Source organism: Sorangium sp. So ce385 (assembly GCF_051474135.1).
GTDB lineage: Bacteria > Myxococcota_A > Polyangia > Polyangiales > Polyangiaceae > Sorangium > Sorangium cellulosum_D.
The window spans coordinates 3,475,001-3,590,343 of the sequence record NZ_CP150337.1; the positions used below are offsets into that span (position 1 = coordinate 3,475,001).

A 115,343-nucleotide genomic window follows, 5' to 3' on the forward strand; every position below is an offset into this window, starting at 1 on the left:
TAGATTCTAGAGCCCGCATGGCGAACGCCATGCGGGCTTTTTTGCTTTGTTCCATCCCGGGTCGCGGACCGGAGGTGGTTCTGAGCTGCCCGGCCCGAGGCGATGGCCCGGGCGAGCGGGCCGGACCGGAGGTGGTTCCGAGCTGCCCGGCCCGAGGCGAGGGTGTTCGTCGCGCGGCGCGGGGACCCCGCCGAACTCGCCTGAGACCTTTGCCCTCCGGCGGAGCCGGAGGAGAAAGGTCTCAGGCTCAGACATCGGCCCTCCCCGCGCCGCGCGACGAACACCCTCGCCTCGGGCCTACCGCCTTGAGAGGGTCGGCCCGCCGTGGGAGCGGCGGACCTACCGCCGGGGGATGCGCGGGCCTGCCGCCTTGAGAGGGTCGGGCCCGCCGCCTTGAGAGGATCGGGCGTGCCGTGAGAGGGGCGGACCTACCGCCGGGGAAGGCTCGGGCCTGCCGCCTTGAGAGGGTCGGGCCCGCCGCCTTGAGAGGATCGGGCGTGCCGTGGGAGCGGCGGACCTACCGCCGGGGAAGGCTCGGGCCCGACGCGCCGGAGCTCTTGGGCACGTAGATGCGCTCGGGGCGAACGCGGAAGCCGGTCACGGGCCAGAACACCTTCTTGTCCTCGAAGACCTTGCCCTCCTGGCGGTAGGCCTGCAGGATCTCCTTCTTGTAGAAGTCGGTGTCCGAGAAGATCGCGCCGAACCGCTTCTGCAGGATCGCCTTCTCGATATCGGCGCGAAGATCGGCGCCCGCGGGGCCGCCGTCGATCCCGAGGATGTCCGCGACCGCCATCTCGTGGGCGTAAGGGCGCTTGCCCGCGAGCGTCGCGAGATGGCCATGGGCAGGGATGAAGACATCACCCTCGACCTTGCGGATCTTGTCGAGCAGGTGCTCTCCCGCCCTGGCATCCAGGGGCTTCGGAGCGAAACGAGAAGGGTCGTAGGCAAGACAGGCGAACTGGACGCCCGCGAGCACGAGGAGGAACGCCTCGAGGCGGTGCCGCCGGGGCTCGGAGAGCTGGGCAGCGGCGACGATCGCAGCGTGGACCCCCAGGCCGAAGAGGATCGCGAGGATCGCGAAGCCCGGCATGATGACGTTGGGCCAGCCGCCCGCGTGGAGCCGCCCCGCCCAGGAAGCGCCGAGCATCCCCGCGGCCGCAAAAAGATAGAAGTACCTGCCGTCGCGGAAGCTGAGGGAGAGGGCGAAGGCCGAGCCGTGGGCCGGCGGGGAAGGCGCGGCGGCGTCCGTGCCCCGGAGCTCGGCGTCACCCGCCTCCGCCACGCGCAGCGCGTCGGCCGGCTCCGCACCCCGACGAGCGTCGCCAGGGGCCGCCGCGCGCGCGTCGGCCGAGGAGAAGACCCGGCGATCGACCATCACATAAAAGAGCGCGAGGAGGCAGCTCACCGAGAGCGGCCGCATCAGATCCTCGAGCCAGAAATCGACCCACATCCGCTCCACCCAGGGGTGCTGCCGCGGGAGCCAGAAGACGAACCACCAGAACCAGCCGTCGTGGATCCGGTCGAGCACGACGACGCTGCCGACCATCATCGCCGCGCCGGACGCGGCGAAGACGAGGCCGCGCCTCCACTCGGCGAGGACGAGGTAGGCCGCGACCGGCATGAAGATGACCGACGCCGACTGCTTCGTGAGCAGGGCCAGCGTGAAGAGCGCCGCGGCGCCCACGGCAGAGCTCATGGAGCGGCCGAACCGCGCGACATAGAGCGCCGCGAGCAGCAGGAGCACGAACAGCGAATCGACCCGCGCGATGTCGAAGAAGCCGGCGGAGAGAGGATACGCGCCCGCGTAGACGCCGGCCGCGAGCAGGGCGGCGTGCTTGCCGCCGGTCTCGCGGTGGACGATGCGCGCGATGAGCGCGAGCCCCGCTATCGAGGCGAGATACGAGACCAGCCGCGCCGAGAAGAAGCCGACGCCGAGCACCTTCGAGAACGCGGCCGCAACATAGAAGTAGAGCGGCGCGTACAGGAAAGGGACGTACTCGACCGTGGGCTTGACGTAGAGCTTCTGCCCGGCGAGCGCGCGGCGGATCTCGTCCACGAGGCCGCCCTCCATCCACTCGATCTCGAACGGAAAACGAAGGTGGATGATCCCGAGCACGAGGTAGGTGCCGATCGCGCCCGCCGCGGCCAGCGCGACGACCACGCGCAGGAACACGACGGCGAAGCGCGGGAGGCGCTCGAGCCACGGCAGGACGCGCGCGCGGAGGTGGGCGGCGCGCGCACCCCACGGCGAAGGCACGGCGAGCGCCGTGGGCGTTCCAGCGCGCTGCGGCTCGTCAGGCGCCGGCTCGGGCGCTACGTCAGGGGAGGTCTGGGTCATCGAGGGGCCGAACAGCGGAAGCGGGGGAGACAGAGAGCCGGCGCGGCCAGCTCGGAGGGCCAGAGCGGCCCGCGGCGAGAGATCGCGCGCGAGAAGACCCCAAACAGCGACGGGGTGTCAATGCTCTACCACGCGGCGTGGGCCACCGCAGATCCAGCGCGGACCAGGGTGGTCGCAGGCTCGTTTGCAGGCTGCCAGAGGACTCCCCTCCATCCAGCGCTCCGTTTTCCCGCCGAAAATCCCCGCGATCGCGAGATCGCGTGTGCGCTCACCCGCCCTCGTCTCCCACGGCCCGCCACGACCGCTGCGCCCGCTGCGACGCCTGGGCGCGCGGCGAAGCACGTTACCGACGCTCGGCGAAGAGGTGTGAGGCACTCTGGAGCCAAGCCGTGGCGGCCCGCCCCACACCGCACGACGCACCCCGCGCCAGCGCTGGAAACGCTCCGCTCGCCCGGTGGCATGCCCGCTGCACCAGGCTCGCCCAGGAGAGCTGAAGCCATGGAAATTCCGGTAGGACAGAACATGTTCACCCAGCCTGAAAACAACGGCTGGGTGCGCACCCTGGCCAGGTTCGGGTTTGCGGCCAAGGGGCTCGTCTATGTGCTGATCGGCGCCCTCTCGCTCCAGGCGGCCTTCGGCGGCGGCGGGCGCACCGCCGGCGGGCACGAGGCGGTCGGGGTCCTCGGCGAGCAGCCGTTCGGGCAAGCGCTGCTGATCGTCGTGGGAATCGGGCTCCTCGGGTATGCGCTGTGGCGCGAGGTCCTCGCGCTCAAGGACCCGGGCCACGTGGGCCACGACGCGAAGGGGAAGGCCGAGCGCGTGGGCTGGGCCGCGAGCGGCGTGATCTCGGCGGGTCTCGCGATCACGGCCTTCCAGCTCGCGCTCGGCCGCGGCGGCGGCGGCGACGGATCCCGGACCTGGGTCGGCAAGGTGATGGAGCAGCCGTTCGGGGGCGTGCTGGTCGGGATCGCGGGACTCGCGGTGATCGCCGTCGCCGTCCAGCAGATCCGCAAGGCGATGAAATCCCGCTTCGCGCGGGACCTCAGCACGCAGGGCATGAGCCCGCCCGAGCGCACGTGGGTCTTCCGCATGGCCCGGATCGGGCTCGTGTCCCGCGGCGTCGTCTTCGGGATCATCGGCGCGGCGCTGATCAAGGCCGCGATCACCCACGATCCGGGGCAGTCGAAGGGCGTCGGCGAGGCGCTCTCGACCGTGGCCGCGTCGCCCTTCGGGCCCATGCTGCTCGTGCTCGTCGCCGCCGGCCTGTGCGCCTACGGCGTGTACATGTTCTTTTGCACGAAGTACTCGAAGCTGGCACACCCCGCCGCATGACGCGCGCGGGGCTCGGCCGGGCTGAACAGGCCCGCTCGCGAGCCGGCGCCGCAAGGGAGGTCGCGCCGTGAGCACCGAGGTCGTGAGGCTCTACGTCCTGCTCTGTGGGTACGAGATCCTCGAGAAGACGGTCTCGACGCGCGACCGCGGCGGGCGGTTCATCCTCGCCGAGCCGGTGTCGGCCTATCTGCTCGAGACGGCGCGGGGGCTCGTGCTCGTCGATACGGGGCTGAACAGCGTGCTCGTCCACGACCCGGCGCTCCGCGAAGAGCACTACACGAAGCAGGGGATTCGCCCGCCCGTCATCCTCCCGGAGCACGAGCTCGCCTGTCAGCTCGACCGGATCGGCGTGCGCCCCGCCGACGTGGGCCACGTCATCCTCACGCACATGCACCTGGACCACGCCGGGAACCTCGGGATGTTCCAGGGCGCGCGCATCTCCGTGCAGCGGCGAGAGCACGCCCATGCCTTCGGCCCGGATCACGGGCCCGCCTGGTTCGAGCGCGACTACGACCTGCCCGGCCTGCGCTGGGACCTCGTCGAGGGAGACTGGGAGGCGATGCCGGGCGTCGAGGTCGTGTCGACGCGCGGGCACACGCCCGGCCATCAGTCCGTGGTGGTCGAGCTGAGGGACACCGGCACGGTCGTCCTCGTCGGCGACGCGGGCGACCTCGCCGAGAACTTCACCGAGGAGATCCTCCCCGGCGAGAGCGTGGACGACGAGGCCGCGCTCGCCAGCATCCGCCGCCTCAAGCAGCTCGCGCGAGAGCGCCGCGGCGCGCTCCTCCTCGGCCACGATCCAGCGCTCGTCCAGGCGCTGCGGCTCGCGCCGGCGTGCTACACGTGACGGGGGCGCTTCACGCGATCCGGCGCGTCTGATAGCATCGCGGCAGACCGCGGCGCCGGCCGCACTGGAGCGCGACGTGAACTGCCCGAAATGCACCGCCTCGATGGATATCGTCACCTTCGGCGGGGTTGATGTCGACCGATGCACCGCGTGCGGCGGAATCTGGTTCGACAGCCGTGAGAAGGAGTCGCTCAAGGCGATGGAGGGCTCGCAGCACATCGACACGGGCGACCCCGCGGTCGGGCGGAAGAACAACCAGATCCGGCGCGTGCCGTGCCCCCGCTGCACGACGCCGATGGTGCGCATGGTCGACCCGCAGCAGCCGCACATCTGGTACGAGAGCTGTAGCGTGTGCGGCGGCGTCTACTTCGATGCCGGCGAGTTCCGCGATTACAAGGAGCACACGCTGGGCGACTTCTTCCGAGATCTGTTCGCGCGGCCGCGCGGCTGACGGCGCGCCGCGGACACGGCGCCTCAGCCCGGAGGGCCGGGCTCGGCGACCTCCGCGATCGAGCCCCGCACCGCGGCCTCGGGGTAGGTCGCAACGAGCTCGCCGGCGCGGAAGACCCAGAGCGTCCCCGGCGTCGCCTTGCTCCAGAGCTCGTCGCGCGTGAGCGGCTCGGTGGCCACCACGGCCATGCGCGCGTCGGGGCCCAGGCCGTGGACGTCGTTGAAATTCACCTTGAGATCGGCGTCCACGAGGGTGGCCTCGCCGAACGGGGCGTGGCGGAGGATGCAGGAGAGGTGGTCGCCGCAGCGGGCGAACAGGTGCTCTCCGTCCGCGAACAGGAAGTTGAACACGCCGTCGCTGCCGAGCTCGTTCCCCAGCTCGTAGAGCGTTCTCCCCAGCTCCCGCCCGTCGCTCGGGTACTGCGCGCCGTAGGCGGCCCGGAGCTCCTCGAGGATGACGCAGAAGGCATGCTCGCTGTCGGTGTCCCCGATCGGCGTCTCGAGGCGGAGCTTCCGATCCCGGACGTTGGGCAGGGTGCCGTTGTGCGCGAACACGATGTGCCGCCGGTGGAGCACCCGCATGAAAGGGTGCGTGTTCTTCAAGGCCGCCCCGCCGCGCGTCATCTTGCGCACGTGCGCGATGGAGAGGGCCGTGTGGATCGGGTTCTCGCGGATGAACCGCGCGAGCGGGCTCGAGAACGCGGGGTGAGGCTCGAGGAACGTCCGCGCGAAGAGGCCATCATAGAGCGATACGCCCCAGCCGTCCGCGTGCGGCCCCGTCTGCCCGCCGCGGAGCGCGAGCCCCGTGAACGAGAACACGATGTCCGTCGGCACGTTCGAGACCATGCCAAGGAGCTCACACATGGCGGATATCCTCTCGGTTCAGGCGCGCGTCGTCGACGATCAAGAGCCCGGTGACCCCGCCGCCCGCGGAGACGTTGCTCACCGCAGAGGCCGAGAGCCGCACCATGGCGCCCTCCATGCGGCCGGCGAACACGAAGGGGCAAAGGTCGAAATAGACCTCCTCCTCGACCACGCCGCCGTCGCGGAACGCCGGCATGCGCGCCGTGCGCGCGTGGCTGCGCTCCTGCACGATCGCGCGCTGCGCCTCGGCGTCGCGGACAGCCGCCCTCCACGCGTCCGGGGGCGTCTGCCACCCGAGCAGCACGCCTTTGCCCCCGTAGTCGTCGTTCGGCTTCAGCACGAAGCTCTCCTGCTCGGCGGCGATGAGCTCGAGGAGGTCGACGTCGCGCCCCCGCCACGAGGTCCGGCCCGCCCGCACCCGGCGCGTCCAGGGGATGTGCTCCGCGATGGCCGCCCGCTGCTCGGGCGAGAACAGAGCGGCGAACTCGGGGGCGCTCAGCACCGCGAACGCCGCCTTCTTGTTGAGCGGCTTGGTCCGGAACGAGTTGGCCACGTACGCCGCGCGGTCGCGGTAGGCGCGGATCAGCGGGTGATCCAGGCCGCGCCGCCCGACGAGCTCCTGCGTGATGACGCGCCGGTAGACGAGATCGATCCGCTCCCCGCCGGCCGAGAGGCGGCCTCCGTCGAGCTCGAGCTCGTCCGGATCGAGGATCAGCGTCCGGTGCCCCTCGGCCGAGAACTGGTCGGAGAGCACCTTGAACTCGGCCGAGGTGTCGGCGGTCTTCCAGTCGACGATGGCGATCGTGGGCCTCGCCTCGCGCCCGCCCCACGCGGCGTACCCCTCGCGCAGGGCGCGGAGGAGCGCCCGGTGCGGCGCCGGCGCGCGCACGCCTCGCCCGCGCCGGAGCGGAGCGAGGTGGGGGAGCGCCATCAACGTCTCCTCGATGAGGAGCTGGTCGGTGATGCCAGCGGGCGAGTCGGCGTTGTATTCGATGAACGAGAAGCCGCCCTCGGTGACGAGCATGTCGAGCCGCCCGACCGTGAGGAACGGCCCCTCGCCGGGATCGAGGGCCGCGAGGGCGCGCTCGTCCGCGGAGAGCCCCAGCTCCTCGGCCAGGGCGGCGTCGACGAGCGCGCGCCGCGCGACGCGCTCGAGCGCGGCGGCGATCCGCTCGGCGGCGCGCGCGACCGCGGCGTAGTCGTGCTCCGCGATGAGGTAGGGCCGGAGGTGGCGGCACAGCGCGCGGCCGCCGTGCGTGAGGCCGAGCCTCCGCTGGCCTCCGAGGAACGACGCGAACCGCGCCGCGTCCATCGCCCCCGGCGCGGAGAGCCGCGCGTCGATCTGCGCTGCGAGCGAGCTCGTGGTGGTAAGGCTCATGGCGACCTCACGCCGAGCCGGCGCCCGGGATCGCCCAGGCGTGCACGGGGTTGCCGGAGTCGACCTCGGCCATGTACCGCTCGAGCATCCGCCGGAGCGCCTCCTCGCGCGACGGCGCGCGCGGCTCCAGGGCCGAGAGCGCGCGGAGCTGCCACACGGCCCCGGTGACGCCCTTGGCGACGCGCGCCTCGAAGATCTGCAGGTAGCGGCCGGCCTCCGCGCCGTCGACCCCCGCGCTCACGAGGCCCTCCTCGACCCGCGGCAGGAGCGAGAGGAGGAGATCGCGCGCGCGGACGCCCTTCGGCGCGGCGCCCGGCCCCTCCGGCCAGACCAGCTCGGCGTCGAGGCCGTGCTGCGCGGCGTGGTAGAAGTTCCGTGCGGCGAGCCCGAAGGGGAACGACGGCAGGAGCTCTCCGACGGTCGGCGCGAGGGCGAGGATGCCCCCGAGCAGGAAGCACCCGTTCGCGAGCATGTCGTCGAGCGTGGGCCCGGACGGCATGGCGCGCAGCTCGATGCGCAGGTGACCGCCGCCGGCCGGGTCGTACACCGGCCGATTCCACTTCCAGACGGTGCCGTGGTGCAGGCGGAGCTCGTGCAGCTGCGGCACGCCGCCGGCCCGCGCGCACGCGATGACGTCCTCGTCGCTGCACACGGGGAGGATGGGCTCGTGCAGCGCGACGCTCTCCATGAAGAGCTCCGCCGCGCCGTCGCGCACCCAGCCGGTCCCGAAGCCGATGCGGGCGGGCTTCTTCCAGTCCGCGTCGGTCTCCGGCGGGCGGTCGTCGCCGGCCTGCTTGAACACCGCCACCCGCGTCTCGTGCCACAGCCGGTGTCCGAGGAAGGTGGGAGAGTTGCCCGCGGCCGCGAGGACAGGCGCGGTCATCATCATGGCCGCGTTGAACAGCCGCGCGAACGCGTCGGGCGACGCCCGGAGGTGGACCTGAAAGGCGGTGTTCGCCGCCTCCATCGCGGGGTCGTCCGACATCAGCTCGAGCGGCTCGGCGCCGTCGATCCGGATGTGGAACGGCGCCTTGCGCAGCCGGCAGAGCCCCGCGGCGAGCGCGCGGTACCGGGGCAGGTTCGTGATCGTCGCAGGGCTGAAGTCCTGCCGCTGGAAGGTCGGCAGGATGCTGACCGGGACCACGCGCGCCCCCCGCGCCGCGGCGCGCTCGCGGATCGCCTCCACGGTCGCGCGCATCTGCTCGCGCAGGGCCGACAGCGGCCGGCCGGCGAGCGGCACCGCCTGCGTGCTGAGCTCGATGTCGAACGCGCCCATCTCCGGCGTGATCATCGGGCTCGCCGCCGCGCGCGCGATCTCGGGCCCGAGCGGCACGGGGCGCGCCTCCCGGTCGACGAGGAACATCTCGAGCTCCGCGCCGATGGTCGTGTCGCCGAGCCCGAACCCCGGCCGGCTGAGCACCATCTCGAGCGCGGTGAGGTTCTGCTGGAGGCGCGCCTTGAAGAGCCCGTAATCGACGGTCTTGAAATGGTCTTGCTGGATCTCGATGCCCAAGGGACCTCCCGCGGCGATCTCGGCGAGAGCCGATCCACGATTCTCCACGTTCCAGCCGTGGGCCGGAGACGTCCGCGGCCGGGATCGCGATGTTCTCGGACCCACGCAATGCAAGCGCAGGGCCAGGGGCTGGCGATCTCGGCGTGAAGGACGCCGGTGATGGGCTCTGCGATCGGGTCGAGTCGCGCTGAGCTCGATCGGTGTGGCGCAGGTGCGGCCTGTGGCAAAACGCAGCGTGAGGCGTGCTCGGCCGCGCCGTTCACCGGCGTTCGCGCGGGCGGCGGATCACCGGTCGACGTGGGGCACGCGCTCGACGACGCATTGCCCCGCCTTGCAGCGGGCGACCGAGTCCTCCTTCGGCGCCATGCACTTGGCGACCGGGCAGCTCTCGGCCGCGCAGCGCGCGGCGCGCCACTGCTGGAGCGCGGCGAGCGCATCGCGGTGGTACGCTTGGTCGCACGGCGGGCACAGCTGGTCGCAGCACTGTCCGACCCGCGCGCAGGAGACCACACAGTCGGCGTCTGCCTCGCACCGGGGCTCGGTGGCCTCCGCGCTGCTGCCGTCGCCCGGCGCGGCGCTGCTGCCGTCGCCCGCCGGGGCGCGGGTCCCGGCGGCGGGATCCTGCGTGCGGGGCGCGGCCTCGACCGGCGGCGGGGCCTGCGCCGGGGCCTCCTTGTGACAGCCGGCGAGAGCGGCGAGACCGACGACGAGCACGAGCGGGCGCGAGAGCGACGGGATGTTCATGCCGGCCATCATGCCACGAGCGCGTGGCGCCCCGCGCGTGGTCGACGCACGAGAGGCGGCGCCTCGACCCGGAGACCGGTCTAATGGAACGTGAGCGGCTGCCCGGTGGCCTCCACGACGGCCATCCACAGATCGTCCGTCGGCTCGACCTGCTTGCGCATGCGGACGGCGAGCGGCATCGGCACGTGCACGAAGCGGCCGTGCCACCGGCCGATGAGCATCTCCGTGTTGCCCGCCATGGCGGCGTGGACGGCGTTCCTGGCCATGTTCCAGCAAAACACGCTGTCCGAGGGGGACGCGGGGACGCTGCGGATATGATAGCTCGGATCGAGGTACTTCAGCGTGGCGTCGACGCCGCGCGCCCGGAAATGCGCGTTGATGCGATCGCGCAGGACGAGGCCGATGTCCTTCAGCTTGATGTTGCCGCTGAGATCGGTGGCCATCGGCTCCGCGCTCGAGGCGCAGTGCTCTTGCAGCGCGCCCTCGGCCACCACGACCACGGCGTTGCCGTGGCGCGCGAGCCGCCGCTCGAGGTGCGCGAGCAGGCCGCGAGGGCCGTCGAGCTCGGCGCGGACCTCGGGGATGAGCACCACGTCCACGTCCGCCGACGCGAGCGCCGCCGAGCACGCGATGAAGCCCGAGTGTCGGCCCATCACCTTGACGAGGCCGATGCCGTTCTTCGCGCCCGAGGCCTCCACGTGCGCGCTGCGGATGACGTCCACGGCGGCGGCGAAGGCGCTCTCGAAGCCGAAGCTGCGGTCGATGAAGTGGATGTCGTTGTCGATGGTCTTCGGCACGCCGATGACCCCGATCGACAGCCGGCGCTCCTCGATGGCCCGGACGATCGACATCGCGCCGCGGATCGTGCCGTCTCCGCCGACGACGAAGAGCACGTTGATGCCCATGGCCACGAGCGTGTCCACCATCTGGTGCGGGTCCTGGTTGCCGCGGGAGGTGCCGAGGACGGTGCCCCCCATGCGGTGGATCTCCTCGACATTGCGCGGGTCCAGGCGCAGCGGGGCGTGCCCGAAGCGGGCGACGAGCCCCTCGTAGCCGTAACGGAAGCCGAAGATCTCCTGCACGCCGTAGCTGTGCGCCATCGTGAGCACGAGCCCGCGGATGACGTTGTTCACGCCGGGGCATAGCCCGCCGCACGTCACGATGCCGGCGCGCATCTCCCTCGGCTCCCAGAAGGCGCGGTTGCGCGGCCCGGCCAGCTCGAACGCCGGCGGGCGCGGGCCGGAGGCGCCCGAGACGACGGCGGACAAGCGATCGTCGAACAGCACTTTGTCGGCCTCGCCGACGTACACCGTGGCCTTCTCGCCGAGCTTCTCGGCGACGGGCGAGGGGTAGCGGCAAGGGCCGAGATCCTTGATGGCGAGATCGGCAGAGGTCACCACGCGGAAGGCCTCCATGGTGAGGAGAGGACCGCCCCGCGGCGAGGGCCGCCGCGGGGACGCCGGCATTGTCTCCCGGCGCTGGTTTCGTCGGCATTTCATGCGCAATACGCCGTCGTAACGCGCGCCGCGGGGCCCGTGTCACACGCCCCGGCCGAAGGCGGCCGAGGCGCTCGCCGGGCCGCCGCAGGTCCCCCCCGGAGCCCCGGGGCTCGCTCGCACCGCGGGGGTCTCCGCGGCGCCGCCGCCCTGGCCGAGGTCGCCGACGCGCCGGCGCTCCGGCGAGCGGTCGATGTCCGGTGTCCGGCTCGGCGAGGGATCGCACATAGCCACCGTGACGAGCGCGCGCGCACCCCTGTCCGCGGCGCCAGCAGGGGTATTGCGACATTTGTTACAAACGGTGTTTACGAAGATCCGGTCTCGGACGAGCGCTCCGCGCGGCCGCGTCGGCCGCGCTCTCAGCCAGCTTGCCGGAGGCGTCGCGGCGCGGTCGTGCGCCTTGGACGAGGGGCCTTGTTCTCCTCGAGATGCGGCCGCCGCGCTCGATCTGCGGTGTTCGTTCGTCGCTGTCGAACGCCGGTATCGACTCGAGTTCTTCCGTGAATTCGATCGTGCGTCGTTTTGGTGTGTGCTACTTGTTCGTCGATGTTTGCTGTCTTCGAAAGAGGCCGCGCGAGGCCGGCCGCTCTGGGGGTGACGGCTCGGGCCCTGCTCGCGTGCGCGCTGCTCTCGGCGCCGCCGCGCGCGGCCCGCGCGGAGCAGGGGAGTGCGGCGCAAGCCCCGGAGTCGGCGCGGCGCCTGCTCGACGAGGCCTACGCGCGCAAGGCCGCCCATGACGCCCGCGGCGCCGCGGCGGCGCTCGAGGCGGCCCGCGCGGCGGGCGCCGACGCGCAGCTCGTGGCGCTCGAGCTCGGATACCTCGCGAGCCAGCAGGGAGATATCGAGGAGGCGCGCCGCCGCTTCGAGGAGGCCGGCCGCGGACCGGACGAGGCGCTCGCGCGGAAGGCCCAGGCAGAGCTGCGTTTGCTCCCGCAGCGCCTCTCGGCCGACCTCTACGCGGAGACCTATGGATGGAGCCGCGTCCTCGGCGCGGCGCAGCAGGGCGATCTTGTCCCGACGCTGAGGGCCCGCGGCTTCTTCCGCCCGTCCTTCTCGCTCGATCTGGGGCTCTATGCGTATGCGCAGGTCACCCGCGATCTCGCCTCCCGCGGGAGGGGCGCGGGCGGGGTTCCGCTCGTTTACGCCGACAACTACGCCCTCGCCGGACTCGGCGCCATGCTGCGCCTCTGGGACCGGCGGCTCGGCCTCTTCGTGCAGGCCGGGCCCGCGCTCAACCTGCTCGACGACGGTCGCGAGCGCGTCGCCTTCGACGCGAGGGGCGGCGCGTTCCTCGGCGCGGAGACGGGCGGCTGCGCGCCTGGAGGAGAGGGCGTCTCGTGGACCTTCGTCCCGTGCGCAGAGCTCTACGCCGAAGCGGTTTATGTGAGCAGGTTCGACGACAACGTCATCGCCTTCGCGCGGCCGCGGCTCTCGGCGACCTACCTCGTCACGGGGCCGCTCGCGTGGCAGGTGGTCGCGGAGGGGCGCGTGGCGGCGGACACGAACAGCGATTTCTTCAACAACTTCGTGGACGCCGGCGCGGGGCCCCGGCTCCGGCTGCTCCGGCCGCTGCGCCTCGATCTCGCGCTCGGGCTCCACGCCGGCTCCTACCTGGGGCTCGAGGGCCGCGATCCGGCGCCGCGCCAGCTCGGGTACGTCGATCTCCGTCTCCAGGCCGCCACTTACGTGGAGTTCTGAGCGTGATCCTCGAGGCGCTCGATCTCGGCATCCGCGCGGTGGCCTACACGGCCGGCGGCGCCATCCTCGCGAATCAGCTCGACGAGCTGTTCGTCGACGTCAATTACCTGGCGCGCGGCCTGCATCGGCGCGCGCAGCGGGCCGTGCCGATCGAGGCGCTCCGGTCCGTCGAGCAGAAGCGCGTCGCCATCCTCGTCCCGGCGTGGCACGAGGCGGAGGTGATCGAGGAGATGCTCGACCACAACCTGTCGACGCTCGATTACGACCGAGACAGCTATCATATCTTCTGCGGGACCTACAGCAACGATCCCGAGACCCAGGCGCGGGTCGACGCCGTCGTGCGGCGGGCGCCGAACATCCACAAGGTCGTGGTGCCCCACGACGGCCCGACGTCGAAGGCAGATTGCCTCAACTGGGTCTATCAAGGCGTCATCCTCGAGGAGCAGCGCCGCGGACGGCGGTTCGACATCCTCCTCATGCACGACGCGGAGGATCTGATCCACCCGCTGTCGCTGAGGCTTTACTCGCTCTTGATCCCGGGCTACGACTTCGTGCAGACGCCGGTCTTCTCTCTCGGCATCCCGCTGCGCGCGCTCGTCTCGGGCACGTACATCGACGAGTTCGCGGAGCATCACCAAAAGGAGATGCTCGTCCGCCAGGCGATCGGCGGCCTCGTGCCTTCGGCCGGCGTGGGCAGCGCCTTCGCCCGGGATGCCTTCGAGGACATCGCGGTCTCCCACGCGCAGCGGGCTTTCAACACGGAGAGCGTCACCGAGGACTACGAGCTCGGCCTCAAGTTCCGGCTGGCTGGCAAGAAGGTGTGCTTCGCGTGCCGCACCGTCGTGGGCGACGATCCCGCCGCGGCGGGGAGGGAAGAGTACATCGCCACGCGGGAGTTCTTCCCGGACGGGTTCAGCGCCTCGATCCGCCAGCGGTCGCGGTGGATCCTCGGCATCACGCTGCAGACGTGGGAGCAGCTCGGCTGGAGAGGGCCGCTCCCGGTCCTGTATTGCCTGTTCCGCGATCGCAAGGCGCTCATGACGAACCTCCTGCTCGTGCTCGCCTATGCGCTCGCGGCGTACGCGGCGGTCCGCAGCAGCGTCGCGCTCGCGACCGCGGCGTCGTGGAGCTTCGCCCAGATCTGCCCGGAGGGCTCGGCGCTCCAGTGGATCCTGTGGTTCAACCTGGCCATGCTCGTCTGGCGCGCGTGGATGAAGGGCTGGCTCGTCTTCAGGCTGTACGGCGCGGGGCACGCGCTGCTCAGCTTCCCGCGGATGGCGGTCGGCAACGTGATCAGCGTCGCGGCGATGGGCCGCGCCGTCGTGCAGTACGTCAACCACCGGATCACCGGAAAGCCGCTCCGGTGGCTCAAGACGGCCCACGTCTTCCCGTGCCCCGACGCGCTGCGGGAGCGGCAGCCCGAGCGCGAGCCGCTCGTCCTCAAGGAGCAGGCGCTCGGTCCGGGCCAGCTCGACGACGCGCGGTGACGGAGACTCACGGCCGCGCGCCTCGAGGCGGCGGCCATGAAGCCATCACGATCGAAGCGCCGCTCCAGGAGCGCGGGGCCCGCTGCCCCGCGCGTGGAGACGGTGAAAGCCACATTGTCAGAGGGGGAAACATGGATAGGCGAAGTGTTGCGATCGTCGTGGGCACACGCCCGGAGGCCATCAAGCTCGCGCCGCTCGTGCAGCGGCTGTCGCGGAGCGGGGCGTTCGCGCCGCTGATCATCTCGACCGGTCAGCACCGGCAGATGCTGGATCAGGCTCTGGGCACGTTCGGCCTGCGGCCCGACATCGACCTCGGCATCATGAGCCCGAAGCAGACGCTGCACGACATCACCACGCGGGCGCTCGATCGCCTCCGGCATGTCTTGCAGGAGCGCCGTCCAGCGTGGGTGGTCGTCCAGGGGGACACGACGACGGCGTTCGCCGCCGCGCTCGCGGGCTTCTACGGGAAGCTCCCCGTCGCGCACGTCGAGGCGGGGCTCCGCTCGGGAGAGCGCTACGCGCCGTTCCCCGAGGAGATCAACCGCAGGATGATCGATCAGCTGTCGGACGTGCTCTTCGCGCCGACCGAGCCCGCGCGCCAGCTCTTGCTCCGCGAGGGGTTCGACCCGGACAGGGTGTTCAACACCGGCAACACGGTCGTGGACGCGCTGCTCGCCACGCGAGAGCTCGTGCGCCGGAGCCCTCCCGAGATACCAGGTTTCTCGCCGGAGCGGCTCGCCGGGCGGAGGATGATCCTGGTGACGGCGCACAGGCGGGAGAGCTTCGGGGACGCGCTCAAGGGCATCTGCCGGGCCCTGCTCCGCGTCGCCCGCGACGTGCCGGATGCCTGCATCGTCTATCCGGTGCACATGAACCCCAACGTCGCCGGCCCCGTCCGCAACATGCTCGGGCATCACGAGCGCATCGCCCTGCTCGAGCCCGTTTCTTACGTGCAGTTCGTCTCCCTCATGGATCGCGCGCACCTCGTGATGACGGACTCCGGAGGTGTGCAGGAAGAGGCGCCGACGTTCGCCAAGCCGCTGCTCGTCATGCGGGACGTCACGGAGCGCCCGGAGGGAATCGAGGCGGGCGTGGCGCGCCTGGTCGGGACGGCCGAGGAGCGCATCTACGAGGAGACCATGGCGCTCCTGACGCAGCCCGAGCGCTATCGGGCGATGGCCAGCGGCATCAATCCATACGGAGATGGGGCGGCCGCGTGGCGCATCGCCGAGCTCCTCGAGACGATGTCGGGGCTCGACGCGGCGCCGCGCGAGAAGCGGCGCGGGCGCACCGCCAGCAGCCCCGCGGCGCAACCGTGGAATCTGCTCTGAGCAAAAGCCTGACGATCTTCTCCCGGACGGCGGCGATAGGCGTCTGCCTGAGCCTGACGTCCTCGTGCAACGGGGCGTGGGCGCGCCATCCTCAGCGCGCCTGCCCCGGGGGGTTCGAGTCGACGTTCATCCAGATCAGCGAGCGGGAGCTCGGCTACGGCGTCGCCGAGTGGACGCGCGCGCTCGTCCGGTTCCAGCCGCTCGGCGTCACGAGCATCGTGCTCCAGTACAGCGGCGACGAGCTTGGCCCCTTCGACGGCCGATTGCCGGGGAAGGAGCCGGTGCGCGCGCTCCTCCGGGCGGCGGAGCCGCTCGGGATGCGCGTGCTCCTGGGCCTCTACCTGGATCCACGCTGGCCGAAGGGGTTCTCCGTCGATAGCGCCCTGCCGCCGCCGCTGGATCGGCCGGACGCGGCCGCGGACCTCGCGCGGGCGTGCGCCGCGGCGCCCGCGTGCGCGGGCTGGTACTTGCCGCAGGAGATCGACGACGCGACCTGGTCCTCCGCGGAGCGCACCCGCAGCATCCGGCGCTTCCTCTCCCGCGCGGCGCGCGAGCTCCGGCGGTTGAGCCCAGGCCGCCCTGTCGCGATATCGCCGTTCTTCACGGGGACGCTCGGCCCGGAGGAGCACGCGCGGTGGTGGGAGGAGCTCCTCTCGGATCGCCCGGTCGACGTGCTCATGCTGCAGGACGGAGTCGGCAGCGGCCACGGGAGCGCCGAGGCGGCGAGCCGCATGCTCGCGGCCCTGCGCCCGGTGACCCGCGCGCGCGGCGTCGAGCTGTGGTCCACGGTCGAGCTGTTCCGTCAGGTCCACGGGCCGCCGCGCGACGACCTGCCGTTCGAGGCCGTGCCGGCGGAGCTCGCCACGGTCCTCCGGAGCACCGCGCTCGAGCGAGCCGCCGGGGCGCGGCTCGTGGCCTTCTCCGTGCTCGATTACATGAACCCCGAGCGCGGCGCCGCCGCCGCCCGCCTCTTCGACGGTTATGCGGCGTGGTGCCGCGAGCGAGGGGGCGGCGGCGCTGTTCGCTGACTCAGAGATCCCGCGGGCGCACGAAGGTGTACCCGGCGGCCTTGATCCCCTGCACGATCTCCCGGAGCGCGTCGACCTCCAGGAACGGGTGGAAGTAGAAGCTGGCCACGCCGTCCCTGACGACGAGGTTGGCGCGCGCGCCCGCGATGAGGTCTGCCGGGAGCCTCGCCGGATGGTGGTTGTAGGGCTCGGGCTCGTAAGAGCCCAGGTTCTCGGGGATGACCTGCCAGCCGTAGGTGTCGCGGACGACGTAGGGGAAGAACTGGCCGAGCATGCGGCTGTGATCGTCCGCCCCGCCCCCGAGGGCGCCTCCGAAGTACAGCCCCCGGTGGTACGCCGTGGAGAACCGCTGGGCGATGGCCCGCGAGTCGACGGCGGAGCCCGCGTAGTGCGGGTATTCGAAGATGGTCGGCATGGGCAGACCGGCGGCGCTGAGCTCCCCGTACGACTCCTCGATGCGGCCGAGGGCCCAGGCCGCCGAGTCCTCGGGGACGGGGCCGTCGTAGATCACGTAATCGTCGGCGTCGATATGGCTGAGCCAGAACTCGAAATCGTCGGCGCTCACGCCCGAGTAGGGGTTCGGGCGCGCCCCGTACTGATGGGTGTAGCCGTGCATGATGAGCTCTCCTCCTCGCGTGATCATGTGCTTCAGGGCCTTCACCACCGCACTCTCGTCGCGCAGCCGCACCGTCTCGGGCACGCCGCCGGAGTACGCGCCGAGCGCATCGACGAACATCGGAATGGTGGCGATGCTGAAGGGGACGCGCTCGCTCGACAGGTAGTTCGCGATGGCGATGAGCTGATGGGGCTCGACGGTCGGGTCCACGTCCTCGATGCGGACGAGCGCGCGGTGGCGCTCCGGCGTGGTCGGAGCGAGGACGTCGAACAGAAGATCGCAGAAGACGAGGTAGCGATCCGTCTCGGAGATGTAGCTGAACGGAATCTCGCCGATGTAGGTCAAGTTCTTCGAGCGGAGCGCCCACGGGAAGGTGACGCCGTCCGAGCGAACCGCCTGCGCGAGGACGCTCACCTGCGCGCCGAATTCGCCGCTGTACGTCATGACGCCGGCGCCGTTCATCGTGTAACGCGTGAGGCGCGACCCCTTGTAGAGCACCTCGCCGACGGCCGCGGTCTCGAAGATCCACGGCTGGAAGCCGTACCTCGTCCAGAAGTCGGTGACGCGGCTCGAGAGCTGCCAGATGTTGTGGTTGAGCCATACGACGGGCGTCTTTTCCAGGAGGACATCGTCGAGGAACGCGCCGGGGAGCGGCTCGTCGTAGGTCGACCCCACGTAGATCACCGCCGAGTACGCGTTCATGTCGCCTGCCTGGTAGCTCGACACGGGCATCGGATCCCAGCCGCCGAAGTGGCTCGCGAGGTTGCCCGCGGCGACGGCGTAGAACTGACCGAGCCACGCCCAATCGCCGGCCTGGTCATAAAGCACGAGCGCGCGCGTGGCGGCGGGCGCGGACGTGACGCCTGCGCGCAGCGCGCTGCGCTCCGCGAGGGGCCGCGGCGCCGGCCTGCTGCGCGGGGCCGATGGGCGGCGGCCCGTGCCGTTGTCGAAGGGGAAGGGGTTGAGTCGCTCGCTGCGCTGCTCGTGCGTGCCGTGGTGATGCGCGCTGAACGCCGTCCGCGCTGCACCGGTCTGACGTTCCGGCTCATCGACGGTGGCGCACCCTGCGACGAGGGACATGTACAGCACGCAAGCGCGGGTGTAATTTCTGCTTAGACCGCGAATCTTCATATTGATACATCCTCCCGCGAATGGATGCTCGTACATGGCGGTTCACGCAAGGAAGATTTGATGTTGTCGTCTGCGCCCGGCGGCAGGTTCGTTGTGGGCTCATTTCTCGTCCCGCGAGCGTTGGAGACGTGCGCTGCGCAGAGCGGCGCTCATCCCCCGGGCGCGGCGCGCTCGCCGAGGGCGTGCTCGTTCTGTCTTTGGTCGATACGGCGCTTGCGCGCGCCGGCTCGTCGCGGGCCACTCCCCAGGAGCGCGGGCTTCCTGGAGGACAGCGCGCCAGTTCAGCAGAAATCCGCTCTAGAACTCGACCATCAGCCCCACCGCCGGGTAGATGATGAAGCTGTCGAGATCCACCGCGGCCGCCCGCTTCCCGAGCACGGAGAGCTCGCCGCCCGTGAAGATCTCCGCGAGCGTGAGCTCGACGCCCAAGAACACGTGCTTGTAGCCGAACGCGACGCCGGCCTGGCCGCCCACGTAGAGCCCGACGCCGGAGAGCGAGGCGACGTCGACCTCGCCCGGGTATCCGGTGACGGCGGGCAGGTTCACGGTGAGGCCGGCGTCGAACGTCGTGAGCATGAGGCGAGGGCCGCCCCAGACCCGGTACCACGTGCCCGCCGTCCCGACCTGGATCGGCAGATCGATCTGCCACCGGGTGAAGTCCTCGAGCTCGACGATGTCGAGGACGCTCACGACAGGAAACCCGAATACGTAACGCCCGACGCCGGCGCCGACCGTCAAGTCGACGCCGGCCTTGTCGCGCTTCAGGAGCTGGTAGCGGGTGCCCAGGCGAAGCGCGCTGCCGGTATAGCGGAGGTTGAGCTCCCAGCGGTCGAGCGCGGTGTAGCCGATCCCGAGGTGCGGCGTCGCCGAGGGCGGGTTCAGCGTGAGCGCGCCGCCCGCCTCGAAGAGCGTCTGCCGCTCGCGCTCGGACAGCTCGCGGGACTCCGCGACGTCCGCCAGCACGACGCCGGCGTCGATGAGCGAGGCGATGGTGCCGGTCGGAATCGAGACGTCGAGCCCGAGCTCGGCCTGGACATGGCCCTTGTCGGCCACGTGGGCGGGCTGGAACGTGGAGAGGGCTGGAGCGCAACCGCACGTCCAGAGGCAGAGAGACGCGAGGGCAAGCAGGCGCATGGCGCCCCCACGCTACCATGCGCCGCCGGGCAGGAGACCGCGCCCGCCGGATGGCTCCGGCCGCGCGCTCGGCCGGGCGGGGTCAGTCCCGCCCCTTCTTCACGCCGATGTCCTCGTAGGGGTTCGGCCTGCCCTCGCCCTCGTCGCCGCCGGTCGCGCCCTTGCCGCCGAAGTCGCCGTGGCCGTGCGTCGCGCCCACGGCGCCCTCGGTGTCGCCGCCCTGGTGCGTCCCGCCGGGGTTCTCGCCCTCCTGGTACGCCTCCGCGCTCTCCTGCGAGCTCTTGCCGCCGTGGTGCGCCTCGCCGGCGCGCCGCTGCGTGCGCTCATCGACGTGCTGTTGCCGCTGATCCGTGCCCGCTGTGCGCTGCTTGTTCTGGTTCTCCATGCGTCTCTCATGGCGCGGGGGTGCCCGGCCGCAAGCCCCCCGCCGGCCCGGCGGCGCCCGCGACAGGCGCCTTCCTCGCGCCGCGCGGATCCGGTACTGCTCGCCCCGCTCCGGTTCGCGCATGTCCCCGTCGCCCAGGCCGCCCACCGTCGCCCAGCGCCTCGCGCGCGCCCTCGAGGTGCTGGTGCCGGCGCTCGACATCGTCGAGGCGCGCGTCGACGAGGGCGCGCCGCCGGCCTGGTGCGAGGCGCGGGGCTGGACGGGCTTCCTCCTCTCGCTCACGGACGCCGATCTCGCCCGCTGCGAGGGCGACGGGCTCGCGGCGTGCATCGCCGGGCTCGGCGGCGCGCCGGCGAGCCTCGCGGCCCTGGCGCGCGCCGCGGACGAGGCCGCTACGTTGCCGCGGCGGCCGGTCCAGCCGCTCCCGCCGGCGTCGCTGGACGAGCTCCGGGCGGTGCCGGCGCGCAAGCGGCTCCAGCTCGAGGCGCTGCTCGGCGCGGTGGCGCCGATGGCCGCCCGCGCCCGCCGCCTCGTCGACGTGGGCGCGGGGCACGGGCACTTCACCCGCCTCGCCGCCGCGCGCTTCGACCGTGAGGCGATCGGCCTCGAGCGCGAGCCCGACCGCGTCGCGACGGCCTCGGCGCTGGCCGCCGGCGGCCGGGCCCGCTTCGTCGCGTTCGACGCCTTCCAGGAGGCGCTCGCGTTCGCGCCGGACGACCTGCCGGTCGGCCTGCACGCGTGCGGGGAGCTCGGCGATCGCATGGTGATCGCGGCGGCGGCGGCGCGCTGCGACCTCGCGCTCGTCTCGTGCTGCTTGCAGAAGATCGGCGCGCCGGCGCGCGCCCCGCTGTCGGCGGCGGCGCGGGCGGCGGGGCTCGTCCTCCGGCGCGAGGCGCTGGGCCTCACCAACCTCACCGCGCGGCGCGCGGGGGTCGAGGCCAGCCTGGACGAGGAGCTCGCGGCGCGCGAGCGGCGGCACGCGCTGCTCTCGCTGCTCCGCGGCCGCGGGCTCGACGTCGCCCTCGGCGAGGAGATGCGCGGGATCAACCGGCGGCGCGCGCACGGCGGGCTGCGCGAGCTCGCGGCGCGGGCGCTCGCGCTGCGGGGCCTCCCGCCGGCGACCGAGGCCGAGCTCCGCGAGCGCGAGCGCGCGGCGCGCGCGGCGTTCGGCCGGATGCGCCGGCTCACGCTGCCGCGCTCTCTCCTGGCCCGCCTCACGGAGGTCGCGGTCTCGCTCGACCGCGCGATGGCGCTCGGCGAGCAGGGGCACGAGGTCGAGGCGGCGATCGTCTTCGATCCCGAGGTGACGCCGCGGAACGTCGCCGTTTTCGCGAGCGCGCGGCCGGGGGGGCTCGGCGGCTGAGGCCGCGACGCCCGGACCGGCGGAGAGCGGCGAGCGGGGCGCGCGCGGCCGGGCGCGGCGCCGGCGCGCGCGCCAGGCGCGGCTCCCCGGCCGGCCTGCGGGATGGACCGCCCGCCAGCATCGTTGCGGATCGGGTGCTCCCCTGGAAGCAGCGTGGCGCGCCGGAGCGCTGATTTCAGGGGTGTTCAGCGAATGGCATGTCCGGTGCACATCAGCGCGCCATGGATAGACGTCAGTTCTTGGGGGGCGCTGCGGCGGCGGTGTCCGGAGCGCTCCTCGCAGGCAGGGCCCGTGCTGCTGGGCCGAGTGTGATCCGCGTCGGCGTGCCGGGCGTGGGCGTGGGCAATCGCCCCGTCACGGGGGGCAGCTTCTTCTCCCTCTTGCACCTTCAGGGGAGCCTCGTCGAGGAGTTCAAGAAGGATGGCATCGAGGTGAAGTGGAACTTCTTCCGCGGCGCCGGTCCGGCCGTGAACGAGGCGGTGGCGAACAACCTGCTCGACATCTGGACGCACGGGCACCTGCCGTCGGTGGTGGGTCGGGCGAGCGGCCTCAAGACGCGGCTTTTGGGCAGCGCCAGCCGGCGCGGCCACGCCTATCTGGTGGTGCCCTCCGACTCGCCGATCAACGGGGTCAAGGATCTGCGTGGCAAGAAGGTGGCCTTCGCCAAGGGCACGGCGACGCAGCTGTCCGCGAACCGGATCCTCGAGGGTCACGGGCTGAGCGAGAAGGACATTCGCTCCATCAACATGGACACGTCCACGTCGAAGGCGGCGCTGGCCACGAAGGACATCGACGCGGCGTTCGGCGGCACGGACTTTCTTTCGCTGCGCGATCAGGGCATCGCGAAGGTCGTCTACACGACGAAGGGCGACTCGCCGACCTACCCGAGCAATTCGGGCATCATCGCGCGGGAGGACTTCATCAACGAGCACCCCGAGATCGTGCAGCGCATCATCACGCTGGCGGTGAAGTCGTCGGCGTGGGTCGCGGACGAGAAGAACCGCAATCAGGTCTTCCAGCTGTGGTCGAAGTCGGGCACGCCCTACGCGAACTACAAGGAAGCGCAGCAGGGCGAGGACATGAAGCAGAACGCGAGCCCGCTGCTCGACGAGTACGTCATCGCCCGGTACAAGTCGGCGGTCGCCGACTCGAAGAAGTTCGGCCTGATCCGGAACACCTTCGACGTCGAGCCCTGGACCGATCGTCGGTTCCTGAACCGCGCGCTGAAGGACCTCGGCCTGGAGCGCTTCTGGGCGGAGTGGGACGCGAACGGCAAGCCGAAGGGGTGACCGCGCGCGGGCGCATCGTGGACGGCGCCGCCGCGCCACAGCGCCCAGCGGGGTGATTCAGGCGAAGCCGGGCGAGCGCGCCAGCACCTCCAGCATGTGGTCGATGAAGGCGCGTACGCGCCGCGGCACCTGACCACCGCCGACGTAGACCGCGCTGATCAGCTCCAGATCGCCCGGGTTGTACGGCTCGAGCAGCGGCACGAGCGCGCCCGCCTCGAGGTCTGCGGCCACGTGAAAGAGGCCGAGCCGAGCGATGCCGACGCCGGCCAGCGCCATCTGCCGCATGGTCTCCCCGTTGTTGACCTGGAGCTTGCCCGAGACGCGCTGCTCCAACTCGCGCCCGCCGACCACGAAGGGCCAGCCAACGCGCGAGCGCCGGAACGTGAATGTTAGGCAGTCGTGCTGCCGCAGCTCGCTCGGGTGGGCGGGGGTGCCGTGGCGATCGAGGTAGCGCGGCGCGGCGCACACCACGCGGCGGCTCTGGCCCAACTTGCGAGCGACGAGGGTGTTCTCCGCGAGGGGGCCCATACGCACCGCCACATCTGCCTTCTGCTCGAGCAGGTTGACGATGTCGTCCGTCAAGCTGAGCTCGACGCTGACGCCCGGGTGCCGCTCGAGGAAGCCGGCGATGGCCGGCGCCACGTACATGCGGCCGAAGGGAATGGACGCGGTAACGCGCAGGCGCCCGCGCACGGCGCCGGAGGCCGCGGCCAGCTCGGCCTCGTTCAGCTCGGCAATGATCCGCTGGCCCGCGCGCTGATAGGCCTCGCCCTCCTCGGTGAGCTTCACGGAGCGGGTGGTGCGCACGAACAGGCGCGCGCCGAGCCGCGCCTCAAGCCGGGCGATGAGCTTGCTGACCGCGGATGGCGTCAAATCGAGGCTGCGCGCGGCGGCCGAGAACGCCCCCGTCTGCGCCACGCGCAGAAACACCTCAAGCTCTCCAGAACGTTCCATCAGCAGTCGCGGCATTGGTGAACCCTGTTCACAAGTGCTGGTCCGCGTCCGGGATAGTCGGAGCCCCCGGCGGCGTCTAGCTTGATGCGGGAAGAGGCACGGGCGACGGGAGGCTCGACATGAGAATCTTCATCACGGGAGCAAACGGGTTTATCGGAGGCGCGGTGGCGTCGGCGCTGGTCGCGCAGGGGCACGCGGTGCGCGGGCTGGTTCGGGACGAGGCCAAGGCCCGAGCGGTGGCAGAGCACGGGATCGAGCCGGTGATCGGCTCGCTCGATGCTGGCGAGCTGCTCGAGGCCGAGGCGCGAGCGGCCGACGCCGTCGTGAACGCGGCCAGCAGCGACCACCGCGGGGCGGTGGAGGCGCTGATCACGGGCCTCGCGGGCTCCGGCAAGCCGCTGCTGCACACGAGCGGCAGCAGCATCGTGGCAGACGAGGCCATGGGTGAGCCGTCGGATCGCATCTTCCATGAGGACACGCCGTTCGAGCCCGCGCCGGACAAGGTCGCGCGCGTGGCGCTCGACAGTCGCGTGCTCGGCGCTCCGGGCGTGCGCGCGGTGGTGCTGTGCAACACGATGATTTACGGCAACGCGCTCGGAGCAGCGGCAGAGAGCGTGCAAGTGCCGGCGCTCGCGCGACAGGCGCGGGCCTCGGGCGTCGCGCGCTACATCGGCCGCGGCCAGAACCGCTGGTCCAACGTGCACATCGCGGACGTGGCCGCGCTGTATGTGCTGGCCCTGGAGCGGGCCCCGGCGGGCACGCTCATGTACGTCGAGAGCGGCGAGGCGGCGCTCGGCGACGTAGCGCGAGCCATCGCGGCGCGGCTCGGGCTCGGCGCGGCGCGCTCCTGGTCACCCGAGGAGGCCGTTGCCGAGTGGGGTCGAGAGCTGGCGGTGTTTGCGCTCGGCTCAAACAGCCGCGTGCGGGGGCGGTTCGCGGTCGAGCAGCTCGGCTGGCGTCCGCGGCACCGCTCGATCACCGACTGGATTGCGAGCGAGCTGCCGCGAGGATGACGCGCGCCTGGCTCCCGGGAAAATCGAACTTCAGGCCGGAGACTTGGCGTGGCGGTAGCGAAGGCGCGACCTCTAGTCCCCGAGCGGCGGGAAGCGCTCGTCCAGCCATCCGCGGATCGCCGCGTACGCGGTGGGCGCGTTGATCTGGAGGTTCAGATCGTGCCCCGCGTTGGGCACGACGACGATCTCGAGCTCCGCGGCCGGCGCGTAGGCGGCCGGCTCCAGCGTGGTTCCGCTGAGCAGGGTGCCGCACGGCGCGATCCCGCAGAACACCGTGTCGTGCCGCCCCACGACGGTGAGCACCGGCGCGTCGACCTGGAGGCTCGTGAGCGCGGTGTTGACCAGCGCGAACTCGGCGAGCTCGCCGGACGTGCCGAGCCCCTTGGTCGCTTCGTCCAGGGCGATCACCGCCGGATCCGCGTTCGGGAGGTGATAAAAGAGCGGACCGCGGGTGCCCGGCCGCGTCGTCAGATAGCCGAGGTCGAGGCCGGAGCCCGCGAAGCTCGGGTCGAGCGTGGCCGGATGAATGTTCAGGAGCAGCTGCGGCAAGCCCGGGCCGTAGGTGTGCAAGAACCCCGTGACCACCAGGCCGTCCACGTCGTGGTACGTCGCGGCCTGCTGGACCGAGATGATCGATCCCAGCGAGTGGCCGACGAGCACCACCCGGCTCCATGCGTGCCCCAGCTCGCCGCTCCGGAGCGCCTCCGCGAGCTGATGATGGACGTACGCCTGCGCGGTCGGTGTGACGTGGAGGGAGGGCGGTCGGTCGCTGTCTCCGGTGCCGATGCGGTCGAAGTTCAGCGTGGCGTAGCCCGCCGCGTTGGCGTAGCGCACGAACGAGTAGCGCTCCGGCTGGTACGGGAAATCCCAGTACACGCTCGAGTACGTGGTGCCGTGCACGGTGAGCAGCACCGTGTCCCGCGGGCTGTCCTGCGGCACGCAGAGCTCGGCGGCGACCTCGTAGTCCGCCGGCGCCCCGGGAGCGAGCGCGACCGCGTACCGAAAGCTCGTGCACACCGGCAAGAGGACGGATGCGAGATGAGCCATGTCCATGGCTTCTGAATACTACATCTTCGGGCGCGCGGGAAGCGGCACGCGCGCCCTCCCGCGCGGCGCCCTCCTCGCGAACGTGTACAGCAGGAAATAGCAGAACGCGAGCATCGCCACGGTGAGCACCGTGTACCTGTCGTCGTTCCAGGAGGTCCACCTCCAGATGCCTTGGCTGAGCGCCGCCAGACCGAGGAGAGGAATCTCGAGGTGCCGCCTCAATCGGGTGAGCGGGGCGCTCAAGATCATGAACACATAGTAGTAGCAGGTGATCTGCGACAGCAGGATGATGAACACCTGTGCCAGGCACTGCCCCACCCAGAGCGAGCGTACCCGCCAAGCCACATAGACGAAGAACGCGAAGCTCGCGGCGATGATGCCGTAGGCGACGCTTCGGTGTTTTGCATAACGCTCGCTGCGCATTCGCTTCCACACCTCGAAGGGATCGGCGAGCGTAACGTCCTTCGTGTACTTCATCCTGCCGGACTCGACCCCTGCGCCGAACCTGTGGGCCACGAGGACCCGCAGGCCCATGTGGTTCGTCACCGGGGTCTGGTCGTGCACCTTGAGCGTGTGCTCGTAAAACTGCCGATACGAGTCCTTGCCAGCGACCGCGACGCTCACGGGGATCAGCACGGCCGCGGCCAGGACGCCGCCGATCAGCACCTGCACGTGGGACGGAGCCATGCGTTTGTGCCGGACGAGGTAGCTCCCCGCGACGGCGAGCCACCCGAGGACGGCGATGCCCGGGAAGATGCGGAGCAGGCCCGCGTAGACCATGCTCGCGCCGGCGAGCTTGAAGTACCGCTTGCGCACCAGGCAGGCCGAGAGGACGAGGAAGAAGAGCCAGTCATTCCGGAGGAAGCCGCCGCCCGTCCAGAAGAACGGCGCCGGCGACTGGCACCCCCAGAAGATCACCGCCACCGCGCAGACGCGCCACCCGAAGGCCCAATACAGGGCGGCGAAGACCCCGAGCAGGTAGGCGATGTCGAAGCTGGCGAGGAGCTGGAGGTAGCCTGTCGTGGCCGGATGAAGCTCGGCCAGGATGCGCCCCATGATCGTCCAGACCGGCGGCGGGTTGTAGCCGTGGTCCTTCGCCATGTCCTCCCAGTAGCCCTTCTCCGAGGCTGTCCGGAAGAACCGCACGTCCGCTTTGAAGGCCTCCCAGCGCTCGGGAGAGAACCGCGCCTTGCAGGCCTCGGGGTGTTCCAGGAGCCCGCCCACGGGGATCAAGAGGTTATCCACGCCGAGGTTCCGGATCTTCTTGTCCGGCTCGCGCACCTCCGCGCTCATGTCGATCGTGATGGGCTGACCGGTGCGCTCGTCCGTAGACGTGACGACCCCGAGCTCGTCCTGCGCGATGACCGTGCACTTGTAGAGGTCGTCGTAGGCCATCTCGGGGAAGTACTTGGCCCCGAGGTAGTAATGATAGTGCTCCCAGCGGTGGTAGAAGGAGGGGTAGGCGAAGCGAAAGCCGTCGAAGTAGGCGACGACCGCCACGGCCGAGAACGCGAAGGCGGCGCGCTGCTTCCACCGCTCGGCGATCGGCCGGCCCTGTCGTCCGCGGCGCGCCTCGTAGAGGAGGGCCAGCGCGGCGGAGGACGCGATCGCGCCCTTCGTGATGTCGAGGGCGAGGGGGTAGTCGGCGGCGTACCGATGGATCAGGGAGAAGAGCGCCGCGGTGCCGGCGAGGATCGCGAGGCACCAGGCGATGAAAGGGCGGCGGTCCGGGGCGGGCCCGGCTGCGCTGGCGCGTTTCTGGAAGGTGGTGTTCATCCGAGCTGCGCGTCTGATGTCGCTAGTGCGAGCGCGAGGGCTGTTGAACCCGCTGCATCACGAGCGGCTCCGCGGAAGGAAGCTGGAGGGCCGCGCCGGCGCGCGTCGAGCCGGTCGGGTGGGTCGGGCCGCCCGCCGCGCCCGCCCAGGGCCCGTCGCCCAGCTCCTTGCTGCAAGCGCCGCAGAGCAGCGCCAGCGCGATGGGCAAGGCGCGGCGGATGTTCGTCGGTGCTCTCGGCGTCTCGTCGAGATCCGCCGAGTGAAGATCCTCGTTCATGGTTTCTCCTTTCGCGCAGCGGTCGGCTTGCGGTGCGGTGGAGATAGCGCCGATCTGGACCCATGGGAGGCACCAGAATCGAAATGCCGATGGGTCCAGATCCGTCACCGCGGCGCTTCGACCTCGCGCTGTGCCCGCGATCTGACGCCGGGATCCGGCGGCGCCCGCCGCGCGCTCCCTCGGGGGCAGCCCGGCGCGGAGCACCGCAGGCCTCGCTTGACAACTTAGGACTCCTAAGTTAGATGAGGGTCATGGGTCGCTCGCTCCCGGTCTTCTTCGAGGAGAACTCGGAGCCGATCGATCGGCGCATCGCGGTAGGGCTTCGAAAGCTGGGGCTCGCCATGAAGCTGCAGGCGTGGGAGCAGGCGAGCCACGAGGGCCTGTCGCCCACGCAGGGGCAGATCCTCGCGACGCTCGCGCTCGAGGGGTCGCTCAGCGGGAGCGAGCTATCGCATCGCCTGGGCGTCACCCTGGCGACCGTCAGCGAGTCGGTCCGAGCGCTCGTCGACAAGGGCGCTGTCGTCAAGCGCCCGGACCCGCGCCACCCGCGAGCGAGCCTGATCGAGCTCACGCCCCAGGGGCGCGCGCTCGCGGAGAAGGTGACGACGTTGCCCGACGCCATCGTGTCCGCGGTGGGCGCGCTCTCGGCGTCGGAGCAGGAGGCGTTCCTGGCTGGGGTCGTGAAGATCATCCGTACCTTGCAGATCAGCGGGCAACTCCCGGTGAGCCGCATGTGCGTGACCTGCAAGTACTTCCGGCCGAACGCTCATGAAGGGGCGCTGCCCCACCACTGTGCTTTCGTCGACGCGCCGATGGCGGGTCGACATTTGAGGATCGATTGCGGTGAACACGAGCTGGCTGAAGAGCAGCAGCGCGAAGACGCGTGGCGGCGCTTCGTTCAGCCTGATTAGAGCGGTTTTCGCTCGGGTTTGATGTAGGCGTTTCCGGCTCGCGTGCGCGTGCGCGTGCTCGTCTCCCGCCTCTCGTCTCTCGTCTCCCGTCTCTCGTCTCTCGTCTCTCGTCTCCCGTCTCTCGTGCACGTCTCTCGTGCGCGTGCGCGTGCGCGTGCGCGCTTCATTCGGAAAATCGCGCACGCGCACGCGCACGCGCACGAAGGACGTGCACGAAAGAGGGAAGACGGGAGACGGAAGAGGGAAGAGGGGAGACGGAAGAGGCAAGAGGCAAGACGAGCACGCGCACGAGAGACGAACGTTTCGACTTCCCCAGCGCGTCGCTCGGGATGAACGCGGGGTATTGCCCGCGAAAGGAGTGGACCATCATGACCATCCATGGATACACGGTTGGAACTGCCGCCGTCGCGAAGTCCCCGGTCTCGCCCGCCGACTTCGAGGACATGAAGAAGAGCGCCCTGTTCGGGGAAGAGGACGTGAAATACCTGCGCCTCTCACACGACATCGTGAAGGATCACATCGAGCAGATCCTCGACGTCTGGTACGGCTTCGTCGGCGCGAACCCGCACCTCCTCGCGTCCTTCACCGGCAAGGCCGACGGAAAGCCGCTTGGCGACTACCTCGGCGGGGTCCGCAAGCGCTTCGGCCAGTGGATCCTCGACACGGCCCGCGCGGAGTACGACCAGAAGTGGCTCGACTACCAGCACGAGATCGGCCTCCGCCACCACCGCATCAAAAAGAACAAGACGGACGGGGCGCCGTCGACCGACCTGGTGCCGTTTCGCAACCTCTTCGCGCTCATCTTCCCGGTGACGTTCACCCTGAAGCCGTTCCTCGCCAAGAAGGGCCACTCCGCCGAGGACGTCGAGAGGATGCACGCGGCGTGGGTCAAATCCTGCCTGCTGCAGCTGACGCTGTGGAGCTACCCCTACGTGAAGGAGGGTGACTTCTGACCGCTGGCCGCGTTCGTGACGGGCGCGCGAGGGCGCCCGTTCACGGCTGCCCTCGCGACCTCTCCCGGCGGCGCGCTCCCTCGACGCGTACGAGGTCCACACCATATTCACGATGATGCTCCCCAGCGCGACCGACGCCGCTCGAGTCCGCCGGTTCGGCGGCCCCGAGGTCATCACCCTCGAACAGGTGCCGGTCGCGCTGCCCGGCCCGGGCGAGGTGCTGGTCCGCGTGGCGGCGGCCGGGGTCGGGCCGTGGGACGCCTGGATCCGTGCCGGCAAGAGCGTGCTGCCCCAGCCGTTGCCGCTGACGCTCGGCTCGGACCTCGCTGGTACCGTGGCCGCGGTCGGCCCCGAGGTGACCGGCCTCGCGCCGGGCGCAGCGGTCTTTGGCGTCACCAACGGGCGCTTCACCGGCGCGCAGGCGGGCTATGCCGTGGCGCAGGCGTGCAGGGTGACGCGCAAACCGCTCCGGTTCGACGACGTGCAGGCCGCCTCCGTGCCGGTCATCGCCGTCACGGCGTGGCAAGCGCTGTTCGATCAGGCCCAGCTCGACGCCGGACAGACCGTGCTCGTGCACGGCGCGGCCGGCAGCGTCGGCGCGTACGCGGTGCAGCTCGCGCGCCGCGCCGGCGCCCGTGTGATCGCGACGGCCTCGGCCAGGGATCGCGACTTCGTCCGCAGCCTCGGGGCGGACGTCGTCGTGGACTACCGGAGCGAGCGCTTCGAGGATGCCGCCAAGGACGTCGATGTCGTCATCGACCTCGTCGGCGGCGACACCCAGGCGCGGTCCTTCGCCGTGCTCAAGCCACGTGGCACCCTGGTCTCGGCGGTGTCGACCCCTGATCCGGAGGAGGCCGCCCGTCGCGGCGTGCGGGCAAGCTTCTTTCTCGTCGACGTCACGGCGGCCCACCTCGATCGCATCGCCGCCCTGCTCGACGCGGGCGAGCTCTCGGTCGACATCGGCGGCGTGCTGCCGCTCGCCGAGGTCCGCCGCGCGCACGAGATGCTCGAAGGCGCCCGCCCCCGCCCGCGTGGCAAGATCGTCCTCGCAATGGCGCCTGCTCGCTGAGGTCCGAGAGATTGGAACCACAGAGGCACAGAGGGATGAAGAGAAGATTCTGAGCTCTCTCTTCCTCTGTGTCCTCTGTGGTTCATTTTCTCGGGGTTTCAACCGGTTCGACGTCCCAGGCTAGTTGCCCGCCGTGTGGGCGATCGCGAAAATGAGGTTCCGCTCGAGCCGAATCCCCTGCGGCGTGCGCCACGCCTCGAGCTCCTTGGCGAGCCGGTCGCGCACCTCGCGCTTCTCGTCGAAGCTCAGGTGGGAGAGGTGGTTGCCGAACGAGCCCGACCCGCTCTGCCGCAAGATCTCGTCGATATCGGCGGCGTGGTCGACGAACGTGCGGATCTCCACCGTGTCCACGATGAACCCCGTGCGCTGGAGCAGCTCCCGGACCTCGTCGACCGTCAGCTTGTGCGGGATCGTGCCCTGCGCCTCTTTCCCGAGGTCCGCCAGCACCTTGCGCTGGATCGGGTCGAGCTGGTGCGGCTTCTCCCGCGATCCGGTGCTGAACCCGATCTTGCCGCCCGGCTTGAGCACGCGCGCCGCCTCGCGGAGCGCGCGCTCCTTCTGGCCCTGGTCCAGCCAGTGGAGGACGCTGTTCAGGTACACCACGTCGAAGCTGTGCGTGGCGAAGGCGGAGAGGTCCTCGGCGCGCCCGACCGCGGTCGCGAGGTTGTCGCGCGTCTTCTGCCGGGCGATGTCCACGCGCAGGGGCAGGGGATCGATCGCCACCACGCTGCCCTCCGAGCCGACGATCTCCGCGACGTACGCGGCCAGGCGGCCCGTCCCCGCGCCGACGTCGAGCACGCGCTGGCCCCGCCGCACGCCCAGCGCCGCGATGAGGAGCTTGCCGTGGTTGAACTGCCGGTGGCTGCCGGTCTCGTAGGCCTGAGCGAGCTCCGGGGTATCGAGCGTGAGACGGATGGTGGTGGTCATGCCGGCGCCCAGGCAGAAGCCGTGCCGGGCTGCCGACCACGCGCGCTCCGCCCATCCCCCACACCACACCTCCGGTTCGCCGCCTCGCGGCCGCCGCTGGTGCTGCCCGGCGAGCAGGGCTGCTGGCCTGTTGTTGCGCCGCGGCCAGAGCGGCCGCCGGCGATCGACCGGCCCCAGGGCCGCCGCCGCGCCCGCCGCGGCCGCGGGCGGCACAGGCCGTGCAGTCCCGCGACCCGATGGAGAAGCGACGGATCGGATCGCTCGAGGTGTCGGTCGTGGGCCTCGGGTGCAACAACTTCGGCGGCCGCATCGACGAGCAGCGGACGGCGGCGGTCGTCGATGCGGCGCTCGACGCGGGCATCAACTTCTTCGACACGGCGGACATCTACGGCGGCACGCGCAGCGAGGAGCTCCTCGGCCGGGCCCTCGGCGGCCGGCGGAGCTCGGTGATCCTCGCGACGAAGTTCGGCGTCCCGCTCGACGACGAGCGCAGGGGCGGCGCGCGGCCGGCCTACATCCGGCGCGCCGTGGAGGACAGCCTGCGCCGGCTGGGCACCGACTGGATCGACCTCTACCAGCTGCACCGCCCCGACCCCGAAACGCCGATCGAGGACACGCTGGAGGCGCTCGACGCCCTCGTGCGCGCCGGCAAGGTGCGCGAGATCGGCAGCTCGAACTTCTCGGCCGCGCAGATCCGCGGCGCCGAGGAGGCGGTCCGCCCGGGGGGCGCGCGCTTCGTGAGCGTCCAGAACGAGTACAGCCTGCTCCATCGCGAGCCCGAGCAGGACGTGCTGGTGGAGAGCAAGCGCCGCGGGATCGCGTTCTTGCCGTACTTCCCGCTGGCGAGCGGGCTGCTCTCCGGGAAGTACGGGGCCGACGGCGCGGCGCCCGCCGGCGCCCGGCTCTCGGCGCCGGACGCGCCGCTGACCGCGCGCTTCCTCACCGACCGGAACCGGCAGGTCGCCGCGGCGCTCGGCGCCTACGCGGCGTCCCGGGGCCGCACCCTGCTGGAGCTGGCCTTCTCGTGGCTCGCCAGCCGGCCGGCGGTGGCCTCCGTGATCGCCGGCGCGACGTCGCCGGAGCAGGTGCGCGCGAACGCCGCCGCCGTGGGCTTCCGGCTGACCGACGCCGACCTGCACGAGATCGATCGGCTGGCGCCGCCGCCGGCCGGCGCTCCGGGCGCGTGACCGCACCGCCCGCTGCGCCGGCGCCCCGCAGGCCCCCCGGGGCGAGCCGCTGCTGCCGCAGCACCCGATGCGCATCCGTTGCTGCTCCAGCAGCACCTCGGCTGGCGGGGCCGTGCCGCGTCGGCCCCCAGGGGCTCGGATGAACACGAGAAGGCAGGGAGATCATGGAATTATTCTCCCTGCTGCCGCGCCTTCGGCTTTCGATCCGACCACCGCCGGCGAGGCAGGACGGGGCCCGGTCGCGCCGGTGGCACGCCTCCTGCGTATCCGGCCGCCCCATGGCAGTTTCGTCATCAGCGGTGCGTGTGCAGGCTGCCGTCGAGCAGCTCCGGTCCGGCGGCATGGTCATCCTCGTCGACGACGAGGAGCGCGAAGACGAGGGCGATCTCGTCGTCCTGGCGGAGCGCGCGACGCCGGCGGCCATCAACTTCATGGCGACCCACGGCCGGGGGCTCGTCTGCCTGGCGCTCACGGAGGAGCAGGTGGACCGCCTCGGGCTGCCGCTCATGGCGACCCGGGCCGGCGCCCGCCGCTCGACCGCGTTCACGGTGAGCATCGAGGCGCGCGAGGGCGTCACGACCGGCATCAGCGCCCGCGACCGGGCGCGCACCGTCGCGGCCGCCATCGCCCGGGACGCGTCGCCGCGCGACCTCGTGTCGCCGGGGCACGTCTTCCCGCTCCGCGCGCGCCGCGACGGGGTGCTCGAGCGCGAGGGGCACACCGAGGGCGCGGTCGACCTGGCGCGGCTCGCCGGCGCGAGCCCGGCGGCCGTCATCTGCGAGATCATGAACGACGACGGGACGATGGCGCGCCGGCGGGACCTCGCGCGCTTCGGGGCGCGTCACGGGCTGCCGATCGTCGCCATCGGGGACGTCATCCGCCACCGGGTGCAGCGCGAGGACGTCGCCGCGCGCGTCGGCACCACCCCGTTCCGGCCCGCGGGCCTGAGCGGCGAGTGGCGGGCGCACACGTACCAGCTGCGTCGCGACCGGCAGCTGCTCCTGCTGACGCACGGCGCGCCCGCGCTCTCCGGAGACCGCGCCGTGGTGTTCACCCACCGCGCGGCGCTCGTGTCGGACCTCCTCGGCGACGCCGACCTGTTCGGCGCCCTGCGGGACATCGAGGCCGCCGGCGCGGGCGCGGTGATCTACAGCCCGCCCTCGGCCGACCCGCGCGCCGAGCACACGGTGGGCCTCGACCTCGCCGTCGCCGCCCGCGAGCTCGTCGAGCTCGGGTACCGCCGCGTGACGCTGCTCGACTCGAGGGCGCCCCGGTCCGCCGCGGCGAAGCGCGAGATCGACCTCGAGACCGGCGATCCGCCGGTGTCGGTCGACGCCCACGGCGCGTCGCTCCCGCGGCGCGGGCGCGCGGCCGACGGGCTCGCCGGCGTCCCCGTCCTGCAGCCCTGACAGGCCAGCGCCGCCCGGGCGCGCGCGGGACGGCGAGCGCGCGGGCAGCGCACCTCGGCCGTCCCGAGGAGAGGGCACCCCGGCGCGCCGGACGGCGCGCCGGCGCTCAGGGAGCGGGGGTGAAGGCGACGGTGAGCGTGTAGGGGCCTCCGCCGATCGGCATGTAGGTGTCGACGATGACGAACAGGGGCTCGCCGCGGGTGACATCGATCGCGAGCGTCTCGTCGTCGCCACGGCGTCCATCGTCGGCGCACTCGAGCTCGGAGCCGAAGTCGGCGCAGCTCTCGCGCAGGTAGAAGCCCAGGTCGGCCTCGGCGGACAGCGTCAGCGTGAGCGTGCCGTCGCTCGGCGGCGTGAACCTGTGGATCGCCTCCGGCAGGTCCCATCCGATGCAGGTGCCTTCGAACACCGACGCGCCGGCCGTCGTGCTGCCCATGTTCTCGCCGATGACGAGCTCGGCGGCGTCCTCGCACAGCACGTCGGGCTCGTAGACGCACGTGGCGGAGCATCCATCGCCGCTCGTGGTGTTGCCGTCGTCGCACTCCTCGGTCGAGCCGACGGTCCCGTCGCCGCAGAGGATCGGCGTGAACCTGAGGTTCAGCGTGTAGGGACCGGCCTCCCGCGGCTCATAGGCGTCGACGACGATCGGCACGGCCTGGCCGACTCTCACGTCGATCTCGATCCGCTCCTCGTCGGGCAGACCGTCGTAGGGGGAGTTCTCGTCGGAGCAGCCGATCTCGGAGCGCATGTCCGCGCACGAGCTGCGGGCGTAGACGCTGTGATCGGTCGGCGACTCGAGCTCGATCACGAGCGTGCCGGACTGCCCGGCGGGCGGGGTGAACAGGTGGATCTCTTCCGGTCCGTGCCCCGTGTTGCCGAGGAAGCAGGTCCCTTCCAGGCCGCTCGTGCCTCCCGACGTGTCGCCGTGGATCGTCGTCGAGACGATGGGTGTCGCGCTCGCGCAGGCGGCCTCGGCGATCGGGGCGCAGGTCGCGGCGCAGTCGGTGTCCGCGCAGTCGTAGGACTCGTCCCCGTCGTCGTCCTCGTAGTTCGCGCAGTCCGTCTCGGCGAGCGTGCAGACGCCGGTCAGGGTGTCGCATGCGCCGCGCGAGGGGCACTGGGCGTCCGAGGTGCACCTCGGGACGCAGGCCTGGATGCCGCCCCCGATGTCCTCGCAGGCATAACCGTCGCGGCACGCTGAGGACGCGCTGCAGAGCGCCAGACACGCGCCCTCGCCCTCGGAGAAACCGACACAGACCCCGCCGTCGCACGCTCCGCCCGCCGTTGGCTCGGCCTCGGGAGCACACAGGGTCGAGCAGAGCCCGAGCGGGTATCCATAATCCTCCTCGGAGAGGCAGGACTGCCCGGTGCACTCCGCGTCCGTCGCGCAGGCCTCGTACAGCGTGCTCGCCGCCCCGCCGCCGCCGCCGGTGCCGGTGGGCTCGCCGCCGGTGCCGCCGGTGCCGGTGGGCTCGCCGCCGGTGCCGCCGGTGCCGGTGGGCTCGCCGCCGCTGCCGCCGGTGCCGGCGGGCTCGCCGCCGGTGCCGCCGGTGCCGGCGGCCTCGCCGCCGGTGCCGCCGGTGCCGGCGGGCTCGCCGCCGGTGCCGCCGGTGCCGGTGGGCTCGCCGCCGGTGCCGCCGGTGCCGGTGGGCTCGCCGCCGGTGCCGCCGGTGCCGGCAGGCTCGCCGCCGGTGCCGCCGGTGCCGGCGGGCTCGCCGCCGGTGCCGCCGGTGCCGGCGGGCTCGCCGCCGGTGCCGCCGGTGCCAGTTCCGGTGCTCGTGGCGTCGGCGCCGCCGTCACCGCCATTGCCGCCGGAGCCGCCATTGCCGCCGGCGCCCCCTTGGCCGTCATCGTCTCCGCATCCTGCGGCTGCCGATAGCGCCAGCACGAAAATACCTGCAACGAGTCGTACGTTCATCCATCTGCTCCAACGCAAGAGAGCCGTCATAACGCGGGTGAGCCTCACTCCACGGCGCAGCGTGATGCCATCTTCGGCGCAACCGCTCCGCCTGGAACACCGATCACCTCGATCGACCGAGAAATGAACCGCCAGGGACACCGAGAACGCCAAGCAGGGAACGAGATCTTGGCGTCCTTGGCGCCTTGTCGGTTCGAATTGCTGCTCTTTCGAGCGGTTGCAACCCGTTCGTCGCCCTAGCTGAACGCGTGGTCAGCGAATTTCTTTCACTTAACCGGTTGTGTGAACGTTAACATGAGGGTAAACATCCCGGCAACCCGAAGCGCTTCAACGAGGAGGGCCGATGTCGGTTTCTCGTTCCGGAGGAAATTTATGATCGGAAGAGTCAAGGGCGCAGCGCTGCTCGCCGTGCTTGCCGCAGGGGCCCTGACGCTGGCCGGGTGCGGTCGCAGCGACGATGGCGAGCCCGGCGGTAAGGAGCTGCGGGTCTGGCACTACGAGGCTCCCGACAGCGCCATGGGCGTGGCCTGGAGCGAGGCGATCAAGGAGTTCGAGGCCACCCATCCGGGCGTGAAGGTCAAGCTCGAGGAGAAGGGCTTCGAGCAGATCCAGAAGACCGCGCCCATGATCCTGAACTCCGGCAGCGCCCCCGACGTCATGGAGTACAACAAGGGCAACGCGACCGCCGGGCTCCTGTCCAAGCAGGGCCTGCTCCAGGACCTCACCCCCGAGGCCACGAAGCGCGGCTGGGACAAGCTGATCGGCCCGGGCGTGCAGGTCGTCGCCAAGTACGACGACAAGGGCATCATGGGCGACGGCAAGTGGTACGGCGTGCCCAACTACGCCGAGTACACGCTGGTCTACTACAACAAGGACCTGTTCAAGAAACACGGCGTCGAGGTCCCGACCACGTTCGACGAGCTCACCAAGGCGCTCGACGCGTTCGTCGCCAAGGGCGTCACCCCGCTGGCCAACGCCGGCGCCGAGTACATGGCGCAGCAGTACGTCTACCAGCTCGCGCTGGACAAGGCCGACCAGCCCTGGGTGAACGCGTACCAGCGCTACACCGGCAAGACCGACTTCACCGACCCGGCCTGGACGCACGGGGCGACCACGTTCGCCGACTGGGTGACCAAGGGCTACATCGCCAAGAGGTCGGTCAGCACCAAGGCCGAGGACGCCGGGGTGGGGTTCATGAGCGGCAAGTTCCCGATGATGTTCTCCGGGACGTGGTGGTTCGGGCGCGTGGCCAAGGAGGCCAAATTCGACTGGGATACCTTCGTGTGGCCCGGCGCCAAGCTGACCCTCGGCTCGGGCGGCAACCTGTGGGTCGTCCCGGCGGGCGCGAAGAACAAGCAGCTGGCCTACGACTTCATCGACATCACGCTGAAGAAGAAGATCCAGAACACCCTCGGCAACGCCGGCGGCGTCCCGGTGGCGGCCGACAGCGCGGCCATCACCGAGCCCAGGGCCAAGAAGCTCATCGACGGCTTCAACACCCTCGCCCAGTCGAGCGGCCTCGCGTACTACCCGGACTGGCCGGTCCCGGGCTTCTACGACCAGTGGGTCTCGCATACCCAGAAGCTCATGAACGGCGATCCGCCGCAGTCGGTGCTCGGCGGCATCCAGAAGAGCTACGACAGCGGGCTGCCCCGGTGACGGCGCGCGGCGCGACAGGGCGTGACGGGCTCGCGTACCTGCCCTACCTGATCCCCGGACTGCTGCTGTTCACGGGGATCATCGGGGCGCCGTTCCTGATGAACCTCGGGACCAGCTTCACCGCGTGGACCGGCGTCGGCACCCCGACGTGGGTGGGGCTGGACAACTACCGGGAGCTGGCGACGGACGGCGAGTTCTGGGCGTCGTTCCGACACAATGTGCTGGTCATCGTCGGGATGGCGATCCTCCCGACGATGATCGGGCTCGTGCTGGCGTCCGCCCTGACCGACCTGGTCGACCGGCACTTCGGCCCGCGCGCCGCCAGCGTCCTGCGCGCCTGCATCTACCTGCCGCAGGTCCTGCCGATCGTCATCGCGGGCATCGTCTGGAGCTGGCTGCTCGCCCCCGAGAACGGCGCGGTGAACGACCTCCTGGCCGCGATCGGGCTCGGCGCGCTCGCGCACGACTGGCTCGGCGATCCCGACACCGCGCTGTGGAGCGTCATGGGGGTCATGGTCTGGATCCAGATCGGATTCCCCCTCGTGATCTTCATGTCCGGGCTGCAGCGCGTGGACCCGTCGCTGTACGAGGCGGCCGAGATCGACGGGGCCTCGTGGGCGCAGCGCTTCTGGCACGTCACGATCCCGCAGATCAAGCCCGAGATCTTCGTGGTGCTGCTGTGGACGACGATCGCGGCGCTCAAGGCGTTCCCGCACATCTTCGTGCTCACCAGGGGGGGCCCGGGAGGCGCGACCAACGTGCCGTCCTACTACTCCTACGTCCATTTCTTCGAGAAGACCGACGTCGGCTACGGCTCGGCGATCGCCACCGTGCTGACGCTGATCATCCTCGCGCTCACCATCGCCTTCCTGCGGCTGCAGGGCCGTGAGCTGGGGGAAGAGCCGTGACCGCGACGCTGGCCGAAAGCCCGGTGAGCGCGCCCGCGCGGCGCCGGCCGCGGCGGCGCCGCCGGGGGCCGTCGGCCTACGCGGTGCTGGCGGCGCTGAGCGCGCTGGCCGGGATCATGCTGATCCCGTTCGCCGTGGTGGTCTTCAACGCGCTGAAGACGCCGGAGGAGTACACCGCCCATGGCCCGCTCGCCCCGCCGGAGGGGTTCCATCTCGAGGGGATCAGGGACTTCTGGGAGCGCGTCGGCTTCGGCCATGTCCTGCTCAACAGCCTGCTCATCAGCGGCTCGGTGGCCGTGCTCGCGGTCCTCTTGTCGGTGCTGAACGCCTACGCGCTGGGCATCGGCCGGATCAAGCTCCGGACGTGGGTGCTGGTCCTCTTGCTGATGGCCAACACGCTGCCGCAGGAGTCGCTGGTCTACCCGCTGTACACCCTGGCCAACAGGCTCGGGCTCTACGACACCCGGATCAGCGTCGTCATCGTGTTCACCGTCATCCAGAGCGCGTTCGGCACCTACCTGCTGTCGTCGGTGATGTCGGCGTTCCCCCGGCCGCTCCTGGACGCGGCGCGGATCGACGGCGCGAGCCGGTGGCAGATCCTGTGGCGGGTGGTCGTGCCGGTCGTGTGGCCCACGCTGACCGTGATGCTCGTCTTCTTCTTCATCTGGACCTGGAACGAGTTTTTGATCCCCCTCATCTTTCTCATCTCCAACGACAACCAGACGGTCTCGGTCGCGCTCGGCGTGCTGCAGGGGCAGCGGCTGATGGACGCCACCATGTCCAGCGCCGCCGCGCTGCTCGGCCTGCTGCCGACCGTCGTCTTCTTTCTCATCTTCCAGCGCACGCTGTCGCGCGGGCTCACAGCAGGAGCGATCAAGGAATGAAGTTCAGCGACGGTTACTGGATGATGCGCAAGGGCGTGCACGCGGCTTACCCGGCGGAGGTCCTCGACGTCGACGCCGGGCCGGCGTCGTTCGTCGTGCACGCGCCCGTCCAGCGGATCCGGCACCGCGGCGACCTGCTCAAGGGGCCGGTGGTGACCGTCTCCTGCGCATCCCCGATGCCGGGCGTCATCGGCGTCACCATCACGCACTTCGCGGGCGAGCGGCCGCGCGGCCCGGCGTTCGCGCTGGCCGCCGACCCGACCGGGGAGGTGACGGTGGACGAGGACGCGGCGACGCTGACCTCCGGCGCGCTGTCGGTGCGGGTCGGGCGCCGCGAGGGGTGGAGGCTGGACTTCCTGGCCGGGGGCCGCCGCCTCACCGGCAGCGCGCAGAAGGCGATGGCGATCATCGACACCGACGACGGCCGCCATTACGTGCGCGAGCAGCTCGACCTCGGCGTGGACCACTTCGTGTACGGCCTCGGCGAGCGGTTCGGGCCGCTGGTCAAGAACGGGCAGGCCGTGGACATCTGGAACGCCGACGGCGGCACGTCCAGCGAGCAGGCGTACAAGAACGTGCCGTTCTTCCTCACCAACGCGGGCTACGGCGTGTTCGTCGACCACCCCGGGCGCGTGTCGTTCGAGGTGGCCTCCGAGGCGATGGCGCGGACGCAGTTCAGCGTCGAGGGCCAATCGATGCGCTACTTCCTCATTTACGGGCCGACGCCGAGGGAGATCCTGCGCAAGTACACCGCGCTCACCGGGCGGCCCGCGCGGGTGCCGGCCTGGTCGTACGGGCTGTGGCTGTCCACCTCGTTCACCACCGATTATGACGAGGCGACCGTCACCTCGTTCATCGACGGGATGGCCGCGCGGGACCTGCCGCTCAGCGTGTTCCACTTCGACTGCTTCTGGATGCGCGAGTTCCGGTGGTGCGATTTCGAGTGGGACCCGCGCGTCTTCCCCGACCCGCGCGGGATGCTGCGCCGGCTCAAGGCGCGCGGCCTGCGCATCTGCGTCTGGATCAACCCCTACATCGGGCAGCGCTCGCCGCTGTTCGAGGAGGGCAGGGCGCGCGGCTACCTGCTGCGGCGCCCGAACGGCGACGTGTGGCAATGGGACCTGTGGCAGCCGGGCCTGGCCGTCGTCGACTTCACCAACCCCGAGGCCCGCGCGTGGTACGCCGAAAAGCTCGACGCGCTGCTCGACATGGGCGTCGACTGCTTCAAGACCGACTTCGGCGAGCGCATCCCCACCGACGTCGTCTACCACGACGGGTCCGACCCGGAACGCGCGCACAACTACTACGCTACCCTCTACAACCAGACGGTGTTCGAGCTCCTGCGCGCGCGGCGCGGGGAGGGCGAGGCGGTCGTGTTCGCCCGCTCGGCCACGGCGGGCGGGCAGCAGTTCCCGGTGCACTGGGGCGGCGACTGCGAGTCGACGTTCGAGGCGATGGGGGAGAGCCTGCGGGGCGGCCTGTCGCTCGGCATGTCGGGCTTCGGCTTCTGGAGCCACGACATCGGCGGGTTCGAGGGCACCCCCGACACGGCGCTGTTCAAACGGTGGATCGTGTTCGGGCTGCTGTCGTCGCACAGCCGGCTGCACGGGAGCCGCTCCTACCGGGTGCCATGGCTGTTCGACGAGGAGTCGGTGGAGGTGCTGCGGCGCTTCAGCCGGCTGAAGATGCGGCTGATGCCCTACCTGGCCGGGGCCGCGCGGCAGGCGTACGGCGAGGGCTTGCCGATGATGCGCGCGATGGTCGTCGAGTTCCCGGACGACCCGGCCTGCACGCACCTGGAGCGGCAGTACATGCTGGGCGACGACCTGCTCGTGGCGCCCGTCTTCTCCGCCGACGGGGAGGTCTCCTATTATGTGCCGCGCGGCGTGTGGACGCACTACCTCACGGGGGAGCGCGTCGAGGGCGGCCGCTGGGTGCGCGAGCGCCACGGGTTCGACAGCGTGCCGCTGCTCGTGCGTCCGGGGGCGGTGATCCCCGAGGGCGCGGTGGAGGACCGTCCCGACTACGACCATGCGAATGGGGTGACGCTGCGCGTGTACGAGCCGGCGGACGGCGCCAGCGTCACCACGGCGATCCCGGGCGCGGACGGGGACGCGGTCACGACGTTCACCACGTCCCGGCGCGGCCCGGTGGTGCGGGTGGAGGCCGCGGGCGCCCCGGGGGCCTGGAACGTTCTCCTCGTCAACCGCCGCGTCGTGGCCGTCGAAGGCGGGGAGAGCGCGGAGCACCCGCGGGGAGCGCTGGTCAGGGCGGCCGGCGGCGCGCTGGTCATCACGCTGGAAGAGAAGGGCTGAGCCACGGCACCCGGCCCCAGAGGAAACGACCGATGAAAAGATCTCGCTCAATCGCTGCTTCCGTTCCGTTCGTCATCGCGCTGGCGTTTCACCCCTCGGACGCGAGCGCGGGTGACACGCTGCCGTTCCAGGACCCCGGTCTGCCGATCGAGGTCCGCGTCCACGACCTCCTCGGCCGGCTCACGCTCGACGAGAAGCTCTCGCTCTTGCATCAGTTCCAGCCTGCCATTCCGCGGCTCGGCATCCCGGACTTCAAGGCCGGCACCGAGGCGCTGCATGGAGTGGCCTGGTCGACCGATCGCGACAACGGCGGCGCCGTCGTGACGGCGACCGGCACGGTGTTCCCCCAGGCGATCGGCCTGGCGACGACCTGGAACCCGGAGCTCATCCGGCAGGTCGGCGAGGCTGTCGGGGACGAGGTGCGCGGCTATCACGCGCTCGCCCCTCGCGTCTGGGGTCTGCAGGTATGGGCGCCCGTGGTCAACCTCCTGCGCGACCCGCGGTGGGGGCGCAACGAGGAGGGCTATTCCGAGGACCCGCTCCTCTCCGGTGTGATCGCCACCGCCTACGGGCGCGGCCTCGAGGGGGACGACCCGCTCTACCTGAAGACCGCGCCGGTCATCAAGCACTTCCTCGCCAACAACAACGAGATCCGCCGTGACACCACCTCGTCGAACCTGCGCCCGCGCGTGAAGCACGAGTATGACGAGCTGGCCTTCAAGATGCCCATCGCCGCCGACGCCGTGACCGGCGTCATGACCTCCTACAACCTGGTCAACGGCAGGCCGGCCACCGTCAACCCGGATGTCGGCGACGTCGTGCGGAGCTGGACGCAGAAGACGCTCTACAACGTGTCCGACGCCTGGGCGCCCTCCAACCTGACCAGCTCGCAGCGGTACTTCGCCACGAAGGAGGAGGCCTTCGCGGCGACGCTCCTGGCCGGCGTGGACAGCTTCACCGTCGACAACAACGACAGCGCGCCCACCCTCGAGACCCTCCGCTCGGCGCTCGCGCAAGGGCTCCTCGCCGAGGAGGACATCGACGCCTCCGTCGAGCACGTCCTCTCCGTCCGCCTCCGGCTCGGCGATTTCGATCCGGAGGGGGGGCCCTTCGCGGATATCGGGCCCGACGTCATCGACAGCCCGGCGCACCGCCAGCTGGCCCGCCGGGCCGCCGACGAGGCCATGGTGCTGCTCGAGAACAAGCGTCGCCTCCTGCCGCTCGACCCGTCGGCCACGCGGCGGATCGCGGTCGTCGGGCCGCTCTCGGACACGCTCTACACGGACTGGTACTCCGGGGCGCTCCCGTACCGGGTCACGCCCCTGGACGGCATCCGCGAGCGGCTCGGCGGCGCCACGATCCTCTCCAGCGAGGGCGTGGACCGGATCGTGCTGCGCGACGTCGCGAGCGGCCGTTACGTGACCGCCGGCGCGGATGCAGACGGGGACATCCTCCGCGTCAGCGCCGCCAGCGCGGGGCCCACCGAGGAGTTCGACGTGTTCGACTGGGGGCAGGGCATCGTCACGTTGCGGAGCGCGGCCAACGGCAAGGTGGTCGACCGTTTCAACTTCGGTGCCAACTTCGCGAACCGCGCCGCCCAGCCATACGACTGGTTCGTCCAGCAGCAGTTCGTCCTCGAGCCGCAGGGCGACGGCACGCATGTCATCCGCTACGCCGGATACGAGAAGGCGTTCGACTGGGCCGGCCCCGAGGTCTACCTGACCATCGCCGACGACGGCGCGCTCGCCCTGACCGCGACCGAGGCGGCCGACGCGGCGCGCTTCGAGGTCGACGTGGTCCGGAGCGGCGTCGAGGAAGCCGTGCGCGCGGCGACGGGCGCCGATGCCGCCGTGGTCGTCGTCGGCAGCATGCCGTTCATCAACGGGCGGGAGGATCACGACCGCACGACGATGGATCTGGCCGAGGGGCAATCCGCCCTGGTACGGGCGGTGCTCGCCGCCAACCCGCGCACCATCCTCGTGCTCGAGACGAGCTATCCGATGACCATCCCGTGGGAGAAGTCCCACGTCCCCGCCATCCTGTGGACCAACCACGCGGGCCAGGAGACGGGCCATGCCATCTCCGACGTCCTCTTCGGCGACCACAACCCTGCCGGGCGGCTGACCCAGACCTGGTACCGCTCGGCGGAGGACCTGCCGGACATCCTCGAGTACGACATCATCAAGGCCCGGCGGACGTATCTCTACTACGAAGGTGATCCGCTCTATCCGTTCGGGTACGGGCTGTCGTACGCGACGTTCGGGTACGACAACCTCCAGCTGAGCGCCCGGTCGGTCCAGGCCGGCGACACGATCTCGGTGCGCGTCGACGTCACGAACAGGAGCCTCCGGGCCGGCGACGAGGTCGTTCAGCTCTACAGCCGCCAGCCGTCGTCGCGCGATCCGCAGCCGGTCAAGCAGCTGCGGGCGTTTCGTCGGATCCACCTCGCGCCGGGCGAGAAGCGGACGGTCGAGCTCGATTTCGCCGCCTCCGACCTCGCCCACTGGGACGTGACGCGGGGCCGCTGGGTCCTGGAGCAGGCCGGCGTCGAGCTGATGGTCGGCTCCTCCTCGGTGGACATCCGCCGCCGCACGACCGTGCGCGTGCGCGGCGAGCACATCCCGGCGCGCGACCTCGCCCGCGAGACGCGGGCGATCGACTTCGACGACTACGCCGGCGTCGAGCTGGTCGACGAGAGCATGGAGTGGGGCGATGCCGTGGGCGCCAGCGCGGGCGACTGGCTCCGCTTCTCCGATGTGGAGCTGGGCAGCGGCGCCAGCCACTTCAGCGGCGGGTTCGCCCGCGCCGAGGCGGGCGACGCGCTCGTCGAGATCCGGCTCGACGATCCGGTCCGCGGCAAGCTGGTTGGGACCGCCGTCGTGCCGAGCACGGGCGACGTGTACGCCTACGCCACCGCGAACGCCGAGCTCGACGGCGCCTACGGGCGACGCGACGTCTACCTCGTGTTCCGTGGAGCCGCCCGCCTGTCGACCTTCGCGATCGACTGAGGGGCGGTTCGGCCAGCGCAGGGTCGGGCGCGGCCGTCTCGTCTTCATTCGTTGTCAGACCGCTCCGAGCTCCGGCGTATCTCTGGTGGTAGGTCGCCGTTCCATCACCAGAGGAAGGAGCTCCATGAAGTGCCATCGCGACGTGCTGGTCGTCTTTTGTGCCGCCTTGGGCGCAGCTGCCGCAGGGTCCGTACCTGCGCAGGCCCATGCCTCCGACGAGTTGCTGGCGGGGCCGGCCTCGCAGCCTGCACCGATGCTCGCATGGGAAGAGAATGCCGGCTGCCAGTCCTGTCACGAGGATGACCACGACGGTGATTCCTGGAACGCCCATGGCTGGGGCGCGGTGGAGGAGGGGCGGCTCCCGGTCGGCCAGCACGGGCGCCAAACCCTCGTCGTCCGCCCAGGCCAGTCGATCCAGGACGCCATCGACCAGGCGGACGACGGGGCCAGGATCCTCATCCTGCCAGGCGTGTACCGGGAGACGGCCGACGCGACCAACGGCCTGATCATCAACAAGAGCGGCATCTCGCTCATCGGGCTGAACAGGCCGACGGAGCGCGTCGTCCTCGAGAACGCCGGCAGCCAGCGCAACGGGATCGTCGTCGTGCCCAGCGAGCGCAACGACTGCATGGGCTGCCATGAGAGCATGGCGCCGCCGTTCGCGCTCAAGCCCGGCATCGACAGCGCGATGACCGACAGCGAGCCGGTCCTGTACGACGTCGAGATCCGCGGCATCACCATCCGCGACTTCTCCAACAACGGCCTGTTCACGGAGCGCGTCGACGGCTTCCGGATCGTGGACGTCCACTCGGACAACAACAAGAATTACGGGATCTTTCCCACGCAATCGCGCAACGGGCTCATCGCGCTGAGCAAGGCCACGGGGGCCAACGACAGCGGCATCTGGATCGAGACCTCCGAGAGCGTCCTGGTCACGCACAACCTGGTCGAGAACAACACCAACGGCTTCGAGACGTCCAACAGCGACGATGTCGACCTGACCTACAACGTGGCCAGGAACAACTCCGTGGGGATCTCGGTCCTGCTGTTGCCGGGCATCTTCGACGTCCGGGCGGGCTCCAAGCGCGTCAACGCTCGCGGCAACTACGTATACGACAACAACAGGCCGAACACGGCGCGGCCGGGGAGCATCCTCTCGTCCGTCCATCCCGGGTCGGGCATTCTCTATGTCGGCGTGGACGAATCGGAGATCTCGGGCAACCAGGTCTTCGGCAACGATCTCACGGGCATTGCCATCGCGGACTACTGTGTGCTGGTCAGCGGCGCCCCGGGCCGCGACTGCCAGACGGATCCGTCTGTCACCGTTCCTTACCTGCTGGACCAGGACGCCCGCGACAACCACGTGGTAGGCAACACGGCGATGGACAACGGCCTGAGCCCGGGATCGCCGGCCGAGAACCCTTTCTTCTTCGTCGCGAGCGACCTGACGTTGCTCACCCAGCCGGACACGCACGGCAACTGCTTCGAGGACAACGCGTTCGACACGTTCTTCTCGCTGATCGGGCTGTCCGCTCCGCCCGGGTGCGACTAGCACCAAGCGTCCCGGAGCCCTTCGGAGCGTTCACCCACCACTTCCGCCTGGGCTGCCCGCCGCGCCGCTCAACGCTCCAGCGCCGCGCGCGGCGCGAGCACGCGGCGCGGCGTCCACAGCATGACCACGGCGGCGACCACGCAGTAGACGGCCGCGGAGCCGTGGACCATCAGCGCGTAGGGGATGCTGCAACGACCGCTCGTGCTCGTCACCAGGAAGTCGACGAGCGGCATCACGCTGGAGGCGAGGGTGACGACGCCGAGCGCCGTGCGCATCCGCAGCGCGAGCAGACCCACGAACATGAGGCCGATCCCGAGATCGCGGCCCGCCTTGATGTGGAGAAAGACGGCGTCTCCGGCGTCGAGGAGCGGGAGGCCGAAGCCCTGAGCCGCCGCGATTGGCTGGGCGAAGCCGTTCACCGCGAGGAACAGCATGAACGCGCCGCCCAGCGCGCCGAGGATGAACGACGGCGAGGTGGGCTTCCAGGGCGACGATTGCTCCAAAGGTTCACGTTTCACGATCCGCCTCCTCCGATACGGCATCACCACCCTTGCGGTGCGCGAGCCGCTCGATGCGGGAGAGTGTGGGGATCGTCGCCGCCACGGGCCATCGCTCCGGCTCTCGATGTTTTGTCTGAAGCGCTCACGGCGCGATCGTTCGGGAGAAGGGTGCTACCGTGGCGTTCCATGAACGAGGGCGCGGTGCACGATGTGCTGGGAAGGGTGCTGGAGCTGACGCACCTGCGCGGCCGGGTCTACTGCCACTCGTCGGCGCGGGCGCCGTGGGGGATCTGCTTCGACGCGTCCGCGGACGCGCTCTTCCACCTGGTCACGGCCGGCACGTGCTGGCTCTTCCTCGGCGAGCAGCGGGTCGCGCTCGGGCCGGGCGACGTGGTGCTCCTGCCGCGCGGCAGCGCGCACGCGCTCGCCGATCACGCGCGGAGCCGGCGGATACCGCTCGCGGCGTGGCTCGCGGCGCGCGGGACCGTCGACCACCGCATGCGCCTCGGCGACGGCCAGGGCGCGGAGACGCAGGTGCTCTGCGGGGTGTACGCGTTCGACGTCCCCGGCGCCCGCCACCCGGCGCTGCGCGTGCTGCCCGAGCTGGTCCACATCCCAGCGAAGAAGACGCGCGGAAGGCCCGAGCTCGCCGAGACCATCGCCGGCCTGACGCGCGAGCACGATCGCGCGGATCTCGGCCAATCCCTTGTGGTGTCGCGGCTCCTCGACGTGCTCTTCGTGCAGCTCCTCCGCGCCTGGGTCGACGATCAGCCCGCCGGCGGCGCCGGCTGGCTGGGCGCGCTGCGCGATTCGCTCGTCGCCGCTGCGCTCTCGCGCCTTCACGAGGACCTCGCCGCGCCCTGGGACGTCGCGACGCTGGCGGCGAAGCTCGGGACCTCCCGGCCCACGCTGGCGCGCCGCTTCGTGGCCGAGGTGGGTCTCTCCCCGCTCGCGTACCTGACCCAGGCGCGCATGCACGAGGCCGCGAGGTTGGTGCGCGAGACCGATCGATCGCTCACCGAGATCGCCGAGGCGGTGGGCTACACCTCGGTGTCCGCCTTCAACCGCGCCTTCCACCGCGAGCACGGGACGCCGCCCGGCGCGTTCCGCAAGGCGTGAGCGACGGAACCACCCGAAGGACGCGCGCACGACGGAGGAAGACATGGCGAGAGAACGCACGCAGCGAGCCGCGACCGTCGGCGTCGCCGAGCACGGCAACTCGGCGGTGCTCGTCACCGTCGCGCACGGCGGTGAGCTCCTCGATCGCCGGCGCGTCGACCTCACCGATCCCGGTCTGCCGACGCACCCGCATCACCACGAAGGGTCGTGGGCAGTTGGCCGTTACCTCGACAGCCCGTGGGCGCGGCCGATTTCGCTCGCCGACGCCGTGGCGCTCGTCGAGCGCGTGCGCGCGTCCGCGGTGCGCGGCGCGCGCGAGGGCCTCGAGGCGCTGGCCGCAGCGGTGCCCGCGCGGATCGCGAGCATCGCGATCCGCGCGTGTCCCGCGCTTCCGCCGACGACCGAGGAGCGGATCGCCGACAATCGCGCGCAGACCGTCGCCGATTCCGTCATGTATCGCGAGGCCCTCGCGGCCGCCGCCGAGGCGCGCGGCTGGTCCGTGCATTGGTACGACCGCGAGCGCGTGTTCCTCGAAGCGGCGGCGGCGCTCGGCCTCGAGGATGCCGGCCCTTTCCTGCACGCGATGGGCCGATCGAGCGGACCGCCGTGGCAAGCGAAGCACAAGCTCGCGGCGGCTGCGGCGCTCGCGGCACAAGCCTTCAGCCCGCGGCCAGCCCGCAAGGTCGACCCGAATGCCCCGTGAGCTATCGTCCAGACTTGCAGCGATCGTGGAAGCCCTGCCCTTGAGGCCAGGGCTTCGCGTCCTGGAGATCGGTTGTGGCCCCGGCGTCGCGGCGCGCGCTGTCGCCAGGCGGATCGGCGATGGGCATGTTCTGGCGATCGACCGCTCCGCCAAGGCGATCGCGCAGGCCATGGCGGGGTCGGAGGCTGAGCTGGCCTCTGGCCGGTTGCGCTTTCGCCATGCGGCGATCGAGGAATTCGAGCTGGAGGAGGGGGAGAGGCCCTATGACATTGCGTTCGCGGTTCGGGTCGGCGCGCTCGACGGCCGTCACCCGGAGGCTGGGCGTATCGCCAGGCAGCGGATCCGCAGCGCCTTGCGCGAGGGGGGCCGCCTTTACATCGATGGAGGCGATCCGCTTCTTGAGGTCTCCCTCGACGGTTAGTCTGGAGCGCCCGGGCCCGGCAAGCCGTTCCACGCCGGCAGGTCCCTGATCAAGCGCCGATCACGGCGGCCCTGCCCGACGAGCCGTGTGTCACGTGCCCCACGCCGACCCGAGCCCGCCGACGTCACCCGCCATGCTGGCCGCGCTCGGCTGCCAGGTCCATGATGCTGCCCTGTCGACCACCCCGGCGCACCAAGCTGCCGGGCGCGCTCGTGCGGTGATGCGCGCCGCCGGATGGCCGCATCGGTGCTCGGCGAGGCGCCGGCGCCAAGGGGGGCTTGGCTTCGAAGGCCCTTTATGCGAACCTTCGACAAGGATGTTCTCTGGAGCTGCCGATGACTCTGGCCGATGCTGAGACCGGCCGGCGTCGGACGAATCGCGCTGGGTGGACCGCGGCGTATGGCCCGTCACCAGCGCGGGGAGGAAACCTTGAAGGCCAGCGAGCTCGATCTTAGCAAAGTCCTGGAATTTCAGCCTGCGTTGGGCAAGATCCTCCTCGGCAATGACCGGATGTTGCTCTTCCGGCAGGACGCCTTCGCCTCGCTGCGTAAGCTGCTTTACGAGCAGCTCGGCGAGACGATGGCCCGTGCGATGCTCATGCAGTTTGGTCACCGGTGCGGGGCGGGAGATCACGAGTCAATATCGTCTCAATATCCCTGGGATACGGAGCTCGACGAGCTGGCGGCCGGGCCCATGATGCACAACTGGGAGGGCATCGTCAGCGTCGAGGTGTCGACGATCGATTTCGACAGGCAGACCGGCCGGTTTCACCTGATGGCTCGCTGGCGTAACTCCTACGAGGCCGACGTGCACGTCCGGACGTTCGGGCCGTCGTCGAGCCCGGTGTGCCACTCGCTCACGGGCTATGCCAGCGGCTGGTGCTCGTCCTTCCTCGGCGCGCCGGCGCTCGCGATCGAGCACGCGTGCGCCGGGATGGGGGCGCCCGAGTGTCGGGTCGAGATCCGGACCCCGGACGCGTGGGGCCCCGAGGCAGACCCGTGGAAGCAGTCGCTGGCCGCCACCAACTACTCCATCGCGCGCGAGCTCGAGGACAAGCTCATGACGATCGAGCGCCAGCGGGCAGCCATCTCCGCGCTCTCCACGCCGATCATCAAGGTGTGGGACGGCGTCCTCGCGCTGCCGCTCATCGGCGTGATGGACTCGGCGCGGGCGGCGCAGGTCACCGAGGCCCTCCTCGAGGCCGTCGTCCAGAGCGGATCGCGCTACATCCTCCTCGACCTCACCGGAATCGATGTCGTCGATACCACGACGGCAAACCACTTCGTGAAGATCATCCGAGCCGTCGCGCTGCTCGGGGCCAAGCTCATCGTCACCGGCATCGCGCCCCCGGTGGCGAAGACCGTGGTGGGCATGGGCGTGGACCTCGACCGCGTGCAGACGCTGGCAACGCTGGAGGACGGGCTGAAGGCGTGCATCCTGCAGATGAGCTGACCGTACGACACCGCGGGTTCCAGAGCAGCCAGCGCAGGGTCGCGTGGATGTACGAAGCGTGCGGGGCTGCTCGGCGTCGTGAGGGCAGGCCTCGGCGCAGGGTCTACGGAAACTCGCGCACCTTGACCGCGCGTGTCGTGCCCGGGTAGGCGTCGTTGTAGTGCTCCACCCCATAAAGCAGGATCTCGCCGTCGGGATCCACATAGGTCCCGGCCCCTGCATCGAAGGCGCAGTAGCGCTTGTTGCCCGTGGCCGCGCTGCTGCAGGACATGTGTCGGCTGGCCACCTCGGTGAAGCTGGGCACGAAGCTCGTGCCGAGGTCCACACGCCACAGGTCGACCCAGTCCTCGTCATACCATTTGTTCCTGTGCGTGCCCGCGACGAAGAGCTGCCCGTCGCACTGGGTCACGAGCTGCAGGCCCTGGTATTCCGCGCCGCCGAAGGGCGTCGAGGCGCTCGCCTGCGACACCCAGGTGGAGCTCGAGCTGCCGAAATAGGGCATCGCCGCCTCCGAGGACACGAACACCTCGACGTCGTCCGAGTTGTGGCCAAAGACGAGCGCGAGGTAGCGGCCTGAGGAGAGCAGCGTGAGGCTCGCCGCTCCCGCGTTGACCGTCTGGCCGCGCGCTCGCAAGACCAGCGGGCTCCACTGGGGGTTCGAGGGGTTCGACATCCTGGCGATGCGAAAGCCCGCCGTCGCCTGGTCGTCGCTCTTCTCGAACGGCACGATGACGTAATCGCCGCTCACCTGGAGGCCGCCCGAGTGATCGTACGGCATCCCCGAGTCGTCGGGCTGGTAGCGCACGATCGCGTCGCTGCAGGACGGGAGCCGGGAGGGAGACGCGTTCCGGCCCAAGAGCCACGGGTTGTTGCTCAGCGAGCCGAGGCGCACGACCTCGAAGCCCGGGCGCGCGCCCCCCTGGACCGAGGTCGTCACCAGGAGATAGTTGTAGTCACGCGCGAGCCGCTGGATGCCCTGGTGGTGAATGAGCCCGGCGCCCGTCGTGGGGGCGACCGCGCTGCAGGCGTCGCTGCCGCTGCGGTAGGCCATGACATAGTTCGGGTCGTAGAGCGCGTTGATGCTGCTGGCGGCGTCGTTCACGCAGCGGTTCGTGTAGGGGTTCGCGTGGTCGGTGTGGGCCCAGCCCCAATGGGAGCTCAGCCCCTCGGAGGCCACGCCAATGTCGTCGAGCGCTGGCTCGGCTGTGCTCTCCTCCGTCCCACAGGCGACGAGAGACAGTACGCCGGCTGCCGCTGCAGCGAGCTTCCAGATCCTGGAGTGGAGACTGCGTTCATCAATCTTCATGGAGTCCTCGGCGAGAGAGATGTACCGGGCATGAAAGCAAGTCGGTTGACGTTCACGCGGTTCGTACGTGTTGCAGCGCTCATGCCAGGATGGCCGCGCGCGGCGTCTGCCAGCGATTTCTGCGAGGCGTCGAGCCCGATCACCCCCGGCGAGCCGGCCGGCGGCGCGCCACCGCCGAGCTCCAGCGCTCCTCGGCTTCGCGCGACGAGCCACCCCTGCGCGGGTTGAGCAACAACGGCGCAACGCGCGCGCGACCCTCCGCCGGCCATCGCAGCTCGGCCGAATGCGTGGCGCGCGGCCGTTCCCGACGGGCCCAGCTACGGATAGCTGACCGTGATCTCGGCGAGGAACGTCCTGCCGTTCTGCCGGCTCGTGGACGAGAGGTAGGTCTCCGCGGCCGGGTAGTCGTACCGCGTGTCCATCGCGTTGTAGAGGCCGAGCACGTAGCGCGTGTGAAAGCGCTGGAGCTCGCCGGACACCGTGAGATCCGCGACGATGGCGCCCCGGGTCTCGCCGCCCGCGCTGCGGGAGATCCGCCGGGGCGCCTCCAGGTTGATCCGCAGCGCGGCGGCGGCGAGCCGCGCCACCACCGGGACGACGCCGCGGAACGACGCGAGGTGCTCCGGGGCGTTGATGAGCCGCCCTCCGCCCCCTTGCTGGGCGCGCTGGTAGCCGTACATCGCCGCGAGCATCCAGCCTTGCCGCCACTCGCGGCGGAGCTCGACGTCGCCCCCCACGAGGAACGCGCCTCGCTTGCTGTTCGCGTAGCGCTGCAGCCCGTCGTGCTCCTCGAGGGAGATCCGGTCCGACAGCAGGCTCGCGTGAACGGCGCCGAGCGCGATCCAGGCGTCGCCGATGCGCTGCGTGTACTCGACCTCGGCGGAATGGAGGGACTCCGGCTCGAGCTTGAGGCCCGCCGTGGGGTCGACGGCGGGCACCTGCGTCTCACCGTCCTCGTAGTACTGCTCGGAGACGCTCGGCGCGCGGAAGGCGCTCCCGCCCATGATCTTCAGCACGCCCCCGGGCCCGGGCCGGAAGATGACCGCGGCGCGCGGGACGAAGATGGGCCCGAACGTGCTGTAGACGTCCAGGCGCGCGCCCGCCGAGAAGCGCACCCAGGGCGCGGGCGAGCCGTCGAGGATGAGGTACCCGGCGCCGAAGCCGAACGGCTCGCGCTTCGTGCGGACGCGCCCGTCCGCGAAGACGCCGCGCAGCGTCGCCTCGGGGTGCCCCTGCACCTCGCCGCCCCCGGTGACCCGGAGCCCGGGGAGCGGCGTCCACGCCGCCCGGAGCTCGGCGCCCAGCCAGGTGCCGTGCTGCTGCTCGAAGATCGTCGCCTCGTCGAACCGGTACACCCCGCGCCAGACGAAGCGGTTCACGTGGCCGCGCGCCATGAACTGCAGGTCGGGCGCGGGCCGCGGCTCGTAGCGCACCTCGGCCATCATGTGCGCGTCGTCGTAGGTCGTCCCCAGGTCGTTGAGCCGCGTGCCCACGTAGCCGGTCGGGATGCGCTGCTCGCGCGTGTGGTACATCCACTGCGCCGTGAACGGCCCGTACCAGGCGCGCCCGGAGGTGCCGCCGGCCCGGAACGTCTCGGCGCGCTCGGCGATCGGCACGGGCGGGCCGCCCCGGGGGTCCCGCAGGGCGACCGGCACGTCGAACCCGTCGGAGCGGGCGCCGGTGACGCTCGCCCGCACGCCCGCGTCCGGGCCAGCGTTGACGTGGAACCCGGCGCGCGCGTGGGCCACGCCGTCGTAGTAGGTGCCGGCCGCCACGTGCGCGCCCGTGGGCTCGTCGCGGCCGCGCGGCACGAGGTTGACGATGCCGGAGAGGGCCCCCGTGCCGTAGAGCAGCGAGCCCGGGCCGCGGACGACCTCGATGTGGTCCACGTCGTGGAGGTCGTCGCGCGCGTCCGAGCCCACGAACGAGGCGTTGAGGACGTTGTCGTTCGTCGAGTGCCCGTCGGAGAGGACGAGGAGCCGGTTGCCGTAGTCGAGCGGCTCGCCGAGCCCGCGGATCCCGGCCGAGTAGACAACGTGGTCGTTCGAGAGGTAGACGCCGCGCGTGCCGCGCAGCGCCTCGGCGATGGTCGGGTACCCGAAGGCGCGCAGCTCCTGCTGCTCGATGACGCTGATGGAGGCGGGCGCGTCCTCGACCCGCTCGAGGACGCGCGAGGCCGACGACACCTCGCGGATCGGCTCCAGCGCGAGGTCGCGCAGCGCCGCCTGCTGGCCGGCGGCGACCTCGATCGTCCGCTCGACGGGCGCGAAGCCGCGCAGGCTGACGCGCACCCGGCGCCGGCCCACGGGGACGCCCTGGATCACGGAGGGCGTGAAGCCCATCGGCCGGCCGTCGATCTCGACGAGGGCGTCGGGCTCGCTGGCGCGCACGAGGATCGAGCCCGTGAGCGGGCTGAGCGTCGCCGTGATCGGCACGGTCTCGTGCGCGGCGACGGTCAGCGGCTGCGGCGCCGCCTGGTAGCCGGCGCGCGAGAAATAGAGCACGTGGCGGCCCGGCGGCAGGTCGAGGTCGCAGGGCGCGGCGCAGGCGGGCGGCGCGCCCTCGCTGTCGACGTGGACCGTGGCCTCGCTCGCGCCGCGCACGTCCACCCGGACCGTGCCCACGATGCGGCGGAGCACGATGAGCACCTCCTTGGTCTGCCCGAGCTTCACCGCGGCGTCCTCGACCGCCACGGGCTCGTAGCCCGCGAGCTCGACGAGGATCCGGTAGCGGCCCTCGGCCAGGGCGAGCCGGCGCGGCGCCGTGCCGCGGGCGCCGAGGTCCTTGCGATCGACGTAGATCGTGGCGCCCGGCGGCGACGTGACGATCTGCAGCACGGCGACGCGCGGCGCGATCCGCTCGAGCGCGGCCTGCGCCTCGGCGACGATCTCCGGGTCGGTCTCGCCCTCGAGCGCGTCGTCGTAGTACCGGTGCGCGTCCGCGAAGCGGCCCAGCTCCTCGTAGGTGAGCGCGATGTTGAAGACGACGTTCCGGTTCGGCACGAGCCGGTTGGACGCGAGGAAATGCTCGAGGGCCGCGCGGTACTGCCCCTTCTTGTAGCTGTCGCGGCCGAGCTCGAAGTGGAGGTCGGCCTCGTCGGCCTGTCCCTCGCCGTCGGCGCGGGCGGCGGGGGCGTGGAGCAGCGCGCCCGCGAGGAGGGGCAGCGCCGCGAGATAAGACCGGCGAGCGCGCCGCCGAGAGCGCGCGCGCGTGCTCGAGGGCGCGCTCGGCATGCCGCTAGCGGTGCTCGCGCAGGCGCACCGCCCTCGTCGCCGGCGCGTCGCCGCCGGCCGCCGGCTCGCCGCCGGCCGCCGGCTCGCCGCCGGCCGTGGGCGCCGCCGGCTCGCCGCCGGCCGCCGGCGCCGCCGGCGCCGCGAGCACGGCGCGCGGGCGCGCGGGCCGCGCCGAGCTCGACGGGGCGAGCGCGGCGCCGGCCGCAGCGAAGCCGCTCGCCGCGGCGGCCACGGCCGCCGCAGGGGGCGCGAGGATCGCGGACGGCGGGAGGGGCGAGGCCTCGGGCGCCTCGTCCGCCGCGGGCATCGCCGCCGGCGTGTCCTGCCCCGGCGCGCCCCGCGAGGCCGCCTCGCCGGCGGGCGGCGCGCCCGCGACCTGCGCCGCCCCGCGCCCCAGCCACGCGAGCGCCGCCGCGCCCCCGAGGAGCACGGCGAGCGCCGCCGCCGCGGGCAAGGCCGCGCCGCGCCGGCCGCGGCGCGCGCGGGCGTCCCCTGCGGGATCGCGCTCGTGCCGCTCGGACGCCGCCGCCGTCGGCGCCAGCGGCCCGCCGGGGTGCGTCGCCATCGCGGCCGACGCGGCGCCGGGGAGGGCGTAGGGGGGCGGCACGGACGCCGCGGGCGACGGGCCCGCCGCAGGCGGCACGGACGCCGCGGGCGACGGGCCCGCCGCAGGCGGCACGGACGCCGCGATCGTCACCGCGGGCGACGGGCCCGCCGCGGGCGGCACGGACGCCGCGATCGCCGACGCGCGCGGCGGGTCGACCGCGGACGGCTGCGTGGGCGGCGCCGACCCCTGCGCCCGCTCGGCCACGACGCACCACGACCCCGGCGCAGCGCCGCGCGACCCGGTCAGGGTCGGGGCATCCTCATCGACCACCCTCGGGCGGTCCGGCGCCGGCGGCGCGTCCACGGTCTCGTTCCCCATGGCCCTGCGCAGGATGCGCGCCGCCGTCAGCCGCGCGCGCTCCGACCCCAGCGGCTCCAGCAGCGACACCAGCTCGGCGACCGTCTGCGGGCGGCGCGCTGGGTTCTTCTCCAGGCACATCAGGAGGATGTACTCGAGCTCGACCGGGATCTCGGGCCGATACGCGCGCGGCGGCACGGGCGGGTCCGTGACGATGCTGACGAACAGCGCCGAGACGGCCTCGTTCTCGAACGGCAGACGCCCGGTGAGGAGCTGATAGAGCGTCATGCCGAGCGCCCAGATGTCGCTGCGGGCGTCCACGGTCCGGGTGTTGCGGATGTGCTCCGGCGACATGTAGCGGGGAGAGCCGAGCACCACGGAGGAGGCGGTCAGCTTGGCGTTCAGGCCGAGCGCGCCGGCCTCCGACGCCTTCGAGATGCCGAAATCGAGCACCTTGATCAGGGTCGAGCCGTCCGCGCGGCTCGCCAGGAACAGGTTGCCCGGCTTGAGGTCGCGGTGGACGATCCCGAGCGCGTGCGCCTCGGCGAGGGCGTCGCAGGCCTCGATCACGTAGCTCACCGCCTGCTCGACCGGCAGCGGGCCCCGCGTCTCGACGAGCGCCTCCAGATCGATGCCATTCAGGTGCTCCATCACGAAGTAGGGCAGCTCCTCGTCGGTCTGCCCCACATCGATGACGCGCGCGATGTGCTCGCTGGCGAGGGCGGCCGCGGCCTGCGCCTCGCGGAAGAAGCGCTCGAGCGCGCCCGGCGTCGCGCGCCCCTCGGGGAGCAGGAACTTCAGCGCGACGCGGTGGCGGAGCGAGACATGGTGCGCCGAGACGACGAGCCCCATGCCGCCGCGCCCGAGCACCCGCTCCACGCGGTACTTGCCGCCGATGATGTCCCCGACCCGGGGAATCCTCCGCGACGGAGCCGGTTCCACCGCTTCCCAGCCTGCTTGGGCCATCGACCGATGAGTATACACCAGCACCCCCGGGGCCCCGGCAGAATCCTCGCCCTCGACGCCACCCGCGCCGGCCGCGCGGGCGCCGTGTGCGACACGCCCGCTTCCAGCCCCACCTGCGGTGTGCGACGCGACGCGCGGGGGCCGCCGCGCTGCGCGCTGGCTGGAGCGCGGGCGCGGCGAGCGCGGGCGCGGCGAGCGCGGCGAGCGCGGCGTCGTCCGCGCCGACAACGGCGCGGCGCGCAGGCGCCGGCGGACGTCCGCGCCTCGCTTCCGTCGGCCGGTATTCCGCCGATCGCGCGTCGACTCGCGATCTCGACCTCGACGAACGCGCGCGCCTCGTCGGCGACGATCCAGATCTCGTCCTGTCCGGGCGGTCAGGCGCGCCGGCTGGCTTCTCCTGGAGGATGGGCGGCGCGCGTTGCTATGCTGTCGGCCGTTCACCCCACGAGTCACCCCACGAGGTCTCATCGTGCATGAATTCACCGTGACAGGCCCGCTCGTCGGCGGGGCGCTCATCGGCCTCAGCGCGTCGCTCCTCCTCTTGTTCAACGGGAGGGTCGCCGGCATCAGCGGCATCTTCGGAGGGCTCCTCTTCCGCGAGCGGGGCGACACCGCCTGGCGCGCGGCGTTCGTCGTGGGCCTCCTCCTCGGCGGCATCGCGCTCGCCGCCGCGCATCCCGCGGCCTTTCCGCCGGCGGGCGACGGCCGCTCGCTCGGCCTCCTGGTGGCCGCGGGGCTGCTCGTCGGCCTCGGCGCGCGGCTCGGCAACGGGTGCACGAGCGGCCATGGCGTTTGCGGCCTCAGCCGCCTGTCGCTCCGCTCTCTCGTCGCCACCATGACGTTCATGGCGACCGCGGCCGTCACCGTTTACGTCAGCCTGCATGGGCTCGGAGCGGGGCGATGAAGCAGATCGCGCTCGCGCTGCTCGCCGGCGCGCTGTTCGCCGTGGGGCTCGGCGTCTCCGGCATGACCCAGCCGTCCAAGGTCGTCGGCTTCCTCGACGTCGCCGGCCGCTGGGACCCGAGCCTCGCGTTCGTGATGGCGGGCGCGATCTCGGTGCACTTCCTCGCCTATCGCCTCCTTCGCCGGCAGCAGCGCGCCGCCTCCGAGGGCGCCCCGCGCTTTCCCCTCCTGGCCGATCGCCTGTCCCTGCCGACCCGCACCGGGGTCGACGCGCGCCTGCTCGGCGGCGCCGCGATCTTCGGCGTCGGCTGGGGGCTGGCCGGCTATTGCCCCGGGCCGGCGCTCGTCTCGCTCGCGACCGGCTCCGGCGCCGTCCTCGCCTTTGTCGCGGCAATGGCGGCCGGCATGGCGATCGAGCATTTCGCCGCCGCGTCGAGGAGCGCGCCGGCGGACACGGGGACGGCGGGTCGAACAGCGCGCGACCCGTGACCCGTCGCGCCCGAGGCCCGACGGCTGACCCGCCGCATCGCGGCCCGCGCGCCGGGCGGCGAGGGCGCTGCGCAGCGCCGCGCTGCGCAGCGTCCACCACGAGCCGGGCGGCGATCACGGCACGATCTCGACGTGACGGTGGTGCGCGCTCCAGGCAATTGCCTTGCGGCGAACGCCCCCGCGATGTAATGCTCCTCTCCCAATGCTCGATGCTGGCCGCGGTCCGCCGCGGGCTGGTGGACGAGCATCATCGGGCTTTACCAACGCTGGGAGCGCGAGCCATGAAGCTTTCATTCGGCCCCTTTCTGGGGGCGACGGTTTCCCTTTGTCTGTTATCCGCCTGCGCCGAGCACGTCGACTCGACCGAGCTCGATTCCGCCGAGGCCGCCGCCGAGACCGACGCCGAGGCGGCCCTCGAGGCGGCGAGCGACGAGCAGCCCTTCGAGGTCTGGGCCGTCGACCAGTCCGACACGAGCGGGCTGACGTACGGCGGCACGCTCTACATTTACGATGGCCAGGCGCTGTCGACCGGCCGCGGGGTCACGCCGGCCGTCGCGGAGGTCATCGACCTCGGGGGCGACACCGCGTCGCTGTGCTTCGACCAGACCGGCGCCAATCCGGTCCGGCCGCACATGCTCTTCTTCAACGCCACGCGCACCCACGCGGTGCTGTCCTTCGTGGCGAGCGGCCACGTCGTGATCTTCGACGCCGCGACCCGCGCGCCGGTCGCGTGCCTGCGCGCGTCGCAGGGCGCGGACGGGGCGCGGCAGGCGCACGCCGCGGTGCCGGCGCCGGACGACTCGTACATCCTGGTGGCCAACCAGAACGGCAAGCTGCTCGAACGCATCTCGACCGATTACGCGACGGGCACCTTCGCGTGGGACGCCGCCGCGAAGCTCAACCTGGCCACGTGCGTCGCGCCGAGCGGCGATCCCTGCCAGTTCCCGGGCATCCGGCCCGACAACGCGCCCATTTGCCCCATCATCGACCAGGCGGGCGCCTACGGCTTCATCACGCTGCGCGGAGGGGGCCTGTTCGTCGTCGACCCTGCGGCGACGCCAATCCAGATCGTGGGCGAGTACGACGTGGGCGCCGTGCACGGGAACGGGTGCGGCGGCGTCGAGGCCGGCGGCGCGATGTTCATCAACTCCGGCGGGGGAACGGCGGCGAACCTCGATCAGTTCGACGTGTACCGATTCCCGCTCACCGGTTATGCGCCGACGAACCCGGTCAACACCCCGCCACCCCAGGTGGTGTTCACCGACGGCTCCGCGGACCGCGACGCCCACGGCATGCTGCTGACGAAGCGCGGCCGCACCATCTGGGTGCTGGACCGGATCCAGGGCGTGGCCGAGGTCTTCAACGTCAACACGAACGCGCACGTGGCCACCGTCGACCTGAAGGGCCCGCTGTCGAGCGATCCTGCGCCGGACCTCATGGATCTCTCGCCCTCGGGCAACCGCATCTTCGTGACCCTGCGCGGCCCGACGCCGCTGAGCGGCGATCCGCACGCGTCGGTGGGCAGCACGCCCGGGGTCGGCGTCGTCCAGGTCACCCGCGGTGGGAAGCGCGGCAAGCTCAAGCGCATCACGCCGATCACCAACATCGACGCTGGCGGCGTGCAGCGGGCCGACCCGCACGCGATCCGGGTGCGCCTGCTCTGAGCGCGCCGCGGCGGGGGAGGCGAGGGGACGCTCGCGCCGGTCGAGGCGTCCCCGGCAGCGCGGCGCGGCCACAGCGGGCCGCACGATCGAGGTGCGCGTCCCAGGCCTCCTCGTGGAGATTCAGGAGGTAGGGGCCTTCGATGCCCGCGGGTTCGGCCCCCTCGGGCTCGGCCTCTTCGATTCGATCCACCCTATCTCGCCTCCCTCACCGGCTCTCCACGCGCCCGATGCGCATCGATCGTGGATGCGTTGGTTTGCCCGAAGGACATCGAGCGCAGGACGTCGGCTCGCTTCCGGAGCCTCGCCGCTCGCCAGCGCCCGCGGGCTCCGCCGAGATCGCCCGCGCGCGGCGGTCGCGCGCCGAAGCGTCCCCGAGGCCTCCGGCGACGTGCGAGCGAGCGGCGGTGACGAGCGCGCCCAGCGCGGGGGCGGGCGGCGACTTGACTTTCGGATCGCGTTTGGATCTCCTGGCCCGCTATGGGAAGCATGGTCGAGGCCGCGGTGAAGACCTACATCGACGCGGCGAGCGAGCGGGACCCAGAGAAGCGGGCAGCGATGCTCGAGGCGTGCTTTGCGGCTGACGGGCGCGTCGTCTCACGCAGCCGCGAGATCCGAGGGCGCGCAGCGGTCGCCGAAGAAATCGCGAAGCTGCTCGCGGATCCGCTGCTGGTGCGAATCCGCATGCTCAGCGTCATCGACTCGGGGAACACCACGTTTCGATTCCGTTCGGTCGTCGAACGTAGTAATGGCGAGAATCTCGAGTTCTTCGATGCTGGGGAGGTCGACGCTACGGGCCGCATCTCGCTCCTGCTCACGTTCGCCGGCCCTCTGCGTGAAGCTGCTGACGCGTGACGGCGGGTCGGTAGGGACGCTGCCGGCAGCTCATGTCACGACGGTCCCCACGCCGCGTCGATCGTAGCCGTACTCGCGATCGTTCATCCCATCGAGGGCTGCCGGCAGCCCCATGCGCGATGATGTAACCCGGGCGGCCGCTACGCGGAGATTGACTTTCGAATCGCGTTTGGATCTCCTGGGCTCATGGGCCGCATCCAGGTAAACCGAGTGGCGTTGATGGGCGCCGCGGCGACCGCGCTGATGCACCTGCCATTCTTGCGCGGGTATGGCTACTTTCGCGATGAGCTCTATTATCTGGCCTGCGCTCGGGAGCTCGACTTCGGCTACGTCGACCATCCGCCGCTCTCGATTGCGCTCTTGTGGCTCGTGAGCCGCACGCTGGGCGAATCGGTGGTCGCCCTGCGATGGGTGCCCGCGCTGGCGCATGCGCTCACGGTCGCGATCGCGGCGTGCACGGCGCGCACGTTGGGGGGCGGGCGCGCGGCGCAGGTGCTCGCCATGCTGACGACCGCGCTCGCGCCCGTGTACCTCGGGCTCAGCTCGTTTTACTCCATGAACGCGCTGGATCTGGCGCTCTGGGGCGCCAGCGCGTGGTTCTTCGTGCGCGTGCTTCAAGAGAGCGACTCCAAGACCTGGGTGGCGCTCGGGGCGACGCTCGGGCTCGCGCTGCTGAACAAGCTCGGCGCGCTCTGGTTGATGGCGGGCATGGGCGTCGGTCTCCTGTTGACGCGCAGAGATCTGCTGCGGACACGCGCGCCTTGGCTAACCCTGCTGGGCGCGCTGGCGTGCGGCGTGCCGTACCTGCTCTGGCAAATGAAGCACGGCTGGCCCACGGCCGCGTTCTTGCGAGGGGCCACCCAGTCGAAGATGGCGGAGGTGTCGTGGGCCGGCTTCCTGTTCGGGCAAATCGAGATGATGCACCCGCTGTTTGCGCCGATCTGGCTGGCCGGGCTCGGCTATCTCGGGATTGCTTCACGCGGTCGGCTGCGCCCGGTGTCCATCGCGTATCTGGCGATCTTCGCGCTGCTCGCCCTGAGCGGGAAGGGCCGCGCGAGCTACCTGGCTCCGTACTACACGGTGTTGCTCGCGGCGGGCTCGGTCGTGGCCGACGGCCTCCGTCGGCGCTGGGTGAAGCCGCTGGTCATCGTCGCGGTCGCGCTCGGCGGGGCCGCGACGGCGCCTCTGGCGTTGCCGATCTTGCCGGTGCATCGCTATTTGGCGTACGCGAGAGCTCTCGGCGTCGCTCCGGCCACCGAAGAGAAGAAACACGTGGGAGCGCTCCCGCAGCTGTACGCGGACATGCACGGCTGGGACGCGGTGGTCGCCGCGGTCGCCCGAGCTTACGCCACGCTCGAGCCCGAAGAACGCGCGCAGGCCGGCATCTTCACGGCCAACTACGGCGAGGCCGGCGCCGTCGACCTCCTGGGGCCGAGCCGCGGATTGCCGCGGGCCATCAGCGGTCACAACAATTATGGGCTTTGGGGGCCGCGCGGTGTGAGCGGAAATGTGCTGTTGGTCGTCGTCTCTCCGCGTGATCGAGGGCGGCTCGATGCGCTCTTCGAGGAGGTCACGCCGGTCGCTCCATTGAGCTGCGGATTGTGCATGCCTTATGAGGCCGAGTCCTGGGTGTTCCGCTGCCGGAGACCCCGCGTGTCCCTGGCGGCTGCTTGGCCGAGCCTGATCCACTACGATTGAGCGGCGCGATACCTCCGGCTGTTCGTCCGCCGCGCCCCTCCAGGCGCCCCCGATCCCCCGGGAAGGCGGCGACTGCCGCCGGCGTCGGACGGATCTACCCTATGGCGCTGGACAGCATTTGGGCCTTGCGGCGCAGAGCCGATCCGTGAGACGTTCCGTGAGGGAGGTCACGAGAGGCGACGAGCTCGATAGACCTGGTCCGGCGGCTTCGGCTGACCAATCGACGGATAGTTGGGCAGATTCACGTATTCTCGGTGCCTTCTGTGTCGCGATAGCTGATCGGTGTTTGTGCGTAGTACTCGATGGATCCATAGCTGATGGACAAGCAAGTCGATGTCGTGGTTGTAGGCGCCGGCCCGGTCGGGCTCCTGCTCGCGATCGAGCTCAAGCTGGGCGGCGCCGGTGTGATGGTGCTCGAGCGGCTCACCGCGCCAAGCGTCGCCCTGAAGGGGACTGCCATCGGACCGCTCGGCGTGGAGGCGCTCCAGCGCCGGAGCATGGGCCCAGCGCTCGCCGAGGCGGAAGATCGTCACTTCGCGGCCATGGGACCGGTGGGCGTGGCGAGGCGGGCGCAGGCACACAGGTCCAGGGGGCATTTCGCCCTTCTCCCTCTCCGATCAGAGGCAGTGGGCGAGCCCGAACGGCGCATGCTCTGGGTGAACCAGCAGGGCGTGGAGGCGATCCTGGGCGCGCGGGCGGCCGCGCTCGACATCGAGGTACGGCGCGGGTGCGAGGTCACGGGCTTGGACCAGCATGACGATGGCGTCGCGCTCCACTGGGCTTCCCCGGACGGGCCGGAGCATGCGCGCTGCGCCTGGCTGGTCGGATGTGACGGAGGGCGCAGCTCGATCCGCAAGATGGCCGGTTTTGCCTTCCCCGGTACGCCGCCGAGCCAATTCATGTACCAGGCCGTGCTCGACCTCGACCACCCCGAGCGCCTGCCGCGCGGGTCGACCCGCACGCCGGAGGGCGTCGTCATGAACGGACCTCGGCCTCGCTGGATTGCGATGCACGACTACAGCGGTCCGCCGGCTGATCGCAATGCGCCCGTCACGCGCGAGGAGATCGAAGGCGTGCTGCGCCGAATCAGCGGCGCGGATGTCCGCGTGACGGCGATGGAGCAGGCGAATCGCTTCACGGACAGCGCACGTCTGGTCGACGCGTACCGCCGGGATCGCGTCCTGCTCGCGGGTGATGCGGCGCACATCCATTCGCCTTTGGGCGGCCAGGGGCTGAGCCTTGGGCTGGTCGACGCGGCCAACCTCGGCTGGAAGCTCGCCGCCGTCGTTCGCGGCGACAAGCCGGACAGCCTGCTCGGCAGCTACACGTCCGAGCGGCGGCCCGTGGCCGAGGCCGTGCTGGCCAACACGCTCGCCCAGGTCGCGCTCACGCGGCCCGACCCGCAGTCGAGCGCAATGCGGCAGATCTTCGCGAAGCTGATGGAGATCGACGCCGTGAATGACCATCTCGACGGACTGACGAGCGGTCTGGCCACGCGCTACGACCTCGGCGCCGAGCGAGACCTGGTCGGACGCCTCGCCGGCGATCGCCCGGTCGGCCGCGCCGACGCTCGAACATCGCTGTTCGCGGAGATGGCGGAAGGCGAGGGCATATTGCTCGACGCGTCTCCTGACGGGCACGCGGCCGCTCTCGCCGCCGGGTTCACGCGGGTGCGCTGCTTACCGGCCGACGCAGGCCCGTCGATGCTGATCCGCCCCGACGGGTGCATTGCCTGGGCCGGCGACGCGGGAGACGTCGAGGGGTTGGTGGACGCGCTTGAGCGCTGGTTCGCGTCCGCCGCTCCCCGGCCAGGCGGCTTCCAGGAACGGTCATGCTCGACCGGGCCATCGTCCTCCGCGCCGGCGCGATCGGCGCAGCGAACGTAGCCGACGACGTCACCACTGGCGAGCCGTCCTCGGCGTCGAGACAGGCGGAAGTTATCGAAATTGCTAACGCTTCCGGCGGCTGCTCGTCCCCAACCGGTTTCTCTGGCGGGACTCTTCCACGGGGGTGAACCGTCGCGATCCGTCGCTTCCGCGGGGATTTCGGGAGAGGCCGCGGCGCCGGCGGGCTCCGTCACGAGCGATTGCGCCTGCTCGCGCGCCTGCTCCGCCGTCGCGAAGGGCCCGTGCACCTCGGCGAGAGCCCACTGGAGACGCTGAAGCGCGGGGCGCATCGCGAGCGCGGAGCCCGCGCCCCTCCGTCGGGCGAAGCAGGCCGCCGCGCCCGCGCCGAGAGATCAGCGGAGGATCTCGGCCCCTGCGTCGCCGCCGGGCGGCGCTAGTGGCAGCTCACGGGCCGCACGTCAGGCCGCGGGAGGCGGCGATCTCCCTGATGCGGTCCAAGCAGACCTGCAGTTCCGCATCGTTGACCGGCAGGGACTGGGGGCCGTAGCCCGCCCACACCCCCGCGCACTGTTGCGGCTCTCCGAGCTGCTCATTCGCGGGCGACGCGGCGATGCCCGTCCCAAGGTCTCCTCCGTTCCAGGTGATGTGCGTTTGACCTTTCAGATAGACGAACGGGTAGTTGAATGACTCGTAGTCGATGCAATCAGCGTACGCCGTCTCATTGGCGACGAACGCCTGCCACGCGTCCAGCGTCTCACACGGGCACGTCGGCGCCGTGGGCTGGCAGGTGCCGCTCTGGCAGGTGAAGCCCGACCCGCACGAGCCGCAGTCGAGCGTCCCGCCGCAGCCATCGGCGATCGAGCCGCAGGTCGCGCCCTGCGCGGCGCAGGTCGTGGGGACGCAGAGCTGGGTCTCGCAGTTCGTCCCCGTCCAGCCGGGATAGCAGAGGCACTCGTACTGGTTGGTTCCGTCGACGCAGTCGCCATTGACGCACGGGCTCGCGGCGCATTCGTCGATGTCGATCTCGCAGTTCGTTCCCGTGAAGCCGGGCGCGCACGTGCAGGTGTACCCGCTCTCGGTCGCCGCGCAGGCGCCGCCGTTCTGGCAGGGGGCCGAGGCGCAGGGGTCGACGCAGGTGCCGCTCTGGCACAAGAGGCCTTCGCAGCACGGGAGGGTGGCGTCGCACGGCGCGTTCACGGGGAGGCAGCCGCCGCCCTGGCAGGTCGGATCGCCGACGGCGATGTAGTCGTGCGCGTGGCCGGCGTGCGCGTTGATGCAGCCCTGCTCGCTGGTCCTGACGATGGTGTAGGGGTGCTTGGCCGAGCCGGTGTGGTGGCAGATGGTGGTCTCGCCGTTGACGTCGAAGTAGCTGCACTGCGCGGCGGTCAGCGCGGCCTCGTCCGCGCCGTGGTGCTCGTCGGTCCCCACCGGCTGCGAACAGCCGCCCGCGAGGAGCACGAGGCCGCTCACGGCGAAAGCGGGGAGGAGGAAGGCGGTGCGCAGAAGCGTTCTTTCATGGTTCATGGGCGCTCTCCAGCTCCCGGGTCGGGCACCGGCAGGAGGGCCGGGCAACGCCGGGAAGTGACTGACGGCGTAGGGTGGATCGCGGAGCCGGCCGGCCGGTACCCCGACCTTGTGGGGATTGTCAGGAAAGAGCGGGCGTGGTATCGTGGCGGGTTTCCGCGCCGCAGCCTGACAATACCGCGCTCGCGTCGACCGCGCCGCAGCCTGACATCTCCCCGCTCGCGTCGACCGCGCCGCACCTGCGGGAGCGCGAAGACCCGCCGGCCCGTGGTGAAGACGTGAAGATCGAGGAGCGACTCGCGAGCTGCTTCCTTTGCCATGCATGCCCCTTTCGTGAGCCTGGGATGGTCGCCCGGCACGATGCCCTGTCACGACAAATCGCGCGCGCCGCCGCGCGCGGGCCCTCCCGCACCTCGGATCTCGGCCGGAGCGACCGAGGGAGGCCAGGAGCAACGGCGGCCGTCTGCGTGATGGACAACGGACCGCGCCCCGCGCAAATCCGCCCATGGGCCGCCCGGCTCGTGGGCGCCGGCGGACTTGGCCATGCGGCCAGCAGCAAGCGACGTGGTGCCAGGTCCCGTTGTTGAGCGGCGACGGCGAGAGGGTGACGGAGTTGCCGTTCGTGCCCGCCCCGTCCTGGTAGATCTCGACGGACGTCCCGGAGGACGTGCCGCTGAGCCGCCCCGAGAGGAAGTTGCAGGCGCCCCCGACTACCCGGTTGCCGATGAGATCGCCGCAGCCGTTGCTGTTGAGCTCAGCCGGTCAGACTTTCGCTTCCTCCCCGGGACAGGTAGACTTCGACATCATGTTGGCTGTCGCCACCAGTCGTTGTCATCCCATGGGTGCCACACTTCTGCTTGTCCTGCTCCTCGCCGGCTGCGCTCCGCCGGCGACGTCCGCGCTCACAACTTGCCAGGCGCTCGCCGCCGCGCGCCTCTCGCGCAACGCGCCCCTGGCCGGCATGCTCGCGGGCTCGCCCGACGCGCTCGCGCGGACCCTCGCGAAGGCCGCGGGTGACCCCGTGACCCAGGGGCCGCGCGCGGCGACCGACTTCACGGGGCGTCCGGTCACGCGCTGGGACACGGGCGAGGGGCGCGTCGAGCGCTACAACGACGAAAACGGGCGGTTCCTGCTCTTGCGCTGGTGGAGCAAGCGTCACTTCACGCCCCTCGACGGCTCCCGCGCCGAGAGCGACATCACCAGCGTGCTCACCGCGCTCGGGCTGACGCCTGACGCGCCGCCCGTTCTGCGGCAGCAGCCGGACCGCCTGACCATCCACGTCTCCCGATCCTACCGCGGGACACAGCTCGTCTACTACAAGAGCGACCTCGACGGCGCATTGCAAGCGTACGAGATGGAGCGTGGCAACGAGCCCGAGGGCCTGCGCGCGCAGATCACGGTCGGGCCGTTCTTCGACCTCTCCAAGGTGACGACGACGATGTCCAGTGAGGACGCGAAGCGCGTCGGGCTGCTCGCGGCGCGGTGCCTGCACGGCGCGCCGGACGACGCGATGTCCGGGAGCCAGCCGATGTTCGGTATTGCCAACGAGACGCTCACATACGTAGTCGGCGTCGGCTGGGGCGACGAATGCGAAGATAAACGCTACGTCCAAATGCATGTAGACGCGGTCACCGGCGCCGTGGCGGACCCCGGCGTTGTCGGCTCAGGCTGCATCCAATGACGCTGGTCCTCCACCGAGGTTCCACCGAGGTTTTCTTCGCCCACGTCCCCCGGAGCACCACCGACACCGTCTGCCCGAGGAGCTGGCCGAGGAAGATGCCTTCGCCGCCGGGGAACTGCGCCTCGAGGTTCGCCTCGGCGAGCGCGAGCTGGGCCGAGTCAGCCCCAGGCGCCGCCCCTCGCTGCGCTCGGGACCACGCAGCTTAACGCCAGTCGTTGGGCCGGCAGAGCGCGGGGACGCAGGCACGATCCCGAAACAGGCGGCAGCGCATCGAAGCGCCCGGAAACGGGGCGGCGAGCGAAGGAGAATCCCTCGGCGCTGCGCCGCCGGGCCAGGCGCCGACCCCGATCGGTGACGCCGCGGGGCCCTTCACCGCCGGCGGCGCAATGGCGGAGGGTGCCCCGTCGGGCCACACCGGAGTCGCCCTCGGCGGCGAAACAGGCGGAAGCTAGCAAATTGCTACTGTTTTCGGCGACCGCTCGTCATCGATCGGTTTCTCTGGCGGTATTTCCGTGCGGGTGCCGGGCGAGTGGAAGAAACGCCAACCATTTCAATCACTTCCGGCTGCTCTGTCGCGGCATCAAGCGCCGGTGTGGCCCAACGCGGGCCCAACCCGCCCCCGTCGGCCGCCGCTTCGTCTTCTGCCGCCGAGGCAGCCGGTACGTCGGCCGATGTCGGCGTCTGGCCCGGAGGCGCGGCTCCCAGGAAGCGGCCTTCGCCCGCCGCCCCGGCCTCCGCTCCCTCCGACAGCCGAGCGCCTCCGACCGCTCGGCCCTTGCCTCGCAGCTCGGGGATCGCCTCGTCAAGGGGCGCGAAGTCTCCCAAGCCGAGCTCCGCGACCTTACGTGCGGCGCGCTTGTAGTTGTGGATCTGGTTGCTCGACCTGTGCCCGGTCCGATCGGAGATCCACGTCTCGGTGCGCCCGTTCGCTAGCTTGATGGTGATGAAGGTCGCGCGAGTGTCGTGCAATCGAATGTTTAACCTAGATTCCGTGGTCTCGAACAATTCAGGCCTTGCGATCCCGGCGCAACGCAGGTGATCTCGAAAGCTCTTCGCCCCATCACGACCGGGTAAGGGTAGCCCGCTTGGCCTGGAGAACACACGCTCCTTTGGGGGACACATCGCAAAGTAGACGCGCAGCGCCCGCACGACATCGGGCGAGAGCGCCCACGCGCGCGGGTCATCGGTCTTGTTCTCGTCAAGAACTACGGCGCCTCGCTCGAGATCTAGATCAGACGGCTCCAGCCTGCCAGCCTCGTCTGCACGCATCCCCTCACGGATCAGAAACCCATAATAGATCCGATAAGACAGTGGAATATCCACCGCAGCCATGAGGCGCCTGTCCTCGTCGGGGTAAAGAGAGCTTTTTGCCTTGTTGTTGTCCGCCTTGGGAACCCATCCACGTGGCAACGGATTATTGGCAATGATGCGCGCCGGATAGGTCGCGAGCGCGAGTATCCGGTGAATGACCTTCGCGATACCTTGACGCGAAGAAGCCTCAAGATGCCCCGGCAGCATGGCGATCGCGCGATCCGCGTGATCGAGCGTCAAACGAGAGAGAGGAACGGGGCCGAGCACATCCAGAACATGATTCAACTTGTGCCGGTACTGCTCCGGACGTCGGAGCGGTTTCACATGCAGTGGGTATTGCTCGGCGAGCCTTCCAGAAACAACCAACTCCGCGAACTCAGCGAAGGTTGTTTCCTCGCTCGGGCGGGGACGCGCTTCGCCCCTGCACAGCTGGTCGAGCGCGAGCCGGACATCACGGAGCGCGCTGCCGTCGCGCGCGGCAGCCTGCTCCAGTAGCGGCATGCCGAGCACGATCTGCCCGGCTGCGAGCAGGCGCCCCGCGAGCTCGGCCAGCACCTCGAGCCGCGCGTTGGCTTCGTGCTCGGTCCGGCACGTCGGCAAGCTGAACGTGCATCGCCCAGCCTCGCCCAAGCTCAGGCGCGCGGTCCACATCTTCCCGCGCAGTCGGACGGAGCCGGAGCCGTTCGCGCGCTTCTCTCCTGCTGCGCGGGCGCTCGGCGGCTTCGGGCGCTCCGTAGAACTCGCCACTACCAGTGAGCTCGCGCCGGGCGCGGCTCCCTGCTCCGGCGGTGAGGGGCGCCCGCTGGACCGGCTCGGCCGCGTGCGCCGGTCGGTCGATGGCGGTGCAGGAACAGACGAGGTGGGGAGCGAAGGCGAGCGCTTGGCACGCGCCCGCCGGTGGGGTACGTCGGTCATGGGTCGGTCTCCGGGGACAACGGGGGTCGATCAAGGGCTCGTCCGGCGTTGGCGCGTCGGGCGGGCCCGCTCTACTTCTGCGGCAGCCTACCACGGCTCGCGCCTCGGGGAGGAGCACTCGCCCGGCCGCTGCGTGCGCAGGGGACGGGTTCGAGGCCGGCGGAGGCCAGCACCGCGGCAACGCGCGTGCGCTCGTCCGCCGCTGCGTCACGGCCCGCCGCCGGTTCCTCGGCGAGCGCCTGGAGGTAGGCGACGAACGCCTCGCGCTGGACGAGGCGGAGCTTACCGAGCTTCGTGACGGGCAAGGGGAAGCCCGGCGCGCGAATCGTGTCGAGGAAGACGCGCGCCGGGATGCCGGTGACCACCTCGACGTTCTTCTGTGAGAGCATCTCCGGCGGCGGCGCCGTGATCGTGAGCCCGTCGAGCGGGATCGCGAGCCTCGCGGTCGCCGTCGCCGTCGCGGGCTGGTCGATCACTTTGCGGCTGAACCGTCCGCGTACGGGCGTGTCCAGAACCTCCTGCTCGACGGCGAGCATGACGCTATCCGCCTGACGCAGGGCGAGCTGTGTCGATGGGCGCGCGAGAACCGCTCGTGCCATGCCGTACCTCCATCCGTTTCGAGTCCGCGCGCAACGGTGACCGACGCGGCCGGATGGGGCCCGAAAAGGTAATTCTGCGCCAAAGGTAATTCGACGCGAGATACCCTTGGAGGCTCGGCGCGCAAACCGTTGGTGCATCGCGGGGTTAGGTGTTCTGGGGAGCTCCACAGAGGGGCCGAAAACGGGGGAAATGAAGGGCTCGATTTGGTAGTTCTGAGCGCCCCCTCGGCCGCGCCCAGAGCCGACGCCGAGGCGTGCGCCTCGGTCGGCCCGTCGGGTAGACCGCGGGCCCGCGCGCCCGCGTCGAGACGATCGAGTAGGCGCCCCCCGTTGCCGGGGGGCGCCTCTCACGGAACTGCGTATTCCGGCCGACCCGGCCACCCATTCCGCGCACGGCGGCCACAGACAGCTCCGAGAGAGCGGATGCCCACCCCCGGCCCGTGCTCGGCGCTCCGCGCCTGCGCGCGGTCCGCCCCTCCCTAATCGCGCGCTCCGCGCGCTCAGGGAGGGATGCGCCGTCCGGCACGTGCTCGCTCCGTTGCGAAGCCCGAAGGAGAGACAAGGGACATGCGCCGTGCGTCAGGACATCAGCCCGAGCACGAAGAGCGCGTCGGACCAGAGGGGCCAGAGCGAGCGGTACGGGTGCGTGGCCAGCACCACGCCGCCGCTCGGCAGGCGGCGCACGTGGAACGGGGCGTGCTCTTCGAGGAAGCGGACATGCTTGCGCGTGGTCGTGTCCACCCGCCAGGTGGGGAGGCCTTGGATCTCCTCGATCTGATCTGTCAGCTCCAAAATCTCTCTCGCGCGCGGCGCGGCGGCGCGCCACGCGTCGTCGGGCACCGCCGATGCTTCGAGAGCGTCGAGCAGCGCCGAGGGCGGTGCCGCCAGCGCCTTGAGGACGGTGTCGCGGGAGAGCGAACGCGCGTGCTCGCTGCCACCTTTCATGGCGACGCGCGCACCGGCTGGCGCGGCTTCCACCCGCGCGCGGAGCGCATCGAGCGACATGCCTGCGGCGCGCTCGATCTTGCCCTTGTCGTGGAGGTGCACCCACGACAGGGCGAGATCGCGCGCGAGCTCCACGGCATTCGCGTTGTAGGTGGCGCACATGTCGACCGGTGCGACCCAGTCCCAAGCGTTCGTGCACGCGCCGGTCGGGATCCGTCCGCTCGCGTCTGGCGCGCAGAAGCGGAGCAAGAGGTCCTCGAGGTCGTCCTCAATCACGAGCCACGCCACCGCAGCTTCGACCTCGATCGACCGAGGGCCACTGCCCAAGACGAGATTGAGGTCAGGACGGAGAAAGTCCGACTTGTCGCTGATGCGCAAGACCAGAGGGCCGAAAGGACTGAGGCGTTCGCATTCTTCTGTGTAGCACGCGATGCCGAAGCAGACGTCGCGCTCGGGGTGGCGCAGCACGACACCGGACGAGACGTCCGCGTTGATCCGTCCGGAGAAGTTGGCGCGGACCGTCGCGAGCACCTCGTCCATGGAGTGCGTTTTGCGCCAGATGTCGTTGTCCATCGCCACGCGGATGAGGTCTCCCGGGATCACCAGCGTCGACAGCGCTGCCGCGAGCGCGTCGCCCCGGTCCACCTCCTCACACCACGCGTAGAACATGGGGCCTGAATCGCTCATAGCCGGATCATCATGATAGACTTGTTGCCCACGGTGACGGGTTTGCCCGTGAGCAGATTGACCATGTAGCCGTCCCGCGCGCCGATGTTCACGTTATCGAACTTCGCCCCCTGCTTCATGATGACCTCCAAGCGGGCAACGTCGCCATCGAGCCCCCACTTCGTCTTCAGCGTGTCCATCGCGTTCGTCAATTGCTCGATCACCTCCTTGACGATCACCTTGTCCCCACCTTTTGCCTTACTGAGAATCAGCTCGCTCCCTCCGCGCACCGACACGAAATCGGGAGCCTTCGCCTCGATGGTACCAGGGCGTCCTGTCTTCGGAATCTTGAGCACGTCGCGCACGCCGTCGTCGCCGACCCCGATGAGCGCCCTTCCGTCGTCCACCAGGAACTTGGCCGCCTTCTTCTCGAAGATGTTCACCGGCTTCGTCGTGATTGCCCCGGTGAGCCCCTTGTACCCCCTGACACGGTTCGTCTTCACGATTTGGGCGAACGCTTCCTCGATCTCGGCGATCTCCCCGGCCACCCGGATCGCGGCCGGCCGCAGCCCGCTGCTGGTCTTGACCGCGCGCCACATCGGTCCGACCGCGCCGAGCCCGAACCCCATCCCCGAGAAGATCCGCTCCTCGTCGCTCAACTCTCGCCCGGCCGGCAGGCACCACGCCTTGCCGGTGACCGCCTCGCACAGGTCGAGCGCCGGCCCCACCACCGGCACGAACCCCACCCCGATGCGCGTCGTCGCGTGCACCAGCGTCTGCATCACCCCCGCGTACGCCTCGGCCCCCTCGCCCACCGTCGACATCGCCCCCGCGAACGCGCTGATCGTCTGGTGGAGCTGCGTCTGCTCCAGGTCGAGCCCGTCCCCCGTCCACTGGTTCAGGCTGTCCTTCATCTGGTCCGCCAGCGCGTCGAACCTCGGCTTGAGCACGGTGTCCACCACCAGCCGCAGATCCGCCGGCACCGGCGTGTCCACGAACCAGTCCGACGCATCCATGTACCGCCGCACGAACGCCGTGATCCGGTTCTGCGCCTTCAGGAACACGTTCGTCTCCGCGAGCGAGACCCCCATCCGGTCGCGCAGCGCGATCTCGAGCGCTGCGCTGTTCTCCCGCCACGCCCTCACGTTCGCCACGAAGTCCGCCCGCGCCACCACCACGCCGTCACTCACGTCCGCCTCAAGCGCCGCGAGCACCGCGTCTGCGTACGCCGCATAGGGATCCCGCCCCTCGTCGAACGCCCCGTCCACCTCCGCGATGTCCGGCACCTCCACCCACGGCACCTCGTTCTCCCCAAGCGCGTACGCCTGCGGGTCGTCCGGGTTCCACCCCTCGGTCCGCGCGTCCTGCGTCGCGAGGTCCGCCACCTCGTCCGCCTGCGCGCCGAATTCGTCGAGCAACCGGCCGAGCTCGCTCTCCAGGTCGCTGACGCTCCGCTTCAGGTCGTCGACCAGCTGCTCCATCGCCGCCCGCGTCTCCGCGTCAACCACGTCCTTGTACCGGTCGAGGATCGCGTCGAGGTCGGTCCGCGAGATCTCGTCCAGCGGGCGGCTCACCAGGTCGTGCAGCTCGGTGTCGAGCTGCTGGAGCAGGTCCATCCTCGCACGCAGGTCGGCGATCCTGGCCGCGTTCCGGACGAGCCCCTCGAGCAGCCTGGTGATCGCGGTCTCGAGGATGGCGATGTCGCGCGCGAGCACCGGGTTGACCTCCGCGAGGCGCAGGTCGACGTCGGTGTCGCCCTCGAAGCCCGTCCCATCGCGGCGGATGTTGAAGAGCGGCTTGTTCAGCCCGAGCGGTTCCGAGACGAGGTGCACCACGTCCTGCGCGTGGGTGCACCAGTCGCCGCCGTTCACGGTGTGGACCCTGAAGTGGAAGTCGTTCCTGCCCATGTGGAGCAGCACCGAGTCGAACTCCGCCCCGAGCCTGTTGCTCTGCGAGCCGTCACCTTCGGTCTGCAGCGCGCCCGGGACCCCGTAGGTGGGCAGGGGCACGTCGTTCACGTCGAAGAGGGTGTCGCCCTCATGCTCCAGCTCGGGCCGTCCGCACGACGTGAGGTCGTGGTGGCTGACCCAGCTCAGGCGGTACGGCGTGCCGGCCCACGCGAACGACGGCGCCAGCACCGCCAGCACCGTGACCAGCGCGACGAGCTTCTGCAGCACCCCGGCGCTCCGCCCGTGCAGCGCGGCGAGCCGCTTGAAGGCCGCGGCGCTCCGGCCGCGCAGCGCAACCTGCTTCGAGCCTCTCATGTCCCCTCCGCGCCGCGCACCGCGGCATCGTAAGCCATCGCGGCGCCCTTCACGTCGCCCGCGTCCAGCCTCGCCTGCGCCACGTCCAGCGCCGCCGCGGCCATCCCTTTCGCCCGCAACGTCGCGAGCCCCGCCGCGATCTTCTTCGGCAAGCCCGCCCTGAGCTCGACCTCCGCCGCCTCGATCGACCCTCGAACTGCCGCGCACCCCGCCTCGCGCCACGAGCCCCGCGACGTGTCGCAGAGCGGCCGCATCTGCGCCAGCGCCGAGAGCTCCCCGCACCGCTCCGCGAGCAGCGGCAGCCCGAGCTTCTCGCTCAACGGCGGCGCCGCCGACAGCGCCGCCGCCCGCGCGCTCACCCCCGCGCGGAACACCTCTGACGCCCGCGCGATCCGAGATCGCGCGATCGCTTCGCGCGTCACATCGTCCCCCCCCAGCACGCGCAGCGCCTGCCGCCGCAGCGCGACGCCGCCGAGCAGCGCCGTCGCCGTCGCGTCGCTCCGGGTGACCCGCCGCTGCACGTAGCCCAGCATCGCGCTCAGCGACCGCAGCGCCCCCGACGTCATGTCCGGCACCGCCGCCCCGTGCGTCGCCAGCACCTCCTTGTGCGGCGCGATCGCCTCCTCGAACGCGAACGCGAGCGCCCCGAGCTCCGCCGAGAGCGACATCACCTCCGCGGTGAGCTCGCCCGGCGTCCGGCTCGCCTCGCGCGCCGCCGACAGCACCGCCTGCTCCACGCCGTCGAGGCCGTCGATCCCCGAGCGCGACGCCCGCTCCGAGAGCGCCACGTACGCCGCCGTCTCCGCCGCCTCCGTCGCGCGGTACGCCGCGAAGCGCGCGGCCGTGCTCGCGTACCTGGCCTGCAGCGGCGCAGCCTCGTCCCTCGCGCGCGCGAAGACCGCCCGCGCGGCCGCCATCGACTGCTTGTCCGCCGCGAGCGCGGCGGCGAGCGGGGCCTCCTCGGCGCGCGCCTTCTCGGTCATCGCCTCCTTGAAGCGGTCGGCCGCACGGACCGGCTCTTGATCGAGGAGCTGTCGCTGCTGGCCCTCGGCATACTCGAGCAGAAAGCGGAGCTCGCCTTGCAGCGTCGCGCCGTACGACTCGGCGTTCCTCTTCTCGTCGCGCACGTACGAGATGACCTTGTCCACGTTGCGGAGCCAGACCTTGAGCTGGTCCTCGCTCGCGGCGAGATCCATCATCGACACGTCGCGGGGCAGCTCGGCCCACATCTCTATCGGCAAACCTCCGCGCGCCTCCACGTGGCTGTACGCGTCGCCCGGGCTCCGGTTCGAGCCCACGCAGTAGTCCTCTCCATCGCTATTCGCGGGCGCCGCGCAGAAGCGCCCGAGCGTGTCATCGCTCGGCTCCCACAAGCACCCGGACGACGCCCCCGCGCCGAGCGCCAGCGCCGCTGCCACCACCACCAGCCCCCTCGTCGGGCGCCGCATTCTCTCTTCCATTCTCGTGGCCTCCCCTGCGATGTCTCTCGCCCGCGCACGCTCGTCCGTTCGCCCCCCCCCGAATGCAAGCCGCCACACAAAAGCGCTCGGACATTGTTCATCCGAGAGCCGCGCCACGGGATCGAGCAGGCGCACCCCGTTGCCGGGGGGCGCCTCTCACAGAACCGGACAAGTGCTGTTCACATCCGGCTCTTCGGGGCCGGGTCGAGCACAGCGGATGGCGTCGGTCAGTCGGAGCGCCTGCCAGCGACCAGGGCGCCGCCTCCGGCAACCGGCTGGCCGTGCACGACCCGCTCGGGCCTGGCGAGGCCACTCCCCGGCGCTACCCGGCCGCGGCTTCGTGGCGCCCTCGACGCGGGCCGTCTCCGTAAGGCTCTTGGCGCGGTCGCGGGCGTGAGCCTAGGAGAAGGGAGCGAACAGACAGACTGAAAGCCGCGAGCCGTCCTTCAAGGTGAGGCGCGCGTCCTAGTGATCGCGATGGCGTTGAGCCGTTCCGGTGCGAGATCGAAGCGTCTGGACGCGTTCTCCAGGTGCGCGCAGCACGCGCGCGGGTTACTGCGTCGCTTCCCAGGCGCGCAGCGCGCGGGCGAGGGCTACCACCTTCTCGGGTGACAGCGGCGGCTTGGTGGCGTTCTTCGTATGGAAGCGGCTGATCTGAGAACGCTCCACGCCGGAGAGCTTCGCGAGCTGGGCTTGGGTGAGGCCCCGCTCGAAGCAGCGGGTCATGAGCTCGCGGACGTCGGTTTCGCTGCTCTCGCGAGCGGGAGACCTTGAAGGCGAAGCGGCGGGCGCGGGCTCTGCGGCAGGCTGGCGCAGCGTCGAGATCAGCCCCTTGATGACCGACGATCGCGACACCTTGTCGGCGAGGCCGGGCGGCGCAACGGCGCGCTGGCGCTCGACCTCCGCATCGATGGTCTCGACCTCCCCCGGCGTGAGCCGGACGTGGACCATGACACCGGCGACGGTGCTCCGGTCTTCCTTCGGGGGGCGGCCCATGCGTGCCATGCTCTTGATCCTTTCCTTCACGGCTTCGTCAACCTCTCGACGCTCTTCTCCGGCGACGATGCGCACGATCGCGCAGAACCGCGGCCAGGGCTGCGCGAGCGCCCACGCGCGGAAAGCGCCGGGCGGGTCCGCGTGCTTCAGGATCTTCTGGCAGAGCTCCCGGGTTGCCGGTTCGGGGTTCGGCTCGGCCAGGGCATGCCGAACCGCTGCGCTGCCCCAGATCTTGCACGCGATGGCGAAGCTCACTCTCTCGACCTCGCGAGCACCTTTCGCACGGTTTCAGCCGCCCAGCTACCGCCCCGCTTCGTCCGGTATCCCTCATCGGTCAGGGTCGCGGCGATCTCGCGCAGCGAGAGGCCCTCGGCGCGGAGCGCGAGGATCCGATCCACCGTCGCAGCCTCGTCCTGCACGCGGGCGATGATGCGCCGGCCGTTTGCATCGGCCTCCCCGGTGTGAATCCACCCGAGCGCCGCCCCGCCGAGCCGCACGCCATCGGCGCGGAGCTGGGCCAGCGCGTCGCGCGTGCGCTCGGCGGTCGCTTCGCGCTCCCACTGCGCGACCGACGCGAGCACGTTCAGCACAAGGCGCCCCGCGGCAGAGCGCGTGTCGACCGAATCGGCGACCGACAGAAGCGAGAAGCGCTCGGCGAAATAGCGGGCGATCAGCGTGTCGAGGTCGCGCACGCTGCGCGTGAGCCGATCGAGCTCCACCACGAGCAGCGCGGAAGCCTGGCCAGCGTCGAGCGTGGCAAGCGCGCGTTGCAGGCCGGGGCGAGCGAGCGTCCTGGCGCCGACGCCGGGGTCTTCGATGATGTCCACGAGGTCCAGATCCATCGCCGTCGCGTAGGCTTCGAGCTTGGCCCGCTGCGCAGCGAGGCTCACGCCGCCTTCTGCCTGGTGCTCGGTCGAGACCCGCACGTAACCGATCGCCCTCGTCCGCTCGCTCATGTGTATATTATGTATCTCAATATATACACGATCAAGGGGATCGCCACCGACCTACGGCGGCGCTGCGAGGGCGGTCCCGTGGCGCACGGCGCGGCAGTGGTCGAGCAGCAAGTCTCATTCGCGATGGAGGGGCTGCGACAGGCGAACTACGCGCCCCGCTTCACCGGGCGTGCGTGGCCATGCGGATTCGCGTCGCTCGCCCGGCGTGCGCCGCCCGTGGAGCGTCTACTCGTCGCGGTTGACGTAGTATCGATCGATCGCGTCGAGTACCTGCAAGACGGCTCGCGCTTTGATGAAGAGCTCCCGCTCGCGCTTGGTCTTGGCGTTCAGGCTGGCGTCGAGGACGGCAGCCCAGAGCTGGTCGCGGTCCCACGGGCGCACCCCTGGGAAGCCGTCGAGCACCGGCGTTGCCTCCGCGATCGTGGTCAGGTCGGCTTCGGTCAGCCTGATGGCCGTCATGATGGGGGTGATGGGCCTCGGCAGCTTCCTGCGGCGCCGTCGCTTCTCGGCTCGGTCGCTCATCCGCGCCTCCGGAGCTTCCGCGTCAGCGTCTTGCGGGCGATGCGCAGCCGGCTCGCGACGGTCGCGGGGTTCATGCCGTGCCGCCGGGCGTGCTCGGTGAGCGGTTCGGGCTGGTCGACGACGAGCAGCGCCTCGAGTTGCCATAGCGGGAGCTCGGTCAGCACCTCGAGCGTCTCGCGCGCCTCGACCTGCGCGTGCAGGTTCGGGCCGGCGAGATCCCGGAGCAGGCCCAGCGGCTCCGCATGGAGGACCGCGCGGCGCACCCAGGATGACCCGAAGTAGTGCGAGACCTTCCGCCACGCGATCCCGTGAATCCAGCCGCGGAGCGCCCGGCGCGGGTCCTCCCGCGGGTCCGGGCGGTATAGGCCGCGCCTCACCGAATCCCAGGCGCCGATGAGCACCTGCTGCTCAACGTCGGCGCGGTCGCGCGCGGGCACGCCGCTGGCGATGAGCACGGCCCGGATGAGGGACCGCTCCGCGAAGATCGCCTCCACCGGCGGGCGCTTCCTTGGATGTCGTGCGGCAGGCGGGCGACGAGCCCCCTTCCGCGGGCGCTTCACCCGCGCCTCCTGTGATGCTCGGGGGAGAGCCGCAGGCCGGCGGAGCCTTCTACGGAGGGGGAAGCGGACGGGCGAGCCGCCCGTCCTGAAGGCGGATCGGTTCCTTGGCCCGCCGGGGGGCGTAAGTATACAACGGACATGTCGGACCTCGCGCTATCGGGGTTCGGCCACGCCGCCCGGGGTGTTACCAGCACCCGCGGGCGGCACTTTGCTTGTCCGGCGAGCTTACGTGGTCAGCACGAGAAGGGCAATCGATACCCACACTCGGCGGCGACCAAATCAGGCTGTCCGGGGCTTTGACAACGAGACGGTCGTCTCGTTGTCAATCTTCCTGCGCGATGTCGTGGTCGCTCGCGACGCGGCATCTATCAGCCCAGCTCCCAAAGCGGCCGCACCGACAGCGCCTGGTTCAAGAAGGCGGTAGCTGCTATAAAATCCTGGCCTCGGCGAGCGTCCTTCGGTAGCCTTCGCCGCCTATGATGCACGAGGATAGATCGGTACCATCTGGGTGGGCGGTGGAGCAGCACGCATGAGCCTGGAAGCCCTGCGAATAAAGAATCTCCGCTGTCTCGGTGATACGGGCGCGGTTCCGATCAAGCCGATCACGGTTCTGGTCGGTCGCAATAGCTCTGGGAAAAGTACATTCCTTCGAGCATTCCCGCTTCTCCGACAGAGCGTCGAGACCGCGACGGAGAGTCCAATACTCTGGTACCATCAGAGGTACGTCGATTTCGGATCTATTCAGGAATCCATTAACGAGCGAGCTGACGTACGCAGCGTTACATTCGAGTTCTCCGTGAAGCTGCCCAGAAGCGCGCGCCTGACGATCGCGGAGCCGACACTTGAGGCCAGTATGACGCTGGCGGAAGGGGAGCCCCCACGCGGCGCGTACGTCGATTCGTACGAGCTACGGCTCGCAGGTAACACGATTTGGCTGAGCTTCACGCCGGACGGGCAGCTCACAGAGTTCAAAGTCAACAAATCGAACGTTACCCCACGAAGACACAAACTGTTCCTCGACGGCCCATGTTATCTTACACCTTGGTTACAGGCAGGAGACCAGGGTCGAGTAACATACCAGCCCGTAATTCAACCACTGCGCATAGACACCCCTCAGTATGCCTCGCGAGCACGGGAAGTTCTCGTCTCGCAGCTGGCATCAGCGCTAAGATACTTCTTTCACGGCAACACGTCCGATGAGAAATTGAAGGGATTCGGGCGCTCCTTGCGCATCGGCACGCGTGAGGAGATGTTCTCGCAGTTCAAGTCCATCGACGGCGGCGCCCATTTCAAAGAGCGGGTAGCGTCTCTTAAACCTGTCAACCAAAACTTTCATGCAGTGGCAGACCATGCAATTGCAGCCATGACGCCGTATCTGCTGCAAGCAATCGATCAGCGAGTCGCAGACTTCATGTCTCGCGTAACCTATCTCGCCCCGCTCAGGGCGACTGCGGAGCGTTCATATCGTGTCCAGGACCTCTCCGTGAGCGAAGTCGATCCTCGCGGGGATAACCTGGCCATGTTTTTGCGTTCACTTTCCGAGGAAGAGAGCAACAGCTTTGCCGCATTTACGCGAGAGTATCTCGGGTTCGAATCAAAGATCCGAATCGAAGGCATACACGCTGGCATCCTCGTCAAAGAGCCCGGTTCGGGGCGTCATATGAACCTCGTAGACATCGGCTTTGGCTTCTCTCAGGTCCTTCCTCTCACCGCCATCCTATGGTCCACATGCTGCCGGAGGGCTCGCGCTGGCAATCGTCCGACGTCAATCTTGACCATCGAGCAACCCGAGCTGCACCTGCATCCGGCCCACCAAGCCAAGCTGGCTCCAATGCTCGCCGGGGCGCTACTCGAGAGCCGTAAAATAAAGCGCGATATCCGGCTGATGATCGAGACCCACAGCGAGGCAATCATCAATGGTCTCGGTATGCTGATCCATGACAACATGATAGCCGCGCCAGACGTACAGATCGTCCTCTTTGAGCAGGACGATGAGACACGATACACCACGGTGCGCCTCGCAGGCTACGATGATGATGGCGCCCTCCGGGACTGGCCATTTGGTTTCTTTGCACCGGTAGCAGACGAACAGTTTATGTTGATCCGCATCGACCGGTCGTCCGTGGACGACGCGCTTGGAAGCACGGAATCGTCAACACGCACGCTTGGGTGTATCGAGAATCTATTGGCGGCACACCATAGCCGCAAGCATGTTCTTTCATTTAATATCGACGCACTGCGCAAGCTCTCGACGGCGGCCTCGCGATTGTCCGAGCGAGCAAGAGCGGCAATAGGCAAGATCAAGGGAGACTGGGCAGAGATCGAAGGGCTCCGCAAGGCCATCTTGTGGCATTTGGAGATAGGCATCGGCACCGCGTACAACGGGAAAGCAAGCACGTGCGAAGGTCGCCATGTGATACGGGTCCACATGCATCACTTCGAGGATTTTGAGCGTGCGGGCTGTTCAGTGTTGCTCGGAGAGAACCACACGGACGCGCGACTCTATGCGGCGATGGGTCGAGCGTTCGTCGCGTTTCGCCGATAGCGTGTGCAGATCGCATGCGCGCTTGAGAACGGCGGCGGAGATACCACTGGAAAGACTTTCGCACACTTGGCGGACGCCGGGCGCATTATAATTGCAATCGTTGACAGCGATAGGGACCACCCCAGTGCGATGCCTGGCGAAACCGCCAAAAAGGTCGACGATCGAGGGCGACCAGCATTCCAGCGAAAGGTCGTACTACATACGCGCACGGCCGAAAATATCCTCCCCTTTGCTCTGTATGAAGAGGCACTCAGCCCTCACGTAAACACACCATCCGTTCCAGAGCGCCTGCAGGTGCTGGGGAAGAAGGTTCCGTCGAACGTGCATCCTTGGCAGACACATGCTAATCTAAAAAATGGCCTTCGATTGTTCGAGATACAATCCATGGATAACGTCAGCGGGAAGCAGTTCTGGTTGACTGTCAGTCGTGCAGCGAAGCGAGATCAGTGCACTCGACTTTCGCTTTGCCGGGAGGAGGCCGACTGCAGCTGCTGGGTCGTCGAGAGCCTGGGGGAAAAGGCCCTGGAGCGAGCCGTCGAGTGGATTGAGAGCGAGATGCCCAGACGCGTCGCCAATTTGCTCGACATCGAGCACGATAAGGCGCTGGCGAGCCTATGCGAGGAGATCGCGGCATGGACCGTGGCGTTTGCTGGACGGCCGACCTAGGGAGGAGTAGACGCAGCAGGTGCGTTTGGTTGCACCGTGGCGATGCGGCAGATCGGCTCCGCCGTTGCGCTAATGCGCGCCGGGAGCGTGCATCTATTTGTGACGAGTTCTCCCGCGGTCGAGCCATCCGCCGCACTCCGGCAACCGCCGCGTGCGAGCGATGGGTGGACGAAGCCTCCGCCGGGGACTCGGGGCATCGGATGGCCATCAACCAGCCCGAGCGCATGGCCGACGCGATACTAGCCGCCGCGCCGGCTCCGTTCTGCCGCGAGGTCGACGAAGCGACGGAGCGGGGAGGAGGGAGTCGAAGTCCCGAGCCTGACGACGGCGGTGCTGAAGCTGTCTGCGCCGCATGTCGCGTGGGTGTAGCTCTTATACTGACACCCGAATCACCTCGGGTAGTCGCTGAGCGCGACGACGTTCTCCATCAGCGTAGCCGCTCCGCAGAGCGCGTTCTGAAGCGTGCTTGTGGAAGGCGGCCACGTGCGTAGAGTGCGCCGGCGCTCTGGCGCTCTGCGCCCGCCGAGGTGACCCGGCGCCTCGCCTCGCTGCGACCGCGGTGAGCGGAGATCCACGTCGACGATGCCCATCACGGAGCCGGATCGTCCGGCCATCAAACAGCCTGCTCGGTAACAAGGCGTGACGACTGTCGGTGATCATCGCGTCCCGCGGCCGATCGGTGAAGACCGCGGCCACGTGATCGCCCGCGTTCACCGTTCACCGCCGGCCCACGCGCCGATCTGGGCCGCGCTCGCCTGCGCGTCGTAGACGTAGCGCCCGCCGAAAAGTCGAAGGCCCAAGGGCTGCCACCCTCGGGCCTTCTGGAGCTCCGCCTACCGGAGTCCCCCTCCTTCATCACAAGCCGGGCTCCAGGTCCAGAAAACGGCGGCATGGAGCCCCTTGCTCTCGTCCGCCTACCGCCTCGCCCAGTGCACCGGCTGCCGTGTCCAGCTTCGCCTCTGCCGTCGCTGCGATCGCGGCCAGCGCCTGTGCCTCGACTGCCGCCCGCTGCGGCGTCGTGAGTCGCTCCGCCGCGCCGGCGCCGCCTACCGGACCCGGCCTCGGGCTCGGCGCCTCCAGGCCGCTCGCCAGGCCCGCTACCGCGACCGGCAGCGCAACAAGTTCTCCGCGCAGAAAGTGACGCATCACGGGGTGACGCAAGCCGCGGCCGCGTCGACGTCCCAGCTCGCGCCGGAGATCACCTCCGGCCGAAAGGACAACGATGACAATCGAATCCGAGATGTCGGCCGCTGCTCGCTCTGCGGGGCGCGGCTTCCGCCCTGGGCCCTGCGCGAGCGACGCGCGCGGCCAGCGCTTCACCGACGCGCTCCCCGCGTCCCACGAGGGCCTCCGCGGTGACCGGAGGCGGCGGTGATCGCCAAGGAGAAGGAGGCGGAGATCCTGCGCCTCTACCATGGCGAGAAGTGGCCCGTCGGCACCATCGCCGGCCAGCTCGGGCTGCACCACACCACCGTGCAGCGCGTGCTCGGACAAGCGGGCGTCGATCCGAAGGTCGTCGCGCCGCGCCCGTCCATGGTCGACCCCTTCGTGCCCTTCATCGTCGAGCAGCTCGGCAAGTATCCCTCGCTACGCTCCAGTCGCCTCTTCGTTATGCTGAAGGAGCGCGGCTACCCGGGCGGTCCCGATCATCTGCGCCGGGTGATCGGCCGTCTCCGCCCCAAGAAGCCGGCGGAAGCATTCCAGCGGCTGCGCACGCTGCCCGGCGAGCAAGCGCGGGTCGACTGGGCGCACTTCGGCAAGCTGGCTGTCGGCCGGGCTCGGCGCCCGCTCTGGGCCTTTGTCATGGTGCTCAGTTACTCGCGGCGCATCTTCCTGCGCTTCTTCCCGGGCGCGGCGATGCCCTTCTTCGTGCGTGGGCACGTCGAGGCGTTTGCCGACTTCGGCGGCGTCCCGCGCGTGCTGCTCTACGACAACCTCAAGAGCGCGGTCGTCGAGCGCCACGGCGACGCGATCCGGTTCCACCCCACGCTGCTGGACCTCTCGGCGCACTACCGCTTCGAGCCGCGCCCCGTCGCCGTCGCCCGCGGCAACGAGAAGGGCCGCGTCGAGCGCGCCATCCGCTATATCCGCGAAACCTTCTTCGAGGCCCGGACGTACGCCGACCTGGGCGATCTCAACCGACAAGCGACCGAGTGGACCAGCGCCGCGGCGCTCGACCGCTCCTGGGTCGAGGATCGCGCGCGTACCGTGCGTCAGGCCTTCGACGACGAGCGCGGCGTGCTCTTGCGGCACCCCGACACGCCGTTTCCCGCCCACGAGCGCGTCGAGGTCGAGGTCGGAAAGACCCCCTACGCGCGCTTCGATCTCAACGACTACTCGGTCCCCCATGACCGGACACGCCGCACGCTCGTCGTCCTCGCTGACCTCGACCAGGTGCGCATCGCCGACGGCAACGTGATCGTCGCGACCCATGTCCGCTCGTGGGACCGCGGCCAGCAGATCGAGCAGCCCGAGCACCTCCAGCGCCTCGTCGAGGAGAAGCGCCGCGCCCGCGAGCACCGCGGCCTCGATCGGCTCGCTCGCGCCGCCCGCAGCAGCCAGGCCTTCCTGCGCATCGTCGCCGAGCGCGGCGACAACATCGGCAGCACGATCGCCCGGCTTCTGCAGCTGCTCGATGCCGTCGGCGGCGCCGAGCTCGAAGAGGCCCTCGTCGAGGTGCTCGAGCGCGACACCATCCACGTCGGTGCCATCCGCCAGGTGCTCGACCGCCGCCGCTCCGAGCGGTGCCTGCCGCCTCCCGTCTCGATCCCCGTCACCCGCAGCCAGCACGCCGCTCTCGTCGTCACGCCGCATTCGCTCGCTACCTACGACGCCCTGAAGATGGACCCCACGCCATGACCGATCTCACGCCCACTGAGACCAAAGACCGCCTCAAGAGCCTCGGCCTCTTTGGCCTGCTCGCCTGCTGGGAGCAGCTCGCCGACAAGCCCTGGCTTCGCGAGGTGCTCGCCATCGAGGAGCGTGAGCGCCACAAGCGCAGCCTCGAACGCCGCCTGAAGAACTCCCGCGTCGCCGCCTTCAAGCCCATGACCGACTTCGACTGGTCGTGGCCCAAGAAGATTGACCGCGAGGCCGTCGACGAGCTCTTCAGCCTCGGCTTCCTCACCACCGGCCATAACGCCGTGCTCGTCGGCCCCAACGGCGTCGGCAAGACCATGATCCTCAAGAACCTCGCCCACCAGGCCGTCGTCCGCGGCCACACGGTCCGCTTCTCGACCGCGAGCGACATGCTCGCCGACCTCGCGGCGCAAGAGTCCTCGGTCGCGCTCGCGCGAAGGCTCCGCCGCTACACGGTCCCCGCGCTTCTCTGCATCGATGAAGTCGGCTACCTCTCCTACGATAGCCGCTACGCCGACCTGCTCTTCGAGGTCGTCACCCGTCGCTACGACGCGCAGAAGCCGCTCCTGCTCAGCACGAACAAGGCCTTCGCTGACTGGGGCCAGGTCTTCCCGCACGCCGCGTGCGTCGTCACGCTCGTCGACCGGCTCGTGCACCGCGCCGAGGTGATCGAGATCGAGGCCGAGAGCTACCGGCTCAAGGAAGCCAAGGAGCTGAACGCCATACGCACCAAGCAGCGCCGCAGCAAGAAGCACTGAGCGGCCTCTTCACCGGTGAACTTCACCGGCATCGGGGTATGCGTTCGGTAGAGCCCATCCTGACGCCGAGCAGACCGGGGACATAGGCTTGCCGTGCGATGCGAGAGCGACGGCAGGGCGGCGTGACCAGCGGCGAGACCAGACGGAAGGGACTCGAGGCGGAGGCCGAGGAGCGCGCGGCTGGCGACGTCGGCATGCGGAGGCGGCGCGCCGGCAGACCGAACGCCCCTGCTGCGGAGCCTGAGCAGCAAAAGGTCGGCTGCACGCCACGCACCGCGGCGGACGGCGGAGATGCCTCACCCCCGCGGCAACGCCGGCGAGCGCCGCCCACGGCCAGCGCGACGCCGCCGGAGGTCACCCGTAGCGCAGAGCAGGCGCCGCAGCGCTCACGCGGCCAGCGTGGCTGGCGCCCACGTCCACGGGCTGGCAGCGAGCCGCTGCCGAGCGTCGGTGTTCTCGAGGGTCTGCTTCCAGGACTTGGGAGCGAGCTCGATGACCCGATCGCGCGGCCAGCCCGGCAGCAGGATCAGCACGTCGCGCAGGTAGGCCCAGGGGTCGAGCTGGTGCAACGCGCAGGAGGCGATCAAGGACACGATGGTGGCGTTCCACTCCGCTCCGTCGTCACTGCCCACAAAAATCCAGTTCTTCCGACCGAGGGCCTCCCTGCGGAGCTCGAGCTCGCTGCGGTTGTTATCCAAGCGAAGCCGCCCGTCCTCGAGGAAACGGGTGAGCGCAGTCCACTGGTTGCGCGCATACCCGATGGCTCCGGCGATGGGGCTCCTAGGCAGCACGAGCAGCTCCTCCTTGTCGAGCCAGGCGCGGAAGGCATCGAGCACGGGCTGGGCGCTGCTGCGGCGCTGCTCGGTGCGGCGGCTGGGAGCCAGGTCCTTGGTGGCCTTGTCGATGGCGAAGAGCTGGTGAATGAAGCCGAGAGCCGCCATCGCGCGCTCCCGGTCCGACGACATCGCTTCAAAGAAGCGCCGCCGGCAATGCGCCCAGCAGCCCACCTCTGTGACCTGCTCGGTCCGAAACAGCTCCTCGTAGACGCTCGATGCGTCGGCCTGGACGTAACCCTTGTACCCGCGGAGAAACTCCTTGGGACCATCCTGGTTGTGACGCGGCGTGAAGCGAAACAGCACGTGGTCGCGGTCTGCGACGAGCACCCAGAAGTGACCGCGCCGGCACTTGTCCTTCGCCTGCACGAGCACCCCGGTGGCGTCGATGGCGATGCAATGCGCGGAGAGCGCGTCTTTCGCCATGGCGGCGACCAGATGGCCCAGCACCTCGGCGCACGAGCTGACCCAGCCGCAGAGCGTCGAGCGCGCCAGGTGCACCCCTTGGCGCTCGAAGATCTTCTCCTGCCGATGCAGCGGCAGGTGGTCGCCGTATTTGCTCACCAGCACGTGCGCGAGCAGCCCTGGTCCGGCGAGCGACCGGGGGACGGGACTGTCGGCCACCTCCGCGATGACCACGCCCGCTTCCGGCTCGCCCTGTTTGGCAAACTTGGGCCGCACGATCTGCAGCCGCACGAAGCTCGCGGGCCGCCACTCCAGCGTCTCGGACACCTCTTCGCCGATGCGGACCATCGCGGCGGCGCGCTCGTCGCGCATCTCGGGCGGGAGAAGCTCGATCCGCTCGATGGGCAGGTGCTCGGGCAGCTTCTGCCGTCCGTGCGGGGTAGTCCTGCGCCCCTTGCCGCCGCCACCGGATGCGCCTGCTGGCGCCGCACCGCCGCCTTCAGGCGAGCTTGGCGCGTCCGCGTCGGCTGGCGCCGCTGCGCCCGTCGGCGCCCCTGCGCCCGCGAGCATCTGCACGATGGCGTCGAAGGCCAGCTGCATCTGCCCGGGGTCGACGTGCTCGGCCTTCTGGCCGAAGATGTGCCGGCGAAGCCGCTCCAGCTCGATGCTGGCGAGCTCGTAGAGCTTGCGGTACTCGTCGCGCTCGTGCGCGGCGCGCGCCAGCCTGTCCTTCAGGTCATGAATCTGCTCTTCGAGCGACTTGCCCACGAGGCGCTAAGTACTCGTGACTTCTTGCTTTTTGAAGGGGGTTGTCGTAGGAAAAGAAGTGGCTCTCGCCGGAATGCAGCGCGTGCGCTGCCCGGCAGTGCGCGAAGCTCAGGTGAGCTCAGGGGGCTGGAGCCGGTGCAGCCTCGGCGAGGCGGACCTCGCGCCGCAGCTTCGTCGGCGCAAGCGCGATGCCCTCGAGGATCTTCCCGAGCTCGGCCGCGTCGATGACGACGCTCGTGGCTCCCGGCGTGACCGCACGCGGGGCTCGGAAGGTCCCGCGCTCTAGACGTTTGTAAAGCAGGCAGTACCCGCTGCGGTCCCACCACAGAGCCTTGCAACGGTCGGCTGCCCGGTTGAAGAACAGAAACAGCGCTCCGGAGAGCGGATCCTGTCGCAGCACCTCGCGCACGACGGCGGCGAGGCCATCAAACGACCGCCGTAGGTCCAGCGGCTCGGTGGCGACGTAGATCGAGACGCGGCCCGGGATCATCGCGAGCCCCCGAGCGCACGAACGACGCGCGCCAGCGTGTCCTCGTCGAACGTCGGCGGCACGCGCACGACCGCGCCGTCTGGCAGGACGATCTCCAGCGCCGCGCCCGGCGAGGGCGCCGTCGCGCCCGATGCGGCGACCACCACAGGGAGCAACGCAGGCAGCGTCGCCTTATCCGAGCGCTGCCGGTACTCGCTCCGCTTCATGCCCAGCCGGCGGCTCCAGGAGTACAGCGTGCCGGCGCTGACCCCCTCCTGCTCCGCGAACACGCGGGCGGAGTGCCCGCTCTTGTGCCAGCGCGCCACCCGGTCGCGCCAGATGCGTCTGCTCTCGTCCATCCACACCTCCGGCGCCGGTTTCTACGCAGCACCGAGGCTCCAAAACAGCATGTGGGTCACCGAACGCGTACGCATCGGGCGCGGACCTCACCGGTGAACTTCACCGGCACCCGGCGTGCTCTTCACCGGCATCGGGCGCGGATTTCACCGGTGAACTTCACCAAAATGCCGCGGGTTGCCGCGATCATCTACAACGACGGCGGACAGCGAGAAGGTGATGGATCGAGAACGCTCGGGGCCGGGGCTGCTCGCGAGCATCATCGTCGAGAAGTTCGAGGACGCGATGCCGCTGTACCGGCAGGCGCAGCAGTACGCTCGCTTCGGCGTGTCGCTGTCGCCGTCGACGCTGGGAGAGTGGTCGGCGTTTGCGCTCGATGTGCCTGCCCCTGTGTCGTGACCGCGATTGACGCCGACTTTTGGCGACGCCGCGGGGACACCTGGTCAGCGAGATCTGCCCCGACACTTGGCCACGCCGCGGGGCGTCGCCGAGCCGGGGGCGCCCCATGTCCGTGCTCTCCTCTCGCGAGCTGCCGATGTCAATCGTCGAGCAGTGCGAGCGATGCGTTCCGTGCATTCTCTCGAGGGTCGTTCGCGGTATGGGCCGCCTCCAACGTCGCGAGCTCCACAGCCTTTGCGTGAATCTTGCGCATCTCCTCGACGAACTGTCCGGCAAGGGCGTTCGCGTGCATGGACGTCAGATCGGGGCACGCGAGCATCGTCTGGTACAGGCTGACCATGTTCGCTTTTGCGCTCTTCCATCCTTCGTCAGAGGCCACCGCGGACTCGTTCTTGACGCGCTGCCATAGGTCGTAGAATGGAAGCGTGCTTAAATCAGTGCGGGCCGAGGCGCTAACGATGCTGTAAAGCACGTAATCAGCGGCCCGGAACGGCTCACATTCCTCGCGGGTAGCGCCAGAATGCAGCCTGCCATCGATGACCCATAGATTCTCGGCCTCGATGTCTGCCTCGGGGGCGTTGATGAGGACGTGATACCCTCCTTGGAGCGGGTCGCGCGCATCTAGATCGAATTCACGACGCACACCGACGAGGGGCTTGTTCTCCTCAAAATCGAGGAGCGCATCGACGCCGTCCATGACGACCTTGCCAACCTTGAGGTAGACCCCGAGCGCCGCGGAGAAGTCGAGCGCGCCAGCCGCGCTCTCCACGGTGTTCAGCAGCTTCCGCGCGTAATCCTGTCGGACGACGCGGCACAGGATCACGCTGAGGTTGAGGCGCCCGCCACGGTACGGGTGCAGCCCGGCCACGCGCGTGTCGTTGAACACCATGCCCTCGGGCACCTGGGTGATTCCGGCCTTCTCCAGCATCGCCGGCCCGACGACGAAGGGCAGGGCTTCGACCCTCTGGCCGTAGATGAACTCCGACGACACGACGACCATCGGATCGTAAGTGCGATGCCATTCACGGCTATTCGAAAGAAACAGCTCGTTAATCCGAACCTGGAAATAGTCCTGATCGGGCCTGAGCGGGGCGCCCGAAATGTTGGACTCGACGTGCTCGGCAGGCACGGAGAGCCGCGTGGGCGTCCTGGTTTCCGCATGTCTGGCGCGCTCCCACAAGGCGCGGCATCTATCGGCGAGATTCATGCTCAGCCTCCTTCTTCTTTTCTTCTGCGCTGGTCGCTTGTTTCCGATCAGGTGCTCTTCCGGAGAGGGAAGCTCGCCTTGTCCTCCCGCACGGCCCATTCGTCTCCCTCGACGTGGAAGAGCCGCTGCACGATGCTCCAGCCGTTCCCCTGCTCGAGCCGGATCTCGCCCACGTTCGCCCCCGGAGTGGCCGCGGTGTATTGATGCGGGACGACCGCTTCGAGCACGGCCACATCCACCGCGGGCTCCAGCGCCCTCGGTGGTGCTGCGACGAGGACCTTCTCGCGCTCCTCCTCGTCACCGACGAGGAGCGCCTCCTCGAATTGCCCGCCGCCGATCTCGACCGTCTCCGCCCGCTTCGCGACGAGGTCCACCACGGCGAGTTCGTCGTGCTCGCCGACATCCGCGGACGCTTTCGGCACGATCATGCCCTCGAGGCTGCCCCCACCCACCCTGCCGAGCAGCTTGTTCTTCCAGGCCACGGACTCGTTTTTCAGGGCGCTCGAGGTGAAGTTGACGATCCGTCGTGACGCCGCGTTCCGGTCGGTGAGGCTGGCCGACACGCCAAAATGCACGTCGCCCGAGAGCACGACGACCGGCGACCGATCGAGGAGCCGCTCGACCAGCAGCTCGTGCCCATACGAGCGAGCCCAGCATTCATCGTCGATCTCGTTGGCGAGGCCGAGCTTCGCGAGGACGCCTTGCATGGTGTCGAGCCGCGTCAAACCGAGCACCGGGGCGGGGGAGACGACGAGGGTGAACCGCGGCGGCTTGCTCGTCTGCAGCAGCTTGCCGATCTGCTGGGAGCCCATCAAGGTCATGCCGCCCCGCGTGTCGAAGCCACGCCGCGTGCGCGTATCGAGGACGATCGCCTCGTACATCGGCCCCTCCCAGCGATAAGACCACGTGATCGCGCCGGTCTTCTCCCGCTCGAGCTCCGCGGCCGACGCCGGCATGCCCAGGCATTGCTCGATGGCGGGGACGGTCGACTCGTCGCCGCCCGTCCAGCCGTCGATCAGACCGAGCAACTTTCCCCCCGGCTTGCCTTCTGCGAACTGCGCCGGGTCGTTGCCCCAGTGCTGGAAGATCGCATAAGCGATGAGCCCGTTGCGGAGGATGCGGCGCCCGCCGGAGTTCGCGAGGACCCGCTGCGTCCAGACGCGAGAGATGAACCAATCGTCCGTGATTTCGTGGTCGTCGAACATCATGTACGTCGCGGTGTTCGCGAGGAGCCGGCGCACGTGCGGTAGATCGTCGTAGAAGGAAGCGAGCTCGGGCGCCTCAGGTCTGCCGGACCAGAGGACACGCGAAAAGACGAATAGATACATTGCATAAAACTCGCCCAAGGTGAGCAGGTGACGGTCGGCCTCTCCGCTGGTCAACCCGGCCTCGGCCACGAAGGCCTTGCGGGCGCCTCCGGAGACGAGGTGCACCCGGTCGCCGCGGGACTCGTGCGCGAGCTTGCTCAATGACGGGAGCAGCTCCTCGTGCACGTCGTCCGCGTAGATTTGATCGCCCGTCAGAAAGAGCTGATGCGGCCGCTCCTGCGATCTCTCGTCGACTCTCCGATCTGTCTGCGCGAGCGCGTCACGCCCGAGGCCGTGCGGCTTGCGGCACGAGCCGTGGAGGATCCGGAGCTTGGCAGGATCGTCGGGCGGCAAGGCGAAGCTCGGGAGGGTCTCCGCGCCGTAGACGAGGCGCTCCAGCGCAGAGTGCGTCGAAGGCGAGTCCGGCACGAGGACATCGTCGTCACGGAGCGTTCGCTCGGTCTTCGTGGGATCATTGGGATCGACGAGGGCGAGATCATAGTGGTACGTCTCGCCCCACGCGAGGGCGTCCCTCTTCGCGGCCGTGACGGTCACCGCGTAAAGCCCATCGCCCACCTTCACGGCGCAGCGCGTCCCCGACATCGCGACGCTGCCATCCGGGGCATGGACGCGGAGGGTCACCTCGCGCGATTCACGCAGCACGAGGAATATCGACGCCGTCGAGCGGTCGACGCGACGAACCATGGGGCCGCACAGGATCATGGGCATGTTCATGCTCCCACTTCTACCTGATGCGTGCTTGCCACACAACAAATGTCCGAGAAGCCTTGGCCCGGCGCGCTCTTGTGAGATGATCCTCCCCCGCGCCGTGGACAAACCGACTATGCCGACCACGGCTGCGCCGATGCGCGGCGACGATCTCGGCCGCGAGGTGCCAGCACCACGCGCAGCCCATCGCGCCCAATCTGCTCGCTCGGCAATTCGAGACCCGTGCCCCCAACGAAGCCTGGGTTACCGACGTGACAAGCATCCCGACCGGCGAAGGCTGGCTCTACCTGGCCGCGATGCTCGATCTGTTCTCGCGGCGCGTGGTGGGCTTCGCGATGAGCGCGCAGAACGACCGCGCACCTACGGGCAGCCCGCGCGTGCACGGTTGGAGCACTCGAGCTCCGCGGTAATCCACTGGTGCGCCGCGAGCGAGAAGGGAGCTTGGCCGAACGTGATGCCGTCGCTCTCCGCGACGGGCAGACCGCCCTCCCGGTCGCCGAGGCGAAGTCCCGGAAAGGGCGGAACCTGGGAGAGCTCCGCGGGAGGAGCAGCCGAAAAGGCCAGCGGCGAGCGCCGCGGCGCCGAGGAGGGCGCGAACTGATGCATCCCCTCATATAACCCCAAGAATTTCACGGGTCACGGCGTGCTCACGGAGAACTTCGCCGTACGCTGTCATGAGTTGAACAAGCCGCTCTTCCCGCATGTTGGGAATGGCCGTGTACCAGTAGCATCCCTGGTTATAGTTCATGGAATGCGACCGCTCCTCCGAGCGCGTCGTCGTCAAGTGCCCCTTCGCCTTGCCTTCCGTGCACGCGTCGACGCCCGCCGATTGCCTCATGCTGATACTATTCCGGCCAGCGATCGCAAATTCTCACGTGTCCGTCGTCGGCTCGCCCGAAGTACCAGAGCTTGGTGGGTTCATATGATCAATCATCCTACATTCACGATCGGTGGGAGCGGCGTGCCTGCGGCGCGTGAATCGACGAATTTGCCATATAAAATGAGGGGATCTGTCAGGTTCCATCGAGGAACTTTGCTCGACCCCGGGCGGCTCGCGATCGGCACCTCCGCCACGCTCACCTACCCTCTTTACGACGGACAGGAGCTCGCCGACGGCGCCTGGCTCCTCGTCCGTCTCCGCAGGAGGGCGGACTACTCGGGTGTGCGCGGCTGGTTCGACAAGGAGCGGGCGCTGCGGGCCGCCGTGCAGAACCTCGTCGACGACGTGAGCACGGGCATGGTCGACGCCGCCGCGGCTCTCCCCCGCCTGCGGCCAGGCGCCGCCGGCATGGAGACGCTCTTCGACGAGCTTCGCGCGCTGCGGCAGATCATCCAGCTCGACGGCGCGATCCACGAGGCCGAGGCAAAGCGGAGGGTCGCCGCGATGATCAAGGCGTTCGCCGACGCACGGGCGGCCATCGAGCGCCACGCCGCGCCGGCAGGCCCGGCGCTGCTCGCGCGAGGCGGCGTGTCGAGGGCGCTCGAGGCGTTCGTGCAGGCGCCCGGCGGGGAGGAGGCCCCGAAGATCACGGCAGACGCCGACCTCCTGCATGAGAAGGCGGTCGCCGAGGCGCGCAGGGCTGCGCGGCCTGTCTGAGGACGACGCGGGGCGCATCCACGCGCGACTCATCGGGATCCACGCCCGACCCGGCCCCAGCCCGGCGCATCTCGTGGGCTGGGTCGACGACATCGAGGATCGTGCCCGTCGACGGTCGCTTCGACGGCAGGGGACGCTGCGCAACCTCCTGTTCGACATGCACTCAGCGAGCTGCTCCAGAATTGTGCTGCACCTGGCCGATCGCGGCATCCATCTCGCTTCGGAGTCGAGCTTCTGCCGCGTCCTGCGTGCGCAGGGGCTGCTGGCGTGCCGCAATCCGGCTCGACCGGCGAGCCCCCGTCATCCCGGCGAGCTGGTCGCCAGAAGGCCCAATCAGGTATGGTGCTGGGACATCGCCCACCTTGAAGAGCGCGGTGCGCGGCGCGTTCTGCTTCCTGTACCTCATCGTGGATGTCTATCGCCCCAAGATCGTCGGCGTGTCGGTCGAGGCTGAGGATAGGTTTTGACACCGCCCGCGCCGGTGTGGGAAGCTGGAAGGCGCACACACGTGGCTATAGGCAACCCGATCTTCGAGGACACGAAGTTCCGGCGCGACCTTCCGGAGGCGCGCGATCTCGAAGGCCGCCTCGCCGACACCTTCGACGTTCCAGGCACTGCGCGCAACCTCGCACAGCAGGCGGGGCTCGACCTCGCCGCGCTCGACGTGAGCGGGCCGCCGAGCACCTTCTGGAGTCGGATTCTCGACAACGCCTCGCGAGAACAGAGGCTGGAGAAGCTCATCGAGGCCGTCGCGGCGCAGGAGATCAACCAGCCGTTGCAGCGGTCGATCGAGGCGGTGCGGGCCGTGACCCTGAAGGGCTCGCTCCAGGCGACGCGCTTCCTGCTCGACGGCGATCGACCGTTCCTGGGGCGTAAGAACCTGCGCGATCTGCTCCCCGAGCTGCAGGACTGGCAGTCGGCGGCGGCGATCCTCGTCGTCCGCGGGGAGCCCGACTCCGGCCGGACCGAGACCCAGGTCCTCCTGGCCGATCGCAACCGGGACCGGCGCGTGCTCCTGGACGAGAACCTGCCGCTGAGATCGGCCATGCGCCAGATCTGGAAGGCCGCGGGCGCGAGCGGCGAGCCGCCGGTCCCCGGCGCGGAGCCGCTGACCACCGAGTCTGCGCTCCTGCTCGACTTCTGGACCGACATCCAGGACGCGCTCGAGACCAACGACCGCAAGATGTGGGTGCTGTTCGACGACCTCGACAAGGGTCCGGGGCGCGTCGAGGTGCGCCTGCTCGCCGAGGTGCTGGCGATCCGGCTGCGCAGCGTCGCCTTCCAGAGGCGTCTCCGCCTGGTGCTCCTCGGCTACCCGGGTCCCCAGCTCCCCGAGAAAGTGCAGGGCGCGCTCATCCGGGACGACACGACCGAGGTCCTCGACGAGACGCACGTGGAGGCGTTCCTCGATTACTGCCTCACGCGCGCCGGCAAGCGGTTCGATCGGGGCACTCTGGCGAGCAGAAGCGCCGATCTCTGCCAGGAGGCGCGCGCGAAGGCGACGAAGAGCGTGCCGTACCACGAGACGCTCTACGGGCTGCTCACCGCCTGGCACCGAAAGGAGATCGCATGAGCGGCGCCATCTCACCCGTAGGTGTCATGCTGGCCCCCCCTCTCCGGGTCTTCATGGCCCCCTCTCTGCGGGTCTTCATGGACGCGGAGAGCTTCTTCCGTCGCGGCCACTCGCTCCTGTCGTCGGTCCAGTCGTCGGTGCCCCTCGTCATCGTCAACGACAAGGAGTGGATGAGGTGGCTGAACGGCGTCTACATCACGCCGGACCTCGTCTTGACGATGGACGTGCCGGGCACGCAGACCGAGGGGACCCCGGGCCTCCTGGCAGAGCGCGACCTGCAGGTCGAGATCCGTAACGCCCCCGCGTCGGTGGCCTGGGCGAGCCGCGCGCGCACGGCGCTCGTCCGCGCCGAGGTTCGAGGCGAGGTTCTGCCGGAGCTTGCGCTGGCGCCCGCTGCCGGGAACGTCGTCGCGGTCTTCCACGACGAGCTCTACGCTCGTGTCAGCTTCGGCGGCACGGACGGTGGGACCCGACACGACGCGCCCGTCACCCACACCGTCTCGTTCGGCGCGCCGCTCTTCGACGAGTCGTGGCGGCTCGTCGGCCTCCACGAGGGACCGGCGGAGCAGGCGAGCGCGCTGGCGCCGATCGCGACGATCCTCCGCGAGATCGAGCAGGAGGCCCCCGCGCTCTGGGAGGAGATCGCGGCCGTCCATCGTCTCGTCCGGACGACGTCGGTGAGCATCGACCTCCCCGAACGGACGAGCGCTAGCCTCGAGCGCGCCGTGCGGTGGGACCCCGACGCCGACGAGGTGCTGCCGGCCCGTGAGCGCCGGCAGGCGCTCCGCGGCGCGAGCCTCGAGGATCTGCGCCGCGCGCGCGGGCACGCTCCGGCGACCGGCCCGGAGCAGGAGGCGATCGACGCCATCCTCGGCGGGCCTCCCTTCGCGCTCGACGCGCTGGCGCTGGACGTCCTCCTTGCCTTCGCCACGGCGGCGCGCTGGTTCGACGGCGTCGTGGAGGGCCTGCCCGAGCAGGAGGCGCTGGAGCTGGCGATCCACCGGCGCCGCCAGCGGGCAGCGCTGGACGCGATCATCGGGCCTCGCTTCGCGCCGCGCGCGAGCGAGGTCGAGCACCTCACCGCGTGGCTCTTCGAGCGCGACCGACCTCCCCTCGTGCTCCGCGGGCCGGGCGGGATCGGGAAGTCGGCGCTCCTGGCCTTCTTCGTGAGGAAGGTCTGCCCACCGGCGCGCTTCGCGTGGCTGGACTTCGATCGCCCTGACGTGTCCGCGGACGAGGAGACGATCGCGCGTGTCGTTGACGAGCACCTGGCCTGGCAGCCCGGCGCGGGCACCTTGATCGTCGTGCTGGACTCCTTCGAGACATCGGTGACCTACGGCTACGCCAGGCTCAACCCGGCGCTCGACGCGCTGGCCCGCCGGTTCCCCGATCTCGCCGTCGTCGTCGGCTCGCGTACCTCAGCTCCTCTCCTCAAGATCGAGGGCCGGAAGGCGGTCGAGTACGAGGTGCCCGGGCTGGATCCCGCCGTCGCCGCCCGCTGGCTCGCCGACGAGAAGGTCCCCGGCGAGATCGTCGCAGAGGCCGCGGCGGTGGCCGGCGGCGTCCCGCTGAACCTCCGTCTGGCCCGCGATCTCCTCGCGGGCCGATCGCGGGACGAGGCGCGCGCGTTCCTCGCCGAGCTGCCCAGGCAGCTCGTCACCGGCTACCTCTATCGCCGGATCCTCCGCCGCCTTGATGACCCTTCGTTGAAGCCCTACGCGCAGTGGACGATGGTTCCACGGCGCCTCGTGCCGGAGCTGCTCGAGAGGATCCTCGAGAAGGTCGGGGGCGCGCCGAGCGGCGGCGCGTCGCGGCTGTTCGAGGCGCTGCGCCGCGAGGTCACCCTTCTCGACGGCGAGAGCGTCCTCACCGTGCGGCCCGACCTCCGCAACACCATCCTCCCGCTCCTCGCCGCCGAGGACGAGGCGCTGGTCCGCGCGATCGACACCAGCGCGGCCGGGTTCTGGGCGGAGCGCGCCGCCGGGGACAACGCGGCGGCCGCGGACGCGATCTATCACCACCTCCGGCTCTCCGATCTCGCGAGCGCCGGCAAGCTCTGGCACACCGGGGTCGAGCCCTTCCTCCGCGGATACACCCTCGAAGAGATCCCCGAGGCGTCCCGCGCCTGGCTGGACAGCCGGCTCTCGCGGCAGAGCGTCGAGCAACGGGTCGAGGATCTCCTGGCCCGCGGCCGGCTGGCGGACGCTCGCGCCGCGCTCGCTGACCAGCCGACGCAAGGCGGAGGCACAAGCCGCAACGCCCGCCGCCGCCTCCTCCTCGGCTTCGTCGACGACGCGCCGGAGATCACCAGCGAGAATTTCGAGGGGCTCGAGTCGTACGTGCTCGGCCACGAGCGTCCGGCGTACCGGATCCGCTACGGCAGCTTCGAGGCGCTCCGATCGCCCTGGAAGGACCTCGAGCGCCATCGGGACCGGCTTGCTGGGGCGATCGGCTGCGTCGGCCGGCTGCGGCTCCTCGACGACGGCCGGGTGCTCGGCACGGCCACCCTGGTGGGCCCGCGCCTGTTGCTCACGACGCGCAGCGCGGTCGCGCCGTTCGTGGTCGGCACGGGCACCCTGGTGCGATGGATCCCGGACCGGCGCGTCGAGATCGACATGCGGGCCGAGGGAGACGGCGTCGAGGAGCGCTACCGCGTCGGACGCGCCGTGCTCGTCCATCCCCACTGGGACATCGCGCTGATCGAGGCGCTCGACGACCTGGGGGCGCGGTCATCGCGCGCGCCCGTCCCGCTCGCCACCTTCGAGCCGGCTCCGCGCTCGGATGTCGTGGCGATCGGGCATCCCGGCGGCGCGGGTCTCGAGCTCGCCCATGTGCAACGGGAGATCTTCGGGGACGTGATCGACGTCAAGCGGCTCATGCCGGGGAAGCTCCTCGATCGCAGTGACGAGGTGAGCTTCGGCCACCAGGTGCTCGCGGGATGGGACGACTGCTCGACCCTGGGCGCCGACCCCGGCGGGGCGCTCATCGATCCGGAGACAGGCGCGCTCGTCGGCGTGCGCTTCGCGAGCCAGGTCTTCGGCCACAGCGCGTTCGTGCCCGCCTGGGAGCTGGCGTGCGATCCCGAGGTCGTCCGGTCCGGCGTTCTGATCACGGGGACGCCGGGCCCCCCGCCGGCCTGGACGAGCGCCTGGTCGAGCCCGCCGACGGCCCGGCAGCACCTGCTCGACGCCTGCGTGGCGTTGCGGCAGGACGACGTCGCGCGCGCCCGCGCCCTCGTCGATCTCGTCCCCGCCTCGGCGGACGCTCGGAGCCACGTGGATCGAACGCTCGTCGAGGTGGCCTGTCTCGTCCGCGGCGCCGGTGAAGAGCGCGCCCGCGCCGGCGATCTGCTGGAGCAGCTCATCTCGGACTTCGCCCCGGCGCTGACGCCCGCCGACGCCGCCGCGATCGTGGCGACCCGCCTGCGGCTCGCCGTCGATGCGGATGCCGAGCGCGACCTCTGTCTCCGCCGCTCGGCGAACGACATGACGAGCATGGACAAGTTGATCCCCTTCCGGGTCCTCGCCCCGGGGCACCCGCAACGCCGCGTGATCTGGCCCGTCCGAGACACGCCGCTCGAGGCGTCGTTGCACGAGCTCGAGCAGCGGGTCGTTCGAGCCGACGTCGAGTGCAGGCGGCTCGCGAAGTGGGCGGGCGCCCACGGCGACCGGTTGCTCCAGCTCGACTTCGCCGCGCGCACCGCCGGAGACGCCCGCGCGCTCGCCGCCGCGCTCGTCGGCCTCCCGCGGGAGCGCGCGGATCGGCCCAGCGCGTACCTCCTGGAGAAGCTCGACGTCGAGCGCCACCCGAAGCTCGGCTGGAGCCCGGCGCTGCAGCCGCTCGCCGCGTACCTCGCGAGCGCTCCGCAGCGCCCGGTCGACCTCAGGCCGGAGCCGCTCGCGGAGTGGCTCGACGCGAACGCGAAATCCGGGCGGCTCGGGGCATACCTCAACGAGCTTATCCGGCTCGATACGGAGGTCGCATGGACCGCCGGGCTGCTCCATCTGCTGACCCCCCTTCCCATCGAATCGATGCTCGAGCATCGATTCACGGACGGCACATCACGAGGAGGAGAGCATGATACTGAAGGATGAACCCCCGTATCCGTGGAGCGAGCCGCTCGCGCGCGAGCTGCACCGGCGGCTCGTGGACACGTTCTACGAGCCATCCGAGGCCCGCACCCTCATCAAGGCGGCCAAGAAGCCCGACGTCACCAAGATCGCCTTCGAGGGACGCTCGATCCACCAGATCTGGGTGGACACCCTCGACCGCGCCGCCGCCGCCGGCGCGCTCCGCTCGCTCATGACGCACATCGCCGACGAGGCGAGTCCCTCGGCCGAGCTGACCGCGTTCCTCCGCGAGCTGCTCGCGGCGAAGTCGCCGCCCGTGGCGCCGAGCGTCGGCGGCAAGGATCGTCCGGCGGTCGCCTTGCTGACGAAGCCGGAGGCCCTGCTCTATGGCCAGGATCTCAGCGAGTCGGTCGGCGACATCCCAGGCCTCCTCGCCGCGGTGGAGCGGGTGATGACGTGGCGCTCCGCGATCGGCTGCATCCGCGTGCTCGCTGCCGACGGCAATACGTACGTCGGGACCGGGACGCTGCTCGTCGGGAATCGGATGCTCACCAACCATCACGTGGTCTACCCGGAGGGCTTCAAGCCGACCAGCATCTCGGTCAGCTTCAACTTCGAGCTGGACTCGAGGCGGCAGAACCTGGCATCGCTGGTGGTCGCCGGCGACGTGGCCACGATCAAGGCCAGCGCAGACGACGACTGGGCCACGTTCGCCATCGACGGCTCGCCGCCAGAGGGGGTCCTCGCCTTTGACCTCGCGGCGCAGGTGGCCACGCCGATGCCCTCGGAGCGCGCGTTCATCCTCCAACACCCGCGCGGCAAGGAGAAGCGCCTCGCCTTCGTCCGCAACCACGTCTCGGAGGTGGCAGCGCGGCGGGTCTACTACGTCACCGACACAGAGGGTGGCTCGTCGGGGTCGCCCGTCTTCAATGGGCAGGGCCAGCTCATCGCCCTTCACCGCGCCGGCGGCGTCCCCCAGAAGTTCCCGGGCGCGCCGCCCGTGAAGAACAACGAGGGAGTCCGCGTCGACGTGATCGCGCCCGCGATCATCGGCTCTTGATCTCCACCTCGCCCTGAGCCACCCGCGGGCTCATAGCCAGGTCAGCGAAACGCCTCCCGCCCGATCTCCTCGCCGGCTCGCGTTTCGCACCGGCGAGGAAGACCCGCCGGGCCGCACGTGGCTACCCGCCGATGCGGCCGCTGAAGGCGTCGACGGACCGCAGCCGAGCTCATCGCGCGCTCCGGGCCAAGCAGCTCCGCTCGTGTCGCAAACGTGGTGACGAAGGATGGCCCCTGGAGGGCCGTTCCGAACGGGCTCCTCTCGGGCGCACGGGCATCATGCCGGCCAGAGTACGTCGCGCAACCTGCGCAGCTCGTCGTGGATGCCCTGGTTGTCCGGGTCTTCCATGATCCGGTCGAGCAGCGCGTCGAGCTTGTGCTGGATGCTGGCTTGCTCGAGCAAGCTCCGCCAGGCCTTCCCTGTCTGCAGGGCCCGTTGCCAGTCGAGCAGATCGATCGAAGCCTCTTTGGCAAGGTGCTCGATGTCGTCGGTCGTCGGGTACGCGTTCGCAAGGAGCCTGATGAGTCCACTGCTCTCCCTCTTGTCCCAGGGGACGGCTCGCGCGCCTTGCGCGCGCAGCGGCCACACCTTGACGGCGACGCTCGCATAGAGCGCGCCCAGGACGCGGAGGTCGTTCCCGTCGCACTGCTGGACGGCCATCTTGAGCGCGGCGCCTGACGAGATGGCCGCGTTTCCGAGGATCTCGCCGCGCACCGCCGCTGGCATTGTGTTCGCGATCTCGGTCTTCGACATGGAGAGGTCGTCCTCGTGCCCGTCGGCCCACCGGTCGAGCTGGCGTTTGAGCTCCTCCCGGATGCGCTCAACAGGGCCGAAGACGAAGAGACACATGGCGAAGAGCTCGGACGCGCGGCCGGGCAGGAGATCCGTGGGATTCCGGACGAAGATCGGGTGCGCCGCGGCCCGGTGCAGGGAGTCCCACGCTTGTTGCTCGAAGAGGGCGCTCGCGGTCAGGTAGCTTTGCATCGAGTCGTGGAAGAAGCGCAGATCGCGCGCGTCCTCCGCCTGGACGAGCAAACCGGCCTCCCTGAGCGTCTGCAGGTTCTTCCGCTCCTCCTCGCTGCTGCCGCGGACGGCGCGCAGGCCATCTCGCCAGTACGTGGCCAGGCAGTACGAACGTGTCCACTCGAGGAGCGCCGTGTCCTGCCCTGGCGCTCCTTTGGTCCTGGCCTTCAGGAGCTCCTGGATCGATGTCCCGTAGAGATCCGAGAGGGTGGTGATGGGATGGGTGCTGGTATACATCGCGAGCCGGATCAGGATGGGGAGGTAAGCCCCGTCATGGCTTCGACACGCCTCCTTGACGGCATCCGGGAGCACGTAGTCCTCGCTGGGCTTGTAGGCGTCGACGAAGGTCTTGAGCGTTCCTTTCGTCTCGTCCTCCTCGTCCTCGTAGAGCATCTGCGGTTCGATGCGCATCCAGCGCGCCGACCCCTCGAAGGCATTGCGGAAGTCGTCATGCGGTCTTCCAGCGAGGAGCAGGCGCACCCGCCCGCCCAGGGGGCCATCGAGAAAGCGGGTGATGTGCTCCGGTTCGAAGGGGGACTCCACGAGGCCGTCTATCACGATGACGTAATCACCGCGGAGGAGCTGGGCCTCGAGGACCTCGGGGCTGAGCGCGTGGGCCTCGAGCGCGTGCCGGAGCGCGTCCGCGAGCGACGGACCCCCGGCCTCACACAGCACCGGAAGCGGCCGGCTGGGATCGTCGTGAAAGCGCGCCAGCATGCGCTCCATCACCTGCCGCAGCAGCGCGCTCTTGCCCCGGCCTCCAGGGGCCTCGATGAGGACGTTGCCGCCCTGGTTGGGATCGCCGAGAAAAGCGGCGATCGCGTCCGCGAGCGCCTCTGGAGCCGGGGAAGGCGGGCTGCCTTCGCTCATGAGGATATCGGCGGGGAGCGCGACGTACGTCTCGCCGCGGGCCATCTCGCGCTTCTTGCGCAGCTTTGCCCTCGTCCGCGTGACGTAGTCCCGGAGCAGGCCACGGCGGATCCTGGGAACGCTGACGGCGACGGGGACGAGCCACTGGAATGGCTTCGACGGCGCAAGGAGGCGGAAGGCGAAGGGCGAGACGACACTGGCGGCGAGCGCGAGGAGCAGCGCCCCGAAGCCGAAGCCGGCGACGATTGGAAAGTTGATGTTGAGCTTCTGCGCCGCCGGGATGAGGGCGACCCCGCCGGTGCCGGCCGTGCTCGCGAGCACGGCCCCGAAGGGCAGCCAGCCCCTCGCGAGCCGACTGCGAGCCTCGAGGAGCACGGGTAGCAAGAACAGGAGGAGTGCTGCGACACAGGCGAGGAGGGTGCGCACCGAGGCTCGGTCGAGCGGGCGGGATGCGAAGCGGACCTTCTCGAGGCCCAGCGTGAGCTTGCTGCCCGCCCCATCCTCATAATCGATCACCACGTTGTAGAGGGGCTCTGCGAGCGAGGACGTCGGCAGGGGCCATGCTGAGTTGTGCTGGACCGACTTGCTTCCCTCCTTGCGGGCTTCGTAGGGCTCGACTCCTTTCACCACGCCGCTCTCGCTCTCATGGATCGACACCTTGACGATCGCCCCACGTGCATCGAGGCTGGCCGAATTTGGCCAATCCACATTGAGTTCCTTCACCCGATCGAAAATATAGGGAGTTTGTTCGACCTGAAATTCGCCCTTCGACAGGCGAATCATTCCGTGGTCGAGCTCAATCGTAGCTTCCACCTCCGACGCAGGGCTGTAGGCGAGAACGCCGCGCTCGGTCTCAATCCAACCGTGCATTCCGTCACCGGCCGGGCGCACCTTCCGCGCGTCATGGACCTTCGTTTCCAGGCATCTCAGACCGCGAGCTTCGGTCGCCTGTACGACGTACAGGGCTCGACCGTCTGAGAACCACAGCGCCCGTCCGTCCGAGTGGACTGACATGCGCGGCTTGACCTCTGGCCCGCATTCATTCGCCGGCTGTGGAACCAGCGAATCGATGCCCACGGCAACGTGATACGCCGCTTCCCGTGGAACAACCAACCAGAAGGAATTCACTGAATCAGCCTGGAAAAATTTGGGCGCACCGTCAACCCGATCCTCAACACGGTCCCCGCCTGCAAATGGATGGTGCAAGGGAATCGCGTTGCTCGTCTTCAGGCCACCGACATTCTTGCGAATACCATGGTCGTCCAGCAACCGAATTTGCCCATCACCCGAATAAACAAGCAGACGATCGGAGGATACATCCGCAAAGGCCTGCGCCAGATCGATCTGGATCGGGTTGATAAACAGCGAGCTTCCCTGCGCATCGAGCAGGTAAACAGATGTCGTGGACGGCGGCGCAGCGGGGGCCTCGCCAAAGGCCCATATGCGTCCACCACCCGCACCGCGGTGGATCTTGCGCACATTTGCCCCATTGAGAAGAATTCTTGGCTTCAGCTCGCCTGCTTCATTCGTCACGTCGACGACGTAGAGATTGGCGTTCACGTTGTTAGGGGGCCGCATCATCTTTGATATTCGTTCGAAGAAAGCATCGAACGCACTTGGCCCTTGACCGACGACGAAGGCCCGCTTCCCAGTGGAATCGACCGCGATTTCGAACGAGTCAATCGGCGCCGACTCTCTCACGCGAGGGTGCGCCAGTTCGTCAATAACCAGAATGCGTCGATATGTCCTCACCCATGCTTTACTGGGGCCATCGATCGACACGTATTTGCCCGCCAAATCTTCGAAGTAGGCCTTCCAGTCGCTCGGCGGTGGAATATCGATCTGGGCCACGCCTCCAGAGCTATCGACGACACTGAAACCAGCGCCGTCTTCGCGTCGAGGAGTGGGCGACCAATCACCCAGCCACAGACTCGACCTGTCCTCAGCGACGCCAGCATAATCCACGCTTGGAAATAGCACAGAAGGTCGCCGCATCAACTCCATGCACACGGGCTCCTGAAGCCGCTCATCGGAGCTGAAATTCAACAGGCAAACAGATATTTCGTTATAGTTCTTCTCCCGCACGGCCCAGGCTTTTCGCGGATCCTTGGTGGGAAAGACACGAACTTTCGCGCCATCGGGCTTCTTGAGGCAATCGATCTTACGGGCGATATCAAGGACACAAGGTCCGTCAGGGATGCCCTCGACCCACGCGTGCTTTCCATCGCCCCAGGGTATGACACGCCCTCCGGCAGGCACCGGCGCAAGGGCCATCCAGTATCCGTCCGCCGTGCTCCGCATCCGCTCCGGCGGCGCCGCGGCCGTTCCCGCGGCTCCGCCCGAGTTGCCGCAAGCGACGAGCGCGCCCCCCAGGAGCACCGCTGCCGCCGCGCAGCGCGACTCCGCTCGCCGCGGAAACCGGTAACGCCAGCGCATCTTCATCCACCCATCTCCACGATCGGGCCATGCTATCGAAGCCGCCTCGCGCCGTCAACGCGCCTGCCGGCGCCTCCCGGCGCGACCACTCCGTCGCTGGCGCTGGCCCCTCCCCGTCTCTCGGCGCGGCATTGCGTCCCGCGAGCGGAGCTCCTTGAAATTCGCTCAACCGGGCGCGACGATGCCTGGTCGTGACCCCGCCCGGCGCCGCAAAGCACTTCCTCGACGACTTCAAATACGCCCACCCCGAGGCCGTCGAGCTGCGGGGCCTGCTCGCCAAAGCCTACCGCCGCGCGCAGGACATCGAAGTGCTGCTCGAGGGCGCCGGGCTCGATCTCAGCTACATCGACACGGACCAGGCGCCGATCCATGTCTGGCAGGACGCCTTACGCCAGGCGTCCGACGCCTTGCGGCTGCGCCCGTTGCTGGATCTCGTGCTCGCCGACGGCAGCCGCAAGAAGTACCACGACCGCATCCGAGAGCTGATGGAGCCCGCGCCGATCGTCGAGGCGCCGGTCGTCGATGCCCCCGGCGTGCGCGCCCTCGCGGTGCCGGACTCCGCCTCCGGCGTATTACCGCCCGGTCTCGTTGCTGCTCAAGCCCCTCGCATCGAGCAGGCTACGTGATGGTGAGGAGCTCTACGCAGCGAAGATGGCCATCATGGTTGGCGCTCGCTCCGCGTACGCAACGAGGGAGGACGACGCCCATGGAGCCGCGGCACCTGCCTTCCGGATAGCTGCCACGAATTCTCATCGAAAAAGCTATCGGCGCGTGGTTGCGTCCATTCCCGCCACCGCTCGAAAATTCCCACCGATCGTTGCTCCCACGCCCGCCTCACGACGGGGTAGGTCCACCAGCGGAGCGGAGCAGCGGCGCGGTGCCGGCCACAAAATAGGCGACGAGGAGACCTGATCTTGGCGGACAGCCTCCTCGTCGTGCTCCGGTTCTTGTGCCCAGGAATCGAAGCGATCGCAGTGTTATCCAGAGTGCCATCGACATCAAGCGCTGGCAGCAGCAACCCCCCTCGGTCGTCGAAGCGCGCCCTGCTCGCTGCCCCGCCTGCGGCGCCGCGAGTTGTCCGCTCGGAGGCGCCGTCCGGCTCCAAGGTCACGGCAGGCGCGAGCGGCAGATCTGGGGCCCTGCCAGCCCGGACCGACCCCCCGAAGTGATCTCGGTCACCGCCCGTCGCTACCGCTGCCTCGGCTGCGGCGCCGTGCTCCTCGTCGTTCCTCGCGGTGTGCTCGGCCGGCGCGCGTACAGCGCCGCCGCGATCGGCTTCGCCCTCGCGCTCTGGGGCGTCGCGCTCGCGACGGCAGCCGAGGTCCGGCGGCGCGTGGGCCCGGCGAGGATCCTGGGCGACAGCGCCGTCACCGGCTGGGCGACGCTGCGCCGGTGGGCGCGCGATGTCGCGCAGCGACGTCTCTTTGCGGAGGCCCCCAGCCCAGGCCCGCCCGCATCCCTTCGCCAGAGCGCGGCCAGCGCCGCGGCAGCGCTCGCGGCGAGCGCTGCCCCAACGACCCGGGCGCTGCCGCTCGAGCACCGCGCCTTCTTCGGCGCCGCGCACGCGGCGTGAGGGCCTCTGCCCTTTCGGAGTCCCAATCGTACAGCCCACCTGAGAGGATCTCTGCCGAACACGCCGTTGATCCCGGACAAGGACCGCGCGCCAGCAAGGCGCAGAAAGGACCTGTTCGAATGGCTCTCGGCCCCGCCGACCACGCCGAGACCGTGGCGATCTACCGCGCTACGGTCATCGGCCCTCTGATGCACCGCGTGCTCACCCACGGCCAGCTCGCCGCCGAGCTGCGCACGTTGAGCGAGCAGCGGTTTCGCCCGCCGGGCGCGCACAGCACGCGCACCTACTCGGTGCCCACGCTCCAGCGCTGGCTGTACGCCTATCGCGCAGCTGGCCTCGACGGCCTGCGTCCGCAGCCACGCAGCGATCGAGGCTTCGCGCAGCAGCTGTCGGAGGAGCTGCGCGCGTTGCTGCTCGACATCCGGCGCGAGCATCCCGACGCCTCGGTGCCGCTGATCCTCAAGACGCTCGTCGACGAGGGGCGCCTCGAAGCGGGCAAGGTCTCCGAGCCCACCGTGCGGCGCCTGTACGCGGCGCACGGACTTCGCCGCCGCGCTGCGTGCGCCCAAGGCGAGCCGAAGACGCGGCTGCGCTGGCAAGCCGAGCGCCCCGGCGCGCTCTGGCACGGTGACGTCTGTCACGTGACCGGGTGCACCGTCGGCGGCAAAGCGATGCCGCTCCGCATCCACGGGCTGCTCGACGATGCCTCTCGCTACGTCGTTGCGCTCGAGGCGCACACCACCGAGAAAGAGCTCGACATGCTCGGCATGACCGTCGACGCCCTGCGCCGTCACGGCAAGCCCGACGCGCTCTATCTCGACAACGGCTCGACCTACCGCGGCGACATCCTCAAGACCGCGTGCGCGCGGCTCGGCATCACGCTCCTGCACGCAAAGCCCTACGACCCCGAGGCGCGCGGCAAGATGGAGCGCTTCTGGCGCACGCTGCGCGAAGGATGCCTCAACTACCTCGGTGCCGTCGCCTCGCTCGTCGACCTCAACACGACGCTCCGCGCCTTCCTCGACAGGCGCTACCACCCGGCGCCGCATGCGGGCCTGCTCGGCAAGAGCCCGGCGCAGGTCTACGCGGCCCGGCCCGCCGGAGACCGCACCGTCGACGAGAAGGCGTTGCGCAGCGCGCTCACCGAGCGTACCCGACGCCGTGTCTCGGGTGACAACATCGTCTCGGTCGACGGCATCGCCTGGCAGCTCGACCAGGGCTACCTCGCTGGCCAGATCGTCTCTGTCGCCCGGTGCTTCACCGCCCCGGACGAGCCGCCGTGGGTCGAGCACGAGGGCAAGCGCCTCATCCTGCATCCAGTCGACCCGCAGCGCAACGCGCGGTGCAAGCGGCCTCCGTGCGGTGGCCCTGCGGCAGATAGGCCGACGCGCCCGGTGGACTTCAACCCCGCGCGGACGCTCGGCCGCCGGGCGGACGGAGGCGAGGACAAGAGCGAGGCCGGAGGTGCAACGTGAGCGAATCGTACGTCCGCTTCTTCACCCTGTCCGCCGCCCCCTTCTCCAAGGAGATCCAGGACGGCGAGCTGTGGCTGCCGCCCTCCAAGGAGCAGCTCGTCGAGGAGGTGTGCGAGGCCATGCACGAGCACGCCCAGGTGCTGCTGGTCGGCGAGCCCGGCGCCGGCAAGACGTGTGTGTTGCGGGCCGTGCGGCATCGGTTGCCGCAGGCAGGCTTCCGGTTGACCTACTGCCACAACGCCACGCTGGGCCGTCGCGACTTCTATCGTCAGCTCTGCCACGCGCTCGGCCTCAACCCCGCCGCGACCGCGGCGGCCGTCTTCTACGCCGTCAGCGCGCATGTCGAGACCCTCGGCCGCGAGCGCATCCATCCCGTCTTCCTGCTGGACGAAGCGCACCTGCTCCACCAGGACACGCTCGATCATCTCCACATCCTGCTCAATTACGAATGGGACAGCCGTGCCCTGCTGTCGCTGATCCTGGTCGGGCTCCCTGACCTCCAAGACCGGCTCGAGCTGCGCAAGAACCGCTCGCTGTACTCGCGGATCGAGCGGCGTCTGTCGATTGGTCCAATGATCCCCGACGATACCGGGCAGTACGTGCGGCTACGAATGAGCCGCGCCGGCGCCGACCGCGAGATCTTCACCGCCGACGCGCTCCTCCTGCTGCACGAGGCGGCCGGATCGAGCCTGCGCGAGATCGACCGCATGGCCACCGCCGCGCTGCGCGAGGCGGTGCGGCGCAAGAAGAAGCTCGTCGAGCGCGAGGTGATGTCCCACATCGTCGGCGACCTCGGGACGGACGGCAGCTGACGCTGACCGCGATGACGGGTGGGTCCTCGGCGCCGGCACAGCAGCTCCTCGCCGGCGCCGGCGGTCCAGCGATGATGGCCATCACGGGGCCGCCAGCGGCGCACGCCTGAGGATGGCCATCGCCCTCCTTGACCTCAACCGCGCACGCTCGCGATGGCCATCAAGGAGCCTGCTCGACGAGCTATCAGCCAGCCTGAGCGTCAACACGAGCACGCCAGCGTACTTGACGGTGTGAAAGCGCGGCGGCGGGACGCTGGCCGCGAGGCGGCACAGGAGCGAGAGCGGATCCATGTCCACCGCGACAGTCCCGTCAGCGAAGGCGCGCTTGAGCGAGAGCCGCACCAGGCCGTCCTGCTGCGGCTCGACGCGCTCCTTTGCGATCGGGGGTCGCAGCACGTAACGCAGCAGCGCCTCCCTCGCCGCGGCATGGTGCGCACCGGCGCGCGTCGCTGCGTGCAAGGTGAAGCCATCGAGCGCAGCGCACAGCGGCTTGTCGTACGTGAGCGCGCTCGGAGAGGACGGCGACAGCCCGCGGAGCCATTGCGGGGCGACGACGTGTGGCGCGGCTCTCGTCCTGAGACGGCGGAGGCACAGAGCGCTGCCTCGGGCTCGTCGTCCTCCTCGACGTCGTGCTCGATCTCGAGATGCCCGTGCCGCCGGAGGTAACGGAGCATCCGCCCGACGGCGTGCTCTAGGACCTGACCGACCTCGCGCGTTCGCAGGTGACCGAGTTCGTTCCACACGAGCTCGGTACCGTCTTCGTGATAAGCCCCGTCTAGGAAGACCACGTGCAGATGCGGATTGAGCCGCATGTCGCCGGACGTGCGTTGCACGACGGTCACCGCGCCGCTCTTGACCGCGCCGCACGCGCCTCGGCGCGCACCGCGCTCTTCGTAGAACCGTTCCACGCTCTCGACGGAGATGCGGGTCAGCACGCCGAACAACGCCCCGTCCTGGGCGAGCCTGCGCCGCCACGGAAACGGAAACGTCAACACCCACTGCCGGAGCGCCACCTCGGGCAGGACGTCCTCGATCAGGTTCGCCGCCGTGGCACACATGCGTCGGCCCAGACACGACGGGCAGAAACCGCGTCCTTTACAGCTGAAGGCCACCAGCCGACTCTCTTCGCAGCGCTCGCACTGGAGCCGCGCGAACCCGCGGCAGAGCAGCCCACAGTCGAGGTAGGCTTCGAGCTCCTTCTTCGCGTGCTTGGGTATCCGGACGGCGATGGCGCCGTCGTCGATGGCCCCGTACAGCGTCTCCACGTTGTCGCGCACGATCTCGTAGAGCGTCGTCTTCTCGGGACGACGGCGCTCGTAGACGACGCCCGTGGTGCTAGCCGCGCTGGCCACACGGCGCCGACACCGCACGCCGCACGCCACGCGGTGAGGGCGCGTTTTCGCCGCCAATTTCGACAACCCGCCGGGCTATCGCCCATGGCGGCGCCATGGCGGAGTGGGGGGCCGGCGGGCCGCGACGCTCGCTGCCGCGGCGGCGGAGGCGCTCGCCGAGCCCCCGGCTCGCGCTCGATATGTCGGCGCGCGAGAACGCAGAACGCGAGCGCGCAGCGTTGCAGGAGGAGATCATCCGGGTGCAGCAGAGCCGGCTAGCGGAGCTGTCCACGCCGATGATCCCGATCACCGAGCAGGTGATGGTCATGCCTCTCATCGGAACCATGGATGAGCAGCGTGTCAGGCTCGTGCTTGAATCTGCGCTCTCTGGCGCCGAGGCGCATGGTGCGCGTGCCGCCTCCGCGCCAGCATGCAGGAGCCGCTTCGCCACTCGTTTTCCCACAGCTCCCCGTGGCGTCCGCAGTTCCGCCATGGCGTCGCCATGTCGCCATGCAGCAACGCGGCGAGAGGGTCGTCGCCTGCGCACGCCGCCGCGCTCGCCTCCCGGCACAGGCCTGCTGCTTGCCGGCATCACTTTCCGGATGCTTCCAGGGCGCTTCGGCACGCAACTGCCGCGTGCGGGCGATCCCAGTAGAGCCTGCGGGCACTGGCGAGCGGCAAGGCTCCGGCAGCGAATCGACGCGAGCGGCGGGCTCGACGTTCGGCTTAAGCTTGCTCACCCCTCCGGTGCCACCGGCAGGCCGAGCAGCTGACCGATCGCCTCGTGCACGACCCGGGCTGCCTCCTCATCGCCGAGGGCGACGGCACGGCTCAGGGTGCCGGCGAGCGACGCAACCACGGCGGCTCGAGGCGATGGATCGACCGTCGCGAGTTCCCCGGGCCCAGGGCTCGGCGGTTGGGCCCGGGTTGGGTCCATGCCACCCGAGGGGGTGCGATCCGTCGTCACGCCCCCCCGAAATCCCGCCGAAAGTAACGGATCGCGACGGTTCGCCCCCGCAGCGGAATCCTGGCGGGATTTCTGACCCGCAGATCTAGCCGGATCGCCGGAACAGGTTGAGCAGCCGCCGGAGCAGCCCGGGCTTCTTGGCCGGCGCTTCCGGCGTTGCCGCCTGGTCGCGGCGTACCGACTTGGGCGCGGCGTCGCGGTTCTTCGCCGCGCCGCTGTCGCGGTTCTTCGCCGCGCCGCTGTCGCGGTTCTTCGCCGCGCCGCTGTCGCGGTTCTTCGCCGAGCCGTTGTCGCGGTTCTTCGCTGAGCCGTTGTCGCGGTCCTTCGCTGCGCCGTTGTCGCGGTTCTTCGCTGCGCCGTTGTCGCGGGCCTTCGCCGCGGCGGACGCCCTGGGCTCCTCGCGAGCGGTCTCCGTGGCCTGCTCCGTCGCGCGCTCCGCTGCCCGGCTCGGCGCGGGTTTCGCCGCTTTCTTGCCGGCCCGCGCCTGCACCTTGGCCTTCATCGCCTCCTTGGCGGTGATCGCCGGCTTCTTCTTCTTCGGGAACGCGGGGCTGGGAGGAGGAGGCACCCACGCCGCCTCCCGGCGCGGCTCGGAGGGCGCCGCCGTTTCCGGTGCCGGCGGCGGAGCTGCGGCCGCCTTGCGGGTCTCGGCGCGCTCTGGCTGCCGCGCCGCCTTGCGGGGAGCCTCGGGCCCCTCGCCGGCAGCCGCGCGCTTCGCCGCGGCGCGCTCCGCCTTGCCAGCGCCGCTCGGCGCAGGATCCGCTGCGGCGGCCGCGCGGCGCTCTCGCTTGGCCGCGTCCGGCGCGGCGCGGGGCGCTGGCGCGCGCGTCTGGGCAGCGCCGTCGCGGTCGGCGCCTGACCTTCCGCGGTGGGGCGCCCCCTCCCGCGGCGCCTTGATCCTGTCCGGCGCGCCGCGCTCCGCCGCGCCGCCGTCGCGCGCGCCGCGCTCCGCCGCGCCGCCGTCGCGCGCGCCGCGCTCACCCGACCCGCGCTCGCGGGCCCCACGCTCGTCCGGTCCGCGTTCCCCCGCGCGTGCCGAGCGCCGCGGCGGCGGCTCCTGCGCGGGCGCCGGTGTGCGCGGCCGGCGCATGTCGATGACCCGCGGCGGACGCGTGCGAGCGGGCGCTGCGGCGGCGGGCGCCGTGCCGGCGGACTCGGCAGCGGCGGGCTTCACGTCGGCGGACTCAGCGGCGGCAGGCGCCGTCTCCGCGGCCACCGCTGCCGCGGCTGCGACCGCTGTCGCGGATGCCGCCGCGCCCTCGGGAGACGTCTCCCCGCCGCCCTCCGCCGCCCTTCCGGCGGCCTCGCGGGCCTCCTGGTCCGGCGCGCGCTCCGCGACGGGCTCCGCGCTTTCCGGCCGCCCATCCCCGTTTTCCGCTGTGTTTTGCTCGACCATGGGGCTCCTCCATAGCGTTGTCCGGCGCTCCGCGAAACCGGATCCCTCCGCCTCCCTCGCGCGGCAGGGCGCCCTCGCCCCGCCCCGCGCCCCCGGCGATCGTCGCGTTGATGCTCGCCCCCTCCGCGCGCGCTTGAATCCCCGCGCGTGCCTCGTCGAACATGCGTGTCCCTGTCCGAACCCATGGCCCGGCGTGAGCCACCGCCGACGTTGGCCCGGTCGAGGCGTCGAGCTCCCGTGCCCCTGGTCCACCGTCCACTCGCCTCGCTCGCGCTCGTGTCGGTCCTGCTCGCGCCGCGCGCCCTGCTCGCGCAGCTCCCTTGCTTTCCAGGAACGTGCCCGCCGCCCGCGCCCGCTGCGCCCCCGCGGCCCCCGCCGCTTACGCCGGAGGTCGAGCTCGCGACGCGCGCTCGGCTCGAAGCCGAAGCGCGCCCGCGCCTCGAGCCGCAGGCGCGCGCGACCGCGGCGCAGCAGGTCCACGACGAGCGCCGCCGCGCCTGGATCGAGCGCGGGGTGGAGCGAGAGCCCAACCCCGTACGGATCCGGCTGCCCCTGCTCGAGGTGTCCGCCGCCGGGCGGATGCTCGCCACGTTCGGCAAGGACGCGTATGCGCAGGAGGGGGTCGGCCTGGGCGCGCGCCTGCGCCCGGGCGAGCCGCTCGCGATCGAGATCGCGGCCGCGTACGCCTCGCTCGACGCCGCCGGGGTCCCCCGCGTCGGCGCCGTGACGCTCGAGCCCTCGGCGGTCTTCCTCTGGGGTCGGCGAGACCGCATCGACGTCTACCTGCGCTCCGGGCTCGAGGTGACGCTCCCGTTCGACGACGGCGCGCGGCCGCCGGAGGTGATGCTCGGCGGGCACGCCGGCCTCGGGTTCCAGTTCCGCGCCGCGCGCATCGGGCGCGGCGGGTTCGTGGGGTGGTTCCTGGAAGGGCGCGGGCTCGTCCGCGGCGGCCTCGGCGGCGCGATCTCCGCCATGAGAGGGCCGCACGCCGGCGTGGAGCTCCTGTTCGGCCCGAGCGTGGGGTTCTGATGCGCCCGCGCAGCCCTCTCCTCCGCCTCCGCCGCGCGATGGTCCGCTTCGTCGCGCTCGCGCTCGCGCTCTGCGCCCTCGCCTGGGCGCAGGCGGCCGCGGCCCAGTCGAACCCCTGCGTCCCGCCCTGGTGCATCGGCGGCACCGTGCGGATCGATCCGCCCCCCGTGCGGGTGCAGCCGCCCCCGGTGCAGGTGCAGCCGCCTGCCGTGGATCTGGAGGCCCAGGCTCGCGCCGAGGCCGAGGCCCGCGCCCGCCTCGAGGCGCAGGCGCGCCTCGAATGGGAGGCGTATTACCGATGGGAGGCGCGACTTCGCCTCGAAGCCGAGGCCCGGGTGCGCGCGCAGCTCGAGGCGAGCTTCCTCGCCGAGGAGCGCGCGAAGCCCGATCCCTACCTGCAGACCCCCTCACCCGTGACCCGGTGGGTCGCGCCCAGGCCGGTCACGTTCCCCCGCGTCGAGCTCGGCGTCCTCGGCGTGTGCGTCGGCGTGTGGACCGGCCCGGGGAGACCGGCGCACCTCGGCTATTGTCCGGACGTGCGCGTGCGGCTCGGCCGGCGGTGGGGGCTCGCGCTCGATCCCTCGATCCTGCGGATGGCCCACGGCGCCCTCGACTTCGCGACCCTGGGCGCTCACCCCGCGGCGACCTACTCGTTCGTCTCGGGCAAGGGCAGCCTCACGGGCTCTCACGGCTTCGCGCGCGCGGGGCTCGACGTCTGGGCGCCGGTCACGAAGCTCGCGAGGACGCCCGACGCCCTGCTCGGCGCCCACGTCGGCGCGGGCGCGCACCTCTTCGACGGCTGGTACGGGATGGGCGCCGAGGCGCGCCTGATCGCCCGCCTCGGCGCGGGCGACGGCGGCGATCCGCTCGCCGCCGAGATCGCCGATCTCCGCCTCGGCGCCGAGGTGCGCGCGCACCTCTTGATGATCGGGTTCTGAGCGCGCGCCGCTCGATCCGCGCTCGGCTACTCGCCGAGGTAGGGGACGAGGTTGACGGTCTCGCGGTCGAGCTGGTGAATCCCGAAGCGGCCGGCGGCGAAGAGGACCTCCTCACCGCTCGCCACGAACTTCTCGGGCCAGCCCCAGGTCTGGAAGAACGCCTGCGCCTTCGGCGCCTCGGGCTGCTCGAGGGAGATGACCAGCACGCCGCCGGGCACCTCGAACAGCGCGCGCATGTCGGTGGTGTGGCGCAGCGACGCCCACGACGCGAGGCGGACCGTGGAGAGGTGATCGAACTCGGGGACCGTCGGGTTCTCGTTCTCGTTCTCGTTCTCGTCCTCCGGCGGCGGCGGCTCCTCCTCGTCGGCGAGGGGTGACAGCGTGGTCAGCTTCTGGTTGGGATCCCAGCCGTAGTAAATCCCGTAGGTCGGCTGCCAGATCAGGCTGTGGCTCAGCACCGGCAGCCCGCGGCCGTCGATGGAGATCGCGTTGACCCGGCGGTTCGGGAACTGCTGGTACTCCTGGAGGTACGCGAGCCCCTCGTGCAGCTCGAGCCGCGCGAGCGCCGTCTCGATGAACTGCTGGCCCCACACCCTGTCCCGCGCGTAGATCGACTTGCCCTGGATCGTGAGGATCTCGCCGGGCACGTTGATCCCCGGATCGAGCGCGGGCTGCGTCGGGTTTTCCAGGTTGAGGTGCGTGAGGAAGTACTGCGTGTGCGGGCGCGGATCGTCCGGCGCGCCGATCGAGCGCTTGATGTTGAAGTAGAGCTCCCCGTCGTCGTTGAGGACGTTCACGGTCTCGCTGTCGTCCGGCAGCGAGAGCGCGGGCCTCACGGCCGGGCTGTCCGGATCGGACAGGTCGACCACGCTGATCTCGATCTGAGCCCAGGTGCGGCGCGGCACGTATTCGTAGCAGTACGTCGAGGTGACCCCCGGGATGTCGTTCCGGTCGACCTCGATGGGCGTGCAGGTCGTGTCGGCGCCGGCGTGGTCCGTGCACTCGGCGAACCCGCCGTTGCAGTACTCGTCGTTGCCGATCCTGCGGCACAGCCGCTCGCCGGCGGTGTACGTGCAGCCCTCCTGCCCGAAGCAGGTCGGGTTCTGGACGGCGTTCGTCCGGCACGACCAGCCGACCCCGAGATCCTCGGTGTGGCCGATGACGCGCAGGAAGGCGAGGGCGTCGCGCCCGGCGTGCACGGTCGGGAACGCGCTCCCCCCGCCGTAGTAGGTGCCGATCAAGGG

At 70.3% G+C, this 115,343-nt stretch carries 84 protein-coding genes and 4 pseudogenes (1 of these 88 cut by a window edge); 49 read left to right on the forward strand and 39 right to left on the reverse strand.

Features of this window, described 5'->3' with window-relative positions; genetic code table 11:
• Positions 1-517: 517 nt before the first annotated feature.
• On the reverse strand, positions 518-2,338 hold the full coding sequence (locus WME83_RS12995; protein ID WP_437319595.1) for an ArnT family glycosyltransferase: 1,821 nt from the start codon (positions 2,336-2,338) through the stop codon (positions 518-520).
• A gap of 498 nt (positions 2,339-2,836) precedes the next feature.
• Here WME83_RS12995 and WME83_RS13000 point away from each other — a divergent pair, with 498 nt between their 5' ends.
• From WME83_RS13000 to WME83_RS13010, 3 genes are all read left to right on the forward strand, one after another.
• A complete protein-coding gene (locus tag WME83_RS13000) occupies positions 2,837-3,670 on the forward strand; it encodes a DUF1206 domain-containing protein (protein WP_437319596.1) in 834 nt (277 codons plus the stop codon).
• Positions 3,671-3,737: 67 nt separating this feature from the next.
• Positions 3,738-4,517 (forward strand): N-acyl homoserine lactonase family protein, encoded by a 780-nt coding sequence (locus tag WME83_RS13005; protein WP_437319597.1) that lies wholly within the window; start codon positions 3,738-3,740, stop codon positions 4,515-4,517.
• A 76-nt stretch (positions 4,518-4,593) separates the two neighbouring features.
• Positions 4,594-4,968: a zf-TFIIB domain-containing protein gene (locus WME83_RS13010; protein ID WP_437319598.1), complete on the forward strand. Its 375-nt coding sequence runs from the start codon at positions 4,594-4,596 to the stop codon at positions 4,966-4,968.
• A gap of 23 nt (positions 4,969-4,991) precedes the next feature.
• Here the strand turns inward: WME83_RS13010 and WME83_RS13015 are convergent, their stop codons facing one another.
• The 5 genes from WME83_RS13015 to WME83_RS13035 form a co-directional block, all read right to left on the reverse strand.
• Positions 4,992-5,831: a class II glutamine amidotransferase gene (locus WME83_RS13015; protein ID WP_437319599.1), complete on the reverse strand. Its 840-nt coding sequence runs from the start codon at positions 5,829-5,831 to the stop codon at positions 4,992-4,994.
• Positions 5,824-7,209: a hypothetical protein gene (locus WME83_RS13020; protein ID WP_437319600.1), complete on the reverse strand. Its 1,386-nt coding sequence runs from the start codon at positions 7,207-7,209 to the stop codon at positions 5,824-5,826. The genes WME83_RS13015 and WME83_RS13020 overlap by 8 nt, the downstream gene beginning before the upstream one ends.
• 7 nt (positions 7,210-7,216) lie before the next feature.
• The gene (locus tag WME83_RS13025; protein WP_437319601.1) at positions 7,217-8,722 is read right to left on the reverse strand and encodes a hypothetical protein; all 1,506 of its coding nucleotides are present in this window, start codon (positions 8,720-8,722) and stop codon (positions 7,217-7,219) included.
• Positions 8,723-9,007: 285 nt separating this feature from the next.
• Positions 9,008-9,466, reverse strand: coding sequence for a hypothetical protein (locus tag WME83_RS13030; RefSeq protein WP_437319602.1), 459 nt, complete (start codon positions 9,464-9,466; stop codon positions 9,008-9,010).
• Between the two features lie 80 nt (positions 9,467-9,546).
• Positions 9,547-10,881, reverse strand: coding sequence for an ATP-dependent 6-phosphofructokinase (locus tag WME83_RS13035; RefSeq protein WP_437321993.1), 1,335 nt, complete (start codon positions 10,879-10,881; stop codon positions 9,547-9,549).
• A gap of 675 nt (positions 10,882-11,556) precedes the next feature.
• On the opposite strand from WME83_RS13035, the gene WME83_RS13040 reads away from it, so the two are divergent.
• From WME83_RS13040 to WME83_RS13055, 4 genes are all read left to right on the forward strand, one after another.
• Complete coding sequence (locus WME83_RS13040) at positions 11,557-12,660, forward strand: hypothetical protein (protein WP_437319603.1); 1,104 nt, start codon at positions 11,557-11,559, stop codon at positions 12,658-12,660.
• A 2-nt stretch (positions 12,661-12,662) separates the two neighbouring features.
• Positions 12,663-14,147, forward strand: coding sequence for a glycosyl transferase family protein (locus tag WME83_RS13045; RefSeq protein ID WP_437319604.1), 1,485 nt, complete (start codon positions 12,663-12,665; stop codon positions 14,145-14,147).
• 131 nt (positions 14,148-14,278) lie between these two features.
• The gene (gene wecB / locus WME83_RS13050) at positions 14,279-15,478 is read left to right on the forward strand and encodes a non-hydrolyzing UDP-N-acetylglucosamine 2-epimerase (protein ID WP_437319605.1); all 1,200 of its coding nucleotides are present in this window, start codon (positions 14,279-14,281) and stop codon (positions 15,476-15,478) included.
• The gene (locus tag WME83_RS13055) at positions 15,463-16,506 is read left to right on the forward strand and encodes a DUF4434 domain-containing protein (protein ID WP_437319606.1); all 1,044 of its coding nucleotides are present in this window, start codon (positions 15,463-15,465) and stop codon (positions 16,504-16,506) included. Before wecB ends, WME83_RS13055 begins: the two co-directional genes overlap by 16 nt.
• 1 nt (position 16,507) lies before the next feature.
• Here WME83_RS13055 and WME83_RS13060 read toward each other — a convergent pair whose 3' ends face one another.
• The 3 genes from WME83_RS13060 to WME83_RS13070 form a co-directional block, all read right to left on the reverse strand.
• Positions 16,508-18,202, reverse strand: a complete 1,695-nt coding sequence (locus WME83_RS13060) for a DUF2334 domain-containing protein (protein ID WP_437319607.1) — start codon at positions 18,200-18,202, stop codon at positions 16,508-16,510.
• 348 nt (positions 18,203-18,550) lie between these two features.
• Positions 18,551-19,387, reverse strand: a complete 837-nt coding sequence (locus WME83_RS13065; protein WP_437319608.1) for a hypothetical protein — start codon at positions 19,385-19,387, stop codon at positions 18,551-18,553.
• A gap of 82 nt (positions 19,388-19,469) precedes the next feature.
• Positions 19,470-19,772 carry a hypothetical protein gene (locus WME83_RS13070; RefSeq protein WP_437319609.1) on the reverse strand — a complete coding sequence of 101 codons (303 nt, stop codon included), beginning with the start codon at positions 19,770-19,772 and terminating at the stop codon, positions 19,470-19,472.
• A 121-nt stretch (positions 19,773-19,893) separates the two neighbouring features.
• Here WME83_RS13070 and WME83_RS13075 point away from each other — a divergent pair, with 121 nt between their 5' ends.
• Positions 19,894-21,135 carry a methyltransferase gene (locus tag WME83_RS13075; protein ID WP_437319610.1) on the forward strand — a complete coding sequence of 414 codons (1,242 nt, stop codon included), beginning with the start codon at positions 19,894-19,896 and terminating at the stop codon, positions 21,133-21,135.
• Positions 21,136-21,356: 221 nt separating this feature from the next.
• The gene (locus WME83_RS13080; protein ID WP_437319611.1) at positions 21,357-22,424 is read left to right on the forward strand and encodes an ABC transporter substrate-binding protein; all 1,068 of its coding nucleotides are present in this window, start codon (positions 21,357-21,359) and stop codon (positions 22,422-22,424) included.
• A 57-nt stretch (positions 22,425-22,481) separates the two neighbouring features.
• Here the strand turns inward: WME83_RS13080 and WME83_RS13085 are convergent, their stop codons facing one another.
• Positions 22,482-23,393 carry a LysR family transcriptional regulator gene (locus tag WME83_RS13085; protein ID WP_437319612.1) on the reverse strand — a complete coding sequence of 304 codons (912 nt, stop codon included), beginning with the start codon at positions 23,391-23,393 and terminating at the stop codon, positions 22,482-22,484.
• A 104-nt stretch (positions 23,394-23,497) separates the two neighbouring features.
• Here WME83_RS13085 and WME83_RS13090 point away from each other — a divergent pair, with 104 nt between their 5' ends.
• Positions 23,498-24,391 carry an NAD-dependent epimerase/dehydratase family protein gene (locus WME83_RS13090; protein ID WP_437319613.1) on the forward strand — a complete coding sequence of 298 codons (894 nt, stop codon included), beginning with the start codon at positions 23,498-23,500 and terminating at the stop codon, positions 24,389-24,391.
• A 72-nt stretch (positions 24,392-24,463) separates the two neighbouring features.
• Here WME83_RS13090 and WME83_RS13095 read toward each other — a convergent pair whose 3' ends face one another.
• Genes WME83_RS13095 through WME83_RS13105 form a run of 3 tightly spaced genes read right to left on the reverse strand, consistent with a single transcriptional unit; the run spans position 24,464 to position 27,491 of the window.
• Positions 24,464-25,438 (reverse strand): alpha/beta hydrolase, encoded by a 975-nt coding sequence (locus tag WME83_RS13095; RefSeq protein ID WP_437319614.1) that lies wholly within the window; start codon positions 25,436-25,438, stop codon positions 24,464-24,466.
• A gap of 18 nt (positions 25,439-25,456) precedes the next feature.
• Positions 25,457-27,214, reverse strand: a complete 1,758-nt coding sequence (locus tag WME83_RS13100; protein ID WP_437319615.1) for a hypothetical protein — start codon at positions 27,212-27,214, stop codon at positions 25,457-25,459.
• A 22-nt stretch (positions 27,215-27,236) separates the two neighbouring features.
• Positions 27,237-27,491 (reverse strand): hypothetical protein, encoded by a 255-nt coding sequence (locus tag WME83_RS13105; protein ID WP_437319616.1) that lies wholly within the window; start codon positions 27,489-27,491, stop codon positions 27,237-27,239.
• A 251-nt stretch (positions 27,492-27,742) separates the two neighbouring features.
• On the opposite strand from WME83_RS13105, the gene WME83_RS13110 reads away from it, so the two are divergent.
• The 3 genes from WME83_RS13110 to WME83_RS13120 all read left to right on the forward strand — a co-directional run bounded on the left by WME83_RS13110 (position 27,743) and on the right by WME83_RS13120 (position 30,424).
• A complete protein-coding gene (locus WME83_RS13110) occupies positions 27,743-28,402 on the forward strand; it encodes a MarR family winged helix-turn-helix transcriptional regulator (RefSeq protein ID WP_437319617.1) in 660 nt (219 codons plus the stop codon).
• Positions 28,403-28,770: 368 nt separating this feature from the next.
• Positions 28,771-29,355: a protoglobin domain-containing protein gene (locus WME83_RS13115; protein WP_437319618.1), complete on the forward strand. Its 585-nt coding sequence runs from the start codon at positions 28,771-28,773 to the stop codon at positions 29,353-29,355.
• Between the two features lie 112 nt (positions 29,356-29,467).
• Positions 29,468-30,424, forward strand: a complete 957-nt coding sequence (locus WME83_RS13120) for an NADP-dependent oxidoreductase (RefSeq protein WP_437319619.1) — start codon at positions 29,468-29,470, stop codon at positions 30,422-30,424.
• Between the two features lie 120 nt (positions 30,425-30,544).
• On the opposite strand, the gene WME83_RS13125 is transcribed toward WME83_RS13120, so the two are convergent.
• Positions 30,545-31,351 (reverse strand): class I SAM-dependent methyltransferase, encoded by an 807-nt coding sequence (locus WME83_RS13125; protein WP_437319620.1) that lies wholly within the window; start codon positions 31,349-31,351, stop codon positions 30,545-30,547.
• Positions 31,352-31,587: 236 nt separating this feature from the next.
• On the opposite strand from WME83_RS13125, the gene WME83_RS13130 reads away from it, so the two are divergent.
• Both WME83_RS13130 and ribB read left to right on the forward strand, forming a co-directional pair.
• Positions 31,588-32,538, forward strand: coding sequence for an aldo/keto reductase (locus WME83_RS13130; protein ID WP_437319621.1), 951 nt, complete (start codon positions 31,588-31,590; stop codon positions 32,536-32,538).
• A gap of 305 nt (positions 32,539-32,843) precedes the next feature.
• Positions 32,844-33,947 (forward strand): 3,4-dihydroxy-2-butanone-4-phosphate synthase, encoded by a 1,104-nt coding sequence (gene ribB / locus WME83_RS13135; RefSeq protein WP_437319622.1) that lies wholly within the window; start codon positions 32,844-32,846, stop codon positions 33,945-33,947.
• Between the two features lie 106 nt (positions 33,948-34,053).
• On the opposite strand, the gene WME83_RS13140 is transcribed toward ribB, so the two are convergent.
• Positions 34,054-35,865 (reverse strand): DUF4215 domain-containing protein, encoded by a 1,812-nt coding sequence (locus tag WME83_RS13140; RefSeq protein WP_437319623.1) that lies wholly within the window; start codon positions 35,863-35,865, stop codon positions 34,054-34,056.
• 372 nt (positions 35,866-36,237) lie between these two features.
• On the opposite strand from WME83_RS13140, the gene WME83_RS13145 reads away from it, so the two are divergent.
• The 6 genes from WME83_RS13145 (at position 36,238) to WME83_RS13170 (ending at position 46,191) form a co-directional block, all read left to right on the forward strand.
• Positions 36,238-37,524: an ABC transporter substrate-binding protein gene (locus WME83_RS13145; protein ID WP_437319624.1), complete on the forward strand. Its 1,287-nt coding sequence runs from the start codon at positions 36,238-36,240 to the stop codon at positions 37,522-37,524.
• Positions 37,521-38,432 (forward strand): carbohydrate ABC transporter permease, encoded by a 912-nt coding sequence (locus WME83_RS13150; protein WP_437319625.1) that lies wholly within the window; start codon positions 37,521-37,523, stop codon positions 38,430-38,432. Before WME83_RS13145 ends, WME83_RS13150 begins: the two co-directional genes overlap by 4 nt.
• A 116-nt stretch (positions 38,433-38,548) precedes the next feature.
• On the forward strand, positions 38,549-39,316 hold the full coding sequence (locus WME83_RS13155; protein ID WP_437321994.1) for a carbohydrate ABC transporter permease: 768 nt from the start codon (positions 38,549-38,551) through the stop codon (positions 39,314-39,316).
• A complete protein-coding gene (yicI, locus tag WME83_RS13160; RefSeq protein WP_437319626.1) occupies positions 39,313-41,631 on the forward strand; it encodes an alpha-xylosidase in 2,319 nt (772 codons plus the stop codon). The genes WME83_RS13155 and yicI overlap by 4 nt, the downstream gene beginning before the upstream one ends.
• A 32-nt stretch (positions 41,632-41,663) precedes the next feature.
• Positions 41,664-44,639: a glycoside hydrolase family 3 C-terminal domain-containing protein gene (locus WME83_RS13165; protein WP_437319627.1), complete on the forward strand. Its 2,976-nt coding sequence runs from the start codon at positions 41,664-41,666 to the stop codon at positions 44,637-44,639.
• Positions 44,640-44,763: 124 nt separating this feature from the next.
• A complete protein-coding gene (locus tag WME83_RS13170) occupies positions 44,764-46,191 on the forward strand; it encodes a right-handed parallel beta-helix repeat-containing protein (protein ID WP_437319628.1) in 1,428 nt (475 codons plus the stop codon).
• Between the two features lie 68 nt (positions 46,192-46,259).
• On the opposite strand, the gene WME83_RS13175 is transcribed toward WME83_RS13170, so the two are convergent.
• Positions 46,260-46,709, reverse strand: a complete 450-nt coding sequence (locus tag WME83_RS13175; protein WP_437319629.1) for a DUF4267 domain-containing protein — start codon at positions 46,707-46,709, stop codon at positions 46,260-46,262.
• A 183-nt stretch (positions 46,710-46,892) separates the two neighbouring features.
• Between WME83_RS13175 and WME83_RS13180 the strand changes: the two genes are divergently transcribed.
• The 4 genes from WME83_RS13180 (at position 46,893) to WME83_RS13195 (ending at position 50,386) form a co-directional block, all read left to right on the forward strand.
• A complete protein-coding gene (locus WME83_RS13180; protein ID WP_437319630.1) occupies positions 46,893-47,810 on the forward strand; it encodes a cupin domain-containing protein in 918 nt (305 codons plus the stop codon).
• A 268-nt stretch (positions 47,811-48,078) separates the two neighbouring features.
• Entirely contained in the window at positions 48,079-48,513 is a 435-nt protein-coding gene (locus WME83_RS13185) for a hypothetical protein (protein ID WP_437319631.1), read from the forward strand.
• The gene (locus tag WME83_RS13190; RefSeq protein WP_437319632.1) at positions 48,503-48,934 is read left to right on the forward strand and encodes an SAM-dependent methyltransferase; all 432 of its coding nucleotides are present in this window, start codon (positions 48,503-48,505) and stop codon (positions 48,932-48,934) included. Before WME83_RS13185 ends, WME83_RS13190 begins: the two co-directional genes overlap by 11 nt.
• Before the next feature lie 348 nt (positions 48,935-49,282).
• Positions 49,283-50,386 (forward strand): XylR N-terminal domain-containing protein, encoded by a 1,104-nt coding sequence (locus WME83_RS13195; RefSeq protein WP_437319633.1) that lies wholly within the window; start codon positions 49,283-49,285, stop codon positions 50,384-50,386.
• Positions 50,387-50,489: 103 nt separating this feature from the next.
• Here the strand turns inward: WME83_RS13195 and WME83_RS13200 are convergent, their stop codons facing one another.
• The 3 genes from WME83_RS13200 to WME83_RS13210 form a co-directional block, all read right to left on the reverse strand.
• Positions 50,490-51,563 (reverse strand): hypothetical protein, encoded by a 1,074-nt coding sequence (locus tag WME83_RS13200; protein ID WP_437319634.1) that lies wholly within the window; start codon positions 51,561-51,563, stop codon positions 50,490-50,492.
• Positions 51,564-52,009: 446 nt separating this feature from the next.
• Positions 52,010-54,925, reverse strand: a complete 2,916-nt coding sequence (locus WME83_RS13205; RefSeq protein ID WP_437319635.1) for a TonB-dependent receptor domain-containing protein — start codon at positions 54,923-54,925, stop codon at positions 52,010-52,012.
• 4 nt (positions 54,926-54,929) lie between these two features.
• Positions 54,930-56,771, reverse strand: a complete 1,842-nt coding sequence (locus tag WME83_RS13210; protein WP_437319636.1) for a protein kinase domain-containing protein — start codon at positions 56,769-56,771, stop codon at positions 54,930-54,932.
• Positions 56,772-57,264: 493 nt separating this feature from the next.
• Here WME83_RS13210 and WME83_RS13215 point away from each other — a divergent pair, with 493 nt between their 5' ends.
• From WME83_RS13215 to WME83_RS13240, 6 genes are all read left to right on the forward strand, one after another.
• Positions 57,265-57,699, forward strand: a complete 435-nt coding sequence (locus tag WME83_RS13215; RefSeq protein ID WP_437319637.1) for a YeeE/YedE family protein — start codon at positions 57,265-57,267, stop codon at positions 57,697-57,699.
• Complete coding sequence (locus WME83_RS13220) at positions 57,696-58,187, forward strand: DUF6691 family protein (RefSeq protein WP_437319638.1); 492 nt, start codon at positions 57,696-57,698, stop codon at positions 58,185-58,187. Before WME83_RS13215 ends, WME83_RS13220 begins: the two co-directional genes overlap by 4 nt.
• Positions 58,188-58,468: 281 nt before the next feature.
• Entirely contained in the window at positions 58,469-59,851 is a 1,383-nt protein-coding gene (locus tag WME83_RS13225) for a hypothetical protein (protein WP_437319639.1), read from the forward strand.
• 477 nt (positions 59,852-60,328) lie between these two features.
• On the forward strand, positions 60,329-60,703 hold the full coding sequence (locus WME83_RS13230; protein WP_437319640.1) for a nuclear transport factor 2 family protein: 375 nt from the start codon (positions 60,329-60,331) through the stop codon (positions 60,701-60,703).
• 186 nt (positions 60,704-60,889) lie between these two features.
• Positions 60,890-62,401 carry an ArnT family glycosyltransferase gene (locus tag WME83_RS13235; RefSeq protein ID WP_437319641.1) on the forward strand — a complete coding sequence of 504 codons (1,512 nt, stop codon included), beginning with the start codon at positions 60,890-60,892 and terminating at the stop codon, positions 62,399-62,401.
• A gap of 317 nt (positions 62,402-62,718) precedes the next feature.
• On the forward strand, positions 62,719-64,287 hold the full coding sequence (locus WME83_RS13240; protein ID WP_437319642.1) for an FAD-dependent monooxygenase: 1,569 nt from the start codon (positions 62,719-62,721) through the stop codon (positions 64,285-64,287).
• 405 nt (positions 64,288-64,692) lie between these two features.
• Here WME83_RS13240 and WME83_RS13245 read toward each other — a convergent pair whose 3' ends face one another.
• Complete coding sequence (locus tag WME83_RS13245; RefSeq protein ID WP_437319643.1) at positions 64,693-65,772, reverse strand: calcium-binding EGF-like domain-containing protein; 1,080 nt, start codon at positions 65,770-65,772, stop codon at positions 64,693-64,695.
• A gap of 805 nt (positions 65,773-66,577) precedes the next feature.
• On the opposite strand from WME83_RS13245, the gene WME83_RS13250 reads away from it, so the two are divergent.
• Positions 66,578-67,453 (forward strand): hypothetical protein, encoded by an 876-nt coding sequence (locus WME83_RS13250; protein WP_437319644.1) that lies wholly within the window; start codon positions 66,578-66,580, stop codon positions 67,451-67,453.
• A 459-nt stretch (positions 67,454-67,912) separates the two neighbouring features.
• On the opposite strand, the gene WME83_RS13255 is transcribed toward WME83_RS13250, so the two are convergent.
• The 9 genes from WME83_RS13255 to WME83_RS13295 all read right to left on the reverse strand — a co-directional run bounded on the left by WME83_RS13255 (position 67,913) and on the right by WME83_RS13295 (position 78,581).
• On the reverse strand, positions 67,913-69,415 hold the full coding sequence (locus WME83_RS13255; RefSeq protein WP_437319645.1) for a tyrosine-type recombinase/integrase: 1,503 nt from the start codon (positions 69,413-69,415) through the stop codon (positions 67,913-67,915).
• Between the two features lie 335 nt (positions 69,416-69,750).
• Positions 69,751-70,215 carry a hypothetical protein gene (locus tag WME83_RS13260; RefSeq protein ID WP_437319646.1) on the reverse strand — a complete coding sequence of 155 codons (465 nt, stop codon included), beginning with the start codon at positions 70,213-70,215 and terminating at the stop codon, positions 69,751-69,753.
• 642 nt (positions 70,216-70,857) lie between these two features.
• Entirely contained in the window at positions 70,858-71,892 is a 1,035-nt protein-coding gene (locus tag WME83_RS13265) for a hypothetical protein (protein WP_437319647.1), read from the reverse strand.
• Between the two features lie 14 nt (positions 71,893-71,906).
• Positions 71,907-74,153: a hypothetical protein gene (locus WME83_RS13270; protein ID WP_437319648.1), complete on the reverse strand. Its 2,247-nt coding sequence runs from the start codon at positions 74,151-74,153 to the stop codon at positions 71,907-71,909.
• A complete protein-coding gene (locus tag WME83_RS13275) occupies positions 74,150-75,601 on the reverse strand; it encodes a hypothetical protein (RefSeq protein ID WP_437319649.1) in 1,452 nt (483 codons plus the stop codon). The genes WME83_RS13270 and WME83_RS13275 overlap by 4 nt, the downstream gene beginning before the upstream one ends.
• 564 nt (positions 75,602-76,165) lie before the next feature.
• Complete coding sequence (locus tag WME83_RS13280) at positions 76,166-76,864, reverse strand: helix-turn-helix domain-containing protein (RefSeq protein ID WP_437319650.1); 699 nt, start codon at positions 76,862-76,864, stop codon at positions 76,166-76,168.
• On the reverse strand, positions 76,861-77,565 hold the full coding sequence (locus WME83_RS13285) for a recombinase family protein (RefSeq protein ID WP_437319651.1): 705 nt from the start codon (positions 77,563-77,565) through the stop codon (positions 76,861-76,863). Before WME83_RS13285 ends, WME83_RS13280 begins: the two co-directional genes overlap by 4 nt.
• Before the next feature lie 225 nt (positions 77,566-77,790).
• Complete coding sequence (locus WME83_RS13290; RefSeq protein ID WP_437319652.1) at positions 77,791-78,087, reverse strand: hypothetical protein; 297 nt, start codon at positions 78,085-78,087, stop codon at positions 77,791-77,793.
• On the reverse strand, positions 78,084-78,581 hold the full coding sequence (locus WME83_RS13295; RefSeq protein WP_437319653.1) for an RNA polymerase sigma factor: 498 nt from the start codon (positions 78,579-78,581) through the stop codon (positions 78,084-78,086). The genes WME83_RS13290 and WME83_RS13295 overlap by 4 nt, the downstream gene beginning before the upstream one ends.
• Before the next feature lie 595 nt (positions 78,582-79,176).
• On the opposite strand from WME83_RS13295, the pseudogene WME83_RS13300 reads away from it, so the two are divergent.
• The 5 genes and pseudogenes from WME83_RS13300 to WME83_RS13320 all read left to right on the forward strand — a co-directional run.
• Positions 79,177-79,401, forward strand: a pseudogene (locus tag WME83_RS13300) (AAA family ATPase); the annotation flags it as partial.
• Between the two features lie 42 nt (positions 79,402-79,443).
• A complete protein-coding gene (locus WME83_RS13305) occupies positions 79,444-81,192 on the forward strand; it encodes an AAA family ATPase (protein WP_437321995.1) in 1,749 nt (582 codons plus the stop codon).
• Between the two features lie 3 nt (positions 81,193-81,195).
• Positions 81,196-81,858, forward strand: a complete 663-nt coding sequence (locus tag WME83_RS13310) for a hypothetical protein (protein ID WP_437319654.1) — start codon at positions 81,196-81,198, stop codon at positions 81,856-81,858.
• A gap of 1,371 nt (positions 81,859-83,229) precedes the next feature.
• Positions 83,230-84,717, forward strand: coding sequence for an IS21 family transposase (gene istA / locus WME83_RS13315; protein ID WP_437319655.1), 1,488 nt, complete (start codon positions 83,230-83,232; stop codon positions 84,715-84,717).
• Entirely contained in the window at positions 84,714-85,475 is a 762-nt protein-coding gene (locus WME83_RS13320; protein ID WP_437314540.1) for an ATP-binding protein, read from the forward strand. The genes istA and WME83_RS13320 overlap by 4 nt, the downstream gene beginning before the upstream one ends.
• A gap of 386 nt (positions 85,476-85,861) precedes the next feature.
• On the opposite strand, the gene tnpC is transcribed toward WME83_RS13320, so the two are convergent.
• The 3 genes from tnpC to tnpA all read right to left on the reverse strand — a co-directional run bounded on the left by tnpC (position 85,862) and on the right by tnpA (position 88,309).
• Positions 85,862-87,481, reverse strand: a complete 1,620-nt coding sequence (gene tnpC / locus WME83_RS13325; protein ID WP_437313096.1) for an IS66 family transposase — start codon at positions 87,479-87,481, stop codon at positions 85,862-85,864.
• A gap of 118 nt (positions 87,482-87,599) precedes the next feature.
• The gene (gene tnpB, locus WME83_RS13330) at positions 87,600-87,971 is read right to left on the reverse strand and encodes an IS66 family insertion sequence element accessory protein TnpB (protein WP_437313095.1); all 372 of its coding nucleotides are present in this window, start codon (positions 87,969-87,971) and stop codon (positions 87,600-87,602) included.
• Positions 87,968-88,309, reverse strand: a complete 342-nt coding sequence (gene tnpA, locus WME83_RS13335) for an IS66 family insertion sequence element accessory protein TnpA (RefSeq protein ID WP_437313094.1) — start codon at positions 88,307-88,309, stop codon at positions 87,968-87,970. Before tnpA ends, tnpB begins: the two co-directional genes overlap by 4 nt.
• A 187-nt stretch (positions 88,310-88,496) precedes the next feature.
• Between tnpA and WME83_RS13340 the strand changes: the two are divergent.
• Positions 88,497-88,703, forward strand: a pseudogene (locus WME83_RS13340) (IS66 family transposase); the annotation flags it as partial.
• 142 nt (positions 88,704-88,845) lie between these two features.
• Here the strand turns inward: WME83_RS13340 and WME83_RS13345 are convergent.
• Both WME83_RS13345 and WME83_RS13350 read right to left on the reverse strand, forming a co-directional pair.
• The gene (locus tag WME83_RS13345) at positions 88,846-89,913 is read right to left on the reverse strand and encodes a hypothetical protein (protein ID WP_437319656.1); all 1,068 of its coding nucleotides are present in this window, start codon (positions 89,911-89,913) and stop codon (positions 88,846-88,848) included.
• A 47-nt stretch (positions 89,914-89,960) separates the two neighbouring features.
• Positions 89,961-91,994 carry a hypothetical protein gene (locus tag WME83_RS13350; protein WP_437319657.1) on the reverse strand — a complete coding sequence of 678 codons (2,034 nt, stop codon included), beginning with the start codon at positions 91,992-91,994 and terminating at the stop codon, positions 89,961-89,963.
• A gap of 128 nt (positions 91,995-92,122) precedes the next feature.
• On the opposite strand from WME83_RS13350, the pseudogene WME83_RS13355 reads away from it, so the two are divergent.
• From WME83_RS13355 to WME83_RS13375, 5 genes and pseudogenes are all read left to right on the forward strand, one after another.
• Positions 92,123-92,296: pseudogene (locus tag WME83_RS13355) on the forward strand (DDE-type integrase/transposase/recombinase); the annotation flags it as partial.
• Positions 92,297-92,982: 686 nt separating this feature from the next.
• Entirely contained in the window at positions 92,983-93,546 is a 564-nt protein-coding gene (locus WME83_RS13360) for a hypothetical protein (protein ID WP_437319658.1), read from the forward strand.
• A 508-nt stretch (positions 93,547-94,054) separates the two neighbouring features.
• On the forward strand, positions 94,055-95,119 hold the full coding sequence (locus WME83_RS13365) for an effector-associated domain EAD1-containing protein (protein ID WP_437319659.1): 1,065 nt from the start codon (positions 94,055-94,057) through the stop codon (positions 95,117-95,119).
• Positions 95,120-95,145: 26 nt separating this feature from the next.
• Positions 95,146-99,213: a trypsin-like peptidase domain-containing protein gene (locus WME83_RS13370; RefSeq protein WP_437319660.1), complete on the forward strand. Its 4,068-nt coding sequence runs from the start codon at positions 95,146-95,148 to the stop codon at positions 99,211-99,213.
• Positions 99,197-100,249 carry a trypsin-like peptidase domain-containing protein gene (locus tag WME83_RS13375; RefSeq protein ID WP_437319661.1) on the forward strand — a complete coding sequence of 351 codons (1,053 nt, stop codon included), beginning with the start codon at positions 99,197-99,199 and terminating at the stop codon, positions 100,247-100,249. The genes WME83_RS13370 and WME83_RS13375 overlap by 17 nt, the downstream gene beginning before the upstream one ends.
• 276 nt (positions 100,250-100,525) lie before the next feature.
• Here the strand turns inward: WME83_RS13375 and WME83_RS13380 are convergent, their stop codons facing one another.
• Positions 100,526-104,584: a hypothetical protein gene (locus WME83_RS13380; protein ID WP_437319662.1), complete on the reverse strand. Its 4,059-nt coding sequence runs from the start codon at positions 104,582-104,584 to the stop codon at positions 100,526-100,528.
• 185 nt (positions 104,585-104,769) lie between these two features.
• On the opposite strand from WME83_RS13380, the gene WME83_RS13385 reads away from it, so the two are divergent.
• From WME83_RS13385 to WME83_RS13400, 4 genes are all read left to right on the forward strand, one after another.
• On the forward strand, positions 104,770-105,204 hold the full coding sequence (locus tag WME83_RS13385; protein WP_437319663.1) for an effector-associated domain EAD1-containing protein: 435 nt from the start codon (positions 104,770-104,772) through the stop codon (positions 105,202-105,204).
• A gap of 539 nt (positions 105,205-105,743) precedes the next feature.
• Positions 105,744-106,151 carry a hypothetical protein gene (locus WME83_RS13390; protein WP_437319664.1) on the forward strand — a complete coding sequence of 136 codons (408 nt, stop codon included), beginning with the start codon at positions 105,744-105,746 and terminating at the stop codon, positions 106,149-106,151.
• Between the two features lie 119 nt (positions 106,152-106,270).
• Positions 106,271-107,626 carry a DDE-type integrase/transposase/recombinase gene (locus tag WME83_RS13395; protein WP_437319665.1) on the forward strand — a complete coding sequence of 452 codons (1,356 nt, stop codon included), beginning with the start codon at positions 106,271-106,273 and terminating at the stop codon, positions 107,624-107,626.
• Entirely contained in the window at positions 107,623-108,438 is an 816-nt protein-coding gene (locus WME83_RS13400; RefSeq protein ID WP_437319666.1) for an ExeA family protein, read from the forward strand. Before WME83_RS13395 ends, WME83_RS13400 begins: the two co-directional genes overlap by 4 nt.
• A gap of 81 nt (positions 108,439-108,519) precedes the next feature.
• Here the strand turns inward: WME83_RS13400 and WME83_RS13405 are convergent, their stop codons facing one another.
• From WME83_RS13405 to WME83_RS13415, 3 genes and pseudogenes are all read right to left on the reverse strand, one after another.
• Positions 108,520-109,179, reverse strand: coding sequence for a transposase (locus WME83_RS13405; protein ID WP_437321996.1), 660 nt, complete (start codon positions 109,177-109,179; stop codon positions 108,520-108,522).
• Positions 109,095-109,820 (reverse strand): annotated as a pseudogene (locus WME83_RS13410) (transposase zinc-binding domain-containing protein); the annotation flags it as partial. The pseudogene WME83_RS13410 and the gene WME83_RS13405, both read right to left, overlap by 85 nt.
• Positions 109,821-110,821: 1,001 nt before the next feature.
• Entirely contained in the window at positions 110,822-111,304 is a 483-nt protein-coding gene (locus tag WME83_RS13415) for a hypothetical protein (RefSeq protein ID WP_437319667.1), read from the reverse strand.
• A gap of 1,065 nt (positions 111,305-112,369) precedes the next feature.
• Here WME83_RS13415 and WME83_RS13420 point away from each other — a divergent pair.
• A complete protein-coding gene (locus WME83_RS13420; RefSeq protein WP_437319668.1) occupies positions 112,370-113,161 on the forward strand; it encodes a hypothetical protein in 792 nt (263 codons plus the stop codon).
• Positions 113,161-114,099: a hypothetical protein gene (locus WME83_RS13425; protein ID WP_437319669.1), complete on the forward strand. Its 939-nt coding sequence runs from the start codon at positions 113,161-113,163 to the stop codon at positions 114,097-114,099. Before WME83_RS13420 ends, WME83_RS13425 begins: the two co-directional genes overlap by 1 nt.
• Positions 114,100-114,125: 26 nt before the next feature.
• Here WME83_RS13425 and WME83_RS13430 read toward each other — a convergent pair whose 3' ends face one another.
• On the reverse strand, positions 114,126-115,343 hold the 3' portion of the coding sequence (locus tag WME83_RS13430) for a beta-propeller domain-containing protein (RefSeq protein WP_437319670.1). Its footprint extends 2,109 nt past the window's final position; the window shows 1,218 of its 3,327 coding nt (coding positions 2,110-3,327); its start codon lies off the right edge, out of view; its stop codon occupies positions 114,126-114,128.

Excerpts from the sequence above, each read along its gene's own strand:
- WME83_RS12995 (WP_437319595.1), bottom strand. The coding sequence starts at position 2,338 with ATGACCCAGACCTCCCCTGACGTAGCGCCCGAGCCGGCGCCTGACGAG.
- WME83_RS13000 (WP_437319596.1), top strand. The coding sequence starts at position 2,837 with ATGGAAATTCCGGTAGGACAGAACATGTTCACCCAGCCTGAAAACAAC.
- WME83_RS13015 (WP_437319599.1), bottom strand. The coding sequence starts at position 5,831 with ATGTGTGAGCTCCTTGGCATGGTCTCGAACGTGCCGACGGACATCGTG.
- WME83_RS13020 (WP_437319600.1), bottom strand. The coding sequence starts at position 7,209 with ATGAGCCTTACCACCACGAGCTCGCTCGCAGCGCAGATCGACGCGCGG.
- WME83_RS13030 (WP_437319602.1), bottom strand. The coding sequence starts at position 9,466 with ATGAACATCCCGTCGCTCTCGCGCCCGCTCGTGCTCGTCGTCGGTCTC.
- WME83_RS13035 (WP_437321993.1), bottom strand. The coding sequence starts at position 10,881 with ATGGAGGCCTTCCGCGTGGTGACCTCTGCCGATCTCGCCATCAAGGAT.
- wecB (WP_437319605.1), top strand. The coding sequence starts at position 14,279 with ATGGATAGGCGAAGTGTTGCGATCGTCGTGGGCACACGCCCGGAGGCC.
- WME83_RS13060 (WP_437319607.1), bottom strand. The coding sequence starts at position 18,202 with ATGTCCCTCGTCGCAGGGTGCGCCACCGTCGATGAGCCGGAACGTCAG.
- WME83_RS13065 (WP_437319608.1), bottom strand. The coding sequence starts at position 19,387 with ATGCGCCTGCTTGCCCTCGCGTCTCTCTGCCTCTGGACGTGCGGTTGC.
- WME83_RS13070 (WP_437319609.1), bottom strand. The coding sequence starts at position 19,772 with ATGGAGAACCAGAACAAGCAGCGCACAGCGGGCACGGATCAGCGGCAA.
- WME83_RS13075 (WP_437319610.1), top strand. The coding sequence starts at position 19,894 with ATGTCCCCGTCGCCCAGGCCGCCCACCGTCGCCCAGCGCCTCGCGCGC.
- WME83_RS13080 (WP_437319611.1), top strand. The coding sequence starts at position 21,357 with ATGGATAGACGTCAGTTCTTGGGGGGCGCTGCGGCGGCGGTGTCCGGA.
- WME83_RS13085 (WP_437319612.1), bottom strand. The coding sequence starts at position 23,393 with ATGCCGCGACTGCTGATGGAACGTTCTGGAGAGCTTGAGGTGTTTCTG.
- WME83_RS13090 (WP_437319613.1), top strand. The coding sequence starts at position 23,498 with ATGAGAATCTTCATCACGGGAGCAAACGGGTTTATCGGAGGCGCGGTG.
- WME83_RS13095 (WP_437319614.1), bottom strand. The coding sequence starts at position 25,438 with ATGGCTCATCTCGCATCCGTCCTCTTGCCGGTGTGCACGAGCTTTCGG.
- WME83_RS13100 (WP_437319615.1), bottom strand. The coding sequence starts at position 27,214 with ATGAACACCACCTTCCAGAAACGCGCCAGCGCAGCCGGGCCCGCCCCG.
- WME83_RS13105 (WP_437319616.1), bottom strand. The coding sequence starts at position 27,491 with ATGAACGAGGATCTTCACTCGGCGGATCTCGACGAGACGCCGAGAGCA.
- WME83_RS13110 (WP_437319617.1), top strand. The coding sequence starts at position 27,743 with ATGGGTCGCTCGCTCCCGGTCTTCTTCGAGGAGAACTCGGAGCCGATC.
- WME83_RS13115 (WP_437319618.1), top strand. The coding sequence starts at position 28,771 with ATGACCATCCATGGATACACGGTTGGAACTGCCGCCGTCGCGAAGTCC.
- WME83_RS13120 (WP_437319619.1), top strand. The coding sequence starts at position 29,468 with ATGATGCTCCCCAGCGCGACCGACGCCGCTCGAGTCCGCCGGTTCGGC.
- WME83_RS13125 (WP_437319620.1), bottom strand. The coding sequence starts at position 31,351 with ATGACCACCACCATCCGTCTCACGCTCGATACCCCGGAGCTCGCTCAG.
- WME83_RS13130 (WP_437319621.1), top strand. The coding sequence starts at position 31,588 with ATGGAGAAGCGACGGATCGGATCGCTCGAGGTGTCGGTCGTGGGCCTC.
- WME83_RS13140 (WP_437319623.1), bottom strand. The coding sequence starts at position 35,865 with ATGAACGTACGACTCGTTGCAGGTATTTTCGTGCTGGCGCTATCGGCA.
- WME83_RS13145 (WP_437319624.1), top strand. The coding sequence starts at position 36,238 with ATGATCGGAAGAGTCAAGGGCGCAGCGCTGCTCGCCGTGCTTGCCGCA.
- WME83_RS13155 (WP_437321994.1), top strand. The coding sequence starts at position 38,549 with ATGCTGATCCCGTTCGCCGTGGTGGTCTTCAACGCGCTGAAGACGCCG.
- yicI (WP_437319626.1), top strand. The coding sequence starts at position 39,313 with ATGAAGTTCAGCGACGGTTACTGGATGATGCGCAAGGGCGTGCACGCG.
- WME83_RS13165 (WP_437319627.1), top strand. The coding sequence starts at position 41,664 with ATGAAAAGATCTCGCTCAATCGCTGCTTCCGTTCCGTTCGTCATCGCG.
- WME83_RS13170 (WP_437319628.1), top strand. The coding sequence starts at position 44,764 with ATGAAGTGCCATCGCGACGTGCTGGTCGTCTTTTGTGCCGCCTTGGGC.
- WME83_RS13190 (WP_437319632.1), top strand. The coding sequence starts at position 48,503 with ATGCCCCGTGAGCTATCGTCCAGACTTGCAGCGATCGTGGAAGCCCTG.
- WME83_RS13195 (WP_437319633.1), top strand. The coding sequence starts at position 49,283 with ATGCTGAGACCGGCCGGCGTCGGACGAATCGCGCTGGGTGGACCGCGG.
- WME83_RS13205 (WP_437319635.1), bottom strand. The coding sequence starts at position 54,925 with ATGCCGAGCGCGCCCTCGAGCACGCGCGCGCGCTCTCGGCGGCGCGCT.
- WME83_RS13220 (WP_437319638.1), top strand. The coding sequence starts at position 57,696 with ATGAAGCAGATCGCGCTCGCGCTGCTCGCCGGCGCGCTGTTCGCCGTG.
- WME83_RS13225 (WP_437319639.1), top strand. The coding sequence starts at position 58,469 with ATGAAGCTTTCATTCGGCCCCTTTCTGGGGGCGACGGTTTCCCTTTGT.
- WME83_RS13230 (WP_437319640.1), top strand. The coding sequence starts at position 60,329 with ATGGGAAGCATGGTCGAGGCCGCGGTGAAGACCTACATCGACGCGGCG.
- WME83_RS13235 (WP_437319641.1), top strand. The coding sequence starts at position 60,890 with ATGGGCCGCATCCAGGTAAACCGAGTGGCGTTGATGGGCGCCGCGGCG.
- WME83_RS13240 (WP_437319642.1), top strand. The coding sequence starts at position 62,719 with ATGGACAAGCAAGTCGATGTCGTGGTTGTAGGCGCCGGCCCGGTCGGG.
- WME83_RS13245 (WP_437319643.1), bottom strand. The coding sequence starts at position 65,772 with ATGAACCATGAAAGAACGCTTCTGCGCACCGCCTTCCTCCTCCCCGCT.
- WME83_RS13250 (WP_437319644.1), top strand. The coding sequence starts at position 66,578 with ATGTTGGCTGTCGCCACCAGTCGTTGTCATCCCATGGGTGCCACACTT.
- WME83_RS13255 (WP_437319645.1), bottom strand. The coding sequence starts at position 69,415 with ATGTGGACCGCGCGCCTGAGCTTGGGCGAGGCTGGGCGATGCACGTTC.
- WME83_RS13260 (WP_437319646.1), bottom strand. The coding sequence starts at position 70,215 with ATGCTCGCCGTCGAGCAGGAGGTTCTGGACACGCCCGTACGCGGACGG.
- WME83_RS13265 (WP_437319647.1), bottom strand. The coding sequence starts at position 71,892 with ATGTTCTACGCGTGGTGTGAGGAGGTGGACCGGGGCGACGCGCTCGCG.
- WME83_RS13270 (WP_437319648.1), bottom strand. The coding sequence starts at position 74,153 with ATGAGAGGCTCGAAGCAGGTTGCGCTGCGCGGCCGGAGCGCCGCGGCC.
- WME83_RS13275 (WP_437319649.1), bottom strand. The coding sequence starts at position 75,601 with ATGCGGCGCCCGACGAGGGGGCTGGTGGTGGTGGCAGCGGCGCTGGCG.
- WME83_RS13285 (WP_437319651.1), bottom strand. The coding sequence starts at position 77,565 with ATGAGCGAGCGGACGAGGGCGATCGGTTACGTGCGGGTCTCGACCGAG.
- WME83_RS13290 (WP_437319652.1), bottom strand. The coding sequence starts at position 78,087 with ATGAGCGACCGAGCCGAGAAGCGACGGCGCCGCAGGAAGCTGCCGAGG.
- WME83_RS13320 (WP_437314540.1), top strand. The coding sequence starts at position 84,714 with ATGACCGATCTCACGCCCACTGAGACCAAAGACCGCCTCAAGAGCCTC.
- tnpB (WP_437313095.1), bottom strand. The coding sequence starts at position 87,971 with ATGATCCCGGGCCGCGTCTCGATCTACGTCGCCACCGAGCCGCTGGAC.
- tnpA (WP_437313094.1), bottom strand. The coding sequence starts at position 88,309 with ATGGACGAGAGCAGACGCATCTGGCGCGACCGGGTGGCGCGCTGGCAC.
- WME83_RS13345 (WP_437319656.1), bottom strand. The coding sequence starts at position 89,913 with ATGAATCTCGCCGATAGATGCCGCGCCTTGTGGGAGCGCGCCAGACAT.
- WME83_RS13370 (WP_437319660.1), top strand. The coding sequence starts at position 95,146 with ATGCTGGCCCCCCCTCTCCGGGTCTTCATGGCCCCCTCTCTGCGGGTC.
- WME83_RS13375 (WP_437319661.1), top strand. The coding sequence starts at position 99,197 with ATGATACTGAAGGATGAACCCCCGTATCCGTGGAGCGAGCCGCTCGCG.
- WME83_RS13380 (WP_437319662.1), bottom strand. The coding sequence starts at position 104,584 with ATGAAGATGCGCTGGCGTTACCGGTTTCCGCGGCGAGCGGAGTCGCGC.
- WME83_RS13395 (WP_437319665.1), top strand. The coding sequence starts at position 106,271 with ATGGCTCTCGGCCCCGCCGACCACGCCGAGACCGTGGCGATCTACCGC.
- WME83_RS13425 (WP_437319669.1), top strand. The coding sequence starts at position 113,161 with ATGCGCCCGCGCAGCCCTCTCCTCCGCCTCCGCCGCGCGATGGTCCGC.